This is a genomic window from Paraburkholderia sp. BL6669N2 (assembly GCF_003387275.1).
Classification (GTDB): domain Bacteria; phylum Pseudomonadota; class Gammaproteobacteria; order Burkholderiales; family Burkholderiaceae; genus Paraburkholderia.
Window position 1 is genome coordinate 113,677 of sequence record NZ_QUNA01000002.1, and the last position, 115,343, is coordinate 229,019.

Sequence of the window (115,343 nt, forward strand, 5' to 3'; positions counted from 1 at the left end):
GCCGGGTGAGGACACGCCGCGGGTGCTGCCGGTCGGCCAGTCACTTGCCGGCATCGCGAAACCGACGAGAAGCACCGGATCGACTGGTGACACTCGACGCGACCCGGACGATGACGGCGAGAGGTCGACTCCGGCGCCACTATCCCCTGCCCCGGCCGGCGGCAAAAGCCTTAAGCATGCGGACCTGGTCAGCACCGGCGGGGAACCAGAATTGCGCTTCGAGCGCTTCCCACGTGATCGCACAGGCGACCTGCCGTGTAGCCCGCTGCCGCCCTGATGGAAGACCGGATTTGCGGTGTGGCGGACACGCGACGGCGACAGACGGTTGATATGACTCCGCTTGTCAAGAGGGGATCGGTTTTGGGTTTTGATCTGCCATCTGAATTTCCTGAGGGCGACGTAGCAGTAAATCTCGACGGTGGATCATGCTTCTATGAGCGAGGGTTCTGTCAAGATCGCTTTTTCCCAAACTTTCATAAAGTGTCTCCGATCGATCTGGCCGGAAGTCGCCGTGGCGCTCGTGAGAAGAACCAGCATCTCACCACCTTCTATCCGCTGGCGTGTCGCCAGCCTTATCCTGCATGCGCGTTACGCCGGAACCCTTTTCCGAGAGCATGCCCCATCTGAAAATATTCGGTTGCTTCAGCAACCCAGCGTGATCACGGGCATGTTCACTCCAACCGTGTTTGCTACGTAACTGCCTAGCCAATCCTTAACCTCCTTTCTGCGAAACCTTCGAGGAATTAAGCACGCTTAAGGTGAGCGCCTTCGGGAATGACTCCGTCTTAACCGGCCTCAGCCCACAAGATTTCTGACACGTCCCTGATGAGCGAGTTTTCCGATGCAAGCGTCGAATTTGCGTTCCCAACCCACACGCTTCACGTTGCCACTGCTCCGGGAGCGTCACTTCGCGCAGTGGGGCAATCTCCGAAACGGCGCCCGGCGTTCCAGAACTGATGCCTACGCCCCCGGTGTTGCCGCAAGCGGACGGGAGCTGGGTTGCGCAGCCGTGCCCGTCACGCCACGTCGGAGTGCGTTCCTGCTGGCTGTTAAAAAAGCCCGGCATTGCTGCCGGACCGTAGAAAGGTTGCCCCACATTGTGTGGGACTGCCCTGACGTGAATCACGACCCCGCCCTTGTACGCAGATTCGGCATCGAATCACCGAGACTAGTGATGCCTTATTAAATGCAGCTTAAGCGCAACGAAACCTGGCTCCAGCATTCCAATGACTGTCGCTTGCTGTCGTGTCTCCCTGAATTCCAATGACCTCACCCGCCGGCGGTCATAGCCCGATGAAATACGTTTCCACTTCCATTTCTTCCGACCATACCTGAACGTCAAGCATCTCTCCAAATTCCACCGCAACACCGTGATGCATGCAGCAGAACCCCTGCGCCGTCCGGTAGACAATCACCCACTCGGAATCCACGATTGTCCCGGTCTCTGACTGGGCGGCCAATGCCCGGCGGACCATGTCGAGATGCAGTGCCTTGCCAAGACGTTTGCACACTGCCTCTGTATCGTGTACGAGTTTCATCGATTTTCCTCCTTCGACAGCAGCACAATGCGGGCTGCTGTCACCAAAGCAAAACGGACGCGAATATCGGGTCTTCCTAGGCTTACCCCGGGAAGATCCTGATGCTCCCTGCCACAGCATCCGCTATGTGCTCTTTCGCTATGACGCCAAGCACGCGCGCTGGAGCATTCGCGTCGCGTTGCGCTAGCACGACCGCCATCACCGCGTGTTGTTTCCAGAGCCTGGAGATAACGCTGAAGGCGACATCCTTTTCCTGCACCACGATGAAATTGCGCTGGGCCAGCGTCCCCAACTCGATATCCGAGTCGCTCTGACTCACCGCGCGCCGCAGCCCCGTATTGATGCGCAATACGCCGTAGATCTCCTGCTGCCTCGTCACGACAATATGCCGGAATGCGGGCCCTTCAAGATGGGCCATCAGGTCACGAAAAGGTACCCGCCCATCGAGCACGAGTACATCAGTTTCCATGACCTGGGCGGCGTTCTGAACGAGAAACATGTTGGCGTGCAAGGCGTTGGGAATCGGATGCCCGCGCCGCACCAGCTTGAGCGTATAGATACTTTCAGGGGAAAGCAGCCGACGCGCGCCAAGGCTGAATGCCACCGCGATGATCATTGGCAGCACGATATCGTAGTCTCGCGTCATCTCGAAGATCATGGCCACGGCCGTCATTGCCGCCCCCGTTCCGCCGCCCACCATGGCACCCATGCCCACCATTGCGAAGGCCGGCACGCTGACGGGAGCGGCCGGCACGGCCATTGTAATGAAGGACGCAAATGCGGCGCCGAGCGCGGCGCCGATAAAAAGCGACGGCGAGAAGACGCCACCTGAGGAGCCAGATCCAAGACTGACAGACGTCGCCAATGTCTTGCACAGGGCGAGTAACAGGAGAAAACCACCTCCCTGAAGCTGACCGTAAAGGGTTGCCTGAATGGTCGCATATCCCACACCCTCAACGTAGTAGTGTCCCGCGTAGCGCCACAGCAGGTACATCGTCAGTCCGACAATCGACATGCCTAGCGCGTGGCGCCGGTAACGTCCGGGTATCTGGTCGAACGCGTCTTCTGCCCAATGCAGCGAACGGATCAGCAATGCGGCCGCCGCTCCGGTGATTGCACCCAGCAGCGCATAAAGCACGAGCGTCAGGACGCCACCCGGTTCGTTCGGGATCGCGCCCAACTGTGCGGGCACAAAAAACGCAGGCGCCGCGCCGAAAAACAGGCGACCGAGAAAAGTCGCCGTGCCTGTGGCGAGCGCCACTGGCAGAAACGTGTTGACACTGATCTCCGGCATCATGAGTTCGGTGGCGAACAGCACGCCACCGATTGGTGTATTGAAGGTCGCGGCGATACCTGCACCCGCCCCCGCCGCAACAAGCGTAATGCGCTGTCCTGCGGTCATCCGGACCAGTTGCCCGAGTGTTGAACCGAGCGCCGAGCCGATCTGGATGATCGGGCCTTCACGCCCAACCGCCGCGCCCGATCCGATCGCGAGAGCCGACGCAATCGATTTCACTACGGCGACCACGGGTCTGATCACACCACGCTTGTAGTAAATCGCGTCCATTACTTCTGGCACACCATGCCCTTTTGCTTCTGGTGCAAATGTGCTCACTATCCACGTGACGGCGAGGCCACCCACGACAGGTACGAGAATGACGAACACGCCCCAGGGGGATGCTGCGGTGAAATGACTCGCGTCGTACGCAAACGAGAATCGTCCGAGAAAGAAAGCATTGTGGACGAGTCCTATCAGGGCGCGAAATACAACGGCGCCCAGGCCGGTTACGATACCCACAACGAAAGCAAGCACGCACAGCCAGCGCAGACCAACCGGAGCAACCGAATCGTCTTCCAGCTGGGCTGACTGCTCAGGCTGCACCGCCGACACCCTGACGTGACGTGGATTGATAGTCGCTGTACTTTCAGCCTGATCCTGTCCACGGCTCATGTCCGGACCCCGTCGAAGCGAGAATTGATCTATACACAGCGTAGGGCACGAAACTCGTCGCTACCAGAGAAATGATGGCCGCCCGAATGCGGCATCAAGGCGTGTCGGCGTCAGACTTGAAAGCCCATCCAAAGGACTGGATTTCGGTCTTGTGCAGCAGCGCGAGCCTTCCCAGACACTGCCGGCCCTTCTTTAACAGGTGCACCTCCACCTGCCGCCGGTCTTCTGCGCTTGGCCTGCGCGCAACCAGGCCGGCCGCCTCACAACGGGAAACGAGCGCGACTGTTCCGTGCGGAGACGCCTGCAGACGCTCCGCCAGTTCCCCGACGGTCGCCCAGTCCCGGCCCGCGAAGCCGCCAATATGTAACAGCAACATATACTGCAATGGTGTGATGCCCTCTGCGTGCACTATTTCTTCCGAGAAATGCAGGAACCGCCGCAGCTGATAGCGGAAATCGGATAACTCCTGCAGTTCCCCTTTGGTCAGCTCGTCAGGCCCGGGGCGTTTTCTTGAAACCATGATCCTGTTCTCCCGTGTCACCTCATCCCGGATGATACTGAACCGGCGGCCACCTGCGCCACAGCGGCCTGCTGGATGGGCTCCTTGCGATGGATGGCAGTAGTCCGCGTGGCGCGATGCCGGCGCGCACCACAACGTCCGTGAAACGTCCGGGCTCTGCCACGGCGCCCGGTCTGCCGGCGCTCACCGCCGGCACCCAGGTCGCCAGAAGCGACCCGCCCCTGGTAGCCTGAACGGCCACCTTGCGCGAAAACCGGCACAACGGAGACGATCACCCCCGCACCTGCTGAAACGCTGCTCCGCCCCTGTGCACCGGCCCGGGCCGAATGCTATTGGCATTAGTCACAATGTGACATAAACTGTAAATGAGGCCTCCTCCGGCTGGAACTCAGGCGAAGTCATCGAGGCCGGCACTCACGATCGGCGGCATGCGGAGCGTCCACGGGGTGGCGTTCACTACCTGGCCAACCGGTTCCAGCCACGCTGGAGGTCTCCTGCGCGAGCGCGTCAGGTGGGAATGGCGAGTGCGCCGACTGGCAGGCTGCTACATAGCTTTCCGCACGTACAGGGAGATCTCATCATGCTGGTTACTTTCCGTTCACCGGCCTCGCCCGACGTCATCATGCTCAAGAATCTCGCCCAGTATCTGCTGGGACTTATCGGCAAGCATCTGGGGACTATAGGCGTCATTCAGCACGATGAACTGTCCCATGCAATTGATCGGCTGGAGACCGCGATCTCTGAAGAGGCACAGGCGGACGTCGCACTTGAATCGCTCTATCACGTGCCGGACGCGCATGGCCACACGGCAGGCGAAGATCATCGTGGCCTTGCTCAGCGGGCATGGCCGCTGCTCGATATGATGCGTGAAGCGAGCCGACACAATGCAGATATTATCTGGGGTCTCTAGCGGTCGCAGGTGTTGCCAGACGGGTTCAGAGCAACCTGACGGTTTCTGTAACGCGATGCGTGGGGCATCGATGCGGTCGTCTTCTGCGCTTCAGATCTGACTTCAAAACGGACCTCACCCAACATATGTCCCGGATTTCCCTTCCTCATGCAGCGGTTGCCCCGGCTGTACTCGCGCTATTCTGCCTCTGTACAGACCAGTCACACGCCACGTCCCAGAACGAGGTTACTTCAGCCACGCCAGGCCCGATGCCCGCTACCCGATGGATCAAACGGACGGCCCTTCCGGATGACAGTATGCCCGGATGTCCCCGCTATTCGACAGGCATTGCAGCCAGAATAGTGGACGCTTATGGACTGGGTGCGCTAGGCATAATGGCGGAAGGGCCCTTTGTCCTGCCGCGGTGGCATATTCGCCCTTTCCACGCCGAGTCGAACCCCAGCCGATGGCACCCCGTCAAGCAGGACGAACTTTACCCTGCCCGCGGCCAGCATGTCCTGTTCGTCTGGCCTGAGACCTGATTGCAAGCCCGCATTCAGGTGAACCTCCGGCTTTGCGGGGTAACCCATCGTCCCAGGAAAGGGCCATGGCACCACCTAGTCGATCACTTCAAACAGCACGCCACACGATACACGGTCCAGCAGCGCCAGATGACTTCCGCCAGCCAGCCAGCGCGTCACAAATCCTCCGTGTCGGTGGCCAATCACGATCAGATCCGCGTTAAGGGAATTGGCAAGATTTGAAATCTGTTCGGCTGCGTCGCCCACCGCAGAATGCGCCGTTGCGCTCACCCCCCATGACTGCAGCTTTGCGATACCTTCCTGCAGTATTTCCTTCGCGGCATTCTCATCAATGTCGAATTTCATGGACGAAAACGCGTCGTAGCCTGCTGGCCACCATGCCAGATCGAGAACGGCCAGAAGGTGCGTCTCCGCATCGAGTTGCCTGGCCAATGCAGCGCCGCAACGTAATGCCCGCTGCCCTTCGGGCGTCGCGTCATAACAAAGAAGAATCCGGTCGAACGGCGCCATTGTCGCCTCCCTCGCGGGCGGTTCTGGTGTTCAAGGGTGTTGCACCTTGCATCGCTACGGTCAGGTGAACATCGGAACTGTTTCGATCAGTACGACGCCCAGCAGCGCGCCAACCAGGGCGCCGATCAGCTTCGGATGCCATCGGTCGAGATGAAGCGTGACCAGGAGACTGCCTAAAAGGATAACGCCGAGAAACGCAAACGCGATCACGAGATAGACAAGTTCGAAATCATTGTTGATCACCATGACTTTCTCCAGATTGCGGCATAGCGCCCGAAGGCGCCACGACAGTGTCGTCAGGACATTGTCATCTGACGTGTCGTGCCGCATTCTCACTATATGTCACTCCATGATACATTCCAGCAGCATGGACGACCATGAGGGAAACCACCCGTCATTGTGATACGACGGCGACCTCCCGCCCGACTACCGGCGCGGAACCCTGAAATCAGATATTCGAGCTTCGGCCATGTGCAAATCGTCCTTCTGCAGGAACTGCCATCGGGGTTTTTGATTGACATTTTCGATTTGCATTTAAGGGATACTTAAGAGTCTGCCTCTACCTTTGAACTGTCGATCACGCCCGTCGGCATCACCAGCGCACAACGGTCGGTGTCCACCGAAGTGCTCACCCGGGCCTTCAGCATTTGCATGCGCAAGCGCTCGTCGCCGTCACTCTTCAACGAGAGGCAAAATGTTCAATCCAGGCATGAAACGCACGGCAATACTCGTCGCCGCATTTTCAACTTGCGCCTGCAGCTTCACAAGCGCGAATGCCGCGCAACGCTCCGGAACACCCGTGTCTGACATGGGACGGCTCTCGGCCCAAAGGTAGTCAGGCATTCGAAGACATCCAGCAGGCGCGACTTGCGATATTCAGCGGCCGTCCAGCGCAGGCGACAAAGCTGGTCAAGGAGGCACAGGCGTCGATGAAGGCTGCACAGGCGGATGACACCGCGTTTCTGAAAGCAGAGTCAGATCTCAGGACACCACCATCCATGACATACCAGTCGACAGCGTTAGATACAGTGCCGCGAAGCTCCACTCTTCGTTCGAGCGGCGACGCGTTGATGTCGAACCCCTTGTAGTCCAACTGCATGGCTGTCTCCAAAAGATTGCTCTACTCGTCGTCGCTCTGGACAAGTTTCGGACGCCCCGTCGCGTCTCGACCTGTGTCTACCAGATTGTTCCGGTAGTCACAGGCCGGACAGAGGAAAAAGAATCCTTGTTCATCCAGTTCCGGTTCGACCTGTCCAAAGTCGAACGACGCATTGCAGTTTCGACAGGTCCACATAGCGGCCTCCGTCGGTGTCCTAGAGGAATTCTAGTATGCAATACATCCGCTTTACATCGTGGCCAGCACAGGGCCGAAATCATTTGAATTTCACGACGCGATAGCAGCAACGATCATCGAAACGACGTGCTGGACGGCTTCGGGCCGAGGCTGTGCGAAAACTCCCGTTGAATGTGGCGCTTTAAAAAAACGGCCGTTCAGATCGCGCTGTATCGGCTTGGTAGCAACTCGAGAAGGGTAAAGCGACACCTGCAAACCGAGTGCTTTTGCGTTTTCACACGGGCTCGGTCGTTTGCCGTATTCGTGATGCTGGCGAGCGCCCAGCTGCCGTCATGCCTGCTCGTGATCGCAGTCGGGCCGGAAACCGCCGCAAGACGGTCGAGGATGTCGCGCGGGAAATCGTTGCCGGCGACGAGTTGAGTGCGAATCGCAAGCCGGCAAAGTGTCCAGGTCTGTGATGATGGGACACGGCGCTCCGCACGCCGTGTATAAAAAGCCATGGCGGCCTAACGCAAGAAAGCAAACCGGCGAAACACGTGAGCGTCCTCACTGCGATGCGTGGTGACAACCGCGTCTCGCCTACCTTCGCCAATGCCGCATCTCACACCGGACTACAATAATTCAACTGGTGTGGACCCGCCTCATCCGGGCTCGCGTCGCGCAGGTCACTGAGCGGCTATCCGCGGGTCATCAAGGCTGCGTTGACAAATCGTTCAGCCTCGCTCGCGGCAGGCCCGCGGTGCGCAATTGATCCGATCGTAGCAGGGCATGTGCGAAGAGCCAATCAAGGAGGGACTATGCGCTCGGAGATGAAGTCCGGCGTGCGCCTGAGACGTTATGCGATCACGGCGATGGCCATCATCGCCAGTCTGATTGTCGTCGGACGCATCACCGGCATCCTGGCCGACTGGCTGTGGTTCAATTCGATCGGCTATGGCAGCGTTTTCCGGACAATCCTTTCGGCCAGGGCGCTGCTGTTTACCGTCGTGTTCGCAGTCTCGACGGGCGCGATATGGCTGTCGGGGATCCTCGCGCATCGTTACGCGACGGCCAGTCAGTCGGGTACCACGGAAACCACCCGCGATCTGTCCGAACTGGTCGGGCCTCGCGTTCGCTGGCGCCTTAGTATTGCCTGCGCTGGTGTCATCTTCGGGCTGGTTATCGCTGCCACCGAAATCTCGAGCTGGGACATCGCGCTTCGCTTCGTTTATCAGGTACCTTATGGCGAGCGCGATCCGATCTTCGGCAAGGACATCAGTTTCTATCTCTTTTCGCTACCCGCGTATGTCACGCTCAAGAACTGGCTGCTGCGAGTGGTCTTCTGCAGCGCGATCGTGGCAGGTGCTGTCTACGGATTGCGCGGTGACATCGCACTGGAGCGGCCACCACGGACGCTCTCGTCCGCCGCCATCACTCATGGTTCGGCACTGCTCGGCTTGTTCTTTGCGGTGAAGGCCTGGTCATGGTGGCTCGGCCGCTTTCTCCTGCTCTATGACGACAACGGTGTCGTAGTCGGCGCCAGTTATACCGATGTCCATGTCGAGTTGCCGGTCCTGTGGATGCTTGCCGGCCTTGCCGCGACCTCATCCGTCGCCCTTTGGATCAACATGCGCCAGCGGAGCTACCGGCTGCCGGCCATTGTTGTGCTGCTCGTGTTCGGCAGTTCGTTTGCGTCCGCCGTGATCTATCCGGCGCTGTTTCAGCGCTTCTATGTCAAACCGAGCGAGCTGCGACTGGAAACTCCCTATATCGACCACAATATCGCGCTAACGCGACAGGCTTACGGCCTCGCGCAGATTGCGGTCCAACCGTTCGAGGCCGGGCAGGAACTGACTCTCGAATCGCTGCAGACCAATCGCGCGACCATCGACAACATCCGGCTATGGGATGTGCAGCCGCTGATGGACACCTTCGCACAATTGCAGGAGATCAGGACTTACTACAAATTTCTCTCGGTGGACATCGACCGCTACCAGCTTGACAGCGGTTACAGGCAGGTGATGCTGTCGGCGCGCGAACTGGAACCGGCGATGCTCCCGCCGAACGCCCAAACCTGGGTGAACCAGCATCTTATCTTCACTCACGGCATCGGCGTCGTGATGTCACCGGTCACCGAGAAATCCACCGAGGGCTTGCCCTCCTTTTATCTGCGGGACATTCCGCCCGCCTCCCAAGGCGGCCCGGCCATTCGCGAACCACGTCTCTATTTCAGTGAAGGCCGGCAGGATTACGTCATCGTGACGGGCAATGTAGCTGAATTCGACTATCCAAAAGGGGCGGACAATGCCTACACGACGTATAACGGGCGCGACGGCGTCACCATCGGCAGCGTGGCGCGACGTAGTCTCTTCGCCTGGCAGCTCGACGACCCCAACATCCTGTTGAGCGGCTATATCACAGACCAGAGCCGGATCCTGCTTCACCGCAACATTCAGGACCGCGTGCGTACGATCGCGCCGTTCCTGACTCTTGATCACGACCCCTATGTTGTCGCAAGCAATGGGCGCCTCTTCTGGATACAGGACACCTACACCGTCAGCCAGTGGTTTCCTTACTCCCGGCCGGGTTTCGGCGACGGCGCCAATTACATCCGCAACGCGGTCAAGGTCGTGATCGACGCGTACAACGGCACGGTCGATTTCTACGTCAGCGATCCCGCCGATCCGCTCCTGCGCACATACGAGCGCGCCTTCCCCGGTTTGTTCAAGCCCTTGGACGCGATGCCACTGGAGCTTCGGCAGCATATTCGCTACCCCGAAGACCTGTTCCTGATCCAGGCACAGGTCTACCGCGCTTATCATATGGATGCGCCGGAGGTCTTCTACAATCGCGAGGATCTGTGGCAGTTTCCCCGGGAGCTGGTCGGAATGGATGGCGGAAGCGCCGCCAGCATTATGCCGCCGTACTACACGATCATGCGACTCCCCGGCGACGCACGCGCCGAGTTCATCCTCATGCTGCCGATGGTGCCGAGCCAGCGGGAGAACATGATTGCGTGGCTGGCGGCGCGCTGCGATCCGTCCGGATATGGCAGACTCCTCGTCTATACGTTTCCCAAGGACAAGCTGGTCTATGGGCCGTTTCAGATCGAAGCGCGTATTCAGCAAAACACCGAGATCTCGCAGCAGATCTCGCTGTGGAACCAGATGGGCTCACGCGTGATTCGCGGTCATCTTGTGGTCGTGCCAATCGAGAACTCGATCCTCTACGTTTCTCCACTCTATTTGCGCGCGGCGTCCGGGCAGTTACCTGAATTGAAGCGGGTGATTGCCGCCTACGGTGACCGTGTGGTGATGGAGGAAACGTTGGGTGAAGCCCTGGCGGCGCTGTTCAAGGAGACCGCGCGAGTGGGAGCGGCATCGCCGGCCCGAGGCACGGTGGACGCGCGCGCCAGCGAGGCACTTGCCCACTATGACCGAGCCATCGAGCGACTGAAGGCGGGAGACTGGACCGGCTTCGGCACGGAACTGGATGCTCTGCGGCCGTTGCTCGAAGCGCTCGGTGCTGGCCATTCCGAGGACCAGAAGTGACCTGAGTGAAATCCAAAGGGGCATCTATTCAACCCGGCACGCTGTCGCCCCGCCTCGCGGCGTCGCGTTTAAAGTACAAACTCACAGCGCAAACAGTTGCCCAAGATGAGGCTCACAATCTCCCACACCGGCAAGTAGCGCCTGCTGCGAACCGTTGCAATCGCGGATCTCGACGGACGCATTGAACACGTCGTGGTAAAAAGCGGCAATCGACCGGGCGCAACTGACTGGCACATCAAGTTGCACATAAGCGATGCCGAGATCGATGCCCGACCACGGAGCATCCACCTGGTACCCATCCGGATCGAGGCAGTCGTAACGGTTTCCCCATGGACAGGTGAGCGCTACGCGGTCGGCCCGCTCGGTCCATCCGAACGCGGTTCCATCGAGCAGGGGCTCAACCGCGCGCAGCCGTGCGATCAGCGGTTGACGCCCTGCCCACGACCAGCGCGACGTGGCCGCGCAGGTGCTGCGCGTCGCCGTGCGGCAAGTGAATCTGTGAACGACCGATGTTGATCCGCATATTGGTCACGCCGGTCATTAGATAGGGATCGCGCGTGAGTCCGAGTCCGCTGACATAAAACGCTATCGCGAGACGCTGGTCCGGTATCGTGAGGTTCACATGCTCGACCAGCACCAGATTGCCTGTGTCGTCACGTGCGTAATCGGAACGTTCCATCTGATCGCCTTTGAAGGATTTGACACGCCACGTGACGTGGGATCAGGAAAACACACAGCTGGCGATCATTCGATCGCTGACGCGATAGCCAACATCGTCAAGGCTTCCTGGCGAGCGACATCGATTGACTGATCGACTGGCCAAACCGCCGCGTCTGCGTGTCAATCAGCTGCTGCCGCTGCACGCTCTATCGCGGTTATATCGATCTTCTTCATTTTCATCATCGCGTCCATCGCACGCCTTGCGGCATCACGACCGGGCCCGTTGACGAGTTCGAGCAGACGCTTGGGGGTGATCTGCCACGAAAAGCCCCAGCGGTCCTTGCACCAGCCGCAAGGCGCTTCCGCTCCGCCGTTGCCGATAATGGCGTTCCAATATCGGTCGGTCTCTTCCTGGCTATCCGTCTCTACCATGAAACTTACCGCCTCGTTTGCCTTGAAATTGGGGCCGCCGTTCAGCCCTACGAAGCGCCGGCCGAGCACGGTAAACTCGACCGTCAACTCCGGACCCTGCCCAATCCCCGGTATCGGAGATACATGACCTGCACCGACACGGCTGTCGGGAAAAGTGGCGGCGTAAAACTCCGCCGCCTCGCGCGCTCTACCTTGATCGAACCACAGGCATGTTACGAACTCAGCCATCGCAATCTCCTTTCAGAAACACGCGCCATCAACTGGCTCTGAGGGCAGCATCCCAACGCCCACGCCATCAAGACAGTTGGCATGAGTCGATAATAGCCTGGCTGTCGAGTTCGAAATGCGCGAAAGCTCGAATCCCAAAACATCGGCGAAACAGGTGGTGGATCGCGACTAGCCGCAGCGCCTGCGAGTGCAACGCGGTCCTGCTAATCGCACGTCGCGCCATTTGCCTTCAACCCGATGCGAGATGACTCTACAAGATGGTCCGTTCGCAGCCATTCGCCACGTCGCACCGTCGCGAGGAGCCCGGCGACGACCAGATAGCACAGCCATTCAGTTCGCGCCTCGTTATCACGAACGAGCGAGTCTCATCTGCGGACTTGCACGAAATCCACGGCGGCTTTTCACGTTTTGCACAAGAGTATGCTTATGTCGACAACGTCCCTGAAGGGACGAGTGCCGGAGGGTATATACATGGACGCGTCGAACAGGGAATTCGTGCTCGCGGGGAGCCTTGAAGAGTTGCAGGCGAAGGGGCGGCTCGTTGTGCAAGGTGACCATCGTCCGATCCTCGTCGTCTACGACCGCGGGCGCGTCTTCGCCCTCGACAATCGTTGCCCACACATGGGCTTCCCGCTCGAGCGCGGCACCGTCGAGGACGGCATCCTGACCTGTCATTGGCACCACGCCCGCTTCGATCTCGAAAGCGGCTGCACCTTCGACCTGTGGGCGGACGATGTACCGATCTACGCGGTCGAGGTGCGCAATGGCGACGTCTGGGTGACGACTACGTTCGGTCATCCCGATCCCGCGGCGCACTGGCATCAGCGGCTTGCGGACGGCCTCGCGCACGACCTCGGACTCGTCATCGCCAAGGCTGTGCATGGTCAATTCGCGGCCGAGGTACCGGTGGCCGATATCGTGCGCCAGGTGGCGCTGTTCGGCGCGCAGAACCGGGACGGCTGGGGCGTCGGTCTCACGATACTGACGGCGCTCACCAATCTGTTGCCCGTGCTGCCACAGGACGAAACCTATCTCGCCCTGTTCCAGGGTGCGCGCCGTGTGGCGGCGGACTGCGAAGGCGAGGCGCCACGGCGGGAACGTGCGCCGCTTGGAAGCCAGCCGGAGTCAGCCGCGCTCAAGCGTTGGCTGCGCCTTTGGACAAACGTGCGCCATCGCGAGGCGGCCGAGCGCACGCTGCTGACGGCAATCGCCGCGGGTGCCTCACCGGCTGTGCTCGCCGATGCCCTGCTTTCGGCCGGGACCGAACGGGCGTTCGCCGATGCCGGTCATTCGCTCGACTTCATCAACAAGGCCTTCGAATGCCTCGACCTGATCGGCTGGGAGCACGCGCCAGCTTTGCTGCCTACTATCGTCGCTCAGATGGTGGCCGCCCGGGGCGCCGAGGAGTCGACCGCCTGGCGCCAGCCCGTTGATCTTGTTGCGCTGTGTGATGAAGCAGCCAGCCAGATGGCGAACCTTTTCGCCGCCGGGCGCAGCTTGCAAGGCTGGTCGCAGCACGCCGCGCTCGCCGGGGAGCTGCTTGGAGACGATCCAGCGAAGATCATTGGCGCGCTGAAGGCGGCTATCGTCGCCGGCGCCGCTCCTGCTGACCTGGGACAATCCCTCGCGTATGGAGCGGCGCTGCGCGTCGCCCGCTTCGGCAATGCCAACGAGCACGCCGACTGGGAGACGGCGCATCACGTCTTTACCCATGCTAACGCGCTCCATCAGATGCTCAGGCGCATTGGGACCGCGGGTTTCGGCAGTGACGTCGCGCCGGTTCGCGGCATATTGCACGCAGCCATGGCGCTCTACCTTGCCCGCTATCTGAATGTGCCAGCGGCCCGCATCCCGGGCGATGGCAACGACCAGCTCGACGACCTCCCTGCCGATGCGGAGACGATCCGCACCGCCTTGCTCGACGCCTTCGACCGGCAGCGACAGGTTGATCTTGCAGCACGGCTGGTAGCGCGGCATCTCACGCTCGGCCATCCGCCACAGGCGCTCATCGCCACGCTTGCGCTTGCTGTGCTGCGCGAAGATGCAGGCTTCCACGTCTATCAGATGCTCGAGGCCGGGGTCCGGCAGTTTGCTGTGTGGAGCGATACTGGCGAAGGCCGGCACATTCTCATTGCGGTCGCCCGCTATCTCGCCGCCCATTCACCGACTGAACGCGGGACACTGCAAACGGCCGACATCGCCCGGCGCTTGATGCAAGGCGGCGAGCTGCATCAGGGGGCTGGGGCATCGTGACGGCGCTGTTGTGAGAACGAGAGCCGGTCGACAGCGCACCTCAATCCCACCGCTCGTCACGCACCTGAACGACGCCCGCCTCGATCCGCACCGGAAACGCCACCACATCCTCATATGCCGGCGGCGCCAGCACCTTTCCGGTCCTGATGCAAAATCGTGCACCGTGGCGCGGACAGACGACCACGTCGCCTTCCACCACACCGCCCGTCAGGATGCCGCCGTCGTGCGGGCAGACATCCTCGATTCCGTAACAGGTGCCGTCGACGTTGAACACAGCCACCTGCGCGCCATCGACCTCGACGCTGCGAACAGACCCGGCCGGAAAATCCCCGAGCGCGGCGACATCGACCCAGTCAGACATGTCAAAGTATCCCCAATTGCAGGCGCGCCGCATCCGACATCCGGTGTCTCGACCACGGTGGATCCCACGCCAGTTCAACATGCACGTCGTTCACTCCGCTCACCGAAAACACCGCATCCTCCACCGTCGCCGGGAAGGTCTGCGCGACCGGGCAGCCGGGCGCGGTCAGCGTCATGCGGATCCCAACGCGGCCTTCGGCTTCGTCCACGTCAAGACCATAAACAAGCCCCAAATCGTAGATGTTGACCGGAATCTCCGGATCGAACACGGTGCGCAGTGCATCGATCACGCGTTCTTCAAGACGTTCTGTTGTCGTGCCATTGCCGGGTTGTACGGCCTCAGCGCGCTTCAGCCAGTCGAATGTGCTCATCGTCTGCCTCACTCTCGCTCTGTCGAAACGGGGCGATGCTCGTCGTGCAGCGCGGCGTGGAGCGTATGCCAGGCCAGCGTCGCGCACTTCACACGCTCGGGAAATTCACGTACGCCGGACAGCACCGCCAGCTTGCCCATCTCCGGCGCGGCTGTCGCCTGCCCTGCAGCGGGTGTTGTCACCATGTCGTGAAAGCGCCCGAACAGCGCTTCGGCCTCTGTTTCCGTTTTGCCTTTCAGCGCCTCGGTCATCAGCGACGCTGATGCTGTCGCAATTGCACAGCCTGCGCCTTCGAAACTCGCCTCTTTGACGATCCCGTCCTCGATTCGCAGATAAAGCGTAATCCGGTCGCCGCACAGCGGGTTATAGCCCTCAGCCGTGTGATTGGCACCGGGGAGTCCATGACAGTTACGCGGCCGCCGGTAGTGGTCGAAGATGACTTCCTGATACAGATCGCGCAGATCGCTCATGTTCCGAATATCTCCTTGACCTTGCCGAGACCTTCCATCAGCGCATCGATATCCTGATGCGTGTTGTAGAGGGCGAGCGACGCGCGCACGGTCGCCGGTACGCCGAAGCGCTGCATCACCGGCATCGCGCAATGATGGCCCGCACGCACGGCGACGCCGTGATGATCGAGAATCGTGCCGACATCGTGGGCATGCACGCCGTCGAGCACGAACGACAGAATGCTTGCCTTGTTGCGCGCGCTACCGATAAAACGCAAGCCCGGTATCACCCGCAGTGCATCCGTTGCATAGGCGAGTAGTTCGTTCTCGTGCGCGGCGATGACTTCCATGCCGAGGCTGTCGACATAGCCGAGCGCCGCGCCCAGCGCAATCGCGCCGGCAATGTTCGGCGTACCCGCCTCGAACTTCCACGGAATCGCGTTGTATTCCGTTTTCTCGAACGTTACCGAGCGGATCATGTCGCCGCCGCCCTGCCACGGCGGCATCGCTTCAAGCAGTGCGGCCTTGGCGTATAGCACGCCAATGCCGGTCGGTCCGTACACCTTATGCCCGGAAAACGCGTAGAAATCGCAATCTATCGCGCGGACGTCGACCGGCAGATGCGCGATTGCCTGTGCGCCATCCAGCAGCACCGGCACGCCCCGCGCGTGCGCCGCTGCAACGATGCGCTCCACCGCATTGATGCTGCCGAGCGCGTTGGCCAAGTGCGTCATCGCGACCAGCCGCGTACGTTCACTTAACAAGCGCTCGTATGCGTCGGCATCGAGTGCGCCCGTATCGTCGATCGGCACGACTTTCAGCGCCGCACCCGTCTGCCCGCAGACGAGCTGCCACGGCACAATGTTCGAATGGTGCTCCATCGCGCTAATCAGGATTTCGTCGCCGGGCTTGATTTGCGGGCGAGCATAGCTCTGGGCGACGAGATTGATCGCTTCGGTCGTGCCACGCACGAACACGATCTCCTCCGGACGTTGCGCATTGATGAAGCGTGCAATCTTCGCGCGTGCGGCCTCGAATGAATCGGTCGCGCGCTGCGACAGCAGATGCACGCCGCGGTGCACATTGGCGTTGTTATGCCGGTAGTAAGCGTTTTCTGCGTAGATGACGGAGGCGGGCTTTTGCGTCGTGGCGCCATTGTCGAGATAGACCAATGGCCGCCCATACACGCGCTCGCCCAGAATCGGAAAATCGGCTCGCCAGTGCTCAACATTTCGCGGATCGGGCGTCTGTATCTGTTCGATCGGCTTCATACCAACTCCCTGATGCGCTCGCCTTCCGGGGTGCGCGCGAACAGCAGGCTTTCGAGCCGGCCACGCAGCGAATCGATGCGCACACGTTCGACGATGTCGCGCGCAAATGCGTATGTCAGTAGCGCCCGCGCCATGCGCTCTTCGACACCTCGTGCACGTAAATAGAACAGCTGGTTGTCGTCCAGTTGACCGACCGTCGCGCCGTGTGTGCATTTCACGTCGTCGGCGTAGATCTCGAGTTGCGGCTTCGTGTCGATTTCCGCATCGCGTGACAGCAGCAGGTTATGATTCGCCTGATGCGTGTCCGTTTGCTGTGCATCGCGATGCACGATGACGCGCCCGTTGAACACGCCGCGCGCTGCGCCGTCGAGCACCCCGCGGTAATGTTCGCGACTCGTGCCATGCGGCTCTGTGTGATCGATGCGCGTGTGGTGATCGACGTGCTGCCGGCCCCCGACGAAATAGAGACCGTTCAACGTCGCTTGCGCGTTCGCGGCGTTCAGGCTTGTGCCGATACCAGTGCGCGACAACGCGGCGCCGAACGCGAACGCATGTGAGCTAAAACAGCTGCCGCGTTGCTGCGCAGCGGCGACCGACGCGATATGAAAAGCCTTCGGGCCCTCTTGCTGCAACCGGTAGTGCTGCACGTCCGCCTGCTCGTCTGCGACGATGCGCGTAACCGCATTGGTCCAGTACGCGTCGTCGCTCAGCCCTACAAAATGCTCGACGATCGTGCAGCCCGAGCGTGCTCCTGCAAGCACGACATTGAACGGCTGCACCGCAAGACCCGCTTCGTCGGTCAGGAACAGGATCTGCAGCGGTTGATCGATGACCTCGCCAGGCGGCAGCACGATGGCAAACCCATCCGTCATAAACGCCGTGTTTAGCGCGCCAAAGCCATCTGAATACACCTGCGAGGCGATTGCCGATTCCAGCTGTTGTGGCATTTCTCTCAACGCCCGGGTGAGCGAGCCCGCAAATACCCCGTGAGGCAAACCGTTCAGTTTCGACGGCCGCGGCACATGCCGACCGTTGACAAAGACCAGTCGATGCCCGGCAGGGTCCAGCTTGAATTCTTCGATGACGTGCCGCACGTCGCTATCGTCCGTGTGTTGTGCCCTGAAATGCCAGGGACGCTTGCCAATCGCCGACACGTTCGTGTATTTCCAGTCCTCGTGCCGCGTGGTCGGCAACCCCAGCGCGTCGAACTGGTCGAACGCGCTTCGGCGCACGGCACGCAGCCATGGAAACTCAGCGCCGGGCAACGTCTTCGCGAGTTGCCCAAAAGCCTGATGGAAGTAGTTGAGAGATTCGCTTTTCATGGATGCCCCGCACTTTCCTGGCTTGCTCTGTTTTCTGGTTGCACCGCCTCATCGTCGATCCAACCATAGCCTTTCCGCTCCAGCTCCAGCGCCAGTTCACGGGACCCCGACTTCACGATCCGGCCGTTCGCCAGCACATGCACGCGATCCGGCACGACGTAGTCCAATAGCCGCTGATAGTGCGTCACAAGCACGATCGCACGTTCTGGACTGCGCATGCTGTTGACACCCTGCGCGACAATCTGCAATGCGTCGATGTCAAGTCCGGAATCCGTTTCGTCGAGAATGGCGAGCCGCGGCTCCAGCACGACCATCTGCAGAATCTCGTTGCGCTTCTTCTCTCCGCCGGAAAAACCTTCGTTCACGGCGCGATACAACAGACTCTCGTCCATCTGCATCAGCGTCATCCTCTCCTTGACCCGTTGCAGAAACTCCATCGCATCGAGCTCCGGCTCGCCACGATACCGTCGCTGCGCGTTGAGCGCCGCCTTCAGCAGATAAACGTTGCTCACGCCCGGTATCTCGACGGGATACTGGAACGCGAGAAACAGTCCTTGGTGCGCGCGCTCCTCGGGTGCGAGAGCCAGCAGGTCGCGGCCGAGATACGAGACCGCGCCGCCCGTGACAGCAAAGTCTTCGCGCCCGGCCAGCACCTGGGCAAGCGTGCTTTTGCCCGAGCCGTTCGGACCCATGATCGCGTGCACCTCGCCGGCCCTTACACCCAGATCGATGCCACGCAGAATTTTCTTGCCGTCGACTTCGACCTGCAGATTGCTGATTTCAAGCATGGTCCGAATCCCTCGCGAATCGCTGTGGGTTATCCGACGGCGCCTTCCAGGCTCACGCCGAGCAGCTTTTGCGCCTCGACAGCAAACTCCATCGGCAGCTCCTTGAAGACCTCCTTGCAGAAGCCGTTCACGATCATCGACACCGCATCTTCCGGCGACAACCCACGCTGCCGGCAATAGAACAACTGGTCTTCGCCGATGCGTGACGTCGATGCTTCGTGTTCGACCTTCGCGGTCGGGTTCTTGACCTCGATGTAGGGGAACGTGTGAGCGCTGCAGCGGTTTCCGAGCAAAAGCGAATCGCATTGCGTGTAGTTGCGCGCGCCTTCCGCAGCACGGCCGACCTTCACCAGGCCGCGATACGCGTTCTTTCCGCGGCCCGCCGAAATGCCTTTCGACAGAATCGTGCTGCGCGTATTGCGGCCGAGGTGAACCATCTTCGTCCCGGTATCGGCCTGTTGATGGTGGTTGGTCAGCGCCACCGAATAAAATTCACCGACCGAGTTATCGCCCTGCAGGATCACGCTCGGATACTTCCACGTAATCGCCGAACCGGTTTCTACCTGAGTCCATGAAATCTTCGAATTCGTCTCGCGGCAGTCGCCACGTTTGGTCACGAAATTGTAGATGCCGCCCTTGCCCGACGCATCGCCCGGATACCAGTTCTGCACGGTCGCATAGCGGATCTGCGCCCCTTCCAGCGCGACCAGCTCGACCACAGCGGCATGCAGCTGGTTTTCGTCGCGCATCGGCGCGGTGCAGCCTTCCAGATAGCTCACGTACGCGCCCTTGTCTGCGACGATCAGCGTGCGCTCGAACTGCCCGGTGTTCTGGGCGTTGATACGAAAGTAGGTCGACAGTTCCATCGGGCAGCGCACGCCCGGCGGGATATAGCAGAACGAGCCATCGCTGAACACGGAGGAATTGAGCGCGGCGAAGAAATTATCGGTGTGCGGCACGACCGAGCCGAGATACTTTCGCACCAGTTCAGGATGATGCCGTATGGCATCCGAGAATGAACAGAACACAACGCCGAGTTCCGCCAGCTTTTCGCGGAACGTAGTCGCTACCGACACGCTGTCGAATACCGCATCCACCGCTACGCCCGCCAACAGTTCGCGCTCCCTCAGCGGCACACCCAGCTTTTCGTAGGTACGCAGCAGTTCCGGATCGACTTCATCGAGACTCTTCGGACGATTCTTCTGCGTCATCGGCGCGGAATAATAGATGATGTTCTGATAATCGATCGGCGGGTGTTCGACCGTCGCCCAATGCGGCTCGGTCATCGTGAGCCAATGGCGATAGGCCGCGAGTCGCCATTCAAGCATGAACGCCGGCTCGTCTTTCTTCACCGAAATGAGCCGGACCACGTCCTGGCTCAGCCCGCGCGGAAGCGCATCGGCCTGCAGATCAGTCACGAAACCGTGCTGGTATTCGCGGCTGATCAGTTCATTGAAACCGGTTGCGGATGCGCTCATGCGTGGCCTCCGTCAATCGACTTGCGCGCAGGCGTCGCGCCCGCGCGATGGTTGGGGATACTACGCGCGCGGATCGCGCTGATATCGATCGCGCGCAAGGTGGGGCCCGCCATGTCCGCCAGCGTGACCTGCTGCAACGCTTCGTATATCAGGCGATTGACCTTCTGCCAGTTGGCGCGCACCGCGCACGCCGCCTCTTGGATACACAGGCCTGGCGTAGTGCTGCATTCGGTCAACCCGATCGGGCCGTCGACGACGGCGATCACCTCCGCCAGCGTGATCCGCGCGGGCGGCCGCGGCAGCAGGTAACCGCCGTTTGTGCCCCGCAGCGACTCCACGACACCACCGCGCGTCAGGACTTTCAGCACCTTTGACACTGTAGGCCTCGCGACGCCGGTCGCCGCCGCAATGCTGCTTGTGCTGTGGACGGCATCGGGATCGCGTGCCATCGCGGCCATGATAACCGTGCCGTAATCGGCAAGTTTGCTCATGCGCAACATCGACCATCTCCCGTTTTTAATCAGGACCCATTTGGTCCAGATTACATCGAAACGAAATCCGCAAGTCAGCAGTGAGCGACACTGTCCTGTGTGCCGATTCCTGGCCACGTCGCGAATCGCTTTCCGTTTCGGGAGAAGTATTTCGCGAACGGCCCAACGGCAATTCCATTCTAGACCTGTATATATAACCTTGTCAGTGTATTGGTCTTCGTGACGGCCCGCTCTGGCGAGACCCGCTCCTTCGACCGCGAATACCCACTCGCCCGACGAGACATCAGCGGTTTGATATCCAGAATATCGAAAACTGATTTAAAAGCCGGAATCTGCGTGAAGGATAGGCGATGTGCATCGCTTATCTGGTGAGAAGGCCGCCGCATAGTACTTTGGGCTGTTGAGGCATCCGGACCCAGTGGAGCTACTGCTCGTTCTTTCTGGTAATTGTGGTTGTGTGGAGTGTTGAGCAGCCTGCGCGGACTGAATGTCGAACGCGCCCATTGCCCTCGGCCTGCGTGTTCAGCGCATACGTGAAAGCCCAGAATCCACGGTCACCGTTGCCAGCATCGTTGCGGTGGCGACGACGATGTGAGCCGCGCATCGGACCGGCAGCCAGTGAAGTTCACGCGATGATTGACGTCTAGGGAGGAGAAGGCCTTGGTGCGGTTGCTGGGGTGCCGGATGGGCCGGTTTGCGTCGACTGCCGGACGACGAGGCCCGGGATCTGACTGTGCGTCAGGACCTTCTGGGTCTCGCTGCCGAGTAACAACGCCCGCATACCGCTTCGTCCGTGAGACGCGATGACGATGAGATCACAATTTCGTTGTGTTGCAACGCTGATAATCGCCTCGCACGGGTAGGCGCGGTTCGTAGCAACCGTATCGCACTCGACACCTGCTTGCGCAGCCGCTTTTGCGATGACCGCGAGGTAGTCATCCACATGCTGTCGGGTGGCCTGGACGACTCGCTCCTCGGTGTCCGCGATCATTTCGGTGCCATACGCGAGGACATGACATTCCGGGATGACATGGAGGCCCGTAACTTTGGCGCCACTTTCCATGGCGAGTGTCACCGTCATTTGAATGGCGGCTTCGGAGAGAGCCGAACCATCGGTCGGCACCAGCAGATGCTTGAACATACGCTTCTCCCCGCGGCCAGACATATTCGCGTTGACATCCATAGACTGAAGTCGCACGAGGCCTTTCCGTGCCCAGTCTGCTACTTGGCCGGCAAGAAGCAGCCGCTCGCGGCGTTGCCGGCTCAAGACAAATTCGAACCAGTTAAATGCCCGATCTGCAGAACGCAGTTCGATGTGCCAATCGATGCCTAGCGGAAAGGCAATCCGGGCATGATCGACCACCTGACTGCCCAAGAACTGGCCGATCTGGCCGGTTGCAAGCCGAACCGACGTGCCACCATGAAGACATGGCTTGAGAATAGCACCCGGCCGGTCGTACCGGATAAGAATGCCATGCCTAAAGTTTTGCGCCTTTATCGTGATCGCAAGCTCGGCATATCCGATGACTCACAGTCGACGATCGACAACAAGGCTGCGTCAGGCCCAGTTCTCGATGCATTCAAGGGAAAAGGCCCCCGCTCAGGGGCGCCGCAGTCCGGCTCGACTTCCTCATTGAGTAAACTAGACCGCGCTCTCAGAGCCAATCTGCGCAGCAGCTTGCTTCAGGCCGCCCGTCAACGACACAAGTTCTTCCTTTGTCAGAATGCAACTTGCCTCCGGCATTTCCTACACGCGGCAGCCTGGAAACCTATCGTTTCTTTTTCGAGGTGTCTCGTGGAGGAAGGAGATCGAGCAGGCTATATGTTTTCTGCTCTGGTCTCCAATTACGAACGCGTTGACGCACGGGCATTGACGGTTTGACATTTGGATCCGGGACCGGCCTCACCGGCGACGCTTCGAGAAATGCGTGCCGCGAATCAAGGTCATAGACGTGCATTTTATGATCGAGCTTGTACCTGTGAATGACCTCGCGGGCGCGGTCGTGCGTTTCGCAGTAGTCGACGCCGAGCTGGGCGAGTCTCGAGGTCATGGAACCTTCTGCTATGGGCCGCCGTGCTGAGCAGGACATAAGGATTCGCGTGGCGGGCAGCCTCGATGTGCGGTCGATTCGACCTACACAACGCAGCATCGAGCCCGGGAGCGCATCGCCTAGAATATGAATATGGTGTCGTGAACTGGTAAGGAGGCTGCCATGGCTGTGTCAATGATTGGACTGTGGGTTGGGGTTGTCGCGATGATCGTGGCTGCAATATTGGTGGCGGAACACTATAGGCACGAACATCATAGGAATCAGCAACTCCACTGGTTGGACACACATCCCATTCGGGACTGGCTGCACCACAAGTGAAGCGGCTATTCCAGAAATGAGGCGCAGGCCCTAGCGCCGCTTTCGGTGGGCGCTTCGCCTACCATATAACCATGGTCGCGACCTAAAAGGGAGGCTGCCATGACTCAGTCAATGATTGGCTTTGTAGTGGGGCTCGCGATCCTGCTGGTCATCGCGTTCGTGTTTGCGCGGCGTTACATGCACGCGCATCCGGAGGAGACTGTGACTCAGTGGCTCGACGCGCATCACATGAGTTGGATACACCACAAGCACTGACTCCCGCTGTCGCGTGGCCTGTAGCTCGGATACTCGACGGCGATCACGCGTAGCCCCAGGGGTTAGCGGTTCGGCGTAAGACTTGCGGCGCCCGGCACGCCCCGCACTGCCATGAAAGACGGACGGCAGTACCGCGCGCGGCTTCGGCCGGCTCGGCAACAAGGCCTTAGAAGTCCTGCGGCGCCGGCCAGGGGCGAAGCCCGCCGGCGCCGATGGCCCCGGCGGCGGCCTGCTCAAGGAAGTAGATAAAACGATCCTGGCGTATGGCGCCTCCCGCGAACACGATCAGGCACACGACTGCGAGACGCAGCATTGTCCCGGTGAAATTCGTCGCCCTGATCTCAGGCCCGGTCCATCTGTCTTTCCGGCCGCCCCCGTCTAGCGTGCATTTGCGGCGACGTACGGGCCAGCAGCCTCGTCGCAAGGCCGCCGCTGCCGACGCTGCCGCCGAGGTATCCCCCGTTGTGAACGTCTTCCCGGATGTGCATTGGAAGTTCGGGGAAAATTTTGTCGATAGGTTGGCCGCCAATGCGTCCGGAATCGGCGCAAATCTTTTTCCGCGCCCTGTTTCAAAACCTTAAGTTGATCTTGTGCGAGGAGTCCAACATGGCAACCCGGCGATCGAATCGATACCGACGGGCATTGGGTCTTCCATGTGGCACACGCACCGCGCTGGTCTGCGCGGTGGTATTCGCGCTCGGCGCCTGCGCGCAGCCGTGGGAGGGGTTCCATGCAGGCGAACAGGAATCCGCCGTCGTCGCCAGACTGGGGCAGCCGCGCGAGGTTTACAACCTGCCTGACGGTTCTAAGCGGCTGATGTGGCCGACGCAGCCTATGGGGGAAGTCACGACCGCTGCAGACATCGACGCGACCGGCAAGGTGATCAGCATCCGGCAAGTGCTGCAGCCGAACGAGTTTTACCGCGCGGAGCCTGGCAAGTGGACGAAGAACGAGGTTCTGGTCAACTTCGGCCGGCCGGAGGAAACGGCTTACTTTCCATTGATGAAGCGCGAAGTATGGAGCTATCGCTATCTCGAAGACGGCGTGTGGTACCAGCTGTTCCATTTCTATTTCGACGACGCCGGCGTGCTGCGCGCGACCCAGAAGAGTCCGGACCCGCTGCACGAACAGGGTGGCGACAACAAGCCGATGTGATGGCTGTCGGATGGATGACATGACGCGTGGCGGCTTTGTCGCGATAGAGAAGTCGCGTCAAACAAATGACAATATGATGAGGACTACTCATGCGACCAACGAGTACTGCCGGGCGGGAGTTTGCGCGATGCCACCGTCATTCATCTCGCCTTGACGATCATGTGCATGAACTCGATGCCCCCGAGAATGATGCGTGCACAACGAAAATTCTTGAAGCCAAGCATCGGTCGGGTGCGACGCTTGGTGGCACGGTGGTCCTGCTCGACGACATTGTTCAGGTACTTCTTCTGGCGGATCCTGATCGGCGTCTCACTTTCAGCGGTGAGCGCCTGTAGCGCCGCCAGACTTAATCCGCTTTTATCGATCGTCACGGTCTCCGGTTCGCCGTTCTGGGCGATCGCCTTTTCGAAGCAACGCCAGGGCCGCAACTTTGTCACGATGGGCTCGCAGCAGGAAGTCGATCGTTTTGCCCGCCTTGCCGACAGCGCGATACAGATATTCCCATTCGCCCCTGACCCGAATGTATGTTTCGTCGATACGGCTCTGTCAGGTTGATTGCGAGGAGGCGATAGAATGAAGTGATGAAGAAATCGAAATCGCTTTATCACGGTCACCGTTTCACTGCCGTCGTCATCATCTGCGCGGTCCGCTGGTGCTTCAGGTTCAGCCTGAGCCGGTGCGACATCGAGGAGTTGTTGCTCGAGCGTGGTGTCGTGGTCACGTACGAAACGATCCGTTGCTGGTGCGACAAGTTCGGTGCTGGATTCGCCGATTGCGCCAAAGCGGCGCGGCGCAAGCTGGGCAGCACATGGCATATGGACGAAATGTTTGTGACGCTGCACGGCGAGCCGTATCTGTTGTGGCGAGCGGTCGACGAGCATGGTGTCGAACTCGACGTGCCGGTGCAAAAGCGGCGCGACAAGGCCGCGGCAAAGCGCTTCTTCCGGAGACTGCTGCGTTCAAACCTGGTGCCGCGCAGAATCGTTACCGACCAACTGCGCAGCTATCAGGCGGGCAAAGGCTGAGATTCCCGGACTCGCTCTTGTGGAGCACGTTTTCGTCAAAGCGGCCGCGCGCGTGAATAACCGTGCCGAGAACAGCCATCAGCCGACCCGCAGGCGCGAGCGCCAGATGTGCGGCTTTCGTGATGCGCGTCGCACGCAGGCGTTTCTCTCATGCTTCGGCCCAATCTGGCAGCACTTCGCGCTACCCCGACATCAAATGACTGCGGCATGTCGTCATGCCGCGCTCAAAGAACGCCTCGCCACGCAAAACCGTCGATGACTACGACGCGCCGCTCCCTTGGAAGATGCTCCACCGAGCTTCTCTAACTCTAGCGCTAGCACACATCATGCGCTCTCGGAACCGACTCATAGAGGCGTCGATGAAAGACCGCAAACGATAAAAGGGGTTGTCAGATACCCGGCTTTGCCGCCGCCAGGATCAGCCGCAGGCCAAGCGCGACGATAGCACCCCGCTGCGACGCGGGCGACCCACCGCCGAATGCCAGCCGTTGATACACCTCCATCTGTGGGGCGCGGAAAGAACTGATCTAGCCGCTCCTGGCCGGTCACCGTCTTACGCAATCGGCATACACGCCGCAAGCTTCGTAAGGCACCGCTCGACGCGTTTGATCTGTCACTTGTGAGCAGCAGCGTCCGGCCCGACGTGAGCCATGTCGTTTCACGTCCACTGCAGCCTGCACGTTGTAGCCAACCTTTCCCCGTGTGGCGCGTCTCGTCCCGCAGGGTTCCGTGAACCAATCTGCAAGACTAGCCCGGCTTGACTTCGTGTTCATCAACCGCAGCGCGAAGCCGATTGAACCCGTCTGCGAATGCAGCTGACGCGTCACGAAATCGAGCAATTGGCATCGAAACGTTACGTGCTCCGCCGATCGCCGCGAGTTGTATCGTCTGCGCGGCGATAGAATCCCGTAAGTGCGTCACCATCGACTGCGACGTCCAGCTTATATTCCCTATATAGCTCGTTGCGTTGCAGCATGCCAGTCTCCATCGTGATTGTCGAAGCGCCGCTCGTCACGCCTTCCCGGTCCGGGCTAGCCGATGCTCGCCCATCACCCATTCGCCAGGAGGAGTGCCGTCAGCTGTTTTTTGGTACAGCCAGCTTCCGCAGACCGTGCAACTCCAGTTCCTGCTAATTTTCGACATGTTGCTCGGCGGCCCGATTGCACTGACGCCGGCGGCTAGACGGCGGCAGGATCGCCATGCGGGGGAGCGCGAGATGAGTTGCGACTAACTCGCGACAGGCGTCGCAAGGCTGCTTAACTATCTCCAATCATCTGATTCGAGGAAGTCAAACCGCTCGTCCTATGCCGAGTTCTCGTCGCACCACTGGATCGCCCAGCGCTGCGCCGCCTCGATAGCGGCTGCGTCGGAGGCATAGTCGCCGAGATCTCCCGACCATTTGACCTCGACGGTGTCGACGCCCGCCGAGGCGCGCCGATAGATCTTTGCACGGGCGTAGTAATGGCCGCCTTCATCAAGAGGCGACGCGTCGATATGGAAGTCCTTGTAGTCGAACTGCATCGTCGCCTCCCAATCAGTGAGGAAATCCTACAGTGCGGCACTGCGCACAGCAATCGGCTGGGATACCAATCCGTGCCTGTAGGCTGTGCAATTCAGACGGGTGGAGGCGTGCCCGCGGGTTTCTGCATTCTTTCAGTCGCATTGGCGACGCGATCACCTTGATCCGTGATCGTGGTCGCCGGGATATATACCTCGCGTACACGAGCGACGGGAGGCCGCAGCCGACCCCATCCCTGCCATCAGATCCCCGGCTATTGAATGGCGGTTCCTCCGGGTTACCCCAATCATTGCATGTCAGTGTTCAGGTCAAGGCCTCCTGAAGCGGCAGCACGTACGTTCGCTACGCTTAAAAGAATTTTTCCCGTTCCCTTTTAAGTGTCTTCGCAGGCTTCGAATCCTTCTTCCGCAGTGCGATCGCTGGATTCGCTTCTCGCATTGCTTCACATATTGATCCGGAGGTCGTACGGAAGATTTCGCCTCGATCAAACGAACCAGCGGGATGGCGCAATCGATGTCTTGGCGCGCAGAGGTGCCGCGCGCACAGTGGGTGGTGTCCGTGACCAGATTCGTTCTGGCGTCCTTCCGACGCGCCGGATCAATGCATCGGGGATGATTTACCTCGCGGTCCAGTTGGCCTTCGATACGGCCGGGCGTCCCGCATCCGGCGAGCCATTCACACGCCGTCGAAGGCGGCGCTGCTCCGCATAGGGCATCTCAATATTACGTTATGAGTGGCGATCACGGAAAACAGCGGGAGAGCTGAGTTGCAAATGGGGCAAGGAGGCGAAAATTATGGACAACTGGCTTGTTGCCGTCACATCTGGACTGTAAGCTTGCGTTAACGCGGATGTATCCCCGCGTTTTGTGTGTCAGGTAAGCCGTAGGCAGGGCCTGCGGCTTCTTTTTATGCGAACACCGGAAAGAATCCGCAGAGCCTGGATCAAGAAATGTTCTGACGCGGCGCTCAATTCAATTTTGTCGGGATTTCGAGCAACAGGACAGGCGCTTCCCGCTGGCGTCGACCAGCTCTTGGCCTCGAAATCGTCCAGTTGAAGCAGCAGACTGTCCAGCGCGCAGAGTTGGGCGCGCGTCGGATGAGTCCCATCCAGAAGCTCGTGGAGCCGTCCGCGCCACTATTCAGCCGGCAGGATTGGCCCGCCAAGGTCCCCTGTCAATGACGGCGAGACAGGTGGGATCCAGCCACCACAAAGGCATCGATCAAGATTGGCATTGACGCTGGAGGAGCGTGAAGAGATATCACGAGGGCTTGTGGCTGATGAATCAATCCAGTCAATTGCGATACGACTTTCCCGAGCGCCTTCTACCATCTGTCGTGAGATCAAACGGAACAGCGGACCAAACGGCTATCGGGCAAGCCACGCCGATCAGATCGCATGGGATCGCGCGCAGCGCCCCAAAGCCTGTAAACTGGCTGAGCACCGGATGCTGGCGCACGTCGTGGCAGGCAAGCTTCAGTTGCAGTGGTCACCGCAGCAGATTGCCGGATGGCTCAGGCGGGTGTATCCAGACGATGAGGACTACCACGTGTCTCATGAGACCATCATCGCCGCACACCCGGGCCATGCGCCGTTCGCCGTTCGCCGTTCGCCGTTCGCGCCATCATACGCAGAAGACGGACGATCACGGAAGGATTCGGGACACAGTATCGATCAGCGAACGCCCCGCGAGCGTTGAAGACCGTGCGATACCGGGCCACTGGGAACGTGATCTGCTGTGCGGCAGCGGCAGCGGCAGCGGCAGCGGCAGCGGCAGCAGCCAGATTGCGACGCTCGTCGAACGCCAGACGCGTTACGTGAAGATAGCCAGCAAGGATCGCGAGACGGTCACCAATGCACTCATCAAACACGCCTCCAGACTGCCGCAGGAGTTCCATAAGTCGCTGACATGGGATCGGGGAACGGAGATGGCCGCGCACAAACGCTTTACCGTGGCCACTGATCTCCAGGTGTACTTCTGCGATCCCCAGCATCCATGGCAGCGCGGTTCGAATGAAAATACGAATGGATTGCTGAGGCAGTACTTCCCGAAAGGTACCGATCTCTCCGTCTATTCACAGGCCCAGCTTAATGCAGTAGCAAGGCGGCTCAATGAACGCCCCCGGAAAACACTAAACTTCGACACACCAGCTGAGCGATTTCATCAAACTGTTGCATCGACCGGTTGAATCCGCAGGCTTAGTCAGCCGATCGCGTGCGTGTTGAACCACGCCGCGAGGTTCCCGCCACGTTGACTCATTGCCAATGAAATGACGCAGCGCGTCCACAGAGGCTGCGGCTGGCTTCTATCGCATCCGCAACTACGGTCTGCCTGCCGCCGACGCGGGGGCCAATGTCGCGAAGGTGCGAGGGCTGCTGGACGTTGTGGTGGCGTGGTGTCTTTCGTTCGCTCGCCAGATTTCGGGCAAGGCGGGAGGGCCGGGTAGCTGCATCGTCGTGCTCGAAACAAACCGTTCGATTCGAACGGGGGTTCTCTCTTGCGATTCAGTCTACAGCTTCGAAGCGTACAGGCATCGCGCTCATTACCGGCATGGCGTTGATCGGATCAAGGCCAACTGTAGTGCTGAGCAACTGGCTTGGATTGGAGCCGGCGTAGGTTTCAGGCTCCTCGTCGGGCATCGGTCCCCAGCCGTGCGAAATGGACACGACGCCTCGGCGCAGCGCGGGGTCCGCTTTGACGATAGCTCGAATGCGGCCGTGCGGCGAAACAATGGCCACGCACTGGCCTTCGGTCAGTCCTTGAGCAGCCAGCTCATCGGGATGCACAAAGGCCGGATTGAACGGCATGCGTCGGCGGACCGCGGGCAGGTGGTGGTACATGGTGTTCTGCACGTCGCGCACGCGCCGCACCGCCAGGCGAAGCGGGAACCCCGGCGGTGCCCCCGCTTCGTTCAGTACGCCCGCCAGTTCGCGTTCGACGTCCTCCGGCATCACGTCAAAGCACGCGGTATTAGCTGGCTCGCCGGGCTGCACGATCATCGGTTCGACCTCGTAGATTTTCCCTTGTGGGTTCAGCTTCAGTTCGTCAAATGAAATCGAGCCGTGGCGAACCAGGGTCGCAAGCAGCTCGTCGGTGGTCGGAGCTGCGCGCATATCGAGCGGAACGTCGTCGAATATGACGCTCTTGCCCAGGCGCCGCGCGAGGTCCCAGAACACGAACCAGTCGTCCACGACTTCGGATCCCTCCGGCGGCGTCGCCACGGCGGCCGAGTATTGTGCGTAAGGCTGAAACATGATGTAGGACTCGTAGTCGCGCGAATGCAGGTCTGTGCGCTCGAACATCAGCTTCGGTGGAATCACATAATGCGCGAGCCGCGCAGTGTTTGTCATGAATGGCTCGATGCATACCAGCAGTTGCAATTGACGCAGCGCATCGGCGATGCGGCGCTGGTCGGGCACGGCATCGACTGGATTGCCGCCGTCGACGAACAACGCGCGGATCTGGCCGGCGCCAGGCGTAGTGATTTCCTGGGCCAGCGTGCCGCTCATCTTCTGGCCGAACAGCATGCCATAGCCGCCGACACGGCTCTTCCAGCCGGATTCCCAGGAACGGCGTGGTGGAATTACTTCGGCGCGGCGCTGGCGGCGCGGGGCGACCACGCCGGGGTTCGGAACAGGGTCGCCGGGGCGAGCGAAGCGGCCACACACGACGTTGAGGCATTCGACCAGATGCTCGGCCAGATTGGAGTGCGGCGCCATATTGGGCCCGGTTCCCGACGCGGCCGAGCCACGCTTGCGGCGCAGGCCGCCGGCCGCCCGGACGGGTTCCGCGAAGGCTGCAGCGGCGGCTTCCAGCCCTTCGACGCTTACGCCGGCGCGCTGGGCAACGTATTCGGGCGTAAACGGCTCGACCGCGCGCGCCAGTCGTGCCAGGTCCTTGACGTAGCGCGCGCAGAATTCAGCATCGTGCCAGCCTCGAGACAGAATGATGCGAAGCAGGCCAGCCAGCACGGTCGGGTCCTCGCCCGGCAACACCTGCAGGAAGACATCGGCATGGCGGGCGGTCTCTGTCTCTCGTGGATCGATCACCACCAGCTTCAGGCCGCGCTCCTTCGCTTCGTGGAGTTGCTTGACCGGATTCTGCAATGCAAAGTTGAACGTGGATAGCGACACCAGCGGATTGGTGCCGACGAACAATAGCGCGTCGGCGAGCGCGTACGAATCTTTGCCGGCAGCCCAGCCGCCCAGTCGCTCAAATGCCACCCATTTGGCCGACTGGTCGATGGTCATTGTAGAGAAAAAAGAATTCGAACCCAGCGCCGCGAGGAAGGCGGGCAACATATGATTGGCGGCGAGGTTAGAGTAGTTCATGGTGCCGCGAAAGGCTGCGACCGCATCGGCGCCGTGGCGCTCGATCAGCGCCTCAAGTTGCGCCGCGATCTCGGCCAGCATCGCGTCAAGCGGCATCTGCACAAAGCTGCCATCGCGCTGCCGTTTCAGCGGGTGCAGGAGCCGCTCCGCGCTGTTATGCGCCTCATGCAGATACGCGCCCTTGATGCAGGCGTAGCCGCGCGTGAGCGGATTGTCGCGGTCGCCGCGCGCAGCAATGACGCGTCCGACGTCGTCGATGGTCAAGCGCAGTGAACAGTTGCCGGCGCAGATGCGGCAGGCGGTGACGGCTTCCCGTGGCACGGCGAGCTCCTCCTGTACTGTGGCCCCACACCTCGTCACAACCAAAGCCTTTGGCGCAAAGGTTATAACCGAGCCGGATACCTGTGAGATGACAGAGCACCCGCAAATGACCATGCGTTACATCGCCGCCAGACTGTGACCGCGCATTCGCCATGATAAACGACGTTCATATTTATGGCAAATAGCTTAACGACTTGTTGCGAGTGCCGTTGCCCGCAAGTCCGGCACGCCGCGTCCCGGCGGGGACATCGGGCCTCGCGACGGCCCGTCCCACGACTCGACGCGTCTCTATTAGCGCTCATAACGCGCTCGCTCCGCCAGCCATGCAAATTGATTGAATGCGCGGCGTGCCATGCGCGTCGGTCAAATGACCGTTCGCGGCGCATAACCCGACACCTGCCGATAAAGTGCGAGCGGCGCTCCATGGCCGGCTACTGGCTGATGCAGTCGGCCGAAAATTGAGCTGCTGCCGACCTGTCGACGTTCAGCAGCACGGTTTTTTCACAACTTTTTGTGGATAGACTCCCTTTCCAGTACCTGGACGCCTAAGCCGATGTGTGATCACCGAAACTGATCCGGCAAACAGCTTCGCTATAATCGGGCTATCTTTCCACACCGCCCTGCTTCCAGTAGATGTCCGTCAAACGAATCCGGTCCCGGGCCGGCCAGCCACGCCGGCCGCTGACAAAGGCGCTGTTATTACCGATGGATCGTGCATCCGCCAGCGAACAGTCCCTGAGGCTGCATCTGGCGCTGGTCGCATGTCGTGAGTGCCAGGCCAACAGTCACCTGATCAACGAACTGATGCGGGCCGTCTATCTTGCTTATTTTTTGCAACGTGCGGGATACGGAAGGCATCCAGCCGAATATTTCAAGGTAGCCGAGTGCGCCGTGGAGATGGCGCTGGCGCACGCGCATGAGACGGGCGAATGGCGTCTCACGCCGGACGTCATCGGTGACTTTGAAGAACTGATAGCTCTGTATGACGCGCAACTTGCCCGCGCACCACTGCATGCGGTACGTCACGCCGAAGAGCAACTCAGGGATTTTCTCGCGGGAACGGAAAGCTCGCCTATCGTCGTGGAGGAGTAACTCTCGCGCCGATGCACCGGCTTGTGGGCGTATGAGGCCACCCTGCGACATCCTTGGCTGTGAGCGATGATCTCTAGCAGCGCGAAGCCACACTCACCACGTTCAGACACCGCAAGGCGAAGCGCTAACGTCGTTGAACACTCGAGCATCGGTGTTGCATATATTAGGATTACTTAAAAAATCGATCATTTCTTATGCCACATGCCGGATGGGCGATCTGTTGGCGATGACCAGTGAATCCGAATCCCGATGATTCGACTAACCTGCCGTTCCGCGAGCAGCACGGCCGTAAGTGTTCCGGGATAACCCTGCGGGTAGCCGTCTACCGGATAGGGCGCGCGGGTAACTGGGGGTGGTTCCAGCGCTTCGCGCGCATTTGGTATGTGATGACCGGCCTTATGCCGGCACGGATAGAACGGTGGCAGGGGGAAACCACCTCGGACGTCAGACACCCCGGACCTCAGTACCGTCAAAGGTCTTATACGAAGGATACTAAAACATCGTGAGCGGATGGCCTGGGTATATGTTGAAGGGAAGATTGTCCACTGCCGGTCAGCGTCGTGGTCGAGACAGGCGACACACTGGCCCGGCCGTGGACAACCTTCCCTCCCCCAAGGATCCTCCTTTGAATCGGCTCAAAATGGGGGAATGCTGACGGGAACGGAATCGCTAAAGGGCTTGACTTTCATTTGCCCCATAGAAGGAACACTTAAGAGTGCGGCCTTATTGTGACGCCTTGCTTAACGCTTTCCAAACGACTTTTGCGGCGGCCCGAAATGCGTCCAGATCAGGGGCGTTATCTCCAGCTCGACGGATAAAAACGACCAGGCCTTGCAAGTGCGAGACGAGCAAAGCACCTCGGAGCGCGCATTCCCCAGACGTCAGCGCCGGGTTTATTTTCGCAACAAGACCGGCAAAGATTTCCTGGAATTCTCCCGTGATTTCCGCCGTTAAATCGCGCGCAAAATCCTCATGCTCGGCCAAACTCCACGATTCGAGGGCGAAGGCGCTCGTGCTGGTGCCAGGCCGCGTCAGAGCAGCGAAGGCCTCGTCGATGATCGCGTCGAGGCGCGCTTCCGGCGATCGAAGCTTATCCTTGGCGAGCGTTCGATAAAGCTCAAGGTAGCGGTCGGCCATCGCTCTCATCGTGGCTCGCAACAGGCCTTCCCGGGTACCGAAATAGTGCTGCAAGGTGCTCAGGCGAATACCCGCATCGCTCGCCACACGGCGTTGGGTGAACCCCGCGTTACCTTCGGTAGCGAAAACGCTGATCGAGACCTCGAGGATCTCCGGTACACGGGTTGTTCTGTTGCCTCGCCGCCTGGGCTCGCGTGGCGCGCTCGAGCCCAGCATTTCCGCCGATGTGATCGTCATTTCTTTCATCTGCGCCCAACTCCTCAGTGGCGGGTTCTCTCCGCAGGACAGTTCGTTCCGGCCGCCGAAATGGTGCGCACGGCCCAGCTCGGCCTGGCTCAAGGGGTGATTCCTCAGTCAGTGTCTCTCGGCCGCCGGAAAGCAGAGGCAGCCGTCCCTTTTTGTCACTCGACCCATCTATGGTAGGTCAAGAAACCGATTAAGCACAGTTAACATACTGCCCGACACCGGCTTCACGACCAACTGCTTGGATTTGACCCACTGACTAGTGGCTAAATCCCCATACTTATTGGTATTTCTCCCCTCCTTACTGGTCTTGATTGTTGGTTGCACGACCGCTAGTATTTGGTCACAAGACCTATTCAGCAGGTCTGATTGCTGAATGCGTCGAGGCGGCTGCCGTAGTCAAGGAGAAGCTGACGTGTCGATGTCCTACCCCCTGCGCGAGTTGCAAACTGCGATATGGGCGCCGTTCCTTCCCTGGCTGCAGGCCACCGCCAGCTTCCTTGCAGGTTCTGGCAACGCCGCTTCCGCGCGGCCCACCAGTCAGCTCGCGCCCGGCTGCGAGCTGTTGGCGCGGCTCTGCAAGCGCTACCCGAAACCGGAATTCGGCCTGACCGACGCCGTCGTCGACGGTCAGCAGGTCGTGGTGACTGAAACCGTCGTGCGGGACCGGCCGTTCTGCCGGCTGCTGCATTTCGAGCGCGCCACGCCCCACAGGCATCCCGTCGCACTGGTCGTCGCGCCGCTGTCGGGCCATCACGCGACGCTGCTGCGTGACACCGTGGCGGCGATGCTGCAGGATTTCGACGTCTACATCACCGACTGGCGCGATGCCCGCACAGTTCCGCTCGCCGAAGGCGCCTTTCACCTGGACGACTACGTCGCGTATCTGCGCGAATTTCTGCGTTTCCTGGGACCGGACGCTCATGTTGTATCGGCCTGCCAGTCGACCGTGCCGGTGCTCGCCGCTGTTTCGCTGATGGCGACTCATGACGAGACGACGCCGAGAAGCATGACGCTGATCGGCCGCCCGATCGACGCGGGTCGCGGCCCGACGACCGTCAACGCATTCGCCGTCAGCAAACCGCTCGACTGGTTCACACGCGAACTGACCAAGACGCTGCCGGGTAACTATCCCGGTGCCGGCCGCCGGGTATATCCCGGCTTCCTGCAGCACGCGGCCTTTGTGGCGATGAATCCCGAGCGCCACCTGGATTCGCACCTGCGCTACTACTGCGACGTGGCAGCCGGCAACAGCGAACTGGTCGACGCGCATCGCCGCCTCTACGACGAGTACAACGCCGTGCTCGACATGGCGGCCGAATACTATCTGGAAACGGTTCGCGTGGTCTTTCAGGAGTTCTGCCTGGCGCGCGGAACCTGGCAGGTGCGCGGCGAACACGTCCGCCCGGACGCCATCAAGGCCACTGCACTGATCACCGTCGAATCGCACGTCAGCAATGAATCGGCCGCCGACTTGCACACCGGTGTCATCGAGGACGTGGCGGCCTGACGGCGTACGGCAAGGGGCGCCCCCGATCAACGGCCATGGGGTTGAAGGAGCAGCATATGAACACCGATCAGAAGTCCTTGCGATGGTTGATTGACAAATGGCTGGCGCCCACGCCTGCCATGCCGGTCCGCCTGACCCGATACGGTCGTGCAAACTCGAGCCACAGACGCTGCGTGCGTGTGGAGTCGTTGCGAACGACCGGCTCCCTGGCCATTTTTTTCTTCCGGCACGATGATGGATCGTGGCGCGTGTTCCCGCCCGCGTCCAGACGGCCAGTGATGCATGCCTACCCATGAACTGGATAGACAGACCTGGCACATCAGCACGGAAAGCCTGGCCGCTCCGGCTCGCATTTTTAGTACAAGCCGCGCGCTTACCGCCTTGCGGTGTGAGCGACGGGTCGATAGTCGGGCGATCCGAGGAGAACGGAATGAATATCCTGGAATTGGCGGGGAATGCCGGAATGCTGGTCGTACTCGATGGCAGGATCGGTTGCACCGAGTACCGCAGCGTCCACGGAACCCTGGATGCGTTTCAGCGTTTTGTTCATGCGTTGGAATCGGCGTTGGTGAATGGTGAGGAATCCGATTGGTCTCCGTGTCGGGGAGGCCTGTGCGCGGAGTCTTCGTCATCATGAGGACATGGTGCCGGAGCGCCACCACGGAGGCCCCCATGTTTGCCTGGAATACGCTTCTGATCGCTGGCCATGAAACCGGAGCGGGCGCAGGACATGCTGGTTCCGGATCGTGAGCTAGCTCGATTAAGTGGAGCGACTGATGAAGGTTTCCGCAATCTATGCCTGGATAACGGCGCTTACTGCAATCGTCGCGGGGCTCCATTCGGGCTCGTCCTACGGCCACGCACTCGATCCGCAACTCGACTGTAGGTCGAACGCACACGCATTCATCGCCCCGCTCCTTAAGAGCCAGTATATCGATCCAAATCCGATGCGCGTCGAAGCAAACTCGGTCAACGCATTTCGACCGGCGCACGGCAGCAAATTGACGGCATTTGGCTTTCCCGTCTACGCCGTCCTCGGGTATGAACACGACGATGCACTGTTCAAACGCGGAGATGGCCGGCCCGTCACAGACTCAGCCTATGGCGTGGTAGTAATCGGCCCCAGCGAGTCAGTAGAAGCGCATGCGCGCCAGACCGGCAGCGGCGCTGTCATTCATCAGGTTGTCCCCCTCTTGCTAACGGCCATTTTCTGCAGCGGACCGTGACGCGCTCAGCGGTGCTGTCATGCATGCAGTGGGATGGCGTTGTTACATGAGTGTTTGCGTCGCAGTAGTGCGATCAATCCGTCGTAATCCGAATGGAAATCGCGGGGACGCCCACCAACATATCGGCGGGTCCATCGAAAGACGGTGTCAGCGGCATGCCGGTTGCATTAATCGTCGATCGATTTGCTTCAGTTCCGCCCTTGCCTATCGTCGCATCTCAGTGCAGCAGCATCGCACACAGCGCCAAGCCGGTGAGGTAGGTCCCTAGTGCGTCGACGAAGCGAAAAGGATTGGGTTTTGCCATCGTCGGTCCCGTGACTAGTCCGACGACGACCAAACAGCGGCACACGGTTGCCGCTATGATCAATGACAGAGCGGCCGCGGAAGGCGATCGCGCGCCAAGATATAGAAACAGCAACGCGAGGAACGGCGCCTATTCGGCCGTATTGGCGTGCGCCCGGACCAGCTTATGTAGCTGGTCTGCCGGGTCCGACTCGCAGCCTGAGTTGGTGCCTTTGCGAAAACGCATCACCGATATTGACAACCCGAGACCGAACAGGAGTACTCCAAGAACCAGCACGCATGCGAGAGCAATGTTGTCCATTTGCATGAGCCCCCTCGACAGGAAATTTATAAAATGCCAGTTTGGTTGTCTGCACGATTTGCCTGATGGTGTGTAGCACCAGCGGCGTGCATCGCGACTGCATCGAACTAACCTTGATGGCCGATTATCGGCCGATGCAGGGGGCCGTAGCGGCCACGCTGCCTTAACCCGTTACCTTCTGAATTCCTAGTTGAAGAAGCGTCGGCGGCAGCCCAGTCGTTGACTCAACAGGCGAAGGCCCTGAGTGAAGCAGGGGCCCCCTTCAATGTTGACGATGCTTCGCCGTACCTGCGGGACAATGGTGAACAGTGTACTGCTCCGCCGAGGCTGAGGAAAATCTCACTTACGATGTCGGGATGAATTGTATCGCCCCGACAACGCCGAAATTTGAATAGAACGCGCCGCGCGTATAGCCAGCCGCCCTAGCGATTTCCTCCACGCTTGTTGCGGCCTATCCCTTTTCAACGAGCATCTTAGTAAGATCTGCACCAAGGCGCGTGGGAAATCGGAACGTCGTAGCGAACACTGGAATCCCGGAAAAAAGGTACGGAACGGTCAGACGAGGCGCCAGAACGCCCTTCGTGAGGAATCGGTGCAGCATGTCGAGAGCGCCTTCGTCGCGTTGGAATGTGTTCTAGCGATAGCGCGCTCCGTTCGAGTCACCCCAGCGACTGCCTATGCAGCTAGTCCGCCGGTGAGCGGGGCCCGTCTCTCTCAGGCAAAGCAGCTTCGTTGCGCGATCATGGCGATAAGAGATCATACGGTGTGAATGGGGTTTCGAGACGGCATGCGGGTTCGCGATCACTGCATGACCCAGCAGTGCTGACCCAGCAAGGAAAGACTCTCGCGCACGAGCCGCGACGCATCGGTCGCCGGGCCATCGTGAACGACGGTCTTGTCGGGCCGCACCACGGCGGCCCAACCAACCGGAACGAGACGCGGAAGGAACACACCGTCGAGGTCCTCCCAACTGTCATGCCGAGCGGCATGCGGCCGCTCTCCACGGTGTGCGATCTGCACAATGCTTCCGCCGACACGCGCGAAGGCTGCTGCCTCAGAAGAATCAAGCGAGGCTCGGGCATCCGTGCCAAATCCAATCAGCGCCAGGCCCTGCCCGAGCACCTCGTCGCTCGGACGCGTTTTGCCATCCGAACCACGTACCCGCCCCTGCGCAATCACTACGCCGCGCACAAGCTTCGTCGGCGAGCGGCCTTTGACAAACACACCCCTTCCAGTTGGTTTTTTCGGCTTGATCTGCGATTCCTCGGGCTGCGCACGCAGCGGGAGCACCGGTGGCGACAATTGCATTTGCCCATGAGTCCACAGGGCAATGCCGCCATTGCGCGGCGCGACGAGCTTTCTCATGAACCTTGCGAGTTTTGTTATCGCCTTCTCGTGGGGCCGCCTTTCCTCGTCGTAAGTGTCGAGAATGCGTGAATCCGCTCGCCCCTGTACCACCCATGCAAGCTTCCAGCACAGGTTGGCGGCGTCTCGCAGTCCCGTGGCCAACCCTCGGCTGACGGATGGAGGCGTAATGTGCGCGGCGTCGCCTGCGAAGCTGAGGCATAACCACGCTTGGACCCGTCATGGCGAACACTACGAATCATCGGGTCGCCTGCTGTGCATTGTCGCGTCTATTTAAGATAGTCCCCTCAAATGCTTGCCACATGAAGTTTCTTTCGGACCTCGAGGCAACGTACCCCGCCGCGCGCGACACTGATATGGATAAGCCCGGCACCGACGGCCCGGGCGCCCCCGGCTCGCCGGCGCGCGACACCGGAGCGCCACTCCTGCAGTCGGAGAATGACGACTGATTGCTCGAGGAAGACGCGCCGAGATGAGATGCGACCGGACGAAGCGTTGTGCGGGAAAAGCCGACCTATTCGGGGGACGACGCAGAGACTGGAGATATGTGATGGACGACCGATTTGACAGACGAGAACTTCTACTTCACCTCGGGGACATCCTCCAGGCTCTGAGCCATTTAGCCCGGACCGGTGCGTCCGACACGCCAGTGGTGCAGCTTGCAAACGAACAGGATTTGTTTCGGGACTTCGAGTTCTTCCGGGCGCTCGCCCCGAAGATGACGGTGGCCGATTTCAGCGCAAGAGTCGCCAGCGCGTTCTTCCTGTGGGCAAGGGAATTGCTCGACACAGAACTCAACCGCAAAGCTCTGGCGTTAACCGTTCAGCACGAGCTTTTTGACGGTAACCCTGACGGCTGGAACTCGTATGCCGGTCACATTCGGAAGAAGGTCAAGTGGTTCGGCGACGGGCTTCTCGGGAGCAGGAAGGACGCGGTGGACGAACCATTGCGCGATGCCGCGAAGGAAGTAGCTCCGGTGGAGGCAGCGCCGTCCGCCGGGCGGAATGCGCCGGGGGCGCGAGAGGGTTGGCCTTGGCCCGAGCCGACGACGCGCTGACCCTGCCGTCGCGGCGTTCCTGGCCGGAGTCAAGGCCTTTCCACCAACTCGGGGGCCAGCTTGTGCGTTGGCATCGTCAACGTCGAAGACTGTCTCGTGAAAATGGAGCGGCGACTGACTTCACCAGTCGGCCGCCTGACGAGCCATCGATGCTCGGTCAACGCGTTCAACCTGGCCCCGGAGGCACGCAACTAATGATGACGCGTTGTGCGGTCCTTCGCCGCTTCCCTGGCGTCACCGACATCTTTCTTGGCTTGTCCCGCGGTTTGCTCGGCGTCGCCTTTCAGTTCCCGGGACGGCCTGCCCGTGACCTTGCCCATTGCCTCGTTGACCTTGCCCTTCATCTTTTGAGCAACGCCTTTGACCTGGTCCTTGTTCATGATGCAGTCCTCCAAATATACGGCCCGCGTCGCGCTAATCACATTGCGACACTATCAGTATAGGAAAAGCGCTCCGGTTAGCGAAGTAGCACGCTGGAAGGACACGCACCGCGCGGACGCGGTACGGCAGAAGCGCAGTGAAGTTACGGTGCGCCCGGACCGCGCGGGAGTCGCCAGTTCCTGAGCTGACGCGTGGCGCGCAGCCCGCGAGGCCCGTCGGACCACGTGGTGTCGCGCAGCTCCTGCTGGACCATCAGAACGGCTGCGCTGTTCTGGCGACGCTTGGCCCTTCGCGCGTCCGTCGCTCACTTATTGCGGCAGCGAATCGCCAGTTGAGTAGCCGAAAGGTGGAGGCGTTGCGTCGACGTGAGCCTGTAGCGGTTGACCGCGTGCAACCCGCTCACTGGTACTGGCCGTTTTGTCCCGGGGCCGTTCCGCGGTCCGTCGACGTCGCTGTTCGCGCCACTCCGTTACCCATATTCAGACCACTGGCCTTGCCGCGGTTCGAATGTCCCGTCGAACAGCTACTGCGCGCCTCGGCATCGGCGCAAGCGTAGTCATTATCCTGGAGGATGAACTGCGCCATGGCACTGGAGAACCGACTCGACGACATTCGCGAATTGCGCACTTGCGGGGGAGCGTACCCGTCCCAGAACAGGCTGACGACGCGATTGCGCTCACTCCATTATGGTCAGCGATAGGGCAGCTATAGCGTCGCCAGGAAGCCTTGACAGCTTGTGTCTCGACTCATTTCCTTCGTGCGAGCCTCACGCGCGCATCGACGGCCGCAAAACCGGCGCGCTGAGCACCATTTCGACAGATATGAGTCTCACCGGTCAGCACCTTACTGTGGAGCGGTCCCAACCCGCTCAACCGAAGTTGCGCGGGCAGCGACGAATTTCGCGCGGACCGAATCACCGATTTTCAGACCGCCAAGAGAACAATCTGGGGCAACGTCGAATTCCTCAGTTAGAGTCGGGCCGCGCAATGTGACCTCCCGTTTTTTACGGTCGATTTTTAGCACCGTCGCCAGCAACTCCACGCTTCGGGTCGAACTGGCTTCTCCATCCTGTGTTGGCTGCACAACTTCGGTTTCGATTCGCTCGCGGATGCCACTCGATGGGGCCTTGGCCAGATGCGTCAGAATTGCGTTTCTATATGCGATTTTCACCGTGTCCCCCAGGTGAAATTCTTTGAGCTCTGCGACGACTGGGCTGATTTCAATCACGGCCATTTCGCCGCGCGTGTCGCGCAAGGTCACGGTGTTGTGTAGCGTGTTTATTCCCGTAATGCGTGCCTGAATATGTTGTAGCGCGCTCACACCGGCTGCCTGGCCTGTCGTCCGGAAGCTGGCGTCCTGGGAAAAGGCCGGCGGAAGTAGAACCGGGCCAACCACGATAACCGCAGCGACGATGCCGAAACGGGAGGCGCGCGTTCTGTATTCACTCATGTCCGCTTCCTGTCTACTGTCAGTAGGCCTTCTTCACACCGCTGCCCGACGCAGGCGCATCAATTCCTCCCTTCTTCTGCGTCTTCGGCTTCATCTGCTTTTGCGACATGTCGTCCGACTTTCCCATCGTGTTTGCGCCCGACGCACCGGATGGTGACTCCGTCGTCCCGTTTGCATTCGGCGTTCCCATTCCGGTGCCGCCCTGGCCTGCACCCGCGCCGCCCCCACCACCACCCGCTCCCGCACCTTGCGCGTAGGCGGCACCAGACAAGCTCAGAACTAACGCAGAGAACAAGAATCCTCTCGCAGCGACTCGCATGACGGTCTCCCTCGTATGCAAAGCGAAGCTGTAACCCGAGTGGGTCCGCCCGCTGCATTAAACGCCGCAATTTCTGTTCCGCCATTGGCCATGGCGTGGGTTACCTATTCCTACGCCTGGCTGTTATCGACCTCTCCTTTCGGAGGAGAACATCGCGGCCATGGCGTGCACGGCGCAGGCGAGGGTCAGCGGCGGCGCGACCTGCCCCGCAATTCGCGGACAGTCTGAGACCAGCGTGTGCGCCGTGTCGTTTGAATAGGCGCGAAGGCTGACGACGCCACATTTCCCGGGTGAGGCTATCGACATAAACTATGATTTGACGAGGCTGGCTTATGCGCCCGTTGACGTGCCTCTATTGACCACCGTATCAGCGGCCCTGCTCACGTTCGTGCTATGCGGGTCACGATAGTGAAGGGTTGGCTTTAGACTATCAGCGAGCCGGTTCTGCATACGATGAGGTCAGGTACCGCCTGGAAGCAGCCTGAATTGAACAGCCGGGTGCCCGCCAGCAGATATGACACCGTTGCGCGGCAGCGGAGCGCCACCGACCTTGGCTCACTGGCGGATAAAGCACTCGAACTGGTAAGGAGCAAAGCGACACCCGGACTGTCGGGGTACCTGCGACCGGTCCGGCCAGTCGCCAAGACAGGCGCGTGAGGGCCCCTGCTCCGGCACCCGCCTTTCCATTGGCGCGCGCCGCTCAGGCTGCTGTGTCGCCCTCAGATGCTGCCAGCGGCTGGTCCGCACCCAACTGCTGTCGAGCCTTCTCCCAGTACTCGTCCGAGCGCCCTTCGGGAGAGCCGTCCTTCTCCCACAGATAGAAAGCAAGTGTTCGGATTTGTTCTTCAGTGACTGGCACGTCCATCTCAACCTCCTTCAAGAAAGTGGCCCGGGCGGGCAGGCTAATTTCGGCTGGTCGATGGTAGCAAAGCGCCTGCTTGATGTCGCTGGTCGTCGGCGCATCGAACATTCAGCCGCTGTAGCGGCGGGCCGTCGAATGTTTGAACCGGATGGCCCGCTCGTGCGGGCCATCTGCTTTTCACCAGCATCTGCCGCTTCCGGCATTGATAACAGACACCGCAAGATGTCACCGCCATGACTCCCCGGCGCCTTTGCAACAGTGGTTTACGAGTAGCAGACGCGAAGTCGTGACGACAAGGGCTCAGAACGCCGGCGGTCAATATTCAGACGATATACCGGATTGCTTCTTTTCTCCGGTCCTATACGATTATCACCACGTCAGCGCCCCCAATGCGTTGCGTGTGTGTTTCGGCCGCGGCAATGTCTGCCGCTTTTTTGCGCATTGCGGTGGAACACCGGGCTTTTCCGAAGTTGTAGCCCGCGGTTGCCGGATGGGCGGTTTCATTTTCGTCAACCCACACCGGCCCATCGGCGGCTGTCTTTGCGGGAAAGTACCTGCTGAGCGAAAAGCGTGGCCTGAACTGACGACAGGCGGTTAGAACCACCCTGGGCTGCCAGCGCAAGGGCTTCCGGGTTGACAGACGTCCGCCGCCAGGGCTAATTTGTGGCACTGCATGAATGAATATTGCGTTGCAGTACAAGGCAGCGGAGAGCCCGGGTAGCCGCTTCCACTTGGCACGGTGGAGTGTCGGGGGCGCTGCAAGGTCAGCGCAGATGGACCCGCGAAGTTCTTGTTCGGATTGCTAATAATTGGTCGACACCCTTTTGCCCTTTTCCTGAATGGAGCGATTAGCATGAGTACCGTGGCCCCGGAACAGTTTATTGCAGCACAGAAAGCACGCGCAGCAGCACTTTACAGTCTTTTCGAGAGCGGTTTTAAAGGCTTTGAAAAGCTGGTCCAGCTGAATGTCGAAGCCACCAGGGCCAGTTTGGCCGAGAACCAGGCCGTTGCGACGGAGGCCGTTTCGGTTAAGTCACCCGAGGCGTTCTTCACCTTGCAATCGCGTCAGGCACAGGCATGGAACGAGAAGCTTCAGGCCTACTGGCGGCATGTGAACGAAATCATGTCCGAGACGAGCAGCGAAATCCTCGCGACGGGCGAGAAGCAGGTTGATGAGTATGTTCGACAGTCCCAGGCGCTCTTCGAGAACCTCTTCAGGAACGCGCCGGCGGGCAGTGAAGCATTTGTATCGCTCTGGAGGACTGGCTTCGGCGCTGCGCGTGACGCTGGAAATGCGACCTACGAGAATGCAAAGTCGGCAGCCAAACAGGCTGTCGAAGTCATCGACAAAGCGGGCAAGACCGTCAGCGCGAAGGCGTAACAATCAGGTCCCTGAGTTGCGCGATTGCCGCCGCATAAGCAGTCGCGGGCGCTCGTCTCGCGGTTCGTCCCGACACGGCAATCGGTGGACCTCGGTGAGCTGGACACGAGCCCTGCAGCGCCATGTTCGAGTGGCTGTCACGCTGTAGGCGCCAATGTAAATACTCCTGCCGCATCCACCAGCGGGCGGTTTGACCGTGGCGCGACAGTAGGCGGGCCCGGATGGACGGCGCTATCTGCGATGCGACGAACGCGGTCGAATTTACGTGCGTTGAAGGCGAGCGCGTCCCGCCAATTCGCAGCGACAAGAGGGGCAGGACGGACTGAAGCCACCGCCCCGCAGGCGCGCTAGCGCTACATGCCGAAGGCGTGTCGTGCATCTCGACCACCGGAGCATAAATGCTAACGTAAGCATTCGGGGAGTTGTGCCGTCCGCAACTGGCGTACAAGCTCGATGCCTCAAACTTGCAGTATCGGAAGCCTCTTCTCTGCCGTGGCGCGGGGTCGCCGTTTCATGCTTCGTACTTGAAAGACAAAGATACTCGCGCGCTCGGTATTTAACGACCTTGCCGCTATCGACCCTCATGTCGAGCTTGCAGACTTCGGCGACTCGCAAATCACGCAGCGAGTTCGCTGCAATTTCTACAGCATTTTTTGCCGTATCCTCCCAGAAGGTTGGGCTGGTGCCGATAATTTCCGTGACCGGCCGGATTTGGTGATGCAGCGCCTACAATTCATCCAGCATGGTAATTTCTTCCGTGTAGCCACATACCTATTACAACCTGGAGACCCTATGGCTGGACTGTCTACGTCATCGGCAGCGGACCGCGCACGGCATGAGGGTAGTCTCGTCACACCAACGCTCGACACGCGTGCGCATCGCCCGCCCGACTATGCGGCAGAAAGCAGCGCGATGCACCGTCTGGCGCAGGCACTGACGTCGTCGGACGGAGCCATGCTGCAGACGCTCTCGGATATGGCACTGAGTCTGTGCGAAGCGGGCAGCGCGGGCATCGGCCTGCTGGAAACCGGCGCTGCCGGCGCCCTCGTGTTCCGCTGGGTCGCGGTTTCGGGTGCATGCGTGGCCGCTGTGGGCACCACCATCTCGACTGCAGACAGCCCGAGCGCCGTGACGCTCGAACTGGCTTCGGGACAACTATTCTCGTTTCCCCGGCGCCACTTCGCCTGCCTGGAACACGTCTCTCCGGAGATTATCGAAGAGCTGGTTGTACCCATTCCGGGCGAAACTGAGCCGTGGGGCACCCTGTGGGTCATGTCCCACGACGGGACACACCTTTTCGATGCGGAGGACCGCAGAATCCTGACCAGCCTTGCAAACTTCACCTGCGCGGCGCTCACCATGACCCGGGCGAAGGCTGACGCGGAAGCCCGGGCGGCAGAAGCTGAGGCCGCAAGGAATGCGCTGGCCCTGGCTGAAGCACGCAAGGACGACTTCATTGCGACCCTGAGTCATGAATTACGCAATCCTCTCGCGCCAATCGACGCTGCCCTGACGGCGGCGCGAAAGCTCGCGACAGACAATCCCGCCGTGTTGGCTGCATTGGGCATCGCTGACAGACAGATGCGGATACTGAAACGGCTCGTTGGCGACCTGCTCGACGCGTCCCGGATAAGGCATGGCAAACTGTCCGTGCGCCCGTCGTACGGGCTGCTCCAGGATATCGTGGCCGACGCGGTGACGGCGATGAAGACCGACGCCAATAATGGTCTACACCAGCTGCATGTCACTGTTCCCCCGTATCCGGTGACCGTTCATGCGGACGCGGCCCGACTCACCCAGGTCATATCGAATCTGCTGACGAACGCGGCGAAATACACGCCTCCCGGCGGCGACATCACGTTATCGGTGAAGGCACCGGACCTGAGCATCGCATCGATACGCGGCTCATCGCCCCGAACTGCGGTCATCACGGTGACGGATAACGGTGCGGGCATTTCATCTTCAATGCTGCCGCACGTCTTTGACATGTTTGCCCAGTCGGCGTCAGCACGCGGAAAGGCAGAAGGCGGGCTCGGAATCGGACTGGCTGTCGTGAAGCATCTGGTTGCCGCACACAACGGCACAGTTACGATTGCGAGCGCCGGCGAAGGCTTGGGGACGGAGGTAACCATACGACTCCCCATTGTCTGCGAAAACACAGCCGCGCCGACCATGACCGTGACGCACACGATGCCGGCGATGCGCATCCTTCTGGTGGACGACAACGCAGACGCCACGGCGGCGCTCGGCACGTTGCTGGAGCTCGAGGGGCATGAGGTTAAGTGGGCACAGAGCGGACCCGACGCGCTCTCGATAGTGGAATCATTTACTCCGGACGTTGCCCTGATTGATATCACGATGCCCGGCATGGATGGCATTGAGCTTGCGCAACTGCTTCGCCTTCGGGCCCAGTGCTCCCAGACGAAGCTGGTTGCATTAACGGGCTACACCGATGCCGCCAGCAGATTCCAGACCGACGAACAGGTATTTGACTGCCATCTCACCAAGCCACTATCGCTCGATGACCTGGTGGATGTCGTGCGGCGTTCGTAGAACCTGATAGACCGATGGCAAACGTGGAAGGCGAGTCTCACGGCGCCGCGCGACTGGACGCCGCTATCCCGCTGGACGGTTACGTGGCTCCATGCGAACACGCATCCATTCACGCAGCGCGGCTGCGGTACCGGAGCCGCATTTCCGGACAGAGCCTCAGCTATTTCCAGGAAAAGCCTGCGGGAGCCGATAGGCAGGCATGCGATTGCAGCCGGGCCACTTCAGTGGGGGCGAAGCTGCGCCCACTGGGCGGCGACAATTATCTCGGCCGGTCGTTGACGATTGGTTTGGCCGGTGGTGAGGGGTCGCAGGCGGCGTAGCCGCCGGAGACGACGAACCACCGGCGGCGCCGCGTCGGCGGGGCAATAGGATGGCTGATCGATTCCTAAAGAAGAAGCGATCAGCTCATGTCTGGAACCCGCATTACCGACCAACAGGTTCGCCTTTACATGAACAAGCGCAAACACCATCCGCAGGAAGTCGCGGCCGCCAAGGCTGGAATAAGCGTGCGTAGCGCACGCCGCATCGAGCGTGACGCGACTCTGCCATCCCAGAAGCCCCGGCGGTCCTGGCGCACCCGTCCCGACCCGTTCGCCGATGTTTGGGACAGCGAGATCATGCCGCTACTGCGTAACGCCCCCCATCTGATGGGCATCACAATCCTGCGCAAGCTGCAGGAGGATCACCCGGAGCGCTATCCCGACGGCATGCGCCGCACGCTGGAGCGGCGCATTCATCAATGGCGGGCACTTGAAGGCCCCAGTCAGGAGATCTTCTTCCCCCAGGAGCATCAGCCCGGCGTGCGCGGGCTGTCGGACTTCACCGATATGAGCAAGCTGTGCGTGACGATTGGCGGCGCACCGTTCGAGCACCGGCTGTATCACTTCGTGCTGGCGTTCTCACGCTGGGAGTACGCCTGCGTGGTGGAGGGCGGTGAGAGTTTCGAGGCCCTCGCAACCGGATTGCAGAACGCCCTGTGGCAGGCGGGAGGTTGCCCGCGCGAGCATCGCACCGACAGCCTGTCGGCCGCCTTCAAGAACCTGAGCGAGAAGGAGGACTTCACGACCCGTTACAAGGCGCTGCTCGATCACTACGACATGCAGGGCACGCGCAACAATCGCGGTCTGGGTCATGAGAACGGGAGTGTCGAATCCTCGCACCGGTATCTGAAGGATGCGGTCGATCAGGCCTTGATGCTTCGTGGCCATCGCGACTTCGCTGATCGTGCCGCCTACGATGAATTCATCCGCGAGCAGGTGATGCGTCGAAACCGGCGCAACGCAGCCGCGTTCCGTATCGAGCGCCAGCAGCTTCAGGATCTGCCGGAGTACCGTACCACCGACTTCGTCGAGGAGGAGGCTCCTGTGACCCGCTGCAGCACGTTCACGGTGCGCGGCATCCTCTACAGTGCGCCGTCGCGCCTGATTGGTCACCGGCTAAAGGTGCGCGTCTACGGCGACCGGCTCGACTGCTACCTGTCTGGCGTGCTGGTGCACAGCACCGCACGGGGCTCCCGTGCCCACGACAACCGTCACGCGCTTGATTACCGCCACTTCATTGGCTCCCTGAAGCGCAAACCGCAGGCATTCAAGGGGCTCGCGTTTCGTGACGCACTGTTCCCGCGCGAGGCCTACCGCCGGACCTGGGAACAACTCGACGCCCGCCTGTCGCAACGCGAAGCATGCAAGACGATGGTTGGCCTGCTTGAACTCGCCGGCCTGCACGGCGTGGAGGCCGTACTGGCCGGACAGCTTGACGTATTGCTGGAAGCCGGCAAGCTGCCCGATCTCAAGGCGCTGCGTGAGCAGTACGCACCCCGTGAGGCCTCGTGTCCTGAGGTGGAGGTTCAGATGCCGCCCGTTGCCGTCTATGACGAACTGCTCGAGGAGATGGCAGCATGAACGCGCCCGCACATGATGGTGGCCGCCTGGCCCTGATGCTCAACGAGCTGCGCTTGCCAACGATCGGCAGGTTGTGGCCCGAGTTCGCCGAGCGCTCGGATAAGGAAGGCTGGCAGGCCACGCGACTGCTTGGCGCACTGCTTGAGCACGAGCTGGCTGAGCGCGCCAAACGACGCATCGAGCGGCACCGCACCGAGTCGCAGATGGACCCGACCAAGACGCTCGCCACCTTCGACTTCAGCGCCGTGCCAATGGTGTCGAAGGCCCATGTCACGGCGCTGGCCACTGGCGAGTCATGGCTGGAGAAAGGCGCCACGGTCCTTCTGTTCGGGCCACCCGGACACGAGACATAATGCTCACCTCCCTATGTTATTGAAGATCAATGGATAGTTGATTCGGGTCAGCTGATTGCGGACCCTCGATGGCACTTCTTGCTGTGATAAACGTTTCGACATCGACGCGCCGTAAAATCCACGGTGCGCCAAGACACGCCTGCGTGGCAGGCAATCGCTTGATGCGGATCAGCCGGAAGACGGTCGGTGTACTGATGCCTAATAGCGCCGCGACTTCCGTCACATTCAGCTCATTGCGCTCTTGCCGCTCTCCCTCGCGATAAGCGGCTATCGCATGGTCTTTGCGCAAGATACAAATTCGCGCCGCTGTCCATGAAAGCCCTTTCGCCGTGCGTTTGCCTAAACGATTAACGACAGCAGCGATGCCTTGGTCTGCAAGCGTTCTCGCCAAGGCTCGAACGATGTCGATCGTTTCGACGTCAGTGGCCCAGCGATGTTGACCGGTCCGGTTCGTTTCAAATTCGAGCTCGGTGTGATCGCCCCCTTGCCAGTGTAGGAGCGCCCGGATGGTGTGGTCCTGCTTGGTGACGACAATCTCTTTGAGCACGGTGCGCAAGATACGTTTCTTGATCTCGATGGCACTGGCAGGGTGATTCCACAACCTGGGCAGGTCAGTTCCTAATCTCATGAGCTCGTCGCGCGCGGTGGCGCTGAGTGAGTCTGCAGGCTGCTCGCGCAGCGCATCCAGTTCGCACTGCCGCTGCGCTTGTGTTGCCAACGCGTCGTTCCACCGACGCTCAAGCTCGGAGGCTACCAGCCGGTTATCGGGATCGATCGCATCGTACTGCCGACGCGCCCGAGCAGCTTCATAACGTGCCTGTTCGAGCGCCAGTTCCTTGTGCCGGACTCGCTCATCCTCACTCAGGCGCTTGCGCTCAATGGCGTCCAGCGATGCGCGAATGCCCAATGGTTCAAGTCGGTGTAGAACTTCCTCAGCGACGCGTTGGTCTACGCGCACCGCACCGAACGAGATGCAGCGTGGGCCGCCATGATTGATCATGCTGCCCTGACAGCTATAGCGGCCGATGTCGCCCTTGGTGCCTGAATACGCGACGTGCAGTTTGCGACCGCAATGGCCGCAGCGGATGAGACCGGCCAACAGCAAACCGCCGCGTTTGACCGCACCCCGAACCATGTTGCCCTTCATGTTGGCGTTGTCGGTGATCAATTTGCGATTGCTCTCGTACTCGTCCCAGCTAATGTATCCCGCGTGGTGTTCGACGATCAAGACCTGCCATTCTTCGCGATTGACGTGGGTGCCGCTGTACAGCCGCTTGCGACCGCTCTCAATGCGCACAATCGTCTTGGTCTTGCCGAATGCGTATGCCCCGCCGTAGGTGGGATTCGTCAGGACATGCCACAGGGTGTTATAGACCGGTAGTTTCCAGACAATATAACGGCCCTCCGGGCCATAGCTTGCCGCCGGTAGCTCAATGCGCTCCTGTCGAAACCAGATTAAAACCTGCCTCACACTACCAAACTCGCGAAACTTCCGAAACACCAGATCGAGCGCTTCACGAATACGTAGATCCGGATCCTTCTCGATGCGGTTGTTCGGAACACGCATGTAGCCAATCGGTGCGGTCATGAACAACTCCCCGCGCTTGGCCTTCTGATCCAGCGCGGCTTGGGAGCGTTGACGAAACGTCGAGAGTTCCATCTCGGATAACGTGCCCTTCATGCCCAGCAGCAGGCGGTCGTTAGGCTCGCGCGGATCATATACACCATCTTCATCCACCAGGATCGTTCCGACGAGCCGACAGAATTCGAGCAACGTGTGCCAGTCACGCCCGTTGCGCGCGAGCCGGGACGCTTCGATACAGAATACTGCGCCCACCGCGCCGCTACAAAGGGCGGCCAGCAAGCGCTCGAAGCCGGGCCGATGGATACCCGAGCCCGAGCGGCCCAGGTCGTCATCGATGACCGTCACCTCAGGCCAGCCGAGCACGCGGGCACGATCGGCGAGTCCATACTGACGTAACTGGCTCTCACGATTATGCTGCACCTGGTCCAGCGTCGACTGACGAACGTAGACATAGGCGAGGCGCGAGAGATGCTCAGCGCGGATCTTGTTCATCGCGCACCTCCATCTCGATTGCATCGATCACCGACTGCATCAACAGTGTCAACTGCGCCACTACGTCCGCTAACACCTCTGCGGGCAGAGGTCCTTCCTCGCTGCTCCCCTCGAACAGATCGTGCTGCACCATCACCTGTTTGCGCATCACCGTATCCCCTGTGCGTTGACAACACTGAAGAAGATAAAGCGGCGCTGACCAGGCGTTGAAGTTCGATCAACGCCCCGTGCGGTAATTCCGGCTGCACAACGATAGACATGCGAGTTGCTGCTTCGCCGGTCATCCACGGCGGAAGATGAGCGCGAGTGCCATCGGGTTGCATGATGATCAGGTACGACTCGCCTCGATAGCGATTCATTCCAATGACATTAACGCGCTCGCCGAAGCGCGGGTGAAACGGATAGCGGACAACGACATCGTCGCAATGATGATGGGCAGTGTGTTGCAGGTTCGCCTGGGGTCGGGAAAAGCCATCTAGGTTCGGCCATCGGGCACGCCCTGATCGACGTCGGATACCGCGTGCTGTTCACGCGCACCAGCGAACTCGTCCAGAAGCTGCAGGCGGCACGCCAGAGCCTGCAGTTGCCTTCTGCGCTGGCCAAGCTCGACCGCTTCGATCTCATCGTCCTTGATGACCTGTCATACGCGCGCAAGGACCAGGCCGAGACCAGCGTGCTGTTCGAACTGATTGCCGAGAGGTACGAGCGTAAAAGTCTTCTGATAACGGCCAATCAACCGTTCTCGGGCTGGAATGACGTGTTCCCTGACCCCGGCATGACGGTCGCCGCCATCGACCGGCTCGTGCATCACTCGACGATCTTCGAACTGAATGTGGAAAGCTATCGCCGTCGAAAGGCCAGCGACAAACAGAGCGCGCGCCGGCGACAACTACCCGACGACAATTACGATGGAGGCGCGACAACTATGAATTAGCCATCGACAACTACACCCGTTGACCGGCCAAAATAGTTGTCGCTGACCGGCCGCGCTGCTTGACGCTGTCTAGCCCACATTTTGCAAGGACTACACGCATGGAAGCTGACCACCAGGATGGGATGCTTGAGACCCGGCTGGTGCTGGTGCGTGGCCAGGTGCAAGGCATCGGCTATCGGGAAGCCTGCGTATGCCATGCCCAGGCGTTAGGCGTCACCGGCTGGGTACGTAACCGCATGGACGGTTCGGCGGAGGTGATGCTGCAGGGTTCGCCGCAGCAGCTTGCCAACATGTGCACGTGGCTAAGCGAGGGCATGTCCGCAGCGTTGGTCGACGAGCTTCAAGTGACCGAGGTGCCGCTGCCGTTTACCCGCTTTGACCAGTTTGAGCGATTGCCCACGCTGTAAAGGCGAGCAATTCGCCACAGCGGAAGATGTCGGGTTTTCCACCTGCAGGCTGTCGGGTAGCGCCATCATTGATACCCAGACGACGTCGGGAACTCTAATGCCAAAGGGCCGGGTCGTCACCGCCACTGACATGGCGGCCAGATGATGACCTGTCTGCCCGGTCAGTTGGCAAATGACGTCCGTACGCGCTATCTGGCGTCTCGCCGAGGGGCGTGAATTCAACACCCTCTCGCAACGCTCGTCCAACTCGTACCATTCTTGCCAGCCAGATTCCGCCCTGGTGGTCAGACGACGCCACGCGGCGACCAATCCGTCGCGTTCGGAAAGTGGGCGCGTCCATAAGAGCTCCTCTCCGGGAAGCGACTTGGGCGGATACCCTCCCGTGGCGATTTATCAATTAGTATGTGCACACTGCACCGTTAACACCACTTTCATAGCCGTTGCCGGGCCGGCGGCTGAAAGACTTGGGCACGGTCATTGCGATTCCTTCGTAAACGTTCTGCGTCGCGTCTCGCCATGTCAACAGTTCTGCTTGTCGACGATGAGTCGGATAACCTGTGGGTACTTCAGCTTCTTTTGGAAGAGCGTGGACACCACGTACTCTCCGCAGAAGATGGGGACGTGGCGCTGCGAAAAGCTGCCCGCCACGTTCCGGAACTGATTGTTACCGACTGGGAGATGCCCGGCATGAGCGGGGTCGAACTGTGCGAACGTCTGAAGCTCTATCCGGCGCTTGCCCAGATTCCGGTGGTGATGGTTTCCGCCCGTGCTCCCCCGGAAGGAGAGGTGAAAATCTGGAACGCCTTTCTGCGCAAACCCATCGACCTGGATAGTTTTGACGCAACTGTGAGTTCGTTCCTGGCCAAACGGCTAAGGGATTTATCGAGACGCTCATTCCCTTCGGACCGCGCGATGTCCCGATGGCAGCCAATCTGCTCGAAGTGCTGGCCGTAGCAGATTTGCAGCTGGTCGCGTGGGATATATTTATGGCGCAGTGGAAGACAACGTCTCGCCAATGTCTCGCTCGTCATGACCCGTGAGAGCTGCGGGTTCTATGCCCTCATACCGCGAGCGCTGGTTAATGTCTCGCAACGTTCGACCGCGGCAACCTTGCTTGGTCACACATACGCAGCGCCATTCGACCTCACGCCAAGGGACTGAGCACGCTCTTTGTCTATCGCGGTGACATCGTGATGGCGCGCACTGCTCGCGCAGATAATGTGCCGATGATGAACTTATTCGATTGGAGGGGCATGCCCAAGCTCCGTCCACCGTGTTCTGAGACGACTGTCCGTGCCGATATCTCGTCACGGGGACAGTAACGTGACAACGCCCTGCACCGGCACCATCCTGTCGGGTTGGCATCAGACCGGGCGTGCTTCGTCGTGCGCGAGCATGTCAGCAACGGTCCCCAGCTGGCTGGGTGCGGGCCGTGGGTGGAATGTGTCCGCATCGAAACGGGACAGGTGCGTGAACAGCGTGTTGAACTGAGGGCCACGCAGGCGAACTGACGCTGGACACCCCACCGACGCAGGCGACACGGTGATCCGGCTGTGGAGCAACCTGCCTGACGAAGTGGATGCGCCCGAGATCGCCCGGCTCTACCGCAAGCGCTGGCGCATCGAAGGCATGTTCCAGCGGCTCGAATGGCTTTGTCAAATTGACGGCGTGGGTACGTACCAGTACAGCATGAGTAGGATGCCTGTTGATTATTGATCGATACCGGTCGACTCGGTGACGGTCCATTGGGACCAGTTGGCCAGCCGGGCCTGCAGTTGCGTCGATGATCGCCTGCGCTCATCCGGTGACGTGGCAACGCGAAGTGCTGGCGGATCGGGCCGAAGCAGGACAGAAAGCGTTGTGCCCGACGCGGGTCGCGGAATCCTTGCATCTGGCGCTCACGCCGGCGCGTCGGCTGGTGGCTGTTCTCCGCCCGGTTGTTGATTCTCGCGGCCGCTCGCACGAAGACGTGCTTCACGCCGGCTAGCTGTGGCACCTCGGCCTTTGCCGCCGGGTAGCTGCGCAACTGGTCGGTGACAATCTTCCGGGGTACCGGGTAAGAGCGCAGCACCTTTCTGAAGAAGCGCCTCGCCGCTGTCTTGTCGCGGTGCCTTTGCAGCAGCACGTCCAGTTCGATGCCGTGTTCATGCACCGCACGCCACAGGACACAGGGCCCGCCGCGCAGTTTCACGAACAGCTCATCGAGATGCCACGTCGAGCCCGGTCGTGGCCGGACTGCTTTCGCCCGGCAGGCGAACGTTGCACCAAACCGGTCGCACCAGTTGCGCACCGACTCGTAGCTAACCTCGACGCCACGCTCGAGCAGCAGTTCCTCGATGTCGCGCAGGCTCAGGTTGAATCGATGGTACCAGCGTACCGCCCAACTGATGACCGCGGCCGGAAAACGGAAGCCGTGATATGGCGAGGGAGTCTTCTTCATTTCGCCATTCTACCCAGCGACTCCTTCAATTTGACAATGCCAAAAATTGGCATGGCCGTGGCACGCGCGTTGCGCGCCTCGGAGTATCACTCTTCAGGACAGGAGAGGACCATGACAATCCATGACCCTAAAATACGGCCTCAGACGGGCGGTGCCGGTGCGAACATTGTCGGCGATCGAGTGGGTACAGGGCCCGGGCCGGACGTGATGACTGCGTCGACCCTGGATGGCAACAAGGTGGTCTCATCGGATGGAGCAGAGATTGGCAAAATATCCGACATCATGCTTGACGTGCGCAGCGGTCGTGTCGCCTATGCGGTGCTCTCGGAAGGTGGCTTCCTTGGCGTCGGCAGCACCTTGCACGCGATCCCGTGGAGCGCGCTGACACTGGACACAGATGAGAAGTGCTTCTTTGTCGACATAACGGCCGAAGAGGTCAGAAATGAGCCTGGTTTCGACAAGGACCACTGGCCATCCATGGCGGACGTGCAATGGGGCGCCACGGTTCATCGGTACTACAACCGGGACCCGTACTGGTGGGCGCCCCGCGCTGTGAGCGAAGAAAACCTGACCGACATTTAAGATGTTTTATCGCAGACTGCCACCATGCGAAGCTGCCGCCGCCTGCCGAACGGCCGTACAGGCAGACCCAGTGCATCGGGCGTTGCTTCGTGCACGGAGGAAACCATGACGAATCATCGAAAGAAACAGACGCGCGACGTAGGCCGCCCCGAGGATAACAATGAGCGACGGCGACCAGAAGACGCGCCGAACGCCTCCGGCTCGCCGGCGCCAGACAGCGCTGCCCCTGTCCTGCGGTCAGAGGACGATGAACTGCTCGATGAAGATGCGCCGAAATAGAAGCGACGCTGCGGAACTCGTGGCGAGACAGGGGCGCAAGCGGCGGCCCTGTGCTTCGCAAGGGGCATACCTCGGCGTACGGACCCGTTGCAGCACGTAGGCGGAAGTCCGGCCATCGGGTTCTGCGGCCAGTAAATTCTCGCCCGGCAGGACCACCGCCCGGACACTACCCGCTATCAGCAGCGCAACTTTCTGTATCAGGTTAATGCTAGTTTTCTTCTCGCATCGCCGCAGTGAAAGTGATACCGAGCAGCAACCCTTCCGGTGAGATGAAACGAGTGACCGTCTGCCCCCAAGGTTCTGTCTTGGACTTGACGAGCATCCGATATCCTCGCGACTCAAGCTCCGCTGTTGCTTTCTCGACGCTCTCCACATCGAACTCGAGCCAGGCTTGCGGAACAGGGATGACGTCGGGCCAGGCCTCCTTGCCAAAGCAGGACTGGGCCGCCTGAGAAAGAGGCCACAGGGCAAAGCTCTTTGCGCCATCGAGACCTTCCGTATGAAGGTAACCGCCGCTCTCCTCCTTGAAGGGGATACCACGGCTCTCGCAGTAGAGTTCGCGACTTGCGTCCGCATCACGGACGATGGGGCCAAAGCCCGCGACGAACAGAATTTTGATGTTCCCGATGCGTTCCATGTCATCTCCTCTTCAGGCAATCCACGAAGTTCCTGGTAAATGTGACCCTTATATCCGCAGACCTTCACCCTGCTTTCGGGGGCGGCGTTGAATCCGTTCAAGCTCCGCACGAGCTGGATAATTTGCGCGTTCGTATCGCCCCCCGCGAAGCGAGCGTGCGCATTACTCGAATTCGCCGCAGCAACGTCCCTGACCGACCTGCTCGTATCTATTCGCTGTCCGCCCTGACGACAAACAAACGGTACTTCAGCTTCATGCGGGGCGTCGTTCAATTGTCCGAACTGGCCCTCGCCCGGTTAAGAGCCGCTCCGTTGGATAGAGCCGCGCATCCACGGCTCGGACCTTCACTTTCTCGAGCACAATTTAACCGCGACGGCTTGAACTCGCGCCCCGGCCAGGGAACCACGACGTCAAATTTCAACCACGGCGAGAAGCGCTGGCGCGTCGCCGATGACACGACTCTGGTGCCCTTTGCCCGTCGTGTCCTCAAGCAGGATGGCGCTTCCCGCCGCGACACGTCGTCGCTCACCGTCACTGGCCTCAAACTCAACTTCCCCGCTGAGGATAAATCCCCACATGCGCATGGGTGAAGGATGAAGGTCGCCGACCCATCCGCTGGGCGCGTGCAAAAATCCGTGGCGGGTCGCTGCCGCGAAATCCGACACGTCAAAGGATTCAGCGGGGGGCGCGAAGTTGCGGGTGACCAGTAGGAGGTTTACCGACCCAAAATGACTTTCGCCAATCGAGTCTGAAAACAGTCGTGAAAATGTCAGCGCAAGCGCCATGGGGCTCTCCTTTTCGCGGCCTATGTTCCAGTCGGCGGTCGACGTAACCCGTCAGTTTGGAATCTCAGACGCTTGAGTTACGCAGCGCTTTGCAAGACGTCGGCCACACAACGTTCGGATTGAGTGTCCCGCCCGCCGGCACCGGCGTCAAGACGAGGCGACGTAGCAGCGAGGGCATCGTGCCAGCATGGCGAAACAGGCGCGCAGAGGTGTGCCCTCACCCGATAAGCGGTTTCACGCATGAACCCGTCCGAATAATCCTCGGAGTTTGCACACACTCCCATTCGCCACCGCGTGCGCCAAGGCTTAAATTGACGGGCAGGCGGTGACGAAACCGCCGCTCACGCGGAAAGAGTGACGCCGGAGACCAGCGAGCGGACCCATATTGCGTGACTGGCCATGAACGCACTAATCGTCACGAGAGGTTGCAATGCGACGTGCATATCATTATCGGGGCTTCGAGGCGACCATTGAAGTCGAGTCGGTGCCGGCTGTTATTGTCGCGGGCTCGGTGGTCGCGTCGGGAGGTCTTGTGGTGAAGGTTACTGTGCGACACCCGCCGTCCGGACGTGAGTTTCCCCCAGCCCAGCTCCTGGACGAAGGCGAACCGACGTTCGCCACCGAAGCTGAAGCCCTGATGGCAGGGTTTGGTGCCGCCCAACGGCTCATTGATGACGCGCTTGCAGAACGATGATGGCCGGATACTTCGTCGTGCGTCCCAGCCACGTCGTAGCCCGCGCGCTGGGGCTGTTAGATGGGTAAAAGCGGCGTCGGATTTTCTAGCCCCTCGTGTCACAGGCACACGAGTTATCCGCAGTACCCGAGCGAAGCTCTTTCAATTTCTGTGGCGCATCACTCAGAATATTCGCGCAAAGACGTGGCACCCCGTGCCCGAAGCCGTTGGTTGACTCACGGCCGTTGTCAGAACGCGGCTAGCGTACCGTTTCAAATACGACAATTGTCTCTATCGAGACGAGTGAAGGCGCAAAAGTGAACAATGCCGCGCCGTCTACCAGGAGCACCGGTGTGGTCCGCTTCAGCCTGAGAGCAGAGACTCGAATTGTTCAAGTGATAGCGGCTTCAGAAGCTGGCCATCGAAGCACGACATGTCGAAGCGCTCGGGGACGTCATCATACGCGGTCATTGAGAAGATGCGCCGGGACGCATATTTCTCGGATGCACGGAGCCGCAGGCACAACTCGTGGCCGCTAATGTCGGGCAGTCCAATGTCCACGAGAATGAAATCGAAAGCGCCGTCACCGCAGGCCGCAACCAATGCGTCAGCACCGGAATACGCTTTCGTCACAGCATGCCCCATCGAGCATGCGACGTCAGCCAGCAGGTCAGTTGTAGCGCTGTAGTCGTCAACAAGAAGAACATTCATCGGACATCACTCCAACATGCAGAACACGTGAGGGCCGTCGCCTCACCTTGCGATGTCATGCAATTCTGTGCCGCGATTAACACGTACGCGGAGTACCGTCGCATCCATGCTCGCGCCCAAGGTGCTTACCCGTCCTGGAATTCGCAGCAACGTCGGGCGTCTCCTCGTCGCGCGAGAACTGTACTCGACGCATCGAAGCATTTTCCAGCAAAACCTCGGCCACATAGCGAATATGAACACTACGCTGGTCGCACAACAATCATGTCGACATGGCGGCTCAGTGTGTGACTTTGGCGTATGTTGATTGTTGCTGCGCTCAAGGCCGCGCCGAAAGCGGCCACAGTCGCGCCGAAGGAAACCGATTCGCCCAGGCGAACCTAACCGAGCACTGCCAGTAGCTTGATAAAATTGCGTTTGGCGCGATAGATCTGTCGGATTGACTCGAGTTCATCGCCAAACTGCGCATGCTCGTTCAGTTGCGCCCGCAGTCTCCCGATGGTCCGCACAATGCCGAACGCCTCCTCATAACGGGCATTACGCGTTCCACTTTCGGCGGCGATGGGCAGCAGGCGGTGATACAGCGCGATGGCGTCGTGCGGACAGGTCTTTGCGCGAATGGATGCCATCGTTGCCCACATCGTTGTCGCGACCGGACCGCCACAGAACGTCTTCCATGCCGTGTCATTCTCGCGCCCGGTGAGAAAGATTTTGACCAGCTCGGTTCGCGTCGGCATCTGCCATGAGCTGCGCTTCGCTTTGGTCGGCGCCTCTTCAGCACGAACAAGACTCCACAGATGATTGAGCGCGCGCTCGCGCGTCATGTCGTGCTGGCCCGTCGCGCTGGCGACGTCCATCAATGCGGCGAACGCTTCGGCACCCGGGCGCATCCCGAAACGCTGCCACGCGAGCACGTCAGCCTTCTCGAATTCGCTGCGCCGCAGGTTCCCCTGGATGCAGAAGTCGAGCAGACGTTGGTCCACGTTCTTTCCCGATTCCGTGAGGCCGCGTTCGGCCCACGCAAGACCTTCGTCGTAACGCTCATGCTTCACGCAAAACTCTGCGACCAGCAAAAAACGGTAGGGACTCGACAGGTCCTTTGACCGGATGCGAACCAGTGCGTCCACATCGCCGTCGAGGTCGGCCAGCGCCTCCATCGCGCGTTCCAGTCGCATGCGTAGCGGGTCGAACGACCGGCGAAATTCATTGCTCGGCGCAAGCGCCGGCAGGCCGTCCCATCCGTTTTCTACAAGCATGCGGTACCGATGAATCCCAAGGTCGCCCAGCGGCTCGGCGTAAGCCGGCAACACATCGTAGAAGGTATCCCACACGCCTTCGGTCTGTAACCGGAACAGTCGCTCGGCGAGCCTGGTTGGGTCCGGGTGGGTCTGTCGACAGGCTTCGAGATGCACGGCGACAAGCTCCATGATGGCCGGCATCACATCGCCCCCGGAGTCATCAATCTGCTCGAGACTTGCTTCGGCGCCGGCAATCGCCAGTTCCGCAAGCTCGACCACCTGGGTGGCCTGAGGACCGTCGAGCCGCTGTCGCAGCATGTCCGCGAGCGCCATCAGGCCGTCGCCGTACGCGCCGGCTTCGCGCCAGTCGAGCGGCCGCGAAATGCGCGTCGCCTGTCGTACCGCGGTCTTCATGCCTGGAAGGTCACTGGCGTTCGCCGCACGCGCTGCGAACAGCAGCCTGTCGCGCAGCGCCATGTCGCGCTCGACCGCTTCCAGCAGCAAGTCGCGCACGGCTTCCGCATTCAGCGTCGCAACATATTCACGAATCTGCTCCTCGTACGTCTTGCGCTTTTTACGAGGCTTTGCCGGCTCTGACTCATCGGCATGAAACACGTCCGCGCCGGTATTCTCGAGCCACGACAGGGCGACCGCGACCGCGTGCTTGCAGAAGATACCGTCCTCACCGACCGGACAGTCGCATTCGTAGGTCAGCTCGCCGTCGTCGCCCACGCCAAGCTCGACGCTGTACCTGTGCGTGCCACGTACGTTCGCGCGAAGAACACCATCGCGCTCTTCGAGGCGCGAAACGGCGCCCTCGTGGAAATACGCCTTGCCGCGCCCGAACGTTTTCGTGTCTGCGAGCGACTGGATTTCGGCGAGGGTAATGACGTCGTGAAGTGGTGACTGGCTGGACATGGCGTACGTTTGAGATATGCGAGAAGGATGCACGAGCCAATAGACTGTGTCACGAATCCGCAAACCAACGGCCACCCCAAAGGCGGCTGTCGCATGAGAAATTGCCTGGCTCTGCAGGAGGAGTCCGATTCCGGGAGGGACCAGGCGCGCCCGTTGGTACGACGTCTTTCCTTGAGCGATACGACAGATACAAGCAGTCGACGAGCACTACCAGCACGGTCTGTCAGCGCCCCAGGCGTAACGCTCCCGTAGAGCGTCGGCACGCACAATCCGGACCCTGTGGACGTCGACGAACGAGCGGAATCACCGGCGACGTGGAGTCAGGTCAAGAGAACCGTTCATCCACCCTCACGCCGTCTCCACGACTTACGCGTCGGATTTCCATGGCCATGAGGGGTAGACTCGCCCGCTGCTCTCGACGCTCTCCCGTTGGTCCTCGGCTTGTCCGCCATTGCGCTCGACATCGCTAGCGCTCGGAGCCTCGTCCGCCTGCAAGCTCCCGGAACTGCCATCGGTCGAATCAGTGCACACGTCCTCGCCGGCTTTCAGCGGCGGCAGGCCCGCGCCGAACCACGGAACTTCGCCCCGTAACGCAGCGACATACGCCCGCCATCCCTCCGCGTTGCCGGCAAACAGGCTCCGTCGAACAGTGGAAGCAAGACGCCTGCGATTCAGCTCAGGCTCAAGCAGTTCCCGCGGCCATGCGAAGAAGGCGTCTGACACTCGCTGAACAAACTGCTCTGCTGTCATCCGCGGCGATACCTGTTCCAGGAGCGGGAGGCCTCCAAGCGGGTCGTGCGCTTCGGCCAGTTCGCGTACGGTCTTGTGGCCATCACCGCATTTCAGGAGACGGTTTGCGACCTCCAGTACGTCTCCAAGGTGAAGCAACAAGGCACGGCGCTCGAATGCATCATTCATCTGCTCATTTCTCCCCTACGTGAGTCGAAGCACGATTCTAGCTCGCCGGTCGCGTAGCGCCGTGAGACGAACGACGTTCGCGTTGCCTCGAGTGGAAAAGATTCAGACTTCTCCGCGGAACTGCCTGACAGAGCGTCCATCCGGTCGATTTATCAGCAACCCAATACTGCCGATGCATGGCGAGGCGGCAGTGAGTCGCCCTCAGGCAACGCAGGCGCGCGGATTTCGATGCGCAGGGACGAGCCGGACTGTGCCGCAGGCCATCCGGCGACTCTCCAAGGCCCACTCACCTCGAAATATCCGGTTTCAAAAATCACAAATCCCTGGTCAACATTGCGTGCGCCTGTGGCGTTAAGGAAATGAACGGTGAACGACCATCCCGTCACCCGAACGGAAAACTTGCTGGAGCGGAACATGAAAAGCACGAACGAGCGGTCCCTGCGCGGTCAGGTCGAAAAGTGGCTCGCACCGGCTCCCACGATGCACGTTCGTGTAACCAGATTCAGTCGCGCCGCGGGGAATGGGAGACGCTACGTGCGCGTCGAAATGTCGTCGCCAGCCGGAGCGCGCGCGTTGTTTTTCTTCAGGCAGGATGACGGCAGGTGGAGCGTGTTCCCGCCGACTGCCAACAGGCGGAAATCAACTGCAGCGCACCTTCTCGTGCAGGTGGCCGCCGCCATCCCTTGATGACGGTCACGAGTTCGCCGCTCAACCGCGGCGCTCGGAATTCAATCCGGCTTTCGGGCCTGTGCACGGCTGTTGAGCCGCATTTTCGCAGGATGGGCGAAGTCCACGAACACGTGCGGCGCCACTGCACAGCGCGTGGGCCGTCTCGGCACAAGCCGGGCAGACGTCAGCTATGCAGGAGAAGAAAAGCATCCTCATTGTCGGGCATGCGGCTGGTGGAAGGGCGCGATCCGTCGTGGTGGTTGTGTTCATCGTGGATGGGAATGGACAGCTCGTGTCGTCTTCGGTGCACTGGACGAACGGTGACAGTGGCGCCGAACGCACGGCCCTCGCGACGCTGCGCCGGGCATCGCCGTTACCGCAACCACCGCCAGACCTGCTCGACGGGCGCGGCCATCTGGAATTGATGGAAGACTGCCTCTTCAACGACAACGGCAAGTTCCAGCTGCGCGAGTTGGCCTCACCGCGGGCGACAATCATTGACTGAAGCGGGAACGGTTTCCCGGGTCGTGCGCGCTGCAGACCTATCCGGCACACGGACCCTCAACGCGTCGCGATGAGGCGCTCTGCGGTGCAGCGAACTGATGCCGGGCCCGTCCCTCTGTCGCAGTCGCGAACCGTGCCTCCCGGCGACAGACGGAAGCCCGTCATCCCGTCCTGCATCGCCTTCCGTGTGCGGTGACTTTCTGATTTCCGGGCGTGCGATTTGCTGCTATGACGTGGTGGTTACGCGCGTTCAACTGACGCCTGATCCCGCGCGTTGCATCCGGACTGCGCGTTCAACGTTGTGGCGGCGGCCGGCCCAATCAATCGATCCCCGGGAGGCTCACATGGATCGCACCGAACATTCCGGCAGGGGTCATCCCTGCATCCATTCCTGCAGGCTGCGTGCGTTGCTCACCGTGCTTGTAATGGTGTGTGCATCGTGCGGCGGTGGTGGCGGCACGACAGTCGATGCGGGAACAACCGGGGGCGGTGGGGCCGGAGGTGCGGGGAGTTCGGGCGGTGGAACCGGAAGTTCTGGAGGCGGAGGCGCCGGTACCGGCAGCAGTTCCGGGACCCCCGCCGCATCGACCGACGTTCTGACCTACCACAATGACCTGGCGCGCACCGGCCAATACCTTGTCGAAACGTCGCTCACACCGGCCAACGTCAACGCGTCAGGCTTCGGCAAAATCGCGTTTCTGCCAGCGGACGGCAAGGTCGATGCGCAGCCGCTTTACGTCAGCAACCTCAGCATCGGCGGCGTGGCCCACAATGTCGTCTATGTCGTCACCGAACATGGCAGCGTCTATGCGTTCGACGCCGACACCAGCGCGCAGCTATGGCAACGCTCGCTGCTCGGCGCCGGCGAGACCACGAGCGACGATCGGCACTGCGGGCAGATCACACCAGAGATCGGCATTACCGCCACACCCGTCATCGATCGAGCCCGCGGCGCGAACGGTGTGCTCTACGCGGTCGCAATGAGTAAGGATGCGGGCGGCGGCATCCACCAGCGGCTACACGCGGTTGACCTCGCGACAGGTGCCGAGATGCTGGGCGGCCCGACCGGGATCGCCGCGACCTATCCCGGTACCGGCGCCAACAGCAGCAACGGCGTCACCGTCTTCGACCCGCAGCAGTACGCAGAACGGCAGGCACTCACTCTCGTCAACGGCAACGTCTATCTCGGCTGGACTTCACACTGTGATCAGGGGACCTATGGCGGCTGGGTGATGGCCTACGACGCCGCGACGCTCGCGCAGACGGGCGCACTGAACCTGACGCCCAACGGTAGCGAAGGTTCTATCTGGATGAGCGGCGCCGGAATGGCGTCGGATGGCACCTCACTCTACCTGCTCGACGCAAACGGCACCTTCGACCCGACGCTGAACGCGCAGGGTTTCCCGGCGAACGGCGACTACGGCAACGCGTTCCTCAGGCTGTCGACGTTGCCGCGGCTCGCGGTGGCCGACTACTTCGAGACCTTCGACACGATTGTCCAGTCCGCGCAGGATGCGGACCTCGGTTCTGGCGGCGCACTAGTGCTGCCCGAGCTGACCGATGCAAGCGGCGCGATCCGCCATCTGGCGCTGGGCGCCGGCAAGGACTCAAAAATCTATGTGGTCAACCGCGATGCGATGGGCGGATTCAACGCCAGTGCGAACCTGATCTGGCAGGAAATCGATGGCCAGTTGCCGGGGGGCGAGTTCGGCATGCCGGCCTATTACAACGGCGTCGTGTACTTTGGCGCGGTTGGCGACAATCTCAAGGCCTTTCCCCTGAGCGCTGCACGACTCGCGACGACGCCGTCGTCGCACAGTTCCGGCACGTTCCCTTATCCGGGCGCGACGCCGAGCATCTCGGCCAGCGGAACGACGAACGGCATCGTCTGGGCAGCCGAGAACGGGGCCACGGGCGGCCTGCATGCCTTCGACGCCGGCGATCTCGGCCGGGAGCTGTACGACAGTACCCGGTCCGGTGCGCGTGACGCGTTCGGCGCGGGCAACAAGTTCATCACGCCGATGATCGCGCATGGCCACGTGTACGTCGGCGCAACGAATGGCGTCGCGGTATTCGGGCTGTTGCACTGAAACCGGAGGATTGTCGCGACAGCGGGCTGTCGCAGGGATACCGGTCTCGCCGGCCGTCGCCGGGACCGCCCCCAGCTGGACACACATCGGAAACTGATCATGACGCGATGCGCTGCCGGACGCACTAAACGCTCAAGGGTCAAAACAGGTTGTGCGGCCAGTCACCGATAAAAGGCGGGTTCCATGCGCAACGCTACGATGGCACGGCGTTGTCACGTTCGCGGACTGTTCAGCTAAGATGACGTGATGAAAAGACGAAATCGCTCTACCACGGCCATCGATTCCCGACGTCAGTCATCAGTCAGGCAGTTCGGTGGTATTTCCGTTTTCAACTCAGCCTGCGCGACATCGAGGAATTACTGTTCGAGCGCGGCGTGGTTGTCAGCCATGAATCGATCCGGCGGTGGACGGACAAGTTCGGTGCCGGTTTTGCGCGTCAGATCAAGACTGCCCGGCGCAAGCCGGGCAGCACGTGGCATCTCGACCGATGTTCGTGACACTACGCGGCGAGCCTTGACTGCTGTGGCGTGCAGTCGATGAGCACGGCATTGAACTCGACATCCTGCTTCAGAAGCGCCGCGACAAGGCGGCGGCCAAACGCTTCTTTAAACAGGTGTTGGCGGCCTGTTCTGTCGCGCCGAAGAAAATCGTCACTGACCAATTGCGAAGCTATCCGGCCGCGAAAGCAGAGATCCCTGGGCTAGCGAATGTGAAGCACGTTTTCGTCAAAGCCTGCGCGCGCGTGAACAACCGAGCTGAAAACAGCCATCAACCCACGCGTGAACGCGAGCGCCGAATGCGAGGTTTTCGCTTGCCAGAACGCACGCAGTCATTCCTATCATGCTTCGGTCCGATCCGCCAGCACTTCGCGCTCAAGCGTCATCTGCTACGCGCCTCGCTCTATCGCAAACAGCTCGCCGCGCGATTTGAAGCATGGCGTCTCTTCACTGGCATTGCCCAAGCTCCGTCCACCGTGTTCTGAGACGACTGTCCGTGCCGATATCTCGTCACGGGGACAGTAACGTGACAACGCCATTGCACATACTGGTTCGACTCACCGAGCCAGTTGTTGCCGATTTCGTGCAGCGAAACCTGGACCCAACACTCCCGTAACCAGCTGCCGCTTTCGGTCTAGATTTAACAAAAAGATGCGATGGGTTGTGACGCCAGCCGCCGAACATCCGGACAACGCAGAGGCTATCCGCAGCAGATGATTGCAAACTTGTCGACGGTGACGAAGCAGCGGCTGGCGGCTGACCGCTGCCCCGGAATCGCACACCGCTGTCGTTATTGCCCGCCATACTGCGCGTTTATCCGGTCGAGTTCACCTGACTGGCGCGCACGCTCATATTCCTGATAAACCTGAGCCCGCGTTTTGCCCATTGACATGCCTGACTCGCTGGTCGTGGCAGAGACACCTCCAACCGAGTCTGTCGAAGACACGGCAGGACTGGTGGCCTGCGTTGCAGGCGACGTCTCCTGGGCCTGAACGTACCCGAACGCGAAAGCGGCGACACTACATGCTGCAAGTTTGAGCGGTTTCATATCCATGTACTCCATGTAATGTGGTTCGGTCGCTCGAACCACGCAGGAGGGGTCGGATTATCCCGACCCGGCCTAAGCGACGGCCCGTACGTACGGGACCAATCAGTTACGCAGGTAGATATCGCAGGACAGCCCATCGTACACAGGGTGTCGTACTGGCTGCGCGTACCTGTTTGCGTTCCCCTCATCGGCACGCCTCCTACCGAGGTGTCGCCGATTTGCGCCCGCCGTCTGCGGTCAATTGCCACCGAAGAAAAGGTTGCAGTAACTTGCGGGGCCGACGCACGACGATGGCGAGGGCTTCGACGCATGCTGGATACTGCCGGAATCTGAGGTGCCGTTGGCCGGCGTGCCGCCAACGTCGCTGCTGCCCGCCTGCTGGCTGTCCTGTGCTTCGATCTTCGCTTCAGCAGCCTGAATTTGCTCGGGATACTTCGTATGGTCGCGGTCGCCCATGTGATAGCCGACCTGGCCGAGACGGATCAGCTCCTCATGTACCTGCGCACGGGTGACGGGCGCGCTGCTTTGAGCGAAGCTGACGACTGGGCTGGCAAGCGCACAGCTCGCGATGACAAGACATGCAAGGGCTTTCATGATGGATCTCCTAGATTTATTGTTAACTTAACAATCAGGATGCCTAATCGCATACTACGGCCAGTTCTGCGGGCGAACTGGAAGTTGTGGTTGATATGGGGTGTGGAGTCGTCCGCGACTCAGCTGGCTTAATTCGGTGGCGTAGTGCGGATCATGTCAATCTCCCTGGAAGCGAGGTGGAAAACGTCGCGCATGTACGCACTGCATTTTCCACATCGGCCGGTTATGGAGCCGTACTCGTAACAGGCATTCGACAAGAGAAGAACGCGAGCCGTTGTTCGGTGATTGACGCCCTCCTTGTGTCGAATTATGTTGCATTATTACGCCGTGTAACCGTGTCAGTTGTGATTGCGTCGATAGTTTGATGTTCGGCATTAAATGTTCGGTTGCGAGCGAATAAATGTTCGGCACGAAACAGAACACTTGTCCATCGACTTGCTGGCGGACCGCTAGCACAATGGCGTGTAGTTGCACCTGATTCCCGGAGGCCTGTTATGGCGTCCAGTACTCGAACACCACGTGATTCCGACGCGGGCGACAGGCCTGGGGCCAGAACATCGCTGTGGGTGGGTGAAACGGTTCATACAATCGAGCGCCGCAGATTCGCTGAATTGATGAGCCTTTTTGCGGGGCCGGTCGCAGCACTCAGTACTGAGCAGAATCTCCTCGTCAAACGCGAGTTACTGCAAGCCCTGTCCCGCCGGTCGATATGTTGGATCGCGCTTTTGTTGACTGCAACCCCGTTCTGGTACGTGTTTGGAGGGTGGATCAAATCGTCGGATATATATCCCTTGTTCCGTATCGTCTGGGTCCTGGGACTGTGGGGGCTGGCCGTGCCCTTGGCAGCCTACCTGCTGAAAAAGACCATGGCGCTTCCGAAGCACGCCGATGTCAGCGCGGTCGAGCAGATGCACTGGGCATGGGCTGCATTGGTCATGCTGACATCGTTCTGGTGGGCGGCGGCCAGCTTTGGGCTCATCCCACCCAGCTTCACGCGCCTTCATGGTTATTACTTTGCGTTTGCCAGGTATGGCTTCGTGGAACTGACAATGATCGGCCAGGCATTTACCTTGCTGCTGCTCGCACCCAGTTTTCGTGCGGCTTTAGGCTCAATCGTGATCGGCGCTATCCCTTTCGCATTTAACATCGCACCACTGTTCTTTGTTAACCGGCCAGGAATGTTTGACTGGTATACGGCTCAACTAGTTGGCTATTGTGTCGTCGCATGGTTCATGTGCAACGATCAGCAACGCACCTGTGTCAACGAGGTTGTCCTCGAGGAGGCGCGATCTCAGGCTGTAGCGGCAACGGCGGAGAAGAACCAGTTTATCGCTGCAATCAGCCATGACTTGCGCCAGCCGCTCACCACGCTCGGCCTGAAGCTAGATCATATTGAGCGGAGCATTAAATTGACCGATCTGGTTGAAGGCGTCTCGGCTGCGCAAAGGCAAGTGGATGCGATGGAAGGGATGATTAACGGGGCGCTGGATATCTGCCGCCTCGAGTCCGGCACCTGGAATGTCGAGATTCAGCAGGCAGCGCTGCCCTCGCTTTTACGCGGCATAGTCGTGGATGTGCAGCCGCTGGCTGAGGCGAAGGGGCTGAAGTTAAGACTCCGTAGCCGCCCCTATCTGGTCCGTACGGATCGCCATGCGTTGGACAGAATCGTCCGGAATATGGTGCTCAATGCGATCCGTTACACGCCTTCGGAACAGGGTGGCAGGAAGGGGCATGTGCTGGTGAGTTGCCACAGGCGTGGCAGCGGCATAAAGATAAGCGTCTGGGACAACGGGATCGGTATCCCTGAAGGTAGACAGGCGGATATCTTCAAAAGCTATGTACAGGTCAATAACCCCGAGAGGAATCGTGAAAAAGGGTTCGGCCTGGGTCTGTCCATTGTCCAGGGGCTCGCGAACCTTCTTGGTCACAAACTGGACGTGGACTCGGCACCAGGGCGGGGCTCGCGTTTTTCGGTGACGGTCCCGTTCATGGGACTCATACCGCCGGAGTTGCTCGAGGTTCACACAGTTGAAGACGGCGACCTGGACCTGACCGGTATGGTCGTGGCGATCATCAAAGACAACAGCGACTCAAGAATCGAAATGTCGATGCGCCTGATCGAGCATGGTTGCTACGTCGTGGCGGGGGCGTCATCATCCGACGTCATCGAGCAGTTGCGCATGGAGGCTTTGGCGAGCGGTCCACACTGCATCCTCTCTGACTACCGGCTGGAAAACGAAGACGGTATTGCTGCGATTGCAGCGGTTCGCGCTGCAACCGGCTTTTCGATCCCTGCCATCCTGTGGTTGGGTGACACCTCGTCAGCCGCGCTCAAAGAAGTAGCCATTAGTGATACGAATCTTTTGTCAGGACCTGATTCCGAACAGACCGTACTGACCATACTTGCAGAACACAAGCCAAAAACATTGGCCGAAGGCGGATGAAAGAGATGGCAGAGGAACACAAAGCTAGTACAGCGGCGCGTAGTTGCACCTGATTCCCGGAGGCCTGCTATGGCGTCCCGTATTCACACACCACGTGATTCTGGCGCGGGCGAATGGCCTGAGGCCAGAGCATCACTGTGCGCGGGTGAAACGGCTCGCACAACCGAGCGCCGCAGATTCGCTAAATTGATGAATCTTTTTGTGGGACCGGTTGCAGCACTCAGTACCGAGCAGAATCTCCGCGTCAAACGCGAGTTATTGCATTCGCTGTCCCGCCGCGCGGTATGTTGGACCGTGCTGGTGTCGGTCGGAGCCTCGCTGCTGTGCGTATATGGATCGTGGATCAAAACGTCGGATAGCTATCGCTTGTTCCGTGTCATCTGGGCTTTGGGGATGTGGGTGCTGGCCGTTCCCTTGGCAGCCTACTTGCTGAAAAAAACCAAGGCGCTCCCGAAGCACGCCGGCGTCGACGCGGTCGAGCAGATGCACTGGGCCTGGGCCGCGGCCGTCACACTGACATCGTTCTGGTGGGCGGCGGGTACCTTTGGGCTAACCCCACCCGATTTCTCGTCTCATGCTCCCTACGTCAAATTGGCCAGTTCTGGCTTCCTTGAGTACACGCTGATCAGCCATACATTTACCCTGCTGCTGCTCGCACCCAGTCTTCGGGCGAATTTAGGTACATTCACGCTCGGCGCTATTCCATTCGGATTTAGCCTGGGCCCCGTTCTATTGACTTACCGGCCAGCAGTGCTGGCCTTTTATACGTCTCAATTAGTTGGCTACTGTTTCCTCGCGTGGTTTTTCTTCTACAGTCAGAAGCGCGCATATGTTAAAGAAGTGATTATCGATGAGGCACGAGAGCGGGCTGAAGCGGCAAAGGCAGAGAAAAACCTGCTTATCGCTGCGATAAGCCATGACTTGCGCCAACCGCTCACCACGCTTGGACTGAAATTAAATTTTCTCGAACGGAGCATTAAATCGACCGATCTGGTTGAAGACGTCTCGGCTGCGCAAAAACAAGTGGATGCGATGGAAGGGATGATTAACGGGGCACTGGATATCTGCCGCCTCGAGTCCGGCACCTGGAATGTCGAGATTCAGCAGACAGCGCTGCCCTCGTTTTTACGCGGCATAGTCGTGGATGTGCAGCCGCTGGCTGAGGCGAAGGGGCTGAAGTTAAGACTCCGTAGCCGCCCCTATCTGGTCCGTACGGATCGCCATGCGTTGGACAGAATCGTCCGGAATATGGTGCTCAATGCGATCCGTTACACGCCTTCGGAACAGGGTGGCAGGAAGGGGCATGTGCTGGTGAGTTGCCACAGGCGTGGCAGCGGCATAAAGATAAGCGTCTGGGACAACGGGATCGGTATCCCTGAAGGTAGACAGGCGGATATCTTCAAAAGCTATGTACAGGTCAATAACCCCGAGAGGAATCGTGAAAAAGGGTTCGGCCTGGGTCTGTCCATTGTCCAGGGGCTCGCGAACCTTCTTGGTCACAAACTGGACGTGGACTCGGCACCAGGGCGGGGCTCGCGTTTTTCGGTGACGGTCCCGTTCATGGGACTCATACCGCCGGAGTTGCTCGAGGTTCAAACGGTTGAAGAAGGCGACCCGGACCTGAACGATATGGTCGTGGCGATCATCGAAGACAACAGCGACTTAAGAATTGAAATATCGATGCGTCTGATCGAGCATGGCTGCTACGTCGTGGCGGGGGATTCGTCATCGGACATCATCGCGCAGTTGCGCATGGAGACTTTGGCAAGCGGTCCGCACTGCATCCTCTCTGACTACCGGCTGGAAAACGAAGACGGTATTGCTGCGATTGCGGCGGTCCGCGCAGCTACCGACGCCTCGATCCCGGCAATTCTGTGGTCGGGAGACACCTCGTCAGCAGTGCTAAAAAAAGTAGCCGCCAGTGGCATGAAGCTTCTGTCGAAACCGGTTTCGGAACGAACCTTATTGACCACACTTGCAAAGCATAAGCCAAAAGCGTCGACCGAAGGCGGTTAAAAGTGATAGCAGGGGAACAGGAAGAGCGGTGTAGCAAAGAACTTCACAACGGTCGCGTATCGGCTGCCCCTTTTCCAAGGGCCAGCTCGGCGTTGACTCGAAGTGCGGCTTCAACGCGGTTTCTGACTTGAAGTTTGTCGTAAATAACACAAGAAACCTGTCTGACATGTCCCTCGGAGACGCCAAGCTCTCTTGCGATCTGTTTCCCTGAGAGGCCGCGTGCAATGCAACGCGCCAAGTCCCACTCTCGCGGAGAAAGCCCAAGATGTTGCGTATTCCGGCTAGCTGTGGGCGCTTGTGTCGAGCAGGCAAAGCGGAGCAAGACTTCTTCCGGAATCCAGAGTTCACCTCCTAAGATCCTGCTTAGTCCAATGAACATTTTTTTGTGCGCGCCTCCTTTCAGCAGGATTCCTCGAGCGGAGTAATCACGCATGCACATTCGCAAAATTTCAACCTCGTGATCGTTGCCAGGAGCAAGTCCTGTACAGATGACCACGGGAACGTTGGATGGATTTCCAGCCTGGAAATGCTCAAGGGTCGCCGCGCCACAGTTCTCGCCGTCCAGATTGAGATCCAGGAATACCAGGTTGGGGGGAGGTGTCTTGCTGACTTCTTCAAGCGCGCTGGCAAGCGTAAAGACGGGCGTGATGTCGATTGGGGTTGCGCTTAGCTCTGACGCGTGTGCTTGGACATATTCGGAGAGAGCAACGCAAAGAATCTCGTGGTCATCGACCCATAGGATTTTCATGGGCGCTTCTCCTCTTCATACATTCGAGAAAAGCAATCGATCACACGCTATATTTGCGCGCAGCACTGCTTAGCAGCTTAGCATATCGGGCGAGGCCACAGAACCTTGAAAGACGGATAGCGAGCTTTTTCCTTTTGCGGGGGCCTGAACTCCTCCTCCGCCTTGGTTATCGCCCAGCGGAGGCATGTTAGCCGTCGAATCGAAGGAGATCCGTTTGACTTCTGTGCGCTAAAGCGGTGCAAAAAAAGATGACCTGCGGCGGTTGATTCTCTTGCAGTGGGTTGCGGACCAATGGTCCCTACTGCACAGGCCGTGCCATGTTCGCGCCGTGTGCGGCGCCCGAGGTGGCACGCGGCGTTGTACGATCGGATCGGGCCCCGCGACAGCCGCAGGCATGACTGCGATCCGCGAAATGGTGGTGGCGCGTCGACAGTCTCGCCGTTGGATGTCTGCGGCGTACCGACAGTTCGGTGCCCTCCATGCGCGAAGTGCGTTGACGTATGTCCGCAGTTCTCGCAGAACGCCGCATCTTCCCTTGGTAGGGCGTGACATCTGCCCGCTACCGGGCGGCGTTGAATGACCGACGTCCTCAACCTTGGAAGCGGCCGTGGTCATTGCACTGGCGCGTAAGGCCGCATAGGGGTCGAGAGTACGCATTCACCGAGACATTTGCGCTCACGCAGGTCCGAACGACAGGAAAGCAAGCTAAAGCGGCCTCACAAACTGCAATGGCGTTGTCACGTTACTGTCCCCGTGACGAGATATCGGCACGGACAGTCGTCTCAGAACACGGTGGACGGAGCTTGGGCAATGCCAGTGAAGAGACGCCATGCTTCAAATCGCGCGGCGAGCTGTTTGCGATAGAGCGAGGCGCGTAGCAGATGACGCTTGAGCGCGAAGTGCTGGCGGATCGGACCGAAGCATGATAGGAATGACTGCGTGCGTTCTGGCAAGCGAAAACCTCGCATTCGGCGCTCGCGTTCACGCGTGGGTTGATGGCTGTTTTCAGCTCGGTTGTTCACGCGCGCGCAGGCTTTGACGAAAACGTGCTTCACATTCGCTAGCCCAGGGATCTCTGCTTTCGCGGCCGGATAGCTTCGCAATTGGTCAGTGACGATTTTCTTCGGCGCGACAGAACAGGCCGCCAACACCTGTTTAAAGAAGCGTTTGGCCGCCGCCTTGTCGCGGCGCTTCTGAAGCAGGATGTCGAGTTCAATGCCGTGCTCATCGACTGCACGCCACAGCAGTCAAGGCTCGCCGCGTAGTGTCACGAACATCGGTCGAGATGCCACGTGCTGCCCGGCTTGCGCCGGGCAGTCTTGATCTGACGCGCAAAACCGGCACCGAACTTGTCCGTCCACCGCCGGATCGATTCATGGCTGACAACCACGCCGCGCTCGAACAGTAATTCCTCGATGTCGCGCAGGCTGAGTTGAAAACGGAAATACCACCGAACTGCCTGACTGATGACTGACGTCGGGAATCGATGGCCGTGGTAGAGCGATTTCGTCTTTTCATCACGTCATCTTAGCTGAACAGTCCGCGAACGTGACAACGCCTTCGCGGCGGATAACGCGACACCTGCCGATAAAGTGCGAGCGGCGCTCCATGGCCGGCTACTGGCTGATGCAGTCGGCCGAAAATTGAGCTGCTGCCGACCTGTCGACGTTCAGCAGCACGGTTTTTTCACAACTTTTTGTGGATAGACTCCCTTTCCAGTACCTGGACGCCTAAGCCGGTGTGTGATCACCGAAACTGATCCGGCAAACAGCTTCTCTATAATCGGGCTATCTTTCCACACCGCCCTGCTTCCAGTAGATGTCCGTCAAACGAATCCGGTCCCGGGCCGGCCAGCCACGCCGGCCGCTGACAAAGGCGCTGTTATTACCGATGGATCGTGCATCCGCCAGCGAACAGTCCCTGAGGCTGCATCTGGCGCTGGTCGCATGTCGTGAGTGCCAGGCCAACAGTCACCTGATCAACGAACTGATGCGGGCCGTCTATCTTGCTTATTTTTTGCAACGTGCGGGATACGGAAGGCATCCAGCCGAATATTTCAAGGTCGCCGAGTGCGCCGTGGAGATGGCGCTGGCGCACGCGCATGAGACGGACGAAATGGCGTCTCACGCCGGACGTCATCGGTGACTTTGAAGAACTGATAGCTCTGTATGACGCGCAACTTGCCCGCGCACCACTGCATGCGGTACGTCACGCCGAAGAGCAACTCAGGGATTTCTCGCGGGAACGGAAAGCTCGCCTATCGTCGTGGAGGAGTAACTCTCGCGCCGATGCACTGGCTTGTGGGCGTATGAGGCCACCCTGCGACATTCTTGGCTGTGAGCGGTGATCTCTAGCAGCGCGAAGCCACACTCACCACGTTCAGACACCGCAAGGCGGAGCGCTAACGTCGTTGAACACTCGAGCATCGGTGTTGCCGATATTAGGACTACTAAAAAATTGATCATTTCTTTTATGTCTAGGTGAGTAGCCCATGGGAATCGCACCCACAGGCCCTCCCAGAACCGGACGTGAATCTCTCGATTCATCCGGCTCCTATTGCCCACCGTTTTGCGCCAGAATCCAGTGAGCAAACAGACCCGGTTGCTGGTGTCTTATCTTGACCACCAGCTCCCGTGCCCGACTCACTTTATCCTTCAGGCGCTTGTATTTCCTGCGCACCCACCGCACCAAGTACTGATCCAACGAATCGAACACCGCGTACAACGCCGAACGATAGAAGCGGCCATAATATTTCAGCCACCCTTTGAGCACAGGGTTGATCTCCTGCGCCAGGTCCGTCAAGTCCACGGTGTGTCGGCAATGCAGTCGCCACCGACGCACTATCTGGCGAATGGCTTTGGCCGCTGTTGGGCTGATCGCAGGCAGGAAGCTCACGAACACCGTACCGGCGCGCGATCTTGCGAATCGCGGCCGGAAGCAGAAGCCCAGGAAGTCAAACTGATGAACGCTAAAGCGCTCCCGCCGATTGTCATCGCGGCAGTAGACGACTTTCGTCTTCTGCGGATGCAAGGCCAGTGAGCACTGCGCCATCCGCTGCTCCAGGGCTGCCTTAAGCGCCTGCGCCTCCGTCAGGGTGCGGCAGTGGCAAACTACATCATCGGCATAACGTTCGAACGGCACGCCCGGGTAGTTGCGGCGCATCCATTCGTCGAACACATAGTGCAGAAACAGATTGGCCAACAACGGACTGATGACTCCGCCTTGCGGTGTGCCAGCGTCCGGCTGCTGCGTCGTGCCGTCTGCCAGACTGACCGGAGCCCGAAGCCACGCTCAATGTACAGAAGCGTCACCCTGCACTTCGTGTGATGCCGTATCGCCTTCATCAGCAAGGCGTGATCGATGGAATCGAAGAAGCCCTTGATGTCGAGATCAAGCACCCAGGCATATTGCCAGCAACGCACGCGCGCCATGGCCACTGCCTGATGTGCCGACCGACCCGGCCGGTAGCCGTAAGAGTCAGGATGGAAGCGCGGTTCCAGTTGGGGTTCAAGACGCTGTTTGACCACCATCTGAGCCACCCGGTCGGCGACCGTCGGTATCCCCAACGGTCGCACACCGCCACCTGCCTTCGGGATCTCCACACGTCTAACAGGCGGAGGTTGGTAACTTCCCGAGGCCAGTCGATTCCAGAGTTTATAAAGGTTGTCAGCCAACCTCGAATCGAACTCCTCGATCGTCTGCCGATCAACTCCAGCAGCGCCCCGGTTGGCCTTGACCTTCTTGTAGGCCTCCCACACTTCGCGCTTGGAAATATCAAACGGTTTGGCATGCCGAGACAGATTCTCCCGTTGCCGGTTGTCTACCTCGTCTTGCCGGGCAACGTCGCCCCTTCGGTCCAGCCCCGTTACAGGGCCTTCCTCCCTACTACGGACGACTCCGCCCCTGTGCCGCGCATCGGTACTCAGGCTCTTGCAGGCGCTGCCTGCTTAAGCTTCTCCCTTCGCATCGCGACGACAGGTTCCTACGTTCCTCATTGAAGCCTGCGCTGGCGTCACGCCACCTTCATGCCGGACGCCAGACAGCCCGTCAACAGGCTCCGTCTGTCCTTGTCCCGGGGCATCCATACCCCCCGGTTTTGGCGTCATCATGGGGTTTCGACACGTCATCAGTGGTTCACTCGCGTTCGTCTCACCAGCACTCATCTGACAGAATTTCTCTCCGCCTTTTTCCTCAACGCTCACCACGCGGACTCTTTACCCGCGCAGCTTGAGGTGATTTGAAGCCAGCTCCTGCAAGCCGACTTCGAGGGGCCCGCCCTCATCTTCAATAAAGCATTGCTCGCGCAACCGCTGCGCTTGCATTCGTAGCACACCATGAACGCCCCCGTTTGCGCCAGATGTTCGAGGTCTTGACGAATAGGATGGGCTGCAGCTCTACATCCGGCCTCTTTGCAGCTTCCGCTTCGCTGCCGGCCCCTATGAAATCCGCTGACTCACGCCTCATTCAAATCGCGAGCTTGTGAAGCTCAGACATAAAAGGAGGTTTCGTGAATCCCGGGTCCCGCCCGATTTGAAAATCATCTGGCGGGCCTCCCGCCGTCGTCATGGAGGCGGCGGGGTTAAAGTGAGTTTGCCAACTGCTTTAACCGAAGGGAGCCTGACACCTCGGACAATGTCTGTTGCGGCACGTAATGGAGTGAACTCCATTACCTGCCTTATGGGAAGTTCTGTCTAACGGGGAGTTGCAGATCAGGTTCGGCGCGAAACCTACCGGGCGTATCTGGTTTTGTATCTGGCCGGTCGCCATTTAACACCCCATAAAATCGCGGTCCTCCTTTGCTATGGTGGTTGGGCCTTCCCAGGCAACCCTCATAGGAGGATGTGATGCTGGACACCTACCTGGTAGCACCCAAAACCTTGAAACGCCTGCGCTCGGGACCCAGCGGAGTCTTCATTGACGACTTTGCTGACGCGCTTGAACGAGACGGATATTCCGCGGCCAGTGCCATACGTTACCTGCGAGCTGCCGACCATCTTGGTCGCTTCATGCTGGCACACGGCGGTACCCTGGCCGATACTGGTCCACAAACCCCGGAAACCTTCTTTCGTCATCTGCCAACTTGCACTTGCCCGGAAGTAAAAGGTGGCAGGACCGGCCACCACGTCTATTTCGGCGCCAAACGCTTTCGCGAATACCTGATCGAGATCGGCGTCTGCCCGGACGACAAGCCTTCGATTGCAGAGATTCGGGAACCGGCAATCGTAGGTGGTTTCCGGCGATGGTTGCAAAAGCACCGGGGTGCGAAGGATCCAACCATTCGGCTCTACTGTCGTGATGCCGCAGTGATGCTGAAAGTGCTTGGCGATGACGCCAGCCAGTGGGATCCGAAGCAGATACGTACGTTCCTGCTGAACAGTGCCTGCAGTTGTGGTGCTGGTACCGCTGAAAAGCGGGTCACTAGCGCGCGAGCCTTCTTACGCTACCTCGGGGTTCACGATCTGTGTCGGCCGGGTCTCGATCAGGCGGTTCCGTCGCTGGCGCATTGGCGCCTGGCGTCACTGCCAAGGTGTCTGAGCGCTGACGAAGTTGACCGCCTGATCGCCGCATGCGATGACGATTCACGCAGGCGTCTTCGCGATCGTGCGATCGTCCTCCTGCTTGTGCGACTTGGGGTTCGCGCAGGTGACCTGGCGAACCTTCGCTTGAGCGGTATGGAGTGGGACTCCGGGACGCTACGTGTCTTGGGAAAGGGGCGCTATGAAGTTCGCCTTCCGCTGCCGCAGGATGCTGGCGAGGCACTTCTGCGGTATCTCGAATCGCGACCTCGGGTTGCCGGCAGCGACCATGTCTTTGTTAGAAACATCGCACCCGTCAAGCCGCATATCTCAAGCGACGGCATATCTTCGATAGTGAAGCGCGCACTAAAACGGGCCGGGGTGAGTTCGCCCGCCAAAGGTGCACATCTGCTGCGCCACACGGCGGCGACTGAGATGTTGCGCCACGGGCTTCCCCTCGACCAGGTTGGCCTGATCCTGAGGCATCGCGGCATTGATACCACGGCGTATTACGCCAAGGTCGACGTAGCGCTGCTCAGCCAAATCGCTCGGCCATGGCCGGAGGTGGCGAAATGATGCCGGCCGTGGAGTCCTATCTTGCCGCGCGGCGTGCCGCCGGATTCAAACTGCTGAACGCAGACTACCTGTTGCGCAGTTTCGCGTGCTTTGCTGTCAAACGCGGTGAAATGCACGTTTGCACGCAGACAGCAATCGACTGGGCCGGCGAGGCTGCGTCGGTGGCCCAGCGTGACGCAAGGCTAAAGACCGTGTGTCGGTTCGCCCGGTACATGCGTATGGAGGATCAAAACCATGAACTACCACCCGCCCGCCACTTTGGTTACCGAAAGACGCGTCGCGTTCCGTTCATCTACACCTGCGCTGACATTGAGCGCTTGATAAACACAGCCTTGCAATCGGGCCCTCGGGGCACGTTGCAACCACAAACGTATGCGACATTAATTGCCCTGCTGCTAGCCACGGGCATGCGGATCTCGGAGGCCCTGAACCTGCGCCTTGCCGACATGACTTCCGAAGGACTGCTGATTCGAAAGAGCAAATTCCAGAAGACCCGTCTAGTTCCACTGCACGAGACAGCGGTGGCGGGTTTGCAGAGGTATTTAGCACTGCGGCGACGAGCCTGCCCGGGTGACGACCATGTGTTCGTTGATGACGACGGTCACGCGCTCAGATACACGGTTACTTACTGGATGTTCCAGAAGCTGCTGAAGTTTGCCGGCATCGGCACCACCCACAACGGCCACCGTCCCCGCTTGCATGAGCTCAGACACACGTTCGCCGTCAGGGCACTGGAGGCAAGCCCGGAAGGCCGAGACCGGGTCGGGCGGCACATGTTGGCCCTTGCGACCTACATGGGACACGTCAACATCAACGCCACCTATTGGTATCTCGAGGCCACGCCCGCGCTCCTGCGCGACATTGCTGTCGCCGCAGAGGGGTTTCTCACCGGAGAACAGAAATGATGCCGATCGCGCCGCACATTGTTGCATTCCTTCGTCAAAACCTTGCCCATGAGAGAGGCGCCAGCCAACACACCTGCGACTCCTATGCTTGCACCTTCCAGCTTCTGTTCGAGTTCGCCGCCAGGCGACTCAAGGTGACGCCCTCGTCGCTAGCACTGGAGCAGCTCGATGCGAGGCTGATCAGCGACTTCCTGGAATATCTCGAAGATGCGCGCCACAATTCGCCTGAGACGCGTAATGTCCGGCTGGCTGCAATCAGGTCATTCTTCCACTTCCTTGAGTATCGCGAGCCCGCGATTCTTGAGCAAGCGCGACGAATCCTGGGCATTCCCTATAAGAAAACCGATTCCCGTCTGGTGCCATATCTGCTCGAGGATGAGGTTCGGGCTCTGCTCGATGCGCCAGATCCGTCAACGCGCGAGGGTATTCGGGACCGGGCGATGCTGCATCTGGCCATCTGCGGCGGCCTGCGTGTATCGGAGCTGACGGGATTGCATACCGCCGATGTTGTCCTCCCGTCGTTGAGCATCCGTGTTCACGGCAAGGGCCGGCGGGAGCGCGCCTTGCCCCTGTGGAAAACGACCGCTAACGCGTTGCGTGCCTGGATGGTGATACGGGGAAGTGTCGCAGTACCGGAATTGTTCGTTAATGCACGGGGCGAAGCGATGAGCCGTTGGGGTTTCGCGTATGTCCTTAAATGCCACACTGCGACGGCTAGTCATAAGTGCCCCTCGCTGTCGAAGAAGCAGGTATCACCGCACGTCTTGAGGCACACCTGTGCAATGATAGTACTGCGAAGCACTCAGGACATCCGAAAGGTTTCCCTGTGGCTCGGGCACAGCGATCTGGCGACCACTGAAATCTACACTCGCGCTGATCCAACTGAGAAGCTCGAAGCCCTCAACGCGATCGTCCCACCGCATTTGCGCAGGGGTTCGTTCCGGCCGTCCGATAAGGTAATCGCCATGCTCAGGGCCAAGCTTTAATGGAGAGCTGAACGGGCGCGGAGTTCACTCCGTGCTCGCTCAGGGGGTGCCTTCTCCCCATAGCAAAACACTTCCCATAAGGCACGAGTTGTAGGCGATCTTGATCCTGGCGCATCCCTGGCAACGCAGCACGTGCCCTCCCAGCGCCGCGCTGCGGCACTGTTCGATCGCTGACATCACCTTCAGTTGCCCGAGGTTCAGGTGAGCGGATTGGCGCCACGCTGGACCAAGAGAGCGAAAGACGTCGGCTACCTCGAGCGCGCAATGCGCCACGACGGCTATCTACGCAGGATCCAGACCATCGAGAGGGCTGACCACCTCACGCAGGATATCGGTGGCGACCTGGGCATAAAGCGCTGTGGTCTCGAGCTTCTTGTGCCCCAGCATGACCTGAATCACGCGGATATCGACCTTCTGTTCCAGTAGATGGGTGGCAAAGCTATGGCGCAAGGTGTGCATGGACACACGCTTGTCGATTCCGGCGGCCTCGGCGGCCGCATGGACCACCCGATTGAGTTGACGGGTGCTGAGCGATTCAATCGGGTTGAGCCCGGGAAACAGCCAGCCGCCGTCGAGCATCTTGCCCTGGGCCCGGGCCACTCGCCACCAGACCCGCAGGCGCTCAAGCAGCACCGGGGACAGCATCGCGTAGCGGTCCTTCTGACCTTTACCCTGTTCAACGCGCAGCGTCATGCGCTGGCTGTCGATGTCTCCGACCTTCAGGGCCACCACCTCGCTGGCACGTAGTCCTGTGCCATAGGCTACTGCGAGCGCGGTCTGGTGCTTGAGGTTACTGGCCGCCGCGATCAGCCGACCCACTTCGTCGCGGCTGAGCATGACGGGCAAGGTACGCGGAAGATAAATCGGACGCATCTTCGCCATCAACTCCCCTTGACCGAGCGTGGTGGCAAAGAAGAACTTCAATCCGGTGATCGCCGCGTTCAGGGAAATCGGCGACACACCGCGGTCAACCAGATGTAGCTGATAGCGCCGCAGGTCCTCGACGGTGGCGGTGTCAGGCGAGCGACCGAGAAAGACGGTGAACTCTCGAACCACACGAAGATAGTTGGCTTGCGTGGCTGGCGCGAGGCGGCGCATGCGCATGTCGTCCATCATGCGCTGGCGTAGCGGACTGATGCCCTGGCTGGGGGTAGTCATGGCTGGGCTCCTGTTGAGCAACGAGGCGGAGTGCCTCATTGCTCAACATAGGAAACCGGGTGGGTTTCCTATGAAGAACCACCGCGTTCAAACGGAGTGCATACCGCGCGAGCGGTTTAGTCCACTGGCCGCATCCGGTCCGACAGTGACCCACTCAAGTCGACCGAATCGGATTCGTCGTCGCATTCTCATCAACGTCTGGCCTTGTGACCACTCGCATCCGGTTTCGGACAAATGCCATATTCGAGAAAGTGACCTATCCGGGGATGCGATCTGGGCTCGGATCTGGCATTCCATGCGCGCCCAGCTTCGACCCATCGTTTGCCCCTCGTTACTATCTTCATGCCCCGATAATCGGGGCTTTGGCCAGCCAGACCCGGCATGATTCCCGCCCCTAGTCGCATTCATGATCCGGGGACTGTTGTCACCGGGTCTGGTGGGTGGCTGGTGATCGCTAATAGGGGCTCGGCTGGAACATCTTGAGGCCGTCCGTAACGTGGATGCCGAGACTTGCCACCGTTGTTGCGGGCCGAACCGCTCAATCTTCAAAAACCTTCGATGCAAGAAAACCTACAACATAGCTCGGTTGATGTCTTCGTCGGCGTCGATGTCGGCAAAGGCCACCATCATGCCGTCGCTCTCGATCGGAATGGAAAGCGCCTGTACAACAAAGCGCTGCCCAACGATGAGGCCAAACTGCGCGCTCTCATCGCCGAACTCAAGACACACGGCCAACTCCTGTTCGTCGTCGATCAGCCCTCCACCATCGGTGCATTGCCAGTGGCCGTCGCCCGTGCTGAAGGCGTGCTCGTCGCCTATCTGCCAGGCTTGGCCATGCGCCGTATCGCCGATTTGCATGCTGGCGAAGCCAAGACCGACGCCCGTGACGCCGCCATCATCGCCGAAGCTGCCCGCTCGATGCCGCATACGCTGCGCTCGCTTCGCCTGGCCGACGAACAGCTTGCCGAACTCACTATGCTATGCGGCTTCGACGATGATCTCGCCGCCCAGATTACCCAAACCAGCAATCGCATTCGCGGCCTGCTTACCCAGATCCATCCTGCGCTCGAGCGCGTTCTTGGACCGCGCCTCGACCATCCGGCAGTACTCGATCTGCTTGAACGCTATCCGTCACCCGCTATGCTCGCCGCCACCAGCGAGAAGACACTCACCAACCGGCTGACCAAGCTCGCGCCACGCATGGGCAAAAGCCTGGCTGCAGAAATCGTTCAGGCGCTGAGCGAACAAGCGGTAGTCGTGCCCGGTACCCAGGCAGCCACCATCGTCATGCCGCGTCTGGCGCGGCAGCTCGCCGACTTGCGCAAGCAACGCGACGAGGTTGCAAGCGAAGTGGAGTGCCTCGTGCATGTACATCCTCTTTGGCCGGTCCTGACCAGCCTGCCAGGAGTCGGCGTCAGGACCGCCGCCAGACTCCTCACCGAAGTCGCTCACAAAGCCTTCGCCTCAGCTGCCCATCTTGCCGCCTATGCAGGTCTTGCGCCGGTGACACGACGCTCGGGTTCCTCCATCCGTGGCGAACACCCGTCCAGACGAGGCAACAAGGTTCTCAAAAGAGCGCTCTTCCTCTCTGCCTTTGCCGCCTTACGGGACCCGGTCTCCAGGGACTATTACGCTCGCAAGGTTCAGCAGGGCAAGCGCCACAATCAGGCCTCATCGCTCTCGCCAGACGTCGCTGCGACGTGCTATTCGCCATGCTGCGCGATGGCACCTTCTATCAACCGACATCCGCCCCTAATGCTTGACGAATCACATAGGGGCACTCCCCCTCCATCCGGTCCGAAAAAATAATCGAGCATGGCTCTATGATTTCGGTGGCCGGTGCCGATAGACCACTTACATCTAGTCCCCTGCCAGACGAGGCTACCCAATGCCACTTGATTTTATCGCCAGCCGCCCGATCCGATTAAAACGGACGGTCGTCATTCTGGTTGGCTGTGCAGGCGTACTCGCCAGCCTGTCGATTTGGGGCCGGGTGCCCGCCGATGTACTCGCTGACGCGGACAGAGAGGTCGCCCACTCTGGCCCCGCGTTACTAAGCACCGCGTGTCCGCTGGAAGGAGCCGTCTCAAGGGACGCTCGCGGTACCTTTCTCATGTGTTGGAAACAGGTCTGGAGCAGGCCGTAAGCGCTACTCCCGTATCGGTATTGGCGTCTCTGCGTAACGCGTGGTGCACAACCGGCATTCTTATTGAAGGTCCGGCACGACACCAGACCCAACGGACAAAGACCAGAGTGTGGTGTGGCTTGCGTCCGAACGTACATGAGGGAAACTTCGGTTAGGGAGCGTTTCGGGCAGGTTTGTCAAGGCGCGCCTCGCTCGATCGAAGTGATTGTGGCAAAAACACAAACCGCATTTTTTTGCCATGAATAGTCCGCAAACGACTACTTATACTTTCCGGACCTCGTTCTCCGAAGCGCGTCGCATGCGACAGGAATGGCTCGAATATCTTCAGCTTGTTAGCTGGAACAACCCGATAGCTTTGGCGTTGGCGTCAAGCGCGGTCGGCTCCGTCGTGACGCTCGCATGGATCTCCGCGAGAAATGCCAGGGAGCGCAAGTCTCAGCGACGCGATACAGCGCTGGAATTGGCCTTATCGTTGGAGAGCTACGCCCGAACATGCCGGACGATTATGCATAAGGCCGCGTGGGCGGCGACGGAGCCGGCCGACTCGAAGGGCCCTGAAGCGGTCAAGACGGTGTCCGTTGCTGCTTTTGGCTACCCAGACAAACTCCAATGGAACGTCTTGAGCCGCAAGGTCGTTTCCGAACTACGCGAGTACCCGGCCACAGTGCACGCAGCCCGGGAGTACGTGGAAGCGTTCCGGGAATTCGGCGAGCCGATCGAACTTTGCGGTCTCGTTGAATACGAATGTGCGAAGGCTGCAATGGCCGCGTTAGCCCTTGCCCGGGTCACACGCCGACGGCACGGAGCCGCGTCGTGGAAGCCGGGCGCTAAAGATTCCGCCATGGAGCGCGAACTGTCCAACTTTATCGCGAGCGCTGAAGAAAATCGCACGACGTCGCTTCAGCATCGAACGGAATCTACGGTTGCTCGGCGAGCTGACGGACAAGCGTTCAAACAGGCCCTAAACGCCTGAAGACGTCGAAATAAAAGGAAAGCGAGTGCGTCAGACTCCTCGCGACCCACTCCGGTCAGATAACTCTCTCCGAACCGGTCACTCAGCCAGTTTCAGCTTCTGCGAACTGGAGTGCCGCTAAGCGGCCGTTGGCGACCTCACCCAATCGGCCATGAGGCGACGCTCGCTTGGGTCGTAGTTCCGACATTCGAGTGTCGGCTTCCTTCGGTTACCGGCCGCTCGCGTAACGTTGACGCTCTCATTAGGCTTTACTGTCGGCCGCAACAAATGCTGGCGTCGATCGTCCCATATTCGGCTGCCCGTCCTAGGCAGCAAAGGAAGCGATTTGCGCATTGGCAAAAGACGCAACGGTGCCGCTCCTCTTTCACGCAGCAACGGAGCCAAGTGATGATGTCGTTAGTGATTTAGGCAAGTTAAGTTCATATGAATCCGCGAAATTTTTCGGCTACATGCATCCACAGAAACAGCTTGAACAACGCGCTCAAACATATACTGTTATCCAACGGGAGTGTTTTTCGGCGCCGTGTCCATGAAAGGGGCACCGAAATGAGGATTTCCGTGATCTCAATCTGTGGGTAAACCGATGTTAACGATCGCGTACGATCCGGGAAGACCCGCACTGTATTTACCCGAGCGACGTGAGGCGCTTTTCTCACGTGGCGAAAACTATTCGGTCCTGCAACTTGCATCCGAGATGTCTCGGTTGGCGTATCTTCGGTTTGAAACGTCAAAGACTGAATACGCGCGGCTGAGATTGGCGCTCAATCAAATCGATTTCTCCCATTTAACGATATTCACGGACACATCCACTGGTACGGAGGCGTACGGCGCCTACCGCACATTCGATAAGCTCGCAATCGTCGCCTTTCGGGGTACACAGCCCGACAAGATAAAAGACTTGCTTACCAACCTCCGGTCTACCTTTGTACGGTGGCCGGTCGGTTCGGCCAAGGTGCACCGCGGATTTGCCACAGCCGCACTCCGATTGATCAAATCTATAGAGAACTGGCTCTCCAAATTGGGCGGCTCAGCTTCCAAAGTTCTGCTAGTCGGCCATAGTCTCGGCGGCGCTCTGGCAACCTTGATTTCTACGTTGATCACCGGCGCACATCTAGTTACTATCGGCGCGCCTCGCGTCGGAGACTCGGACTTCGTAAACTGTTTAAATCCAGATGCAGCTGTTCGCCTCGTCAACTGCTGCGACCTGGTTCCGGGATTGCCATTTAAGAGCCTTGGATTCAGACATGGAATCGGTGTGACGTACTTAAGTTCTAACGCAAAAATATGGCGGAATCCAGGTCGGACACTTATAAAAGCAGATCGGGTCACCGCGCGTCGTGAATATTTGAGATGTTTCTCGCCCAAACGAAACAACGTTCTTTTGCGTGATTTTGCCGATCATGCACCAATTAATTATATCCGAGTTTTATTTCAGAAATCCGCCGATTGATACAGATTGTTTTTCAGATCGGAGCATCCCATGCCGAATCCTTTAATTGTGGCTCATATAACCGATCTTCATGTCGGAGATCACTCCGATGCTATATGGAGCGCATTAAGTGACGCTCTCACGCAACTTCAACCTAATTTTATAGTTGTTAGCGGGGATATCACAGAAAGAAATACCGAACATGATTTCACATATTTTTTGAATTGGCTTAAAAATTCAATTAGCTTGAAAAACAATTCTCCAGCACACGGCTTGCGACTCGGGGAGGGTTATTTTGAGAAAGTAGTTTGCGTACCTGGGAATCACGATTACTTTAGATCGGTAAACGTTCAAGGCGACAAGTCGGCATACTTTGATGTTTTCGTGGATGCGAAATTTCCACATTGGCGCTACATAGAAAATAATGATGGACCGAGTATATTTCTGGTTGCGCTAGACTCGTCTAAACCTAACACGATAGCGAACGGGGAGATCGAAGTTGACGATCTGTTGACCGTAAAAGAATGGACAGAGCAAGCCCGGCATGGACTTCTACAGTCTCCTGATGGAGCACTACTTGGTCGGAACTTCACGCGCGATGAGGCAATTTCTCTATATAATAATTCGATTAAAATATTAGTACTTCACCATTATTTGTATTTCCCGCGAGCTCGTGGGAAAGAGCGTCGCATGCAACTGAAGCGGACGGATAGAATCCTAGCGCAAATCGCCTCGGACGATTTTGACGTCGTCCTGTCCGGGCATGATCATAGAGACATCGTTGATGACCCTAAGTACGATAACTTACTTGATGAAAGAGCTGTCCGTCGATTTGCAAGGAATTACTGCATGCGCCAGCTGGGCGTCACTATCCGTCCGACATATTTTGTCGACGAAAGCAACAAGCTGCTAAAGCGCAGCTTAAGATTGGCGCTCATGTATTTTGGAGGAAGATTGAATCATATCCAAGATTTTATTACAGAACACGGTTTTCAATATAATGGGTTGGATTTGCAGCAGCAAAACACCAGGCGTGGTGTTAAGGATTTTATTTCATATGATCTGAGTGATCCTGAAAAGAAAAAAGCGGTCAAAACGCTTGCTACTCTCCTTGAGGATAAAATCGGAAGCACACTCCGCAGCCGGACGATGCTTCACTGCACGGCACCGAGCGCTACGAAGGCGCGAGAGAAATCGAATGGTTTCTACGTTTATCGGTGCGCCGACGATAGAGCCATCGTCGTGGAACCGTACTATTTTTCGCACGAAACCGGGATGTTTTCGGCCAACGACGAAGCAGCCCATGAATATAGCTTGAGAAAAGCCACGGATTTGTTCAAAACAGAGGCTTTTGAAGAGCTGCGGCGGCTAGGTTTAATCACTCCGGCGGGTTGATCGGACGTGACACGAGGCATCCTAGTAGAAAGACTACGGCATTAATGGTCGCTGCCGTTGAAGAAGTACATGGAGCAAGATGGCTTGGCCTTGATATGCGCGGTTGTTACACAGGTAATATGCGAAGGGACACTAGGCCGCTTACTCGCCGTCCGACGTCGTGCGCGAATGACCTTTGTACCGCAGAAGCCGCCGTTAAGGTGGCAGGACATTCGGTGTCCGCTCCGGGTCGAAAGTGTGAGTTCGCTGATGTGGAAAGGTGCCGCTCCTCTGCTTCAAGCCGACAACGTCGGCAGTCCGCCGTATTGCTGACGTGGGCTCCAGCTCGCGTGAATGTCGGCAATGGCCGATCGGACTAAACCGCTCGCGCGGTAGGGGGCTGCGGCCCGACTCTGGCGGCGAATGGGAGGCCAGTGGCGCCGGTGGTTATGTTGGTGGTTGAGGCAATCCGCCTCGCCCTCCAGCAGGAGCCCCATCATGACCTCCTCCGATCCGCGCGTCAGCCCGATGCGCCGCCATATGCTTGAGGACTTGCGCATGCGCAAGTTCGCACCCAGGACCCAGGCCGCCTATCTGCGTGCCGTACGTCAGTTCGCCCGATACCTCGGGCGTTCACCCGATACCGCCACCGTCGAGAACCTCCGGGACTACCAGCTGCATCTGGTCGATCACGGCGTGTCTCCGATATCGCTGAACGCCGCGATCAGCGGGCTGAAGTTCTTCTTCGAAGTCACGCTCGGCAAGCCTGAGCTCATGGCGCGCATGCAGCCGGTACGCGTGCCCCGCACGCTCCCGGTTGTGCTCAGCCCCGAGGAGGTGCGGCGGCTCATCGCGGCAGCTGGAAACCTCAAGCATCAGACCGCGCTGTCGGTCGCCTATGGTGCCGGGCTGCGTGCGAGCGAAGTGGTGGCGCTGAAGGTCGGCGACATCGACAGCCAGCGCATGACCCTGCGCATCGAGCAGGGCAAGGGCCGCCGCGACCGCTACGCGATGCTTTCGCCGGTCCTGCTCGAACGTCTGCGCGTCTGGTGGCGCGTGGCCCGTGCCCAGGGCTGCATGCTCGATGGCGGGTGGCTCTTTCCGGGCCTTGATCCGATCGACCCGCTCAGCACGCGGCAACTGACCCGCGCCATCCATGCGGCCGCCGAGGCCGCAAACATCAACAAGCGCGTCTCCATGCATACGCTGAGGCATTCGTTTGCCACGCACCTGCTGGAACAGAAGGAAGATATCCGCGTGATCCAGGTGCTCCTTGGACACAGGCAGATCGAGACCACCACGCTCTATACCCAGGTCGCCACTGATCTCCTGCGCAAGGTGATCAGTCCACTGGACCGCCTGCCCGCCGGCTAGCCCGGCCGCACGCGGAGCCCTCCGTGCTGGAGGTCGCGGATATCTTCCGCGCCTGCGGGCCAGCGTGGCGCCGTACAGTAGCGCTGAGCCTGGGGCAGCTGAAGGTCATGTCGGCCATCGAACAGTGCCGCAGCGCGGCGCTGGGGGGACATGTGCTGCGCTGTTCCGGCTGCGCAAAGGTTGAGATCGCCTATAACTCGTGTCGTAATAGACATTGCACAAAGTGCCAGGCGAGCGCCGCACACCGGTGGCTCGAGGCACGTCAGGCCGACCTGCTGCCTGTGGAGTATTACCACGTCGTCTTCACGCTACCTGCCGCGATCAGTGCGATCGCCTGGTACAACAAGGCGGTGCTCTATGGGCTGCTGTTCGATATCGCCGCCGAGACGCTGCGTACCATCGCGGCAGACCCCAGGCACCTCGGCGCGCAGATCGGCACCACGCTCGTGCTGCACACGTGGGGCTCGGCGCTTACGCATCACCCGCACGTGCATGGCATCGTCCCCGGCGGCGGCCTGTCGCCCGACGGGCAGCGGTGGATCGCCTGCCAGCCCGGCTTCTTCCTGCCGGTGCGCGTCCTGTCACGCCTGTTCCGGCGCCGCTTCCTGGAGGCACTCGAAGCGGCGCACCGGCAGGGCCAACTGCAGTTCTTCGGCGAATATGCCAGCCTCACCGATCCGGCCGTCTTCACCGCATGGCTCGCGCCGCTGCGTGCCTGCGAATGGGTCGTCTATGCCAAGCGTCCCTTTGCGGGACCCGAAGCGGTACTCGCGTATCTCTCACGCTATACGCACCGGGTGGCGATTTCCAACCAGCGTCTGCTCGCCTTCGACGAGCGCGGCGTCACGTTCCGCTGGAAAGACTATCGCGCGAAGGGGCGCACCCGCTACAAGACCATGACCCTCGAGGCCGGCGAGTTCATGCGCCGCTTCATGCTGCATGTCCTGCCTGGCGGCTTCCATCGCATCCGTCACTACGGACTGCTTGCCAACCCGGTGCGCCGCGCCAGACTCGCGAAGGTGCGCGAACTGCTGCACGTTGCCACCGGCGTCGCCACGTCTCCGCGCGAAGCCGTCAGGGAAACACGGCCCGCCTTCATCTGCCGCCACTGCGGCGCGCCGATGATGGTCATCGATATCCTCGCGCGCACCGCACCGATCCGCGCGCCCCCCACGCGCCGGGGCCCGACATGAATACAACGGTTTCCGGACGTGCTACCCGACCGTCGGCTTCGCGGCAACGCGGCCCACGAGCGGACGTTTGCGCCTGTCGCTTCACGCAGTCGCTCCCACGTCCACTTCGCCCTTCCGACTGCGCCACTGCGCCGCTTCGTCAACGCGTCAGTCCCGATCCGCCACCCCGCCTGACTGCGCATCCCGCAACACTGCCTGGCATCCCAGCTCATCAATCGCCATAGCCTCAAAGCTTCCCACCGCATCGCGGCATCCCGCGGTTTCCTCCCTTCAGGTTTATTCAACGCCTGCCCACACGTCCCGTCGTGCACCTCCAGGCCTGTGGACACGGGCAGGCATCGAACAAACCTTAAGACCAACGGCCGGATGATGGTCCCTCGTCGCACCAAAGACTGATCGCAAACAGAGACTCCCTTGATCCGCCCTTCTTTCCGTGGCGTCGATTGCCCATGCGCACTGTAACGGACAACCGGGCAAGGGCGCCGCTGCGTCAAGTCCCCTTGTAGATACGGTTTTCGCACAACTCGGACTGCGTAATCTACCTTTCAAAAAGAATACGTGTTTTTCTGGAGCGTGCGTATCTCAATCCCTTGGAAAGCACGGCACAAAAAGGAAGAATCCGCACTTATCTCCTGCTCAAGTTAAAGATTTATGGTTCCCGGACCAAAATCTGTGTGAGTCGGCTCCATGTTGCTTTCCCGACATTCGCCCCTCGGCAGTTGCGAATGTCGGTTCTCACTGCAAGCGGATGCGTACTTGCGGTAGAGTCCGAAACGTTGCGAGATGCTATTCGTAACCCACGGGTGCGTGTCCCGCAACTACGTGCCAGCTGTGACCCGTATCACGGAAGGCAGGACAGGCTACCTATATCGAGATGTGGCGCGGTAGCAGTCCACCCCGGGACCTGCTAATCGTGACACTCGATCCAATCTCGTTCACAAGCGGTCTCCTTGCTGTTTTTTACTGCCAACCGAAGCACCGTACAGCTCGATTGTGAGACCGGCGGCGCAAATCATGAACTAGCGTCGTTCCAGCGTACTTGCAGTCACCGCGAACCTCACCTGGATCGCCACATTTTTCGAGATCAGACGTTGCAGTGAGACTCGCCATCATTCACTGCAATCGCAGCCCTGCGGCATGCACAGCGCGGCGAAGCGCATCGCGGGACTCGCTTCGGTGGGCGGGAATACGCACCACCCACCATTGTCATGGCGGAAGAAAAACACCGACAGCATGCCGGTCGGGCGCCGCGTCTGCACCAATGCATAGCGCCGCCGGTTCGCCGGCGTGTGCCCGAAGCGCATGACGCGGACGGGGTTCGCCAACCCCAGGCCAAGCCACTTGTCGACCAGCGAATGCAGGGAGTTATCGGCGGCGCGCATGACTGCTCTCCTTCGGCTGCAATGGATATACCGTGCCTTAACCCGGTGGCAGCGAACGCTCCTGATGGTGCGGGAGCGCTTGCACGGCAAAGATTCGAAGTGCTGACCACGATCCAACAATAGCGACGCCGGATAAACACAATCTGAAATCTGCATTAAAAAATTTAAGGAATTCTTAGGGTTGCCTTTGCTGCGCAGCCGTACTGTGCCTCCAACCTATCCGATCGACCCGTTCCAGGTGCTCGCGAGACCGTCGCGCATCGCATTGCTTTTTGCAGCGAGACGGCAGTGCCCCGCCTTCAATTCCCGTCGCGCACTCGATCGAGGAGATCGTGTCCGGCAACCTGAGCCGGCGCCTGCCGGTGCATACGCAACACGACGACGTCGGACGGCTCGTGCACGTCATCAACGGCACGCTCGACGAGATCGAGCGGCTGATGCGCGAGGTCAAGGGCGTATGCGACGCGATCGCGCACGACTCGGGCACGCCGCGCACTCGCCCGCTTGCGGGGCTCGGGCGAGCCCAGAGGCGCGCACGGGCCGAGGCGGACTATCGTGCGGCCATCGACGACACGATCGTCGAGACGGGCAGCATCCTGCACACATTCAATGCGCTGCTGCGCATTTCCGAGATCGAGTCCCACGCGCGCCAGCAAGTTTCGCCCTCGTGGATTTCGCCACGGTCACCATCGACGTCGTCGAGTACTACGAATCGGCCGCCGAAGACAAGCGCGTCACGCTCGACTACCACCGGGCGCCGGACCGTCCGCTCGAACTGCATGGAGACCGTGACCTCCTGTTCGAAGCGCAGGCCGATCTCATCGACAATGCGATCAAGTTCGCGCCGGAAGGCGGCCATGTATCGATCCAGCCGCTTCCCGACGCGACGGGGCATCGGCATCACGATCGCCGACGACGGCCCTGGCCCCCGCCCGAGGAGCGGCAGGCGGTGCTGCGGCGGTTCTATCGCGCGGAGACGAGCACGCATACAGCCGGCAGCGGCCTCGGGCTCAGCCTCGCCGCCGTCGCGACGATGCACGGGATGGCGCTACGCTTGAACGACGTCGCGACCGGCTGCAGCATCGCGCTGTATGCGCCGCGCGGACGGAACGCAGCCGCACGCCGGCCGCCCCCGCGCGAATAAAACGCTTCTGTTCAGTGCAGCGTACGCAGCGCTTCGTCGACGAACGCATTGGTGTAGGTCCGATCGACCTTCACCGACCCGTAAGCCGGATTCGCCGCGGCGAGCACCTGGCACTCCTTCGTCGCGCCGTCGTCCGGCATGCGTCCGTCGTTCGCGAACATGGGGATCTCCTCCTTCAACACCTTCAGATAAGCCACGCGGTCCTTGCCGCTGATCTCCGGCGGAATGACAGCCAGGAGCTGCTCGGGGGAATGGGAATTGATGTACTGCAGCGTGTGCACGAACGCGCCGGCCAGGTGCCGCGCAATCTCCGGATGCGCCCGAACGCGTGCGCCCGACATGTAGACAGTGCTCGACGGAAACAGCGTGCCCAGACTCCGGCGCGTGCCGCCGACCGACGTCAGGTCCGCGAACACCGTGGCCACGCCCTTCGACTCGTAGAGATCCCCGTCGGGCGTCGGCGCTATAACGAAATCGGCGCTTCCGTCACGCAGCGCGTCGACATTCTTCTCCTTGCCGTCGGTTCCGAGCCGCGTGTAATCGCCGATGCCGTGACCGCCAGCCAGCACGAGCGCGTTCGCAACCGTGCTCTTTGACGACCCGGCGCCGCCCGCAATGAAACGCGCGCCCTTGAGGTCAGTCACGCTCTGGTATTTCTCCCTCGCCCGGTTCGCGACGAGCACCTTCGCGCCCGGCGTCACGCCGAGCGTGACAACGGCCTGCGTATCGATGCCGTGCGCCTGGTTAACCACGTTGTGATGGTAGTAGGCGACCACCGCATCGACCCGTCCGTCATTCAGCATGTCGGCCGTCGACACGTCGTCGCGGATGTTCATGACAGTCACGGCCATCTTGCCGTCGTTCAGATAGCCGAGACGCTCCGCCAGCACCACAGGGAAATTGCGGATGGCCTTAATCTCGTCGACGAGCAGGACGATGCGTTGCGGCGCCGCATCGGCAGCGAGCGTGGCCGGTTCGGCGGCGCTTGCCTGCCCACCGACCAGGCAAGCGGCAACCAGCGTAAGTGCGATTTTTTTCATCGGATCTTCCTTGCGAGCAGAGAGCTCATTGACTTACGGCGATGGGATCGGCGATCACCACCTGTTCTTCGGTGCGCACGTTCTTCTTGCTGTCGCTGATCGCTTTCCATTCAGGGTTGTGCGTCAGGCGCTCGCGGACTTTGTCCACCACCGCCTCGCGCGCGCTGAGGGCCGCCTCGTCCCTGTACTGCAGGAGTACCATCGCGGTCCACTGGCGGCCGGCCGGAAACTGGCTCGTATAAAGCGAATAGCTCGACAGGGCGCCCTCGTCCATCCATCCCTTGAATTGCGGAATCACATAGGCGTCCGCGTACTTCTCGTAGTCGCCGGCCGAGACCAGTGTCTTGTACGGGATGACCACGTAGACCGGATTCGCCGCCTTCGCGTCGAGCGCCTCCGCGCGTTTGGTATCAACCGGCGTCGTATGGATTGAAGTCGTCACCGCGAGCGCCTTCCCGGACAGCGCCGCGGGCTGCGCCTGCTCGAGCGTGCGCCAGCGGTACAGGTCGTCGGGCGTCGCGAACGTCAGCAAGGCCATTGCGTCCCAGTTGTCCGAATCGGCATAGCGATTGAACAGCAGGCTGTATTGCCTGATTCGCCCGTCGTGCTTCCAGCGCGCGAGCTCGCGCGCGGTCGACTGCGCCAGCTCGTGGCGCAACGCGGGCCGGTTCGCGGGCAAGGTCTGGTACGTGATGATCAGCGACAGCGCGTCGTTATCCGACGGCTCTGTCGCCCGCGCCGCGCTGGGGGGCAGCATGCCAGCCAGTACGACCGCGATGGCGAAGACACGGCCGATGGCCCGAATGGAGAGAAGATTCATGATGATCCGGTGAAGGTTGGGCATGGAAAGGGCTCCACGTTTTTTCAGAAATCGATCTTGGCCACCATCCGCACGCTGCGGTCCATTCCTGTGCCAAGCGTGCCGGTCTGCACCGAGTTCCAATAACGCTTGTTGAACAGGTTGTCGACGGCCACTCTGATGTCGACATGCTTGCCGGCGATCCGGGTCGCGTAGCTGGCGCCGAGCGAATAGATGGTGTAACCGGGGATGTAGCCCTGGTTCTGCGGGTTCACCGGGCGCTTTGTGATGAACGATGCACGCACCGTGAGCGACAGGCCGGGGAGCCAGAGCGGACGGTGCGTCAGTGCGATGTTGCCGATCCATTTCGGCGTATTCTCCGGCGTGCGGCCCTTGATCGTCATGTCGAATTCCGGGTTCTGGACCGCGTGCAGGTACTGGACGGCTTCGGACAGCGACCACTGGCGCGAGATGTCCTGCGTGAGCACGGCTTCCGCGCCCCGGTATTCGATCGTGCCGTCGTTGGCGAAAATCTGCGTAGCCGGATTGGTCACCGCGTTCGCGCGCGTGATGTCGAACACGGACGCACTGAACTGCAACCACCTGAAGTAGTGATCGCGTACGCCGAACTCGTACTGCGTCGACACCGCGGGCGCAAGGACCTGGTAGGCGTTCTTCGCGTTTGCGGGGGCGACGCCGCCATCCTCGATGCCTTTCATGTAGCTGGCGAACAGCGTGGTGGTCGGCAGCAGGTCGTAGAGAATCCCGAATGCCGGAGACCCGACCCAGGTCGCTGACGACACCACGCCGTCGTTCGACGACGACCGGCTCTCGCGGAAGCCGAGCAGCAACTTCCACTTCGACCCGACGCCAATCATGTCGTAGGTGTAGAGGCCGGTATCCGCGTTGACCTGCTTTGGCAGCGACGTGTCGGGATGGGTCGGCACCGGAGTGGGCAACGGGATGGGATCGAAGATGTTGACCCGCACCGGCAACACGATCGTGTTTTGTCTGGGTGTCTCGGCGATGCGCTCGCTGCGCGACACCCCGAACGTGATGTCGTGCGAGAGCGGACCCGTGGCGAATTGACCGAGCAGTTCTGCCCGCTTGTACTTGTTGAAGTAGACCTGCGTCACCTCACTGACGGTCGGGATGCCGCCTGCCCCGGTGAACACGTTGTATCCGCCGATCCGGGTCGTCGAGCGCGAGCGATCCGAATCCGACTGACCGATTTCGACGAGCGCCTTCCAGCCGGGCGCAATGTCGTAGTCGACCCGCCCCTGGAAGTTCGTCGTCTTCGCGGAGAAAACCGCCCACGGGCCCGACAGCAGATTCCTCGGATCGGGCACGCGCGGCAACGTGATGTGTCCGTTGACCGCAGTCGGCAGGCTGATGCTGCCCTGCTCGACGACGTCCTTCCGATAGGTCTCGACATCGAACTGGAAATGCAGGCCGTTGGTGACCTGCCAGTCGGCGCCAACGCTGCCGAACCAGCCGCGCCCATTCGCACCGTGCACACCATTTTCGAGGTGCGTATCGGATCCGTTCACGCGGAGGCCGAACTGCTTTTCGCTGCCGAATCGATGGCTGACGTCGGCCGCGACGCCGAACTGCCCGAACGAGTTGCCGAGCAGCGCCACCGAGGCGACGTCCCTGTCCATCGGCGCGCGCTTGGTCACCATGTTGAGGATGCCCGCGGGGCTTGCAACGCCGAACATCAGCGCGTTCGCGCCCTTCAGCGTCTCCACGCGCTCCTTGTCCTCCGCCGGCACCGACATCACGTTCGCGGTCGGCAGGCCGCCGTTGAGCCGGTAGTTCGCGAACAGGTTGACCTTGATGCCGCGAATGCTGGCCGCGTCGGCAGGGCTGCCCGACGAGTTGGTCGGCGCCACGCCGGCCTGGTTCTTGACCGCGTCGGTCACGCCCTCCGTCGCGGTCTGCAGCGCGCCGGCGCCCATCACCTCCTTGGTCATCGGCAGCGATTGCTTGTTGCCGAGCGCCTGCGCGTCGAGTCGCGCCTCAATCACCGACGTCGCCGGCACGAGCTGCCTCGGTTCGTACAACGCCGCGGCATCGCGGATCCGCCCTCGCAATTCATCCCGGATCTTCTCGGCCTTCTTCACGAGCGCCTCCTGGTCGTCGCCGACGCGGTACGGCATCACCACGCCGAGCGCACCGATCGTAGCGCCGCCGGCGTCCTGCAGCGGCAGTTCCACTTCGAGGCGATCTCCTTCGCGGCCGACCTCGACATGCGGCTTGCCGGTCTCGATGACACGCCGGTCGTCCGCATCGGCAGGCTTGCCGATGCGCCCGATGTTCGACGCGATGATCGGATAGTCGCGGCCCCCGCCCGGGCTCGCCACGTGCATCACGAGCGCCATCACGTCGCGGCGCTTGCGGATCACCTCGTCGACGAGCGTCTGCGCGTACGGATTCTCCGGAATGCCCGTGCTCGGGAGCACCGGATCGAACAGTTCGTTCCCATAGCGGATCTGCCGGCTCAGCTCGTCGCGGATGAGTGCGCCCGCCCGGATCAACGCCTCCTTGTCGAGCCCCGACCCCGGCGGATACGGGAACGTCACTTCGACTTCGCCGATCACTTTGCGCGTGACGTCGAGCAGCGGCAGATGCACCTCGACGTTCTGGTCGCCTCGCTTGTTCACTTCCACGAACGGCGTACCGGTCTTGACCACTTCGAGATCGTCGGGGTCCGACTTCCTGCCGATCCGGTTCGCGGATTTCGCTGCGACGATCACGCTTTCCGCTCGTCCAGGCGGGCGCATATGAAGATCCAGCTCGACGAGCTCCGGGTGCAGCGCGACCGTGCGGTCCACCAGTTGCTGCGCATAGAGCTTCGCATGTCCGGGCTGCGGCGCGAGTGCATTCTCGCGCGTGCCGCTGTCGGCCTGCGCGTAGAGCGCCGGCGAAAACAACGCCATGACGGCCATTGCCACCATCGTTCTTCCAATCACCACGGTCTCCTCCAGCTTGTTGGGATTATTAGTCTTCGATCCGGTCCGCCGCGGCGGGCATCGCGCCCGATGGCAAGATGCCCGCGTTTGCCCCGCCGGTCAGATGTCCAGCACCAGCAGATCCCCTTTCGCGCGCGAACAGCAGGGTGTGAAATGTCCGTGCCGCTCCCGTTGCGCGGCGGTCAGCACGCAGTCGAGATGATCGACTTCGCCGACGATCACCCGCGTGATGCAGGTGCCGCAGACACCCTGCTCGCACGACGTCGGGATCCTGACGCCGTGTTCGGCCAGCGACGCGACGACGGACTTGTGCTCGGGAATCCGGTACACCTTGCCCGTGCTGACGAGCTGCACGTCGAACGCATGCGTCGCCGTGGGCTTCTGCGCAATCGACGCGAAGCGCTCGCAGTGCAGCTGCCGCTCGGGCCAGCCGCGATTCCGTGCGGCGCACAGCACCGCATCGATGAACCCCGCGGGTCCGCATATGTACAGATGCGTGCGAGGCGACTGACTGTCGAGCACGCGCTCGATGTCGAAGCGTTGCTCCGCGCTTTCGTCGCTGAAGTGGAACCTCGCCCGGCCGGCGAACGGTGCCCGCACGAGCCGCCGCACGAACGCCGCGCGCGACTGCGAGCGTGCGCAATAGTGCAGCTCGAAATCGGCGTGGCGCCGCGCGAGCCGTTCCGCCATGCCGAGGATCGGCGTGATGCCGATCCCTCCCGCAAGCAGCAGCGAACGCGGCGCAGTCTCGTCCAGCGCGAAGTGATTGACCGGCACACCAATGTCGAGCAGATCGCCTTCGTCAACCCGCTCGTGCATGGCCGCCGATCCGCCGCGCGAATCCGCAACGCGCAGCACGGCGATCAGGTAGCGCCGCCGCTCGCGCGGATCGCCGCACAGCGAGTACTGCCGCACGAGACCGTCGCCAAGATGCACGTCGATATGCGCGCCGGCCGCGAACCGCGGCAGTTTGCGTCTCGACGGATCCGTCAATTCGAACGCGCACACACCGTCGGCCTCGACCGTTTTCTTCGCGATGCGCACGGTCAGGCGTGCGTCGCTCGCCACCGGACGCCACGTACGCCGCAGGACGTTCCGGACGCCGGTGTAAGCGAGTACCGGAACGCACAGCGCGCCGAACAGCAGCAACAGTTGCCCGAACACGCCGCCAACCGCACCGGTATGCCACGACAACGCCCAGAAATACAGCTTGTGTCCGACGCTGCTCCGCGAATACGGAACGAACCGCAGCACCTTGCCCGTGTATGCGTCGATGAACAACATCGTGCGTGCATTCGGATGCGGCGCCGCGCGATCGATCACGTACATCTCTACCGGGTCACGCGATTTCTGGGGGATGTGCAGCAGCGCATCCTGCGGGTCGGGCGACAGTGCCTGTGCGGTGCGCCAGGAGCTTTCGAGCGTTTGCCGCCTTGCGCCGTTCGCGGGCACGGCCGATTTCGGCGGACTGGCGGGCTGCGGTGAACCGGTGATCGCATAGATGCCGTGCGCGTACCAGTCGAACGCCCACGGCAGCCCGGTCAGCACCGTCAGCAGCAGGATCGCGCTGGCATAGAGACCGATCGTCCGATGCAGCCGATACGTGAATGCCTGTCCGCGCGCGCCGGGTCCGGTCGTGAACGCGACTCGCCAGCCGTGACGTGAGCGTGGCCACCAGAGCGCGATGCCGCCACCGATCATCAGCATGCCGAACAGGAGCGCGCTCGTGCCGGTAATCACGTTGCCGTGCTTCATGAAGCGGAACTGATGAATCTGCTCGAGCGTGCCGAGCAGGCCACCGTAGCGCGAGCGTTCGCCCAACACGTCTCCAGTGCAAGGATTGAGGTAGACGAACACCTGATCGGTGAAGCGCACCATCGCGGACGGCATGCGCGGCGCATGGTGCTTGCCGGCGACCAGCCGAATGTAGTCGAGCGTCGCCGACGGCCGGGATGCGGCCGCATTCGCAGTCAATGTGTCAAGGGGTACGCGCGCCGCGCAGGTTGGCACCGTCAGCAGATCGCGATTGAGTACCGGCTCGAGGCTGGGCCGGAATGCGATGGATGCACCCGTGATCGCCATCAGGAGAATCACGACCCCGACGGTCAGGCCGCACCAGCGATGGATCTGCAAGACGAGCGGACGGAATGCGGGTTTCATGGGTTGCCCAGGCGACGACTGTTGATGTCCATCATCTTTGTTGGCGAACCTGAATGAAGTCTGAATTCAGCGCAAAGTCGGGGTAAGTCCCAACTCATTGCGCGTGACTTATCGCCCCACGACCCACATGCGCGCTTCCAGCCTGAAACAGACGCGAACACTTCCTGAATTTGCGTTCAGAAAATTCGGGAAAACCCCCGCAGGGCCATGCTTCGCTTGTCACGGACATCCGCCTGCGCTAGCCTGAGACCACCCCAGCAGGCGGTTCCATCATGAAGATCCTTATCCTCGAAGACCAGCGCAAGCTCGGCCTGTACCTCAAGCAGGCGCTGAGCGAACGCGCGTATACGGTGACGTGGGTTGAAAGTTGCGCCGAGGCGCGCGAAGCGCTGTGCGAGTCGAGCTATGACGTCATCGTGCTCGATCTCGGCTTGCCCGACGGTGATGGACTGGAGCTGCTTCGCGAATGGCGCGCGGCCGGATTCAATGAGCCGGTGTTGATCCTCAGCGCGCGCGACGCCGTCGAGGATCGCGTCAAGGGGCTCGACGTCGGCGCCGATGACTACCTGCCCAAGCCGTTCAGCCTGGAAGAACTGCTCGCGCGCATGCGCTCGCTGCTTCGCCGCCAATCGTCCGTCAAGGAAACCGTGCTTCAGCATGAGGGCATCAAGCTTGACCTGCTGAGCCACACCGTCCATCTGAACGGCAAGCCGATCGATCTCACCAGCCGCGAGTTCGCGTTACTGGAAGTCTTCCTGCAGAATCCCGGCCGCATCCTGACCCGGACGCTGATCGCGGAGAAGATCTGGGAATCCCATTACGACGTCGACACCAACCTGCTCGATGTTTACATGAGCCGGCTGCGCGGCAAGTTCGAGGCGCCGCTCGGCAAGCCGCTGTTCAAGACGGTGCGCGGCGTCGGTTACCAGCTGCTATGAAATCCATCGGCGCGCGGCTCGCCATCTGCTACGTACTCGCTTCGACTGTCACGTTCGCGTCGCTGTTTCTTGCCGGACGATACTTCATCGAACATCACGCGATCCACGCGCTGGATCTGCTCAACCAATCTGAGTTCGAACAGATTCGCGCCAGCCAGACCGCACTCGGTACGAAGCTGTCGGAGGCGGAGTTGCGCCAGCGTGTTCAGGCGATGATGTCCGACAAGCTCGAACTGTTCTTCACCGAGATTTACGGGACGGCTGGGACGGTGGTGTTTCGCTCCCCTGGCCTTCACGGTCGCGATATCGCTCCGTCGCCTCGCGACCAGGCGTTCAATGCGAATGTTGAAGGACTGGGTGAACTGCGCGCGGGCAAGTTCGCGCTCGGACCGTACACGGTCGTGGTGGCAACGACGAAAGAACACGTACGCGTGGTAATGACCGCCTATGAACATGCTTTCTACGGATTGCTGATCGTCATGATCGCGATCAGCAGCGTGATCGGCTACGGCTTCAGCCGAATGGCGCTGCGGCCCCTGCGGCTGATCCAGGACACGGCCGACCACATCCGCTCGGACAATCTGAGCGAGCGCATTCCGTTGTCAGGCGCGCGCGACGAGATTTCGGATCTGGCGCGCCTGCTCAACCAGATGTTCGACCGTCTCGAAGCGTCGTTCGACCAGATCCGGCGGTTTACAGCTGAGGCCTCCCACGAACTCAAGACGCCCCTGACGCTGGTGCGCCTGCAAGCCGAGAAACTGGTCGTCGACGGTCAGTTGACGCCAGCGCAGGAACAGGCGGTGCAAATTCAGATCAAGGAACTCGCGCACCTCAACCGCATCATCGAGGACCTGCTGTTCCTGTCGCGCGCCGATGCACGCGCGATTTCGCTCCACCTGAGGCCGCAGGACCCGGAACCGTTCCTGCAGAACTTCGCGCAGGACGCCCACGTACTCGCCGAACACCGGCAGCAGCGCTTCTTCCTGACCCATCACGGCAGCGGACAGGCCGCAATCGAGTCGAAATGGATCCGCCAGGTGCTCCTGAACCTGCTCAGCAACGCACTGGCGGCCTCGTCTCCGGGGAGCCGCGTCACCTTGCGTTCCACGCTGGTGAACCAATGCTGGCAAGTCCGCGTGGAGGACGAGGGTCCCGGCGTAGCCGCCGAACAGCGCGAGCGCATCTTCGAACGCTTCGTGCGCATCCATCGTCCGGGCGACGAAGACAAGGGCAGCGGCCTGGGCCTCGCCATCTGCCGCAGTATCGTCGAGCTGCACGGCGGCCACATCTTCGCGGAGGCCGGGCCGGACGGCCGCGGGTTGTCGATGGTCTTCGAGATTGCCGCCGTCACGCCGTCCGACACCGCCGGCAATACCCCCTTCAAAGCGCCGCTCCATTCCACCGACGCCGCCTGAGCATACAGCGGGCGCGCGTCACAAGTCGAGCTGATAACCGACGTAATAGGAGAAGCGATTAGTGTCGCTCACGTGAGTGAGGCCGCGCCCGACGGAGAACAGGATGCGGTCGTGCTCCGTCAGCCCGTAGGTGCCGCCGAGGTTGAAGCCAATCGCCGACGGATCGTCCTTGGTCGCCGCCCCGGTGTAGAAGACCTCACCGCCAAGCTGAAGTCGTTCGCCGAACTTGCGCAGGACGGCCCAACCGCCGGTCCAGTAACCCTTCTGTCCCGCATGGCGGTTGACGACGTATCCACCACCGCCGAACGTCGTCCAGTTACCGATCGTCTTCTGCGTCCACAGCGGTAGCAGCACGTGCGCGTGGCCGTCACCGAGGCCCAGGTGGTCGTTGCCGGACGCCAGTGTGACGCTGGGCGCGAACGCGACCTGCGGACGCCAGCCCGCCTCGTCCTCGGTGATGAAGCGGTACTTCGCGCCCAGCTCGGTATCACCGAATCCGTAATGGGTGCGATCTCCGGTTTCGTGCATGAACGCCATGCCGACCGTCGCGTTAAGCTGCAGGTTCTCCACCAATCCGTAGTTGATCTCGAGGCCCGGCAACGTGCCGCTGTGACTGCCGGCGCGCACGGTGCCCGACGCGGCGGCATCGATTTCGAAATGCCCCCGTTCGACGGGTTCCGGATCGTCGGTCACGAACGGCGGGCCGGCAAGCGCGCCATGGCAAACCAGGCATGCGCCGAAGGCGAGCGCCGCCTTGACGAATCGCGCATGAGGCGGGGCGCGGTACGCGGCCGACTCCGGATGACGGGTGGACGACATGAGGCCGATTCTCCTGATCGAAGGGTGGCCGGCGCTGCGTGTGAGCGCCCGGCGTGAGGCACGAGCGGGATGGGTCAGGACGGTTGGGGCGGGCAGATGCGCGGCGACGCGTGGCCGGCCGGCGCGAACTGCGGATGCCGCGCCGGTCCGTCAGACACGCGGACCGGCGCGGCGCGCGGGGATCAGTGGCCCGCGTCGGAGAACTGCGGCGGGCGCCATTTCAGGAGCTTGTTCTCGAGCTGCGTGAGCACGAACTCCGCACCCAGCGCGACGACGGCGAGCACGATCATCGCGGCGAACACGCCGGCCGCGTTGAACGCGCCCTGCGCGGTCGAGATCAGCAGCCCGATCCCTTGCTTCGAGCCGAGAAATTCACCGACCACGGCGCCCACCAGCGCGAAGCCGAAGCTCACGTGCAGGCTCGCGAGAATCCAGCTCATCGCGGCTGGCAGGACGACCGTGTAGGTCACCTGCTGCTTTGTCGCGCCGAGGATATGGGCATTGGCGATGAGATTCCGGTCCGCTTCGCGCACGCCCTGGAATGCGTTCGAGAACACCACGAAGAACACCATGACGAAGGCCAGCGCGACCTTGGACGCCATGCCGAGCCCCAGCGCGATGATGAACACCGAGCCGAGCACCACGCGCGGGATCGAGTTCGCGATCTTGATGTAGAGGCTGAAAACGTCGGCGAGCAGTTTGTTGCGGCCCAGTACGATCCCGGCGAACACGCCTGCCACGCTGCCGATCAGGAAGCCGAGCCCGGTTTCCTCCAGCGTCACCAGCACTTGCACCCAGAGCGGGCCTTGCGAGGTTCCCTCGGTGAGCCACTGCCAGATCTGCACGGCGATCAGCGAAGGCGTCGAGAAGAAGAAAGGATCGATCCAGCCCACGCGCCCGGCGAGTTCCCATCCGCCCAGCGTGACGACCAGCACCGCGAGCCGCAGCACATACACCAGCGTCTGGCGCCGACGTATGCTTGCCTGGGCCCGCACTTCCACCTGCCGCAGTTCGATCTCGTTCGATGCGGCTCCTGTCATCGGGATATTCATGTTTTTCCTTAGCGCGCCGTCAGGCGCTCAGATGTGGACCTCGTCGCGAAGATCGTTCCAGATCTGCCGCGACAGTTCGATAAAGCGGGGGGAATAGCGCGCTTCCGCGACATCACGCGGGCGCGGCAGGTCGATTTCGTACGACGTCTTGACGGTCGCCGGTCCGGACGTCAGCACGAACACCTTGTCCGCGAGCGCGATGGCCTCCTCGATGTCGTGCGTGACGAACACCACCGATGCGCCATTCACGCTCCACAGATGCAGCAACTCGTCCTGCATCAGCATGCGTGTCTGGACGTCGAGCGCCGAGAACGGCTCGTCCATCAGCAGAATCTCAGGTTCATTGATGAAGGTCTGAGCCAGCGCCACGCGCTTGCGCATGCCGCCGGAGAGCTGGTGCGGATAGTGGCGTTCGAAACGAACCAGACCGACGCGGCGAATCCATTCCATCGCGCGCTCGTAGGCCTGCCCCTTGTTCTCGCCGCGGTACAGCGGACCGGCCGCGATGTTATCCAGCACGCTCTTCCATGGGAACACCGCGTCGGACTGGAACACGAAGCCGATGCGAGGATCGATGCCGGTGACCGGCTTGCCCCAGATCCTGACCGCGCCGGCGCTCGGCGCGGCAAGGCCAGTGATCAGACTGAGCGTAGTGGACTTGCCGCAGCCGGTCGGGCCGACGACGGCGCAGAACTCGCCCTTCGCAACGCACATGCTGAAGTTCTGCAGCGCCATGATCGCTTTACCCTCCGGGCTGACGAAGCGGCGGCTGACACGATCGAGTTCAATCGCAGGAACGTCGTTCGACGCAGCGGCGGGATACGGCATGGTTGCCTGGGAGGCTGTCATTGGATTGCCACCTTTAGGAGATTGGATTCGACGAAACGCCCGCGACGGCTCGCTGCCGGGCCGTCACGCAGGCGCGGCTACTTGACCTGCGCGGCGTTGACGAACTCGGTCGTGAAAGTCTTCGACAGGTCGATCTTGTGCCCCATCACAGCTCTATCAAACGACCCGAGCACCTTGAGCACGGTGGGCGGCCCCGATTCCGGCATGCGGCCGTCGGCGATGAACGACACCTTGCCGTTGGCCAGCGCCTTCATGTATGACGCGCGGTCCCCAGCGTAGTAGTCGGCGGGCATCTGGGCGGTAATCTCCTCCGCGCTGTGCGTATTGATGTACCGCAGCGTCTTGACGAACGCGTTCGCGAGTTTCTGCACCGTCGCCTTGTGCGACTGTACCCAGTCGTTCTGCATGTACAGACTGGCCGCCGGGTACAGGCCGCCGAGCCACTTCTGCGTGCTCTCGGGCGAGCGCAGATCGACCAGGACCTGCGCGTCACCGGTGTTGACGAGGCGCGAGACCGTCGGTTCGGTGGTCATGCCGCCGTCGATCTTGCCCTGCTTGAGCGCGGCGATGAACGTGCTGCCCGCGCCAACCGGCAGCGCCGTCATCTCCGACGTCTTCACGCCGTGCGACACGCCGAGGTATTGGGTTAGGAAGTTGGTCGACGAGCCAAGCCCGGTCACGCCAAGCGTCAAGCCGCGGAAGTCGGCGGGCGACTTGACCTTGCCGGCGAGCTTCGACGAGATCAATTCGACTTCGCCAGGCGTGTGGCTGAACTGCACGACGGATTCGATGTACTTGCCTTTCGACTGCAGGTCGATCGTGTGGTCGTAGAAGCCGACGACCCCTTGCACCGTGCCGGCGACCAGCTCGTTCTCGGCATCGACGCCCGCTGCCTCGTTGATGAGTTCGACGTCGAGGCCCTGCTCCTTGAAATAGCCGAGCCGCTCGGCGAGCTTGGCCGGCAGATAGATCTGCTTTTCCATGCCGCCGACCATCAGGGTGAGTTTCTCGGCGGTATGCGCGGCAGGAACCAGGGTGCCGAGCATCAGCGCGCCAGCGGCGATGCGCAGGACAGTGTGTTTCATGGGATGTCTCCTCCGGTTTCGATAGGTATGGCGTGCCGTTTTCCACATGGCGTTCGCGTCACGTCCCGGATCAGGGACGGGTGGGCTCACGGAACGGTTTGAGTTATACGGGGCAACCTTAAAGTCAGGCTGAACGGAAAATGAACGCCTATTCAGGGACCGCCGGCGCCGCACGCGGCATGCGCCGGGACGGATCCGCGCGACCCCTACCTGAGCTTCGCCGACTCTTCGCGCGCCTCCCGCGCGCTCAGCGGGAAGTATGCTGAGTAACGCACCGGTTCCTGGCCGTCGCGGCTCAGGATGTAGCGCAGGAACGCTTTCACCGGCGGCGTCAGCGGACGGTTCAGGCGGATGTACATGTAGCGTGTGAGTGGATACTTGCCGCTCGCCGCGTTCTCGGCATCGAGCGCATAGAACGGCTCGCCGTCCCGGCGCGCCACCGCCAGCGTCTTGAGTCCGGGGCCGCCTTCCTCGAGTCCGCCAAAGCCGATCGCGCCCGGATTCCCAGCGATCGCGCGCGCAGTGTCGTCGATCGATCCCTCGTGGACGGCGCTGTTCCATGCTCCGCCTGCCAGCACCATGACCTGCATCGACATCGCGTTCGGCGCGACGTGCGGCGGGATGTAGATCGTGATCGGACGGTCGGCCCACTCGCCGGTCAGGCCAAGCTGGCCCCACCGCGTGATACCCGGGTTCTGCCGCAGGATCGACGCTAACTGCGCCAGCGTGACGCCGTTGAGCGGATTGTCCGGATGCACGAAGATCGCCTGGGCCGTGGTCCGTTGCGGCGTGTTGAAACCGCCGCGCGCGACGCGGATTTCGAGCGGCGCCGCGTGACGGATCTGCGTACAGGCAGCCCGCTCGTCCGGCCAGAGTTCGCGGCCCATCGGCGCCATCGCGGTGTCGCCCGCGAGCAGCGCGTGAAACCCGTTCAACGTGCCGAGGTGTTCCCATCGATCGCCCTTGCGCACGGCGGGCTGTACGTGCGTGAAGCCGTCGATCCACGTGTCCATCAGCGACTTCATCCCGTCGCTGCCGACGCTGTCGACCTCGCCGTGCAGGCCGGCCACGGGACGATAGACGGCCAGTTGCGCGTCAAGCGGCGGCAGGAAGCCGTCGAGCTTCGCGCGTTCACGCGCGGCCTGCGCGGCGGTGAGTGGTGCAAAGCGTTTCTGCGCGGCGACAATCGCCTGACCCTCGTCGCTCAGCGCAAACGCCACGAACGCCTTGACCTTGGGCGGCAGCGGCGCGCCGGGACGCCGGTTCACGGCGAGATAGGCCGCCTGCCCGTCGAGGCTCGCGACGCGAACGAACAGCGGCGACTTCATCATGTCGCCTGCGAACTGGTGCGCGTACGGCTGCAGCTCCGTCTGTAACGGCTCGCGCGCGAGCGGTGCGATATCGGCATCGCCGAACATAAGCGCGCCGAATGCGGTCACACTGCCGGCGTGCCGCCAATGCGGCCCGCGATGGATCCCCGGCTGGCGTTGCTCGAAGGCGGCCAGCCACGCGTCGAGCAGCGGCCCCATCGCGTCGTCCCCGACGCTGCTGAGCGTTCCGCTCAGGTTGGGGAACGATCGATAGGCCGGCAAGCCTGCAACGGTATCGGCCGCCTGCGCAATGCACGGCGGCATGAGTGCCAGACAGGCCGCAAGCAGGAGGCCGGCTCCGGTACGACGAGGGCGCGCCGCGGGCGCGCGTGCACCCTGCGAGCGCAATGGCCGGGACGAGCATGACAGGGGCGGCATCGATGACGATGCGCGCCGCAATGGAGAATCGAAAACAGGCACGGGGGCCTCCTGCCGGATGTGGAGAATGGCGCGCAGCGGCCCGGCTTCCGGTCAGGAACGCCGGCCCGCCATCGCGCCCGCAGAAGCTGCCCCGACGGTACGGCGGCACGCTGAAGCCAACCTGAATCGATGCTGAAAATTCGTTCATGCTCGGCAAAGGCGTTCCATGAACGGATTTTCACAATGTCTTCAGATTGCGTTCATCCGGCGACACTATCGTTGGACGCATGGCACGGGCGCTGCACCGTTCGCCGCATCTCGCGCAGGCCGGCACGATCACCGCGTTTCAACTTTCGCGCCGCCTGCCTCAAAATGGAGCGGCAGTGGAATCACGCACGCTTTGAACAAAGGAGGAGACATCTCGTGAATCGAATCCAACCCCGTTGCGGGACGAACCGGCGCATACCGCGCCGCCGTTCGGCTCGCCTGATCATTGCCACTGCCGCGGCGTCGGTCTGGGCGGTGGGCGCCGCGGGCGCCGACACCCCATCCACGCCGATGGTCGAGTGGGTTGTGCCCGCGCTCAAGACGGTGGCACCGCAAACCAAGGAACAAGCCGATGATGGGATGAAGGTCGGACGCGCGCTGGCCGAGCCGGAAGTCCTGCAGCCGCGCCTCGACTCGGCCCTGCCCGACTACCAGCCCCGCACCGACCTCAAGCTCGCCGGCACGTTCAGGGGCGCGGCTTCCGACGTGCTGCCGTCGCTCGTCAACCGCTGGATCGAAGGCTTCAGGCAGTATTACCCGAACGTCGACATCCGCATTTCCCCACCGTACGCGGGCAGCCTCGGCGCGAAGGAGCTGGTCAAGGAGAAGCTCGACTTCGTGTTCGTCTCGCGCGAGCTCAAGCCGGACGACGTCACCGACTTCAAGGCGAAGTTCGGCTACGGCCCGCTCAGCGTGCCGATTTCCGGGGGCTCGTACCGGCATTTCGGCTTCCTGGACACGATCGGCTTCTTCGTCAACAAGGACAACCCGCTGGAAAAGCTCAGCTACGACCAGATCGACGCGCTCTACTCGCGCACGCACCTGCGCGGCGGCAAGCCGATCAAGACCTGGGGCGACCTCGGTCTCACCGGGGAATGGGCGGACAAGCCGGTGCACGTCTACGCGATCAAGCCGTGGAACGGGTTCGAGGAGTTCATCCGGCAACGCGTGCTGAGCGCCAACGGCCAACGCGGCGAGTGGCGCGACGACATCCATTACGACAAGCTCGTGTTCCCGCTCGCGAAAAACGTGGCCGACGATCGCTACGGCATCGGATTCTCGGGCATCGCCTATATCGACGCGCCCGTGAAAATGCTGCCGCTTGCCGCATCGGACAACGGTCCGTACGTCGCGCCGACGTACGAGAACGTCGCGCTGGCGACCTATCCGCTGAGCCGGCTGATCTATTTCAACACCAACAAGGCGCCCGGCAAGCCGCTCGATCCGGCCATCGCCGAGTTCCTCCGCTACGTGCTGAGCAAGCAGGGCCAGCAAGCCGTGATCGATCACGCGATGTACGTGCCGCTGCGCGCGCAGCAAGCGGATAGCTCGCGCGCGATGCTCGCCAACTGACCGCGCGCCGCTCGTCTCCCGCTCGCCAACCCGGCGCCGCGTGCCGGTCCCGCGCATTCCCGCCGGGCGGCGCCGATTCCAGGAGTGTCCACATGCACCGACCCATCCGCGTCGCCACGGCGGCGCTTTTGCTCGCCTCGGCCGTGTCGGCATACGCCGCCACAACCACCGCGCCCTACGCGCAGCAACTCGTCGATACCACGCTGGCCGCGCATCCCGAGCTGACGATCCTCGCGCTGCACGTCACCCCGCCGACGGGAATCGACAACGTCATCATCGCGTCAAACATCGGCCGTATCGGCAAGTCCGCCGATGCCGACGACCTGGCCGTGCTCGACAGCGGCCAGCCCCGCGTCGAGGTGACGAAAACCGGCGATCTGTCGGTCGAGCTGCCGATGCGCGACGCCAACGGCAAGACGATCGGCGTTATCGGCTCGACATTCCGCTACGCGCCGGGCGTCGATCGCAACATGATCGTGCGCCGGGCCGAGCAGGTGCGCGACGAGCTGGCCGGAAGCACGCCATCGCTCGCGGCGCTGTTTCAACCCACGCACTGACTGGCGTCGTCTTTCTGAAAATCTGTTAAGGATACCTTCAGGCCGGGTTCAGCTTCATGGCCCACCATCGTGGCAAGGCGAAAGCATCGCCGATGCACGATGCGCGTCGGCCGGGCCGACCCATCCCGATACGCAGCACGCAACGAATCGTCCCGCCGAGGGCGAACTCACGAGTACATCTTCAATCAGGAGACGCACATGAAACAGACGCAGAGGGTTGGCGGGTTGCGCAGGTCTGCGGCGGCATCGGCCGCGGCAGTGATCGGCATCGCGGCGCTGGGCGCGCTGACGTCGCCGCCGGCATTCGCTCTGAAGTACGCGGCCGTCGAGCATCATCTCAAGGTCGACCCGTCGATACCGATCTGGCATCCGGGCGAAGTCCAGTCCGTGCCCGAGGAAGACCTGCGTCTCGTCGGCGCTGACGTAATGGATGAAATCACGCTGGGGTGGATCAAGATGTATCGCAAGGCCTATCCGCGCCTGAGCGTCACCATGGAAGCCAAGGCGTCCGGTGCCGGCGGCCCGGCTCTGACCAACGGCACGGCGGACCTGGCGCCGGTCGGGCGCGAATTGCTGCCGGCCGAGGAGCAAGCCTTCGTCGACAAGTTCGGCTACAAGCCGCTCGCCATTCGCGTCGCGACAGGCAGTGTCGGGTCGCTCGGCAAGACGGCGACGTCGGTCGTGCTGGTCGACAAGGACAATCCGATCAAGGGATTGACGCTGGCCCAGCTCGACGCGATCTATTCGAAGACGCGCAATCGCGGCCACGCCGGGATCACCACGTGGGGCGACGTGGGGCTCGGCGGCGAGTGGGCCGACCGGCCGATTCACCTTTACGGCCTGAAGCCGGTCAACGGGATCGAATACTTCCTGAAGCTGAACGTGCTGGAAGGCGGCGAATACAAGGACAACATCCAGTTCGTCAAGGGCAAGGGCTTCACGCATGCGTTCACGGTGGCCGCCGAGGACATGGCGACGCACCCGGGCGGGCTCACGTACGCACTGCTGGCCAACGTCACGCCGAACGTGAAGGTCGTGCCGCTGGCAGCCAGCGAAGGCGGACCCTTCCTCGCGCCGACACTGCAGAACGTGTACACGCACAAGTATCCGCTCTCGCGCTATGTGTACATCTTCGTCAACAAGAAGCCCGGCGAGCCGCTGCAGCCGAAGATCAAGGAATTCCTGAAACTGGTGTTGAGCCGCGACGGACAGGACGTGGTCGCGAAAGAAGGCGTCTATATCCCGTTGACACCGGCCGTCGCCAAGGAAGAGCTGGCGAAGCTCGATCAGGCGGAGTGACCATGCGCCGCGCGAACGCGCAACCGGCACCAGTCGCCGTGACGGCGACGGTCGTTGCGACGGCCTCCCCATTTCAGGCTGAATTTGCGTTCAGATCGCGTTAACGCTCGTTCAAGGTGGCGAGCCTACACTCGACTCGCAGCTGCTTCCATGACGCCCATCGGGCAAAGAGAGGAGAGACATGAAGATCCTGACCAAGACCCTGCTCACCGCGACGCTCGGCCTCCTGTCGGCTTCCGCGCTGTATGCGGTTGACACCGCCGTCGCCGCGCCCGAACCGCACGCCAGGAACTGGACGCCGCCGAGCGCGAAGATCTTTGCTCAGAAACTGTCCGAGCAAATCATGCAACAGCATCCCGAGTTACTCAGCGTGACTTTGCACGGCGTTCCTCCGGGTATGCAGGATGCCTACACGATGTTCGCCGGTTCGTACCTCGAGCGCATCGGCAATGCCGACGATCCGGACGACATCGACATCTCGAAGAAGGGCATCACGATCGTCGACCCGCGCTGGCATCGTCCCAATGACACGGTCAAGAAGTTCGTGATGATGCTGCCGCTGCGCGACGCCAGCGGCCAGAACGTCGGCGAGATCGTGCTCGCGTACAAGAACGACGGCGCCAATGCAAAAGGCGAGACCGCCTTCTTCCTCGCATCGACGGGCCTGCGTGACGCGCTGCAGAAGCAGATCCCGAGCTACGCAGCATTGTTCGAGCCCGCGAAGTAGTCGCGCGCACGGCCCGCCGTGCGCTTGCAATGCATCGTCCCCGGCGCGCCGGGGACGAGGCTGTATTCAACGAGCCATCCCCATTCAGGAGTCTGACCATGCGTTTGCGAATTTCCGCGATCGTATCTCTGACGGCGCTCGCGGCCCTGTGCGCGACGCTGCCGCACACTGCCTACGCGGCGGCGCCCTCGGTCGATGCAGCCAGCCCGGCGGGCGCACCTCTGCGGCTGATCGGCAGCACGGCGTTGCCGGACTACAAAGGCGATTTCGACCACTTCGCCGCCGACGTTGACGGCGGGAGGCTGTTCCTCGCCGGCGAAGACGGCGCCACGCTCGAAGTATTCGATCTCGGCAGCGGCAAGCATCTGCGCACGGTCAAGGGTTTCGACCAGCCCCACGCCATCTTGTACCTGCCGGACCTGAACCGTCTAATCGTCACCGACAGCGGCGCCGGCATGACGCGCATCGTCGACGGAACGAGCTATCGCGTCATCGGTTCGATCCAGCTCACCGTCGGTGCGGACTCGATGCGCTACGACCCGTCGCGCCGTCACATGTACATTGTCACGGGCGGTAAAAACGCCGAGCCGAAGATGACGCAGACGATCGTCTCGGAGGTCGATCCGCGCACGGGCAGCCACGTCGGCGACATGAATTTCGACACCGACTTTACCGAAGCGATGGCGGCCGAGCAGCGCGGCCACCATCTCTTCGTCAACGTGACGGGCAAGAGCACGCTCGCCGTCGTCGACAAGGCGACGCGCCAGGTGATTGCGAACTGGCCTATCCATGGCGCGGAGCTGAATGCGCCGATGGCATTCGACGAGACGCATCGACGCCTGTTTGTCGGCACGCGCAAGCCGTTCAAGCTGCTTGTGCTCAATGCCGCGAACGGCAACACGATCGCGACGTTCGACGCGCCTCAGCGCACGAACGAAGTGATCTTCGACGAAGTCAACCAACGCATCTACATGGCCGGCGACGACTATCTTGGCGTGATCCAGCAGAAGGATCCCGGCCATTACGAGGAAATCGCACGCGTGCCGACGGCCAAGGGCGCCAAGACGGCGCTTCTGGTGCCTGCGCGCCACCGCCTGTATGTCGCGGTCTCGCCTGGCGAATCAGGCGCTGGCGGAACGCTGCTTCGCTTCGATGTGTTGCCGGGCACTGGCGTTAATACGCCTGCCGGAAAGTAAGTGCTTGCCACAGCTCGTCTAAATCCCAGAGCTCCACATACGCGGGTGAAACCATTATCGCGTAGCTGACCGTTTCTTGGCGCTGCACGGACCTGAGAAACGCACTTGGACACTGTGCGGATGCTCTCGGTGCTGCTGTGGTTGTCGTTCTTTTTCGGGATGTATAACGGCGCGATGGTCGCGGCCCTGACTGAAGTCATGCCGGTCAACGTGCGCGTCGCTGGTTTCTCGCTCGCTTTCAGCCTTGCAACCGCCGTCTTTGGTGGATTTACTCCCGCCGTGTCGACCTATCTCATTCAGGTGACCGGCGACAAGGCGGCGCCCGGATATTGGTTGAGTTTCGCAGCCGTATGTGGCCTCGTCGCGACGCTTGTGCCCTATCGACGAGGCGGTGCAGCGGAGCGATCGGCGACCGTCGCCTGACGAGTCGCGCAAGGCACGCATCTCGTCGTCTGGCCCGCAGAGCGCCGGATAAAAGTGCCTATGCGCCCCGCTCCGAATGATTCGGTTCCAACAACCTTTGCTCGCGGATCGCCGCGTCCCGGCGAACCGGCATATCGCGACTGAATTCACCGCTGTCCGCCCGCAACGTGCTGTCTTGTAAGCAGGCGAAGTGCATTGCTTAAACTTCAGGAGACATTTCCATGCAGATCACCGGTATGTTGCACGGCGCGCGCCTGCTGCAATTCGTCGGATTTCCGGCCAGCGAAATCCTCGGTCCGAGCGCTAGCGAAGAGGAAGTCAAGGCGCTGATCGACCGTCATCGCCAGATCTTCATCAAGCCCGTCTTCAAGGGCGGAGTCGGCAAGAAGGGCAAGGCAGGTTTGCTTGGCCGCGCGACCGACCTGAAGACCGCGCTCGCGGAAAAGGAGCGGCTCTACTTCGCCGAGCATACCGTCGGTCACATCAAGGCGAAGGCGAATGGCGTGACGTTTGAAGCCGGTGTGCCGGCCACGCACGAAGTCTACTTCTCGATCACGGATTCCACCCGCTTTCGTGCGCCGACCATGACGCTTTCGCACGTGGGCGGCATGGACATCGAGGAAGTCGACCCGAAGCAGGTGGCGATGGTGCCGTTCGACGCGCTGACCGGGTTGAAGGCGTTCGTCGTAGCGAATGCACTGAGCGAGATCGGCGCGCCGAAGGAGATCATTTCGCCGCTCGTGCAGCAGTTGCCGAAACTCTGGGAACTCTTTCACGACTTCGGCATGACGACGCTCGAGTTGAACCCGATCCGCATGCGCGAGGACAAGAACGGACGACTCACACCCGTCGCCTGCGACTTCAAGTGCGGCTTCGATCGCGACGATCCGCGCTGGGCGCGTCTTGGCCTGCCGCCTCATCTGTTTGCCGCCGATTACTCGGATTTTGAGCAGGAGATCAACCAGCTTCGCACCCATCAGGGCCAGAGCGACGTATATGTCATCAACGAGAAGGGGACGATCCTCGCCCCGACCTTCGGCGGCGGCGCCAACTCGCTCGTCACCGAAATGCTGGGCGACGCCGCGATCATCTCGTCGGACTTCGGCGGCAATCCGCCTTACGCGAAGATGAAGGAAGTGGCGCGCATCTGTTTCAGACACTGGCTCGAACAGGCGAACGTACTCTTCATCATTGGCGGCAAGTCCAATAACACGGACATCTACGAGACGCTGCGCGCCATGGCCGACGCCCTGCGCGAGCACTTCAGCGAGCACAGCCCGACGCCGCTCTATGTCGTGCTGGGCCGTGGAGGTCCGAACCTCGTGCGCGGCATGTCGGCGCTGAGGGACACCTGTGATTCGCTGGGCCTGCCTTATCGGCTGTTCGGCTTCGACTCTGACATCAGCGAAGTGATTCAGTACGCACGCCAGGCGGATGCCTGGATGCGCGCCGGCGGCCGCACCCAGATCGAAGCAAGGATTGGCGCGTCACCGAGGCAAACCGGAACGGCTCATGCCTGAGGAGATCGACATGTACAAGCAAGGCAGCAATACGTTCAAGTATTTCGTTGGCGTCAACTCACTCGCACAGATCGCCACGCGCGAGGATCGCGTGTGCGTGCTCAACATCCTGGGCGGTGAGTCGTCGGACGTGACGCCCGTGAGTCACGCATTCTCGGGCGGTAACGTCGTATTCGGCACGGCGCCAGGCAAGGGCGGGCAAGTGCTCGCGACGCCGGCCGGCGATATACCCGTGTACAACAACGTTCGTGAGGGGCTGGAGGCGGGACACCGGTTCAACTGCGGCGTCGTCTATCTGCCGCCGTCCGCGGCCCGCGACGGCGTCGCTGAACTGATTCGTGTGAATCCCGAGTTGCGGAAGATTTTCATCATCACCGAGAAGATCGCAGTCCACGACGCCCGCGAAATCCGCGCGATGGGCCAGCAGGCGGGCATCGACATCTTCGGCGCGAACGGCCTCGGCGTCGCCGATTCGTGGAATCGCGTGAGGATCGGC

95 protein-coding genes and 15 pseudogenes (2 of these 110 only partly in view) are annotated in these 115,343 nt (G+C 60.8%); 53 read left to right on the forward strand and 57 right to left on the reverse strand.

Going from position 1 to position 115,343, the window contains the following annotated elements:
- Positions 1-43: pseudogene (locus tag B0G80_RS47050) on the forward strand (tyrosine-type recombinase/integrase); its annotated part reaches 810 nt to the left of the window's first position; the annotation flags it as partial.
- A 1,240-nt stretch (positions 44-1,283) separates the two neighbouring features.
- Here B0G80_RS47050 and B0G80_RS23050 read toward each other — a convergent pair.
- The 3 genes from B0G80_RS23050 to B0G80_RS23060 all read right to left on the reverse strand — a co-directional run bounded on the left by B0G80_RS23050 (position 1,284) and on the right by B0G80_RS23060 (position 4,009).
- Complete coding sequence (locus B0G80_RS23050; RefSeq protein ID WP_116119993.1) at positions 1,284-1,538, reverse strand: hypothetical protein; 255 nt, start codon at positions 1,536-1,538, stop codon at positions 1,284-1,286.
- A gap of 82 nt (positions 1,539-1,620) precedes the next feature.
- Complete coding sequence (locus B0G80_RS23055; RefSeq protein WP_116119995.1) at positions 1,621-3,489, reverse strand: chloride channel protein; 1,869 nt, start codon at positions 3,487-3,489, stop codon at positions 1,621-1,623.
- 94 nt (positions 3,490-3,583) lie between these two features.
- Positions 3,584-4,009 carry a MarR family winged helix-turn-helix transcriptional regulator gene (locus B0G80_RS23060; protein ID WP_116119997.1) on the reverse strand — a complete coding sequence of 142 codons (426 nt, stop codon included), beginning with the start codon at positions 4,007-4,009 and terminating at the stop codon, positions 3,584-3,586.
- A gap of 580 nt (positions 4,010-4,589) precedes the next feature.
- On the opposite strand from B0G80_RS23060, the gene B0G80_RS23065 reads away from it, so the two are divergent.
- A complete protein-coding gene (locus B0G80_RS23065; RefSeq protein WP_116123669.1) occupies positions 4,590-4,919 on the forward strand; it encodes a DUF1840 domain-containing protein in 330 nt (109 codons plus the stop codon).
- 596 nt (positions 4,920-5,515) lie between these two features.
- Here the strand turns inward: B0G80_RS23065 and B0G80_RS23075 are convergent.
- The 3 genes from B0G80_RS23075 to B0G80_RS45990 all read right to left on the reverse strand — a co-directional run bounded on the left by B0G80_RS23075 (position 5,516) and on the right by B0G80_RS45990 (position 6,793).
- The gene (locus B0G80_RS23075; RefSeq protein ID WP_116120001.1) at positions 5,516-5,950 is read right to left on the reverse strand and encodes a universal stress protein; all 435 of its coding nucleotides are present in this window, start codon (positions 5,948-5,950) and stop codon (positions 5,516-5,518) included.
- Between the two features lie 60 nt (positions 5,951-6,010).
- Positions 6,011-6,196, reverse strand: coding sequence for a hypothetical protein (locus B0G80_RS23080; RefSeq protein WP_116123670.1), 186 nt, complete (start codon positions 6,194-6,196; stop codon positions 6,011-6,013).
- Between the two features lie 426 nt (positions 6,197-6,622).
- Positions 6,623-6,793 carry a hypothetical protein gene (locus B0G80_RS45990; protein ID WP_181920228.1) on the reverse strand — a complete coding sequence of 57 codons (171 nt, stop codon included), beginning with the start codon at positions 6,791-6,793 and terminating at the stop codon, positions 6,623-6,625.
- On the opposite strand from B0G80_RS45990, the gene B0G80_RS48150 reads away from it, so the two are divergent.
- Both B0G80_RS48150 and B0G80_RS23090 read left to right on the forward strand, forming a co-directional pair.
- Positions 6,724-7,038, forward strand: a complete 315-nt coding sequence (locus tag B0G80_RS48150; RefSeq protein ID WP_116120003.1) for a YfdX family protein — start codon at positions 6,724-6,726, stop codon at positions 7,036-7,038. The two genes, B0G80_RS45990 and B0G80_RS48150, sit on opposite strands and share 70 nt — an antisense overlap.
- Before the next feature lie 1,003 nt (positions 7,039-8,041).
- Positions 8,042-10,774: a UPF0182 family protein gene (locus B0G80_RS23090; protein ID WP_116120005.1), complete on the forward strand. Its 2,733-nt coding sequence runs from the start codon at positions 8,042-8,044 to the stop codon at positions 10,772-10,774.
- A gap of 81 nt (positions 10,775-10,855) precedes the next feature.
- Here the strand turns inward: B0G80_RS23090 and B0G80_RS23095 are convergent, their stop codons facing one another.
- The 3 genes from B0G80_RS23095 to B0G80_RS23105 form a co-directional block, all read right to left on the reverse strand.
- Positions 10,856-11,062 (reverse strand): hypothetical protein, encoded by a 207-nt coding sequence (locus B0G80_RS23095; protein WP_116120006.1) that lies wholly within the window; start codon positions 11,060-11,062, stop codon positions 10,856-10,858.
- A 109-nt stretch (positions 11,063-11,171) separates the two neighbouring features.
- On the reverse strand, positions 11,172-11,453 hold the full coding sequence (locus B0G80_RS23100; RefSeq protein ID WP_116120009.1) for a hypothetical protein: 282 nt from the start codon (positions 11,451-11,453) through the stop codon (positions 11,172-11,174).
- Positions 11,454-11,614: 161 nt separating this feature from the next.
- Positions 11,615-12,094: a VOC family protein gene (locus tag B0G80_RS23105; protein WP_116120011.1), complete on the reverse strand. Its 480-nt coding sequence runs from the start codon at positions 12,092-12,094 to the stop codon at positions 11,615-11,617.
- A 471-nt stretch (positions 12,095-12,565) separates the two neighbouring features.
- On the opposite strand from B0G80_RS23105, the gene B0G80_RS23110 reads away from it, so the two are divergent.
- A complete protein-coding gene (locus B0G80_RS23110; RefSeq protein ID WP_181920038.1) occupies positions 12,566-14,347 on the forward strand; it encodes a Rieske (2Fe-2S) protein in 1,782 nt (593 codons plus the stop codon).
- A 40-nt stretch (positions 14,348-14,387) separates the two neighbouring features.
- On the opposite strand, the gene B0G80_RS23115 is transcribed toward B0G80_RS23110, so the two are convergent.
- From B0G80_RS23115 to B0G80_RS23155, 9 genes are all read right to left on the reverse strand, one after another.
- Entirely contained in the window at positions 14,388-14,708 is a 321-nt protein-coding gene (locus tag B0G80_RS23115; protein ID WP_116120012.1) for a non-heme iron oxygenase ferredoxin subunit, read from the reverse strand.
- 1 nt (position 14,709) lies between these two features.
- A complete protein-coding gene (locus B0G80_RS23120) occupies positions 14,710-15,078 on the reverse strand; it encodes an SUF system Fe-S cluster assembly protein (protein WP_116120014.1) in 369 nt (122 codons plus the stop codon).
- An 8-nt stretch (positions 15,079-15,086) separates the two neighbouring features.
- Positions 15,087-15,548 carry a Fe-S cluster assembly sulfur transfer protein SufU gene (gene sufU, locus B0G80_RS23125; RefSeq protein WP_116120016.1) on the reverse strand — a complete coding sequence of 154 codons (462 nt, stop codon included), beginning with the start codon at positions 15,546-15,548 and terminating at the stop codon, positions 15,087-15,089.
- Positions 15,545-16,798: a cysteine desulfurase gene (locus B0G80_RS23130; protein ID WP_116120018.1), complete on the reverse strand. Its 1,254-nt coding sequence runs from the start codon at positions 16,796-16,798 to the stop codon at positions 15,545-15,547. The genes sufU and B0G80_RS23130 overlap by 4 nt, the downstream gene beginning before the upstream one ends.
- Positions 16,795-18,120: a Fe-S cluster assembly protein SufD gene (gene sufD / locus B0G80_RS23135; RefSeq protein ID WP_116120020.1), complete on the reverse strand. Its 1,326-nt coding sequence runs from the start codon at positions 18,118-18,120 to the stop codon at positions 16,795-16,797. Before sufD ends, B0G80_RS23130 begins: the two co-directional genes overlap by 4 nt.
- A complete protein-coding gene (sufC, locus tag B0G80_RS23140; RefSeq protein ID WP_116120022.1) occupies positions 18,117-18,908 on the reverse strand; it encodes a Fe-S cluster assembly ATPase SufC in 792 nt (263 codons plus the stop codon). Before sufC ends, sufD begins: the two co-directional genes overlap by 4 nt.
- Before the next feature lie 29 nt (positions 18,909-18,937).
- Positions 18,938-20,386 (reverse strand): Fe-S cluster assembly protein SufB, encoded by a 1,449-nt coding sequence (gene sufB, locus B0G80_RS23145; protein WP_116120023.1) that lies wholly within the window; start codon positions 20,384-20,386, stop codon positions 18,938-18,940.
- Complete coding sequence (locus tag B0G80_RS23150) at positions 20,383-20,886, reverse strand: SUF system Fe-S cluster assembly regulator (RefSeq protein WP_116120025.1); 504 nt, start codon at positions 20,884-20,886, stop codon at positions 20,383-20,385. The genes sufB and B0G80_RS23150 overlap by 4 nt, the downstream gene beginning before the upstream one ends.
- Before the next feature lie 634 nt (positions 20,887-21,520).
- Positions 21,521-22,240 carry a universal stress protein gene (locus B0G80_RS23155; protein ID WP_408968114.1) on the reverse strand — a complete coding sequence of 240 codons (720 nt, stop codon included), beginning with the start codon at positions 22,238-22,240 and terminating at the stop codon, positions 21,521-21,523.
- Here B0G80_RS23155 and B0G80_RS23160 point away from each other — a divergent pair.
- Positions 22,229-22,759 carry a DUF4224 domain-containing protein gene (locus B0G80_RS23160; protein WP_116120026.1) on the forward strand — a complete coding sequence of 177 codons (531 nt, stop codon included), beginning with the start codon at positions 22,229-22,231 and terminating at the stop codon, positions 22,757-22,759. The genes B0G80_RS23155 and B0G80_RS23160 overlap by 12 nt on opposite strands.
- 586 nt (positions 22,760-23,345) lie before the next feature.
- Entirely contained in the window at positions 23,346-23,501 is a 156-nt protein-coding gene (locus B0G80_RS45995) for a hypothetical protein (RefSeq protein ID WP_166678938.1), read from the forward strand.
- Between the two features lie 166 nt (positions 23,502-23,667).
- On the opposite strand, the gene B0G80_RS46000 is transcribed toward B0G80_RS45995, so the two are convergent.
- A complete protein-coding gene (locus B0G80_RS46000; RefSeq protein ID WP_181920039.1) occupies positions 23,668-23,814 on the reverse strand; it encodes a hypothetical protein in 147 nt (48 codons plus the stop codon).
- 293 nt (positions 23,815-24,107) lie between these two features.
- Here B0G80_RS46000 and B0G80_RS23165 point away from each other — a divergent pair, with 293 nt between their 5' ends.
- Entirely contained in the window at positions 24,108-24,656 is a 549-nt protein-coding gene (locus B0G80_RS23165) for a hypothetical protein (protein ID WP_116123673.1), read from the forward strand.
- A gap of 87 nt (positions 24,657-24,743) precedes the next feature.
- Here the strand turns inward: B0G80_RS23165 and B0G80_RS23170 are convergent.
- Positions 24,744-25,196: pseudogene (locus tag B0G80_RS23170) on the reverse strand (IS6 family transposase); the annotation flags it as partial.
- 41 nt (positions 25,197-25,237) lie between these two features.
- Between B0G80_RS23170 and B0G80_RS23175 the strand changes: the two are divergent.
- Positions 25,238-25,940 (forward strand): annotated as a pseudogene (locus tag B0G80_RS23175) (IS6 family transposase).
- Between the two features lie 1,043 nt (positions 25,941-26,983).
- Here the strand turns inward: B0G80_RS23175 and B0G80_RS23180 are convergent.
- Entirely contained in the window at positions 26,984-27,202 is a 219-nt protein-coding gene (locus tag B0G80_RS23180) for a hypothetical protein (protein ID WP_116120027.1), read from the reverse strand.
- A 1,182-nt stretch (positions 27,203-28,384) separates the two neighbouring features.
- Here B0G80_RS23180 and B0G80_RS23190 point away from each other — a divergent pair.
- Positions 28,385-29,387, forward strand: a pseudogene (locus B0G80_RS23190) (IS30 family transposase); the annotation flags it as partial.
- A 316-nt stretch (positions 29,388-29,703) separates the two neighbouring features.
- Here the strand turns inward: B0G80_RS23190 and B0G80_RS23195 are convergent.
- The gene (locus tag B0G80_RS23195; protein WP_116120029.1) at positions 29,704-31,851 is read right to left on the reverse strand and encodes a molybdopterin-dependent oxidoreductase; all 2,148 of its coding nucleotides are present in this window, start codon (positions 31,849-31,851) and stop codon (positions 29,704-29,706) included.
- Between the two features lie 705 nt (positions 31,852-32,556).
- Here B0G80_RS23195 and B0G80_RS23200 point away from each other — a divergent pair.
- Positions 32,557-32,943 carry a hypothetical protein gene (locus tag B0G80_RS23200; protein WP_116120031.1) on the forward strand — a complete coding sequence of 129 codons (387 nt, stop codon included), beginning with the start codon at positions 32,557-32,559 and terminating at the stop codon, positions 32,941-32,943.
- Between the two features lie 723 nt (positions 32,944-33,666).
- Here the strand turns inward: B0G80_RS23200 and B0G80_RS23205 are convergent.
- Positions 33,667-34,326 (reverse strand): TetR/AcrR family transcriptional regulator, encoded by a 660-nt coding sequence (locus B0G80_RS23205; protein WP_116123674.1) that lies wholly within the window; start codon positions 34,324-34,326, stop codon positions 33,667-33,669.
- A gap of 418 nt (positions 34,327-34,744) precedes the next feature.
- On the opposite strand from B0G80_RS23205, the gene phaZ reads away from it, so the two are divergent.
- Complete coding sequence (gene phaZ, locus B0G80_RS23210) at positions 34,745-35,833, forward strand: polyhydroxyalkanoate depolymerase (protein ID WP_116123675.1); 1,089 nt, start codon at positions 34,745-34,747, stop codon at positions 35,831-35,833.
- Between the two features lie 373 nt (positions 35,834-36,206).
- Here the strand turns inward: phaZ and B0G80_RS46430 are convergent, their stop codons facing one another.
- Positions 36,207-36,383, reverse strand: a complete 177-nt coding sequence (locus B0G80_RS46430; protein ID WP_166678937.1) for a hypothetical protein — start codon at positions 36,381-36,383, stop codon at positions 36,207-36,209.
- 226 nt (positions 36,384-36,609) lie between these two features.
- Here B0G80_RS46430 and B0G80_RS23225 point away from each other — a divergent pair, with 226 nt between their 5' ends.
- On the forward strand, positions 36,610-37,059 hold the full coding sequence (locus B0G80_RS23225) for a hypothetical protein (RefSeq protein ID WP_116120034.1): 450 nt from the start codon (positions 36,610-36,612) through the stop codon (positions 37,057-37,059).
- A 217-nt stretch (positions 37,060-37,276) separates the two neighbouring features.
- Here B0G80_RS23225 and B0G80_RS47065 read toward each other — a convergent pair.
- The 3 pseudogenes from B0G80_RS47065 to B0G80_RS23240 form a co-directional block, all read right to left on the reverse strand.
- Positions 37,277-37,663, reverse strand: a pseudogene (locus tag B0G80_RS47065) (MAPEG family protein).
- Positions 37,664-38,042: 379 nt separating this feature from the next.
- A pseudogene (locus B0G80_RS23235) lies at positions 38,043-38,135 on the reverse strand (TetR family transcriptional regulator); the annotation flags it as partial.
- 329 nt (positions 38,136-38,464) lie between these two features.
- A pseudogene (locus B0G80_RS23240) lies at positions 38,465-39,208 on the reverse strand (FAD-dependent monooxygenase); the annotation flags it as partial.
- 370 nt (positions 39,209-39,578) lie between these two features.
- Here B0G80_RS23240 and B0G80_RS23245 point away from each other — a divergent pair.
- Positions 39,579-40,085, forward strand: coding sequence for a hypothetical protein (locus B0G80_RS23245; protein ID WP_116120037.1), 507 nt, complete (start codon positions 39,579-39,581; stop codon positions 40,083-40,085).
- A 191-nt stretch (positions 40,086-40,276) separates the two neighbouring features.
- On the opposite strand, the gene B0G80_RS23250 is transcribed toward B0G80_RS23245, so the two are convergent.
- The 4 genes from B0G80_RS23250 to B0G80_RS47070 form a co-directional block, all read right to left on the reverse strand.
- Entirely contained in the window at positions 40,277-40,465 is a 189-nt protein-coding gene (locus tag B0G80_RS23250) for a CsbD family protein (protein WP_116120039.1), read from the reverse strand.
- 844 nt (positions 40,466-41,309) lie between these two features.
- Positions 41,310-41,915 (reverse strand): hypothetical protein, encoded by a 606-nt coding sequence (locus tag B0G80_RS23255; protein ID WP_116120041.1) that lies wholly within the window; start codon positions 41,913-41,915, stop codon positions 41,310-41,312.
- A gap of 19 nt (positions 41,916-41,934) precedes the next feature.
- A complete protein-coding gene (locus tag B0G80_RS46005; protein ID WP_181920040.1) occupies positions 41,935-42,234 on the reverse strand; it encodes a hypothetical protein in 300 nt (99 codons plus the stop codon).
- Positions 42,235-42,934: 700 nt separating this feature from the next.
- A complete protein-coding gene (locus B0G80_RS47070; protein WP_258878994.1) occupies positions 42,935-43,204 on the reverse strand; it encodes a DUF2934 domain-containing protein in 270 nt (89 codons plus the stop codon).
- 745 nt (positions 43,205-43,949) lie between these two features.
- Here B0G80_RS47070 and phaP point away from each other — a divergent pair.
- The gene (gene phaP / locus B0G80_RS23265; protein WP_116120042.1) at positions 43,950-44,477 is read left to right on the forward strand and encodes a TIGR01841 family phasin; all 528 of its coding nucleotides are present in this window, start codon (positions 43,950-43,952) and stop codon (positions 44,475-44,477) included.
- 261 nt (positions 44,478-44,738) lie between these two features.
- Here the strand turns inward: phaP and B0G80_RS47075 are convergent, their stop codons facing one another.
- Positions 44,739-45,200, reverse strand: coding sequence for a dodecin family protein (locus B0G80_RS47075; RefSeq protein WP_309568815.1), 462 nt, complete (start codon positions 45,198-45,200; stop codon positions 44,739-44,741).
- A gap of 69 nt (positions 45,201-45,269) precedes the next feature.
- Here B0G80_RS47075 and B0G80_RS23275 point away from each other — a divergent pair, with 69 nt between their 5' ends.
- The 3 genes from B0G80_RS23275 (at position 45,270) to B0G80_RS23290 (ending at position 49,284) form a co-directional block, all read left to right on the forward strand.
- On the forward strand, positions 45,270-47,030 hold the full coding sequence (locus B0G80_RS23275) for an ATP-binding protein (RefSeq protein ID WP_116120044.1): 1,761 nt from the start codon (positions 45,270-45,272) through the stop codon (positions 47,028-47,030).
- 407 nt (positions 47,031-47,437) lie between these two features.
- Positions 47,438-48,931 (forward strand): IS21 family transposase, encoded by a 1,494-nt coding sequence (gene istA, locus B0G80_RS23285; RefSeq protein WP_116120046.1) that lies wholly within the window; start codon positions 47,438-47,440, stop codon positions 48,929-48,931.
- On the forward strand, positions 48,928-49,284 hold the full coding sequence (locus B0G80_RS23290) for an ATP-binding protein (protein WP_309568775.1): 357 nt from the start codon (positions 48,928-48,930) through the stop codon (positions 49,282-49,284). Before istA ends, B0G80_RS23290 begins: the two co-directional genes overlap by 4 nt.
- A gap of 16 nt (positions 49,285-49,300) precedes the next feature.
- Here B0G80_RS23290 and B0G80_RS23295 read toward each other — a convergent pair whose 3' ends face one another.
- Both B0G80_RS23295 and B0G80_RS46010 read right to left on the reverse strand, forming a co-directional pair.
- Positions 49,301-51,361: a recombinase family protein gene (locus B0G80_RS23295; RefSeq protein ID WP_116116778.1), complete on the reverse strand. Its 2,061-nt coding sequence runs from the start codon at positions 51,359-51,361 to the stop codon at positions 49,301-49,303.
- Positions 51,342-51,509 carry a hypothetical protein gene (locus B0G80_RS46010; RefSeq protein ID WP_181919892.1) on the reverse strand — a complete coding sequence of 56 codons (168 nt, stop codon included), beginning with the start codon at positions 51,507-51,509 and terminating at the stop codon, positions 51,342-51,344. Before B0G80_RS46010 ends, B0G80_RS23295 begins: the two co-directional genes overlap by 20 nt.
- A 148-nt stretch (positions 51,510-51,657) precedes the next feature.
- Between B0G80_RS46010 and B0G80_RS47830 the strand changes: the two genes are divergently transcribed.
- The 5 genes and pseudogenes from B0G80_RS47830 to B0G80_RS23315 all read left to right on the forward strand — a co-directional run bounded on the left by B0G80_RS47830 (position 51,658) and on the right by B0G80_RS23315 (position 54,418).
- Positions 51,658-51,840, forward strand: a complete 183-nt coding sequence (locus B0G80_RS47830) for a hypothetical protein (RefSeq protein WP_309568776.1) — start codon at positions 51,658-51,660, stop codon at positions 51,838-51,840.
- Positions 51,810-52,295 (forward strand): annotated as a pseudogene (locus B0G80_RS23300) (ATP-binding protein); the annotation flags it as partial. The gene B0G80_RS47830 and the pseudogene B0G80_RS23300, both read left to right, overlap by 31 nt.
- Before the next feature lie 98 nt (positions 52,296-52,393).
- The gene (locus B0G80_RS23305) at positions 52,394-52,702 is read left to right on the forward strand and encodes an acylphosphatase (RefSeq protein WP_116120048.1); all 309 of its coding nucleotides are present in this window, start codon (positions 52,394-52,396) and stop codon (positions 52,700-52,702) included.
- 516 nt (positions 52,703-53,218) lie between these two features.
- Positions 53,219-53,656, forward strand: a complete 438-nt coding sequence (locus B0G80_RS23310; RefSeq protein WP_116120049.1) for a PleD family two-component system response regulator — start codon at positions 53,219-53,221, stop codon at positions 53,654-53,656.
- Positions 53,657-54,244: 588 nt separating this feature from the next.
- Entirely contained in the window at positions 54,245-54,418 is a 174-nt protein-coding gene (locus B0G80_RS23315; protein WP_116120052.1) for a transposase, read from the forward strand.
- Positions 54,419-54,479: 61 nt separating this feature from the next.
- Here the strand turns inward: B0G80_RS23315 and B0G80_RS23320 are convergent.
- Positions 54,480-55,142: pseudogene (locus B0G80_RS23320) on the reverse strand (IS6 family transposase); the annotation flags it as partial.
- Between the two features lie 111 nt (positions 55,143-55,253).
- On the opposite strand from B0G80_RS23320, the gene B0G80_RS23325 reads away from it, so the two are divergent.
- Together B0G80_RS23325 and B0G80_RS46435 are read left to right on the forward strand one after the other, a co-directional pair.
- Positions 55,254-55,724, forward strand: a complete 471-nt coding sequence (locus B0G80_RS23325; RefSeq protein ID WP_116120054.1) for a PRC-barrel domain-containing protein — start codon at positions 55,254-55,256, stop codon at positions 55,722-55,724.
- A gap of 105 nt (positions 55,725-55,829) precedes the next feature.
- The gene (locus B0G80_RS46435) at positions 55,830-56,003 is read left to right on the forward strand and encodes a hypothetical protein (protein WP_166678936.1); all 174 of its coding nucleotides are present in this window, start codon (positions 55,830-55,832) and stop codon (positions 56,001-56,003) included.
- Between the two features lie 208 nt (positions 56,004-56,211).
- On the opposite strand, the gene B0G80_RS23330 is transcribed toward B0G80_RS46435, so the two are convergent.
- Complete coding sequence (locus B0G80_RS23330; protein WP_116120056.1) at positions 56,212-56,640, reverse strand: VOC family protein; 429 nt, start codon at positions 56,638-56,640, stop codon at positions 56,212-56,214.
- Positions 56,641-57,050: 410 nt separating this feature from the next.
- Entirely contained in the window at positions 57,051-57,425 is a 375-nt protein-coding gene (locus B0G80_RS23335; RefSeq protein WP_116120058.1) for a cupin domain-containing protein, read from the reverse strand.
- A 430-nt stretch (positions 57,426-57,855) separates the two neighbouring features.
- Here B0G80_RS23335 and B0G80_RS23340 point away from each other — a divergent pair, with 430 nt between their 5' ends.
- Positions 57,856-58,119, forward strand: coding sequence for a hypothetical protein (locus tag B0G80_RS23340; protein WP_116120060.1), 264 nt, complete (start codon positions 57,856-57,858; stop codon positions 58,117-58,119).
- A gap of 342 nt (positions 58,120-58,461) precedes the next feature.
- Here the strand turns inward: B0G80_RS23340 and B0G80_RS23345 are convergent, their stop codons facing one another.
- The 3 genes from B0G80_RS23345 to B0G80_RS23355 form a co-directional block, all read right to left on the reverse strand.
- The gene (locus tag B0G80_RS23345; protein WP_106286009.1) at positions 58,462-58,809 is read right to left on the reverse strand and encodes a response regulator; all 348 of its coding nucleotides are present in this window, start codon (positions 58,807-58,809) and stop codon (positions 58,462-58,464) included.
- A gap of 377 nt (positions 58,810-59,186) precedes the next feature.
- Complete coding sequence (locus tag B0G80_RS23350) at positions 59,187-60,962, reverse strand: SWIM zinc finger domain-containing protein (RefSeq protein WP_116120062.1); 1,776 nt, start codon at positions 60,960-60,962, stop codon at positions 59,187-59,189.
- 366 nt (positions 60,963-61,328) lie between these two features.
- Positions 61,329-61,880 carry a hypothetical protein gene (locus B0G80_RS23355; RefSeq protein WP_116120064.1) on the reverse strand — a complete coding sequence of 184 codons (552 nt, stop codon included), beginning with the start codon at positions 61,878-61,880 and terminating at the stop codon, positions 61,329-61,331.
- A 366-nt stretch (positions 61,881-62,246) separates the two neighbouring features.
- Here B0G80_RS23355 and B0G80_RS23360 point away from each other — a divergent pair, with 366 nt between their 5' ends.
- The 4 genes and pseudogenes from B0G80_RS23360 (at position 62,247) to B0G80_RS23375 (ending at position 66,125) form a co-directional block, all read left to right on the forward strand.
- Entirely contained in the window at positions 62,247-62,567 is a 321-nt protein-coding gene (locus B0G80_RS23360; protein WP_408968125.1) for a hypothetical protein, read from the forward strand.
- Positions 62,568-62,793: 226 nt separating this feature from the next.
- A pseudogene (locus B0G80_RS23365) lies at positions 62,794-63,054 on the forward strand (TonB family protein); the annotation flags it as partial.
- Between the two features lie 343 nt (positions 63,055-63,397).
- Positions 63,398-65,143 carry a PQQ-binding-like beta-propeller repeat protein gene (locus B0G80_RS23370; RefSeq protein WP_116120068.1) on the forward strand — a complete coding sequence of 582 codons (1,746 nt, stop codon included), beginning with the start codon at positions 63,398-63,400 and terminating at the stop codon, positions 65,141-65,143.
- 296 nt (positions 65,144-65,439) lie between these two features.
- Positions 65,440-66,125, forward strand: a pseudogene (locus B0G80_RS23375) (IS6 family transposase).
- An 800-nt stretch (positions 66,126-66,925) separates the two neighbouring features.
- Here B0G80_RS23375 and B0G80_RS23385 read toward each other — a convergent pair.
- Positions 66,926-67,282 (reverse strand): DUF4148 domain-containing protein, encoded by a 357-nt coding sequence (locus B0G80_RS23385; protein WP_116120072.1) that lies wholly within the window; start codon positions 67,280-67,282, stop codon positions 66,926-66,928.
- A 494-nt stretch (positions 67,283-67,776) separates the two neighbouring features.
- Between B0G80_RS23385 and B0G80_RS23390 the strand changes: the two genes are divergently transcribed.
- Together B0G80_RS23390 and B0G80_RS23395 are read left to right on the forward strand one after the other, a co-directional pair.
- On the forward strand, positions 67,777-69,726 hold the full coding sequence (locus B0G80_RS23390) for a HAMP domain-containing sensor histidine kinase (RefSeq protein ID WP_116120073.1): 1,950 nt from the start codon (positions 67,777-67,779) through the stop codon (positions 69,724-69,726).
- Between the two features lie 69 nt (positions 69,727-69,795).
- Positions 69,796-71,742 (forward strand): ATP-binding protein, encoded by a 1,947-nt coding sequence (locus B0G80_RS23395; protein ID WP_116120075.1) that lies wholly within the window; start codon positions 69,796-69,798, stop codon positions 71,740-71,742.
- A 43-nt stretch (positions 71,743-71,785) separates the two neighbouring features.
- On the opposite strand, the gene B0G80_RS23400 is transcribed toward B0G80_RS23395, so the two are convergent.
- Positions 71,786-72,490, reverse strand: a complete 705-nt coding sequence (locus B0G80_RS23400) for a response regulator transcription factor (protein WP_116120077.1) — start codon at positions 72,488-72,490, stop codon at positions 71,786-71,788.
- Between the two features lie 782 nt (positions 72,491-73,272).
- Positions 73,273-73,958, reverse strand: a pseudogene (locus B0G80_RS23405) (IS6 family transposase).
- Positions 73,959-74,380: 422 nt separating this feature from the next.
- Between B0G80_RS23405 and B0G80_RS23410 the strand changes: the two are divergent.
- On the forward strand, positions 74,381-74,635 hold the full coding sequence (locus B0G80_RS23410; RefSeq protein WP_258878995.1) for a hypothetical protein: 255 nt from the start codon (positions 74,381-74,383) through the stop codon (positions 74,633-74,635).
- Positions 74,636-75,043: 408 nt separating this feature from the next.
- Here B0G80_RS23410 and B0G80_RS47080 read toward each other — a convergent pair whose 3' ends face one another.
- Both B0G80_RS47080 and B0G80_RS47085 read right to left on the reverse strand, forming a co-directional pair.
- The gene (locus B0G80_RS47080; protein ID WP_258878996.1) at positions 75,044-75,694 is read right to left on the reverse strand and encodes a group II intron maturase-specific domain-containing protein; all 651 of its coding nucleotides are present in this window, start codon (positions 75,692-75,694) and stop codon (positions 75,044-75,046) included.
- Positions 75,601-76,248: a reverse transcriptase domain-containing protein gene (locus tag B0G80_RS47085; RefSeq protein ID WP_309568777.1), complete on the reverse strand. Its 648-nt coding sequence runs from the start codon at positions 76,246-76,248 to the stop codon at positions 75,601-75,603. Before B0G80_RS47085 ends, B0G80_RS47080 begins: the two co-directional genes overlap by 94 nt.
- Before the next feature lie 1,086 nt (positions 76,249-77,334).
- Between B0G80_RS47085 and B0G80_RS23420 the strand changes: the two genes are divergently transcribed.
- From B0G80_RS23420 to B0G80_RS23430, 3 genes are read left to right on the forward strand one after another with little or no spacing between them, the layout of a single operon-like run.
- Positions 77,335-78,582, forward strand: coding sequence for a tyrosine-type recombinase/integrase (locus tag B0G80_RS23420; RefSeq protein WP_220377483.1), 1,248 nt, complete (start codon positions 77,335-77,337; stop codon positions 78,580-78,582).
- Positions 78,579-79,487, forward strand: coding sequence for a tyrosine-type recombinase/integrase (locus B0G80_RS23425; RefSeq protein ID WP_116120079.1), 909 nt, complete (start codon positions 78,579-78,581; stop codon positions 79,485-79,487). The genes B0G80_RS23420 and B0G80_RS23425 overlap by 4 nt, the downstream gene beginning before the upstream one ends.
- Positions 79,484-80,473, forward strand: a complete 990-nt coding sequence (locus B0G80_RS23430; protein WP_116120080.1) for a tyrosine-type recombinase/integrase — start codon at positions 79,484-79,486, stop codon at positions 80,471-80,473. The genes B0G80_RS23425 and B0G80_RS23430 overlap by 4 nt, the downstream gene beginning before the upstream one ends.
- Before the next feature lie 81 nt (positions 80,474-80,554).
- On the opposite strand, the pseudogene B0G80_RS23435 reads toward B0G80_RS23430, so the two are convergent.
- Positions 80,555-80,746 (reverse strand): annotated as a pseudogene (locus B0G80_RS23435) (transposase zinc-binding domain-containing protein); the annotation flags it as partial.
- 9 nt (positions 80,747-80,755) lie between these two features.
- Positions 80,756-81,631: a tyrosine-type recombinase/integrase gene (locus tag B0G80_RS23440; protein ID WP_116120082.1), complete on the reverse strand. Its 876-nt coding sequence runs from the start codon at positions 81,629-81,631 to the stop codon at positions 80,756-80,758.
- 500 nt (positions 81,632-82,131) lie between these two features.
- On the opposite strand from B0G80_RS23440, the pseudogene B0G80_RS23445 reads away from it, so the two are divergent.
- From B0G80_RS23445 to B0G80_RS23480, 6 genes and pseudogenes are all read left to right on the forward strand, one after another.
- Positions 82,132-83,394, forward strand: a pseudogene (locus B0G80_RS23445) (IS110 family transposase).
- A 681-nt stretch (positions 83,395-84,075) separates the two neighbouring features.
- Positions 84,076-84,750 carry a hypothetical protein gene (locus B0G80_RS23455; protein ID WP_116120086.1) on the forward strand — a complete coding sequence of 225 codons (675 nt, stop codon included), beginning with the start codon at positions 84,076-84,078 and terminating at the stop codon, positions 84,748-84,750.
- Positions 84,751-85,333: 583 nt separating this feature from the next.
- Positions 85,334-86,200 (forward strand): lipase family protein, encoded by an 867-nt coding sequence (locus tag B0G80_RS23460; protein WP_116120088.1) that lies wholly within the window; start codon positions 85,334-85,336, stop codon positions 86,198-86,200.
- 30 nt (positions 86,201-86,230) lie between these two features.
- On the forward strand, positions 86,231-87,574 hold the full coding sequence (locus B0G80_RS23465) for a metallophosphoesterase (protein WP_116120090.1): 1,344 nt from the start codon (positions 86,231-86,233) through the stop codon (positions 87,572-87,574).
- 477 nt (positions 87,575-88,051) lie between these two features.
- On the forward strand, positions 88,052-88,927 hold the full coding sequence (locus B0G80_RS23475; RefSeq protein WP_116120094.1) for a site-specific integrase: 876 nt from the start codon (positions 88,052-88,054) through the stop codon (positions 88,925-88,927).
- Between the two features lie 23 nt (positions 88,928-88,950).
- Positions 88,951-90,120, forward strand: a complete 1,170-nt coding sequence (locus tag B0G80_RS23480) for an IS91 family transposase (protein ID WP_116120096.1) — start codon at positions 88,951-88,953, stop codon at positions 90,118-90,120.
- 1,109 nt (positions 90,121-91,229) lie between these two features.
- Here the strand turns inward: B0G80_RS23480 and B0G80_RS23485 are convergent.
- Positions 91,230-91,502, reverse strand: a complete 273-nt coding sequence (locus B0G80_RS23485; protein WP_116120098.1) for a hypothetical protein — start codon at positions 91,500-91,502, stop codon at positions 91,230-91,232.
- Positions 91,503-92,169: 667 nt separating this feature from the next.
- Between B0G80_RS23485 and B0G80_RS47090 the strand changes: the two genes are divergently transcribed.
- Entirely contained in the window at positions 92,170-92,646 is a 477-nt protein-coding gene (locus tag B0G80_RS47090) for an ATP-binding protein (RefSeq protein WP_258879270.1), read from the forward strand.
- Between the two features lie 11 nt (positions 92,647-92,657).
- Here B0G80_RS47090 and B0G80_RS23495 read toward each other — a convergent pair whose 3' ends face one another.
- From B0G80_RS23495 to B0G80_RS47835, 4 genes are all read right to left on the reverse strand, one after another.
- Entirely contained in the window at positions 92,658-93,686 is a 1,029-nt protein-coding gene (locus B0G80_RS23495; RefSeq protein ID WP_116120102.1) for an ABC transporter substrate-binding protein, read from the reverse strand.
- Between the two features lie 25 nt (positions 93,687-93,711).
- A complete protein-coding gene (locus B0G80_RS23500; RefSeq protein WP_258878997.1) occupies positions 93,712-94,530 on the reverse strand; it encodes a hypothetical protein in 819 nt (272 codons plus the stop codon).
- A 20-nt stretch (positions 94,531-94,550) separates the two neighbouring features.
- Positions 94,551-97,457 carry a TonB-dependent siderophore receptor gene (locus B0G80_RS23505; RefSeq protein ID WP_258878998.1) on the reverse strand — a complete coding sequence of 969 codons (2,907 nt, stop codon included), beginning with the start codon at positions 97,455-97,457 and terminating at the stop codon, positions 94,551-94,553.
- A gap of 99 nt (positions 97,458-97,556) precedes the next feature.
- The gene (locus tag B0G80_RS47835; RefSeq protein ID WP_116120104.1) at positions 97,557-99,617 is read right to left on the reverse strand and encodes a PepSY domain-containing protein; all 2,061 of its coding nucleotides are present in this window, start codon (positions 99,615-99,617) and stop codon (positions 97,557-97,559) included.
- Between the two features lie 272 nt (positions 99,618-99,889).
- On the opposite strand from B0G80_RS47835, the gene B0G80_RS23515 reads away from it, so the two are divergent.
- Both B0G80_RS23515 and B0G80_RS23520 read left to right on the forward strand, forming a co-directional pair.
- Positions 99,890-100,555 carry a response regulator transcription factor gene (locus B0G80_RS23515; protein ID WP_116120106.1) on the forward strand — a complete coding sequence of 222 codons (666 nt, stop codon included), beginning with the start codon at positions 99,890-99,892 and terminating at the stop codon, positions 100,553-100,555.
- Positions 100,552-101,970, forward strand: coding sequence for an ATP-binding protein (locus B0G80_RS23520; RefSeq protein ID WP_116120108.1), 1,419 nt, complete (start codon positions 100,552-100,554; stop codon positions 101,968-101,970). Before B0G80_RS23515 ends, B0G80_RS23520 begins: the two co-directional genes overlap by 4 nt.
- Positions 101,971-101,988: 18 nt before the next feature.
- On the opposite strand, the gene B0G80_RS23525 is transcribed toward B0G80_RS23520, so the two are convergent.
- The 5 genes from B0G80_RS23525 to B0G80_RS23545 form a co-directional block, all read right to left on the reverse strand.
- The gene (locus B0G80_RS23525) at positions 101,989-102,789 is read right to left on the reverse strand and encodes a hypothetical protein (protein WP_116120110.1); all 801 of its coding nucleotides are present in this window, start codon (positions 102,787-102,789) and stop codon (positions 101,989-101,991) included.
- A gap of 182 nt (positions 102,790-102,971) precedes the next feature.
- Positions 102,972-103,841 carry an ABC transporter permease gene (locus tag B0G80_RS23530; RefSeq protein ID WP_408968136.1) on the reverse strand — a complete coding sequence of 290 codons (870 nt, stop codon included), beginning with the start codon at positions 103,839-103,841 and terminating at the stop codon, positions 102,972-102,974.
- Between the two features lie 27 nt (positions 103,842-103,868).
- Positions 103,869-104,690, reverse strand: coding sequence for an ABC transporter ATP-binding protein (locus B0G80_RS23535; RefSeq protein WP_408968138.1), 822 nt, complete (start codon positions 104,688-104,690; stop codon positions 103,869-103,871).
- Positions 104,691-104,767: 77 nt separating this feature from the next.
- Positions 104,768-105,775, reverse strand: a complete 1,008-nt coding sequence (locus B0G80_RS23540; RefSeq protein WP_116120113.1) for an ABC transporter substrate-binding protein — start codon at positions 105,773-105,775, stop codon at positions 104,768-104,770.
- Between the two features lie 206 nt (positions 105,776-105,981).
- Positions 105,982-107,409: a substrate-binding domain-containing protein gene (locus B0G80_RS23545; RefSeq protein ID WP_116120115.1), complete on the reverse strand. Its 1,428-nt coding sequence runs from the start codon at positions 107,407-107,409 to the stop codon at positions 105,982-105,984.
- Positions 107,410-107,928: 519 nt separating this feature from the next.
- Here B0G80_RS23545 and B0G80_RS23550 point away from each other — a divergent pair.
- The 8 genes and pseudogenes from B0G80_RS23550 to B0G80_RS23585 form a co-directional block, all read left to right on the forward strand.
- Positions 107,929-109,125: a PstS family phosphate ABC transporter substrate-binding protein gene (locus B0G80_RS23550; protein WP_258878999.1), complete on the forward strand. Its 1,197-nt coding sequence runs from the start codon at positions 107,929-107,931 to the stop codon at positions 109,123-109,125.
- Between the two features lie 92 nt (positions 109,126-109,217).
- On the forward strand, positions 109,218-109,682 hold the full coding sequence (locus B0G80_RS23555) for a hypothetical protein (protein ID WP_116120116.1): 465 nt from the start codon (positions 109,218-109,220) through the stop codon (positions 109,680-109,682).
- Positions 109,683-109,880: 198 nt separating this feature from the next.
- Positions 109,881-110,981 (forward strand): PstS family phosphate ABC transporter substrate-binding protein, encoded by a 1,101-nt coding sequence (locus tag B0G80_RS23560; protein WP_116120118.1) that lies wholly within the window; start codon positions 109,881-109,883, stop codon positions 110,979-110,981.
- Positions 110,982-111,162: 181 nt separating this feature from the next.
- Positions 111,163-111,708 (forward strand): hypothetical protein, encoded by a 546-nt coding sequence (locus B0G80_RS23565; RefSeq protein ID WP_116120120.1) that lies wholly within the window; start codon positions 111,163-111,165, stop codon positions 111,706-111,708.
- A gap of 98 nt (positions 111,709-111,806) precedes the next feature.
- Entirely contained in the window at positions 111,807-112,904 is a 1,098-nt protein-coding gene (locus B0G80_RS23570) for a YncE family protein (RefSeq protein WP_116120122.1), read from the forward strand.
- Between the two features lie 117 nt (positions 112,905-113,021).
- A pseudogene (locus tag B0G80_RS23575) lies at positions 113,022-113,327 on the forward strand (citrate-proton symporter); the annotation flags it as partial.
- Positions 113,328-113,548: 221 nt separating this feature from the next.
- Positions 113,549-114,847, forward strand: a complete 1,299-nt coding sequence (locus B0G80_RS23580) for an ATP citrate lyase citrate-binding domain-containing protein (RefSeq protein ID WP_116120126.1) — start codon at positions 113,549-113,551, stop codon at positions 114,845-114,847.
- A 10-nt stretch (positions 114,848-114,857) separates the two neighbouring features.
- A protein-coding gene (locus B0G80_RS23585) for a CoA-binding protein (protein ID WP_116123683.1) crosses the window boundary here: on the forward strand, positions 114,858-115,343 show its 5' portion. The gene runs 2,214 nt beyond the window's last position; only the first 486 of its 2,700 coding nucleotides appear in the window; the start codon lies at positions 114,858-114,860; its stop codon lies beyond the right edge, outside the window.

Excerpts from the sequence above, each read along its gene's own strand:
- B0G80_RS23050 (WP_116119993.1), bottom strand. The coding sequence starts at position 1,538 with ATGAAACTCGTACACGATACAGAGGCAGTGTGCAAACGTCTTGGCAAG.
- B0G80_RS23055 (WP_116119995.1), bottom strand. The coding sequence starts at position 3,489 with ATGAGCCGTGGACAGGATCAGGCTGAAAGTACAGCGACTATCAATCCA.
- B0G80_RS23060 (WP_116119997.1), bottom strand. The coding sequence starts at position 4,009 with ATGGTTTCAAGAAAACGCCCCGGGCCTGACGAGCTGACCAAAGGGGAA.
- B0G80_RS23065 (WP_116123669.1), top strand. The coding sequence starts at position 4,590 with ATGCTGGTTACTTTCCGTTCACCGGCCTCGCCCGACGTCATCATGCTC.
- B0G80_RS23075 (WP_116120001.1), bottom strand. The coding sequence starts at position 5,950 with ATGGCGCCGTTCGACCGGATTCTTCTTTGTTATGACGCGACGCCCGAA.
- B0G80_RS23080 (WP_116123670.1), bottom strand. The coding sequence starts at position 6,196 with ATGGTGATCAACAATGATTTCGAACTTGTCTATCTCGTGATCGCGTTT.
- B0G80_RS48150 (WP_116120003.1), top strand. The coding sequence starts at position 6,724 with ATGCCGCGCAACGCTCCGGAACACCCGTGTCTGACATGGGACGGCTCT.
- B0G80_RS45990 (WP_181920228.1), bottom strand. The coding sequence starts at position 6,793 with ATGCCTGACTACCTTTGGGCCGAGAGCCGTCCCATGTCAGACACGGGT.
- B0G80_RS23090 (WP_116120005.1), top strand. The coding sequence starts at position 8,042 with ATGCGCTCGGAGATGAAGTCCGGCGTGCGCCTGAGACGTTATGCGATC.
- B0G80_RS23100 (WP_116120009.1), bottom strand. The coding sequence starts at position 11,453 with ATGGAACGTTCCGATTACGCACGTGACGACACAGGCAATCTGGTGCTG.
- B0G80_RS23105 (WP_116120011.1), bottom strand. The coding sequence starts at position 12,094 with ATGGCTGAGTTCGTAACATGCCTGTGGTTCGATCAAGGTAGAGCGCGC.
- B0G80_RS23110 (WP_181920038.1), top strand. The coding sequence starts at position 12,566 with ATGGACGCGTCGAACAGGGAATTCGTGCTCGCGGGGAGCCTTGAAGAG.
- B0G80_RS23115 (WP_116120012.1), bottom strand. The coding sequence starts at position 14,708 with ATGTCTGACTGGGTCGATGTCGCCGCGCTCGGGGATTTTCCGGCCGGG.
- B0G80_RS23120 (WP_116120014.1), bottom strand. The coding sequence starts at position 15,078 with ATGAGCACATTCGACTGGCTGAAGCGCGCTGAGGCCGTACAACCCGGC.
- sufU (WP_116120016.1), bottom strand. The coding sequence starts at position 15,548 with ATGAGCGATCTGCGCGATCTGTATCAGGAAGTCATCTTCGACCACTAC.
- B0G80_RS23130 (WP_116120018.1), bottom strand. The coding sequence starts at position 16,798 with ATGAAGCCGATCGAACAGATACAGACGCCCGATCCGCGAAATGTTGAG.
- sufD (WP_116120020.1), bottom strand. The coding sequence starts at position 18,120 with ATGAAAAGCGAATCTCTCAACTACTTCCATCAGGCTTTTGGGCAACTC.
- sufC (WP_116120022.1), bottom strand. The coding sequence starts at position 18,908 with ATGCTTGAAATCAGCAATCTGCAGGTCGAAGTCGACGGCAAGAAAATT.
- sufB (WP_116120023.1), bottom strand. The coding sequence starts at position 20,386 with ATGAGCGCATCCGCAACCGGTTTCAATGAACTGATCAGCCGCGAATAC.
- B0G80_RS23150 (WP_116120025.1), bottom strand. The coding sequence starts at position 20,886 with ATGTTGCGCATGAGCAAACTTGCCGATTACGGCACGGTTATCATGGCC.
- B0G80_RS23160 (WP_116120026.1), top strand. The coding sequence starts at position 22,229 with ATGATCGACCACCTGACTGCCCAAGAACTGGCCGATCTGGCCGGTTGC.
- B0G80_RS45995 (WP_166678938.1), top strand. The coding sequence starts at position 23,346 with ATGACTCAGTCAATGATTGGCTTTGTAGTGGGGCTCGCGATCCTGCTG.
- B0G80_RS46000 (WP_181920039.1), bottom strand. The coding sequence starts at position 23,814 with ATGCTGCGTCTCGCAGTCGTGTGCCTGATCGTGTTCGCGGGAGGCGCC.
- B0G80_RS23165 (WP_116123673.1), top strand. The coding sequence starts at position 24,108 with ATGGCAACCCGGCGATCGAATCGATACCGACGGGCATTGGGTCTTCCA.
- B0G80_RS23180 (WP_116120027.1), bottom strand. The coding sequence starts at position 27,202 with ATGCAGTTCGACTACAAGGACTTCCATATCGACGCGTCGCCTCTTGAT.
- B0G80_RS23200 (WP_116120031.1), top strand. The coding sequence starts at position 32,557 with ATGGATCGTGCATCCGCCAGCGAACAGTCCCTGAGGCTGCATCTGGCG.
- B0G80_RS23205 (WP_116123674.1), bottom strand. The coding sequence starts at position 34,326 with ATGAAAGAAATGACGATCACATCGGCGGAAATGCTGGGCTCGAGCGCG.
- phaZ (WP_116123675.1), top strand. The coding sequence starts at position 34,745 with ATGTCCTACCCCCTGCGCGAGTTGCAAACTGCGATATGGGCGCCGTTC.
- B0G80_RS46430 (WP_166678937.1), bottom strand. The coding sequence starts at position 36,383 with ATGAACAAAACGCTGAAACGCATCCAGGGTTCCGTGGACGCTGCGGTA.
- B0G80_RS23225 (WP_116120034.1), top strand. The coding sequence starts at position 36,610 with ATGAAGGTTTCCGCAATCTATGCCTGGATAACGGCGCTTACTGCAATC.
- B0G80_RS23245 (WP_116120037.1), top strand. The coding sequence starts at position 39,579 with ATGGACGACCGATTTGACAGACGAGAACTTCTACTTCACCTCGGGGAC.
- B0G80_RS23250 (WP_116120039.1), bottom strand. The coding sequence starts at position 40,465 with ATGAACAAGGACCAGGTCAAAGGCGTTGCTCAAAAGATGAAGGGCAAG.
- B0G80_RS23255 (WP_116120041.1), bottom strand. The coding sequence starts at position 41,915 with ATGAGTGAATACAGAACGCGCGCCTCCCGTTTCGGCATCGTCGCTGCG.
- B0G80_RS46005 (WP_181920040.1), bottom strand. The coding sequence starts at position 42,234 with ATGCGAGTCGCTGCGAGAGGATTCTTGTTCTCTGCGTTAGTTCTGAGC.
- B0G80_RS47070 (WP_258878994.1), bottom strand. The coding sequence starts at position 43,204 with ATGTTCGATGCGCCGACGACCAGCGACATCAAGCAGGCGCTTTGCTAC.
- phaP (WP_116120042.1), top strand. The coding sequence starts at position 43,950 with ATGAGTACCGTGGCCCCGGAACAGTTTATTGCAGCACAGAAAGCACGC.
- B0G80_RS23275 (WP_116120044.1), top strand. The coding sequence starts at position 45,270 with ATGGCTGGACTGTCTACGTCATCGGCAGCGGACCGCGCACGGCATGAG.
- istA (WP_116120046.1), top strand. The coding sequence starts at position 47,438 with ATGTCTGGAACCCGCATTACCGACCAACAGGTTCGCCTTTACATGAAC.
- B0G80_RS23290 (WP_309568775.1), top strand. The coding sequence starts at position 48,928 with ATGAACGCGCCCGCACATGATGGTGGCCGCCTGGCCCTGATGCTCAAC.
- B0G80_RS23295 (WP_116116778.1), bottom strand. The coding sequence starts at position 51,361 with ATGAACAAGATCCGCGCTGAGCATCTCTCGCGCCTCGCCTATGTCTAC.
- B0G80_RS46010 (WP_181919892.1), bottom strand. The coding sequence starts at position 51,509 with ATGCGCAAACAGGTGATGGTGCAGCACGATCTGTTCGAGGGGAGCAGC.
- B0G80_RS47830 (WP_309568776.1), top strand. The coding sequence starts at position 51,658 with ATGAGCGCGAGTGCCATCGGGTTGCATGATGATCAGGTACGACTCGCC.
- B0G80_RS23305 (WP_116120048.1), top strand. The coding sequence starts at position 52,394 with ATGGAAGCTGACCACCAGGATGGGATGCTTGAGACCCGGCTGGTGCTG.
- B0G80_RS23310 (WP_116120049.1), top strand. The coding sequence starts at position 53,219 with ATGTCAACAGTTCTGCTTGTCGACGATGAGTCGGATAACCTGTGGGTA.
- B0G80_RS23325 (WP_116120054.1), top strand. The coding sequence starts at position 55,254 with ATGACAATCCATGACCCTAAAATACGGCCTCAGACGGGCGGTGCCGGT.
- B0G80_RS46435 (WP_166678936.1), top strand. The coding sequence starts at position 55,830 with ATGACGAATCATCGAAAGAAACAGACGCGCGACGTAGGCCGCCCCGAG.
- B0G80_RS23330 (WP_116120056.1), bottom strand. The coding sequence starts at position 56,640 with ATGGAACGCATCGGGAACATCAAAATTCTGTTCGTCGCGGGCTTTGGC.
- B0G80_RS23335 (WP_116120058.1), bottom strand. The coding sequence starts at position 57,425 with ATGGCGCTTGCGCTGACATTTTCACGACTGTTTTCAGACTCGATTGGC.
- B0G80_RS23340 (WP_116120060.1), top strand. The coding sequence starts at position 57,856 with ATGCGACGTGCATATCATTATCGGGGCTTCGAGGCGACCATTGAAGTC.
- B0G80_RS23345 (WP_106286009.1), bottom strand. The coding sequence starts at position 58,809 with ATGAATGTTCTTCTTGTTGACGACTACAGCGCTACAACTGACCTGCTG.
- B0G80_RS23350 (WP_116120062.1), bottom strand. The coding sequence starts at position 60,962 with ATGTCCAGCCAGTCACCACTTCACGACGTCATTACCCTCGCCGAAATC.
- B0G80_RS23355 (WP_116120064.1), bottom strand. The coding sequence starts at position 61,880 with ATGAATGATGCATTCGAGCGCCGTGCCTTGTTGCTTCACCTTGGAGAC.
- B0G80_RS23370 (WP_116120068.1), top strand. The coding sequence starts at position 63,398 with ATGGATCGCACCGAACATTCCGGCAGGGGTCATCCCTGCATCCATTCC.
- B0G80_RS23385 (WP_116120072.1), bottom strand. The coding sequence starts at position 67,282 with ATGAAAGCCCTTGCATGTCTTGTCATCGCGAGCTGTGCGCTTGCCAGC.
- B0G80_RS23390 (WP_116120073.1), top strand. The coding sequence starts at position 67,777 with ATGGCGTCCAGTACTCGAACACCACGTGATTCCGACGCGGGCGACAGG.
- B0G80_RS23395 (WP_116120075.1), top strand. The coding sequence starts at position 69,796 with ATGGCGTCCCGTATTCACACACCACGTGATTCTGGCGCGGGCGAATGG.
- B0G80_RS23400 (WP_116120077.1), bottom strand. The coding sequence starts at position 72,490 with ATGAAAATCCTATGGGTCGATGACCACGAGATTCTTTGCGTTGCTCTC.
- B0G80_RS23410 (WP_258878995.1), top strand. The coding sequence starts at position 74,381 with ATGGATCGTGCATCCGCCAGCGAACAGTCCCTGAGGCTGCATCTGGCG.
- B0G80_RS23420 (WP_220377483.1), top strand. The coding sequence starts at position 77,335 with ATGCTGGACACCTACCTGGTAGCACCCAAAACCTTGAAACGCCTGCGC.
- B0G80_RS23425 (WP_116120079.1), top strand. The coding sequence starts at position 78,579 with ATGATGCCGGCCGTGGAGTCCTATCTTGCCGCGCGGCGTGCCGCCGGA.
- B0G80_RS23430 (WP_116120080.1), top strand. The coding sequence starts at position 79,484 with ATGATGCCGATCGCGCCGCACATTGTTGCATTCCTTCGTCAAAACCTT.
- B0G80_RS23440 (WP_116120082.1), bottom strand. The coding sequence starts at position 81,631 with ATGACTACCCCCAGCCAGGGCATCAGTCCGCTACGCCAGCGCATGATG.
- B0G80_RS23455 (WP_116120086.1), top strand. The coding sequence starts at position 84,076 with ATGCGACAGGAATGGCTCGAATATCTTCAGCTTGTTAGCTGGAACAAC.
- B0G80_RS23460 (WP_116120088.1), top strand. The coding sequence starts at position 85,334 with ATGTTAACGATCGCGTACGATCCGGGAAGACCCGCACTGTATTTACCC.
- B0G80_RS23465 (WP_116120090.1), top strand. The coding sequence starts at position 86,231 with ATGCCGAATCCTTTAATTGTGGCTCATATAACCGATCTTCATGTCGGA.
- B0G80_RS23475 (WP_116120094.1), top strand. The coding sequence starts at position 88,052 with ATGACCTCCTCCGATCCGCGCGTCAGCCCGATGCGCCGCCATATGCTT.
- B0G80_RS23485 (WP_116120098.1), bottom strand. The coding sequence starts at position 91,502 with ATGCGCGCCGCCGATAACTCCCTGCATTCGCTGGTCGACAAGTGGCTT.
- B0G80_RS23495 (WP_116120102.1), bottom strand. The coding sequence starts at position 93,686 with ATGAAAAAAATCGCACTTACGCTGGTTGCCGCTTGCCTGGTCGGTGGG.
- B0G80_RS23500 (WP_258878997.1), bottom strand. The coding sequence starts at position 94,530 with ATGCCCAACCTTCACCGGATCATCATGAATCTTCTCTCCATTCGGGCC.
- B0G80_RS47835 (WP_116120104.1), bottom strand. The coding sequence starts at position 99,617 with ATGAAACCCGCATTCCGTCCGCTCGTCTTGCAGATCCATCGCTGGTGC.
- B0G80_RS23515 (WP_116120106.1), top strand. The coding sequence starts at position 99,890 with ATGAAGATCCTTATCCTCGAAGACCAGCGCAAGCTCGGCCTGTACCTC.
- B0G80_RS23520 (WP_116120108.1), top strand. The coding sequence starts at position 100,552 with ATGAAATCCATCGGCGCGCGGCTCGCCATCTGCTACGTACTCGCTTCG.
- B0G80_RS23525 (WP_116120110.1), bottom strand. The coding sequence starts at position 102,789 with ATGTCGTCCACCCGTCATCCGGAGTCGGCCGCGTACCGCGCCCCGCCT.
- B0G80_RS23530 (WP_408968136.1), bottom strand. The coding sequence starts at position 103,841 with ATGAATATCCCGATGACAGGAGCCGCATCGAACGAGATCGAACTGCGG.
- B0G80_RS23535 (WP_408968138.1), bottom strand. The coding sequence starts at position 104,690 with ATGACAGCCTCCCAGGCAACCATGCCGTATCCCGCCGCTGCGTCGAAC.
- B0G80_RS23540 (WP_116120113.1), bottom strand. The coding sequence starts at position 105,775 with ATGAAACACACTGTCCTGCGCATCGCCGCTGGCGCGCTGATGCTCGGC.
- B0G80_RS23545 (WP_116120115.1), bottom strand. The coding sequence starts at position 107,409 with ATGCCGCCGTGCATTGCGCAGGCGGCCGATACCGTTGCAGGCTTGCCG.
- B0G80_RS23555 (WP_116120116.1), top strand. The coding sequence starts at position 109,218 with ATGCACCGACCCATCCGCGTCGCCACGGCGGCGCTTTTGCTCGCCTCG.
- B0G80_RS23560 (WP_116120118.1), top strand. The coding sequence starts at position 109,881 with ATGAAACAGACGCAGAGGGTTGGCGGGTTGCGCAGGTCTGCGGCGGCA.
- B0G80_RS23565 (WP_116120120.1), top strand. The coding sequence starts at position 111,163 with ATGAAGATCCTGACCAAGACCCTGCTCACCGCGACGCTCGGCCTCCTG.
- B0G80_RS23570 (WP_116120122.1), top strand. The coding sequence starts at position 111,807 with ATGCGTTTGCGAATTTCCGCGATCGTATCTCTGACGGCGCTCGCGGCC.
- B0G80_RS23580 (WP_116120126.1), top strand. The coding sequence starts at position 113,549 with ATGCAGATCACCGGTATGTTGCACGGCGCGCGCCTGCTGCAATTCGTC.